101 protein-coding genes and 3 tRNA genes (1 of these 104 running past the window's edge) are annotated in these 112,984 nt (G+C 72.8%); 57 read left to right on the top strand and 47 right to left on the bottom strand.

What is annotated here, in order from left to right; all coding sequences use genetic code 11:
* The first annotated feature begins 114 nt into the window (after nt 1-114).
* The 7 genes from ACZ8ZB_RS11385 to ACZ8ZB_RS11355 all read left to right on the top strand — a co-directional run bounded on the left by ACZ8ZB_RS11385 (nt 115) and on the right by ACZ8ZB_RS11355 (nt 8,380).
* A complete protein-coding gene (locus ACZ8ZB_RS11385; protein ID WP_470737598.1) occupies nt 115-1,188 on the top strand; it encodes a nitronate monooxygenase in 1,074 nt (357 codons plus the stop codon).
* Entirely contained in the window at nt 1,185-1,925 is a 741-nt protein-coding gene (locus ACZ8ZB_RS11380; RefSeq protein WP_470737597.1) for a 16S rRNA (uracil(1498)-N(3))-methyltransferase, read from the top strand. The genes ACZ8ZB_RS11385 and ACZ8ZB_RS11380 overlap by 4 nt, the downstream gene beginning before the upstream one ends.
* A gap of 188 nt (nt 1,926-2,113) precedes the next feature.
* Complete coding sequence (locus tag ACZ8ZB_RS11375; RefSeq protein ID WP_470737596.1) at nt 2,114-2,656, top strand: hypothetical protein; 543 nt, start codon at nt 2,114-2,116, stop codon at nt 2,654-2,656.
* Between the two features lie 46 nt (nt 2,657-2,702).
* On the top strand, nt 2,703-5,909 hold the full coding sequence (locus ACZ8ZB_RS11370; protein WP_470737595.1) for a S41 family peptidase: 3,207 nt from the start codon (nt 2,703-2,705) through the stop codon (nt 5,907-5,909).
* Nucleotides 5,910-6,068: 159 nt separating this feature from the next.
* On the top strand, nt 6,069-6,422 hold the full coding sequence (locus ACZ8ZB_RS11365; protein ID WP_470737594.1) for an HIT domain-containing protein: 354 nt from the start codon (nt 6,069-6,071) through the stop codon (nt 6,420-6,422).
* Nucleotides 6,423-6,428: 6 nt separating this feature from the next.
* Nucleotides 6,429-7,334 carry a ribonuclease Z gene (locus tag ACZ8ZB_RS11360; RefSeq protein ID WP_470737593.1) on the top strand — a complete coding sequence of 302 codons (906 nt, stop codon included), beginning with the start codon at nt 6,429-6,431 and terminating at the stop codon, nt 7,332-7,334.
* Nucleotides 7,335-7,354: 20 nt separating this feature from the next.
* Nucleotides 7,355-8,380, top strand: a complete 1,026-nt coding sequence (locus ACZ8ZB_RS11355; RefSeq protein ID WP_470737592.1) for an adenosine deaminase — start codon at nt 7,355-7,357, stop codon at nt 8,378-8,380.
* Nucleotides 8,381-8,547: 167 nt separating this feature from the next.
* Here ACZ8ZB_RS11355 and ACZ8ZB_RS11350 read toward each other — a convergent pair whose 3' ends face one another.
* Nucleotides 8,548-9,876 (bottom strand): MFS transporter, encoded by a 1,329-nt coding sequence (locus ACZ8ZB_RS11350; protein ID WP_470737591.1) that lies wholly within the window; start codon nt 9,874-9,876, stop codon nt 8,548-8,550.
* A gap of 186 nt (nt 9,877-10,062) precedes the next feature.
* Nucleotides 10,063-10,845: an IclR family transcriptional regulator gene (locus ACZ8ZB_RS11345; protein WP_470737590.1), complete on the bottom strand. Its 783-nt coding sequence runs from the start codon at nt 10,843-10,845 to the stop codon at nt 10,063-10,065.
* A 172-nt stretch (nt 10,846-11,017) separates the two neighbouring features.
* Here ACZ8ZB_RS11345 and ACZ8ZB_RS11340 point away from each other — a divergent pair, with 172 nt between their 5' ends.
* The 8 genes from ACZ8ZB_RS11340 (at nt 11,018) to era (ending at nt 18,520) form a co-directional block, all read left to right on the top strand.
* Nucleotides 11,018-12,376, top strand: a complete 1,359-nt coding sequence (locus ACZ8ZB_RS11340; RefSeq protein ID WP_470737589.1) for a glucarate dehydratase family protein — start codon at nt 11,018-11,020, stop codon at nt 12,374-12,376.
* A gap of 93 nt (nt 12,377-12,469) precedes the next feature.
* Nucleotides 12,470-13,594: a carbohydrate kinase family protein gene (locus tag ACZ8ZB_RS11335; RefSeq protein WP_470737588.1), complete on the top strand. Its 1,125-nt coding sequence runs from the start codon at nt 12,470-12,472 to the stop codon at nt 13,592-13,594.
* Nucleotides 13,595-13,738: 144 nt separating this feature from the next.
* On the top strand, nt 13,739-14,809 hold the full coding sequence (locus ACZ8ZB_RS11330; protein ID WP_470737587.1) for a PhoH family protein: 1,071 nt from the start codon (nt 13,739-13,741) through the stop codon (nt 14,807-14,809).
* A 12-nt stretch (nt 14,810-14,821) separates the two neighbouring features.
* Nucleotides 14,822-15,319 carry an rRNA maturation RNase YbeY gene (ybeY, locus tag ACZ8ZB_RS11325; protein WP_470737586.1) on the top strand — a complete coding sequence of 166 codons (498 nt, stop codon included), beginning with the start codon at nt 14,822-14,824 and terminating at the stop codon, nt 15,317-15,319.
* A complete protein-coding gene (locus ACZ8ZB_RS11320) occupies nt 15,316-16,626 on the top strand; it encodes a hemolysin family protein (RefSeq protein WP_470737585.1) in 1,311 nt (436 codons plus the stop codon). The genes ybeY and ACZ8ZB_RS11320 overlap by 4 nt, the downstream gene beginning before the upstream one ends.
* Complete coding sequence (locus tag ACZ8ZB_RS11315; protein WP_470737584.1) at nt 16,623-16,982, top strand: MmcQ/YjbR family DNA-binding protein; 360 nt, start codon at nt 16,623-16,625, stop codon at nt 16,980-16,982. The genes ACZ8ZB_RS11320 and ACZ8ZB_RS11315 overlap by 4 nt, the downstream gene beginning before the upstream one ends.
* 31 nt (nt 16,983-17,013) lie before the next feature.
* Nucleotides 17,014-17,367 (top strand): cytidine deaminase, encoded by a 354-nt coding sequence (locus ACZ8ZB_RS11310; protein ID WP_470737583.1) that lies wholly within the window; start codon nt 17,014-17,016, stop codon nt 17,365-17,367.
* Between the two features lie 199 nt (nt 17,368-17,566).
* Nucleotides 17,567-18,520: a GTPase Era gene (gene era, locus ACZ8ZB_RS11305; RefSeq protein WP_470737582.1), complete on the top strand. Its 954-nt coding sequence runs from the start codon at nt 17,567-17,569 to the stop codon at nt 18,518-18,520.
* A gap of 162 nt (nt 18,521-18,682) precedes the next feature.
* Here era and ACZ8ZB_RS11300 read toward each other — a convergent pair whose 3' ends face one another.
* From ACZ8ZB_RS11300 to ACZ8ZB_RS11290, 3 genes are read right to left on the bottom strand one after another with little or no spacing between them, the layout of a single operon-like run.
* Nucleotides 18,683-19,996, bottom strand: coding sequence for a GH1 family beta-glucosidase (locus tag ACZ8ZB_RS11300; RefSeq protein WP_470737581.1), 1,314 nt, complete (start codon nt 19,994-19,996; stop codon nt 18,683-18,685).
* A gap of 58 nt (nt 19,997-20,054) precedes the next feature.
* Entirely contained in the window at nt 20,055-20,321 is a 267-nt protein-coding gene (locus tag ACZ8ZB_RS11295; RefSeq protein ID WP_351997547.1) for a protealysin inhibitor emfourin, read from the bottom strand.
* Nucleotides 20,322-20,342: 21 nt separating this feature from the next.
* Nucleotides 20,343-21,413 carry a M4 family metallopeptidase gene (locus ACZ8ZB_RS11290; protein ID WP_470737580.1) on the bottom strand — a complete coding sequence of 357 codons (1,071 nt, stop codon included), beginning with the start codon at nt 21,411-21,413 and terminating at the stop codon, nt 20,343-20,345.
* A gap of 347 nt (nt 21,414-21,760) precedes the next feature.
* On the opposite strand from ACZ8ZB_RS11290, the gene leuA reads away from it, so the two are divergent.
* Nucleotides 21,761-23,482: a 2-isopropylmalate synthase gene (leuA, locus tag ACZ8ZB_RS11285; protein WP_470737579.1), complete on the top strand. Its 1,722-nt coding sequence runs from the start codon at nt 21,761-21,763 to the stop codon at nt 23,480-23,482.
* Nucleotides 23,483-23,668: 186 nt separating this feature from the next.
* Nucleotides 23,669-24,370 (top strand): TerB family tellurite resistance protein, encoded by a 702-nt coding sequence (locus ACZ8ZB_RS11280; protein WP_470737578.1) that lies wholly within the window; start codon nt 23,669-23,671, stop codon nt 24,368-24,370.
* Between the two features lie 41 nt (nt 24,371-24,411).
* Here ACZ8ZB_RS11280 and ACZ8ZB_RS11275 read toward each other — a convergent pair whose 3' ends face one another.
* Nucleotides 24,412-24,957, bottom strand: coding sequence for a GNAT family N-acetyltransferase (locus ACZ8ZB_RS11275; RefSeq protein WP_470737577.1), 546 nt, complete (start codon nt 24,955-24,957; stop codon nt 24,412-24,414).
* A 342-nt stretch (nt 24,958-25,299) separates the two neighbouring features.
* On the opposite strand from ACZ8ZB_RS11275, the gene ACZ8ZB_RS11270 reads away from it, so the two are divergent.
* The 6 genes from ACZ8ZB_RS11270 (at nt 25,300) to ACZ8ZB_RS11245 (ending at nt 32,142) form a co-directional block, all read left to right on the top strand.
* Nucleotides 25,300-26,052, top strand: a complete 753-nt coding sequence (locus tag ACZ8ZB_RS11270) for an SCO2525 family SAM-dependent methyltransferase (RefSeq protein ID WP_470741461.1) — start codon at nt 25,300-25,302, stop codon at nt 26,050-26,052.
* Nucleotides 26,053-26,107: 55 nt separating this feature from the next.
* Nucleotides 26,108-27,949: an SCO2524 family protein gene (locus ACZ8ZB_RS11265; protein WP_470737576.1), complete on the top strand. Its 1,842-nt coding sequence runs from the start codon at nt 26,108-26,110 to the stop codon at nt 27,947-27,949.
* A gap of 3 nt (nt 27,950-27,952) precedes the next feature.
* On the top strand, nt 27,953-28,870 hold the full coding sequence (locus ACZ8ZB_RS11260; RefSeq protein ID WP_470737575.1) for an SCO2523 family variant P-loop protein: 918 nt from the start codon (nt 27,953-27,955) through the stop codon (nt 28,868-28,870).
* Nucleotides 28,867-29,832, top strand: coding sequence for an SCO2522 family protein (locus tag ACZ8ZB_RS11255; protein ID WP_470737574.1), 966 nt, complete (start codon nt 28,867-28,869; stop codon nt 29,830-29,832). The genes ACZ8ZB_RS11260 and ACZ8ZB_RS11255 overlap by 4 nt, the downstream gene beginning before the upstream one ends.
* A 1-nt stretch (nt 29,833) precedes the next feature.
* Nucleotides 29,834-30,841 (top strand): SCO2521 family protein, encoded by a 1,008-nt coding sequence (locus ACZ8ZB_RS11250; RefSeq protein ID WP_470737573.1) that lies wholly within the window; start codon nt 29,834-29,836, stop codon nt 30,839-30,841.
* Between the two features lie 80 nt (nt 30,842-30,921).
* On the top strand, nt 30,922-32,142 hold the full coding sequence (locus tag ACZ8ZB_RS11245; protein ID WP_470737572.1) for a hypothetical protein: 1,221 nt from the start codon (nt 30,922-30,924) through the stop codon (nt 32,140-32,142).
* Nucleotides 32,143-32,309: 167 nt separating this feature from the next.
* Here ACZ8ZB_RS11245 and ACZ8ZB_RS11240 read toward each other — a convergent pair whose 3' ends face one another.
* From ACZ8ZB_RS11240 to ACZ8ZB_RS11215, 6 genes are all read right to left on the bottom strand, one after another.
* On the bottom strand, nt 32,310-32,630 hold the full coding sequence (locus tag ACZ8ZB_RS11240) for a hypothetical protein (protein WP_470737571.1): 321 nt from the start codon (nt 32,628-32,630) through the stop codon (nt 32,310-32,312).
* A gap of 184 nt (nt 32,631-32,814) precedes the next feature.
* On the bottom strand, nt 32,815-33,618 hold the full coding sequence (locus ACZ8ZB_RS11235; RefSeq protein ID WP_470737570.1) for a MerR family transcriptional regulator: 804 nt from the start codon (nt 33,616-33,618) through the stop codon (nt 32,815-32,817).
* On the bottom strand, nt 33,611-34,147 hold the full coding sequence (locus ACZ8ZB_RS11230; RefSeq protein ID WP_470737569.1) for a VOC family protein: 537 nt from the start codon (nt 34,145-34,147) through the stop codon (nt 33,611-33,613). Before ACZ8ZB_RS11230 ends, ACZ8ZB_RS11235 begins: the two co-directional genes overlap by 8 nt.
* 34 nt (nt 34,148-34,181) lie before the next feature.
* Nucleotides 34,182-35,708 (bottom strand): alpha/beta hydrolase, encoded by a 1,527-nt coding sequence (locus ACZ8ZB_RS11225; RefSeq protein WP_470737568.1) that lies wholly within the window; start codon nt 35,706-35,708, stop codon nt 34,182-34,184.
* Between the two features lie 66 nt (nt 35,709-35,774).
* A complete protein-coding gene (locus ACZ8ZB_RS11220) occupies nt 35,775-36,071 on the bottom strand; it encodes a DUF397 domain-containing protein (RefSeq protein WP_470737567.1) in 297 nt (98 codons plus the stop codon).
* Nucleotides 36,053-36,886: a helix-turn-helix domain-containing protein gene (locus ACZ8ZB_RS11215; RefSeq protein WP_470737566.1), complete on the bottom strand. Its 834-nt coding sequence runs from the start codon at nt 36,884-36,886 to the stop codon at nt 36,053-36,055. The genes ACZ8ZB_RS11220 and ACZ8ZB_RS11215 overlap by 19 nt, the downstream gene beginning before the upstream one ends.
* A 115-nt stretch (nt 36,887-37,001) precedes the next feature.
* On the opposite strand from ACZ8ZB_RS11215, the gene ACZ8ZB_RS11210 reads away from it, so the two are divergent.
* From ACZ8ZB_RS11210 to ACZ8ZB_RS11185, 6 genes are all read left to right on the top strand, one after another.
* Complete coding sequence (locus ACZ8ZB_RS11210; RefSeq protein WP_470737565.1) at nt 37,002-37,211, top strand: hypothetical protein; 210 nt, start codon at nt 37,002-37,004, stop codon at nt 37,209-37,211.
* A complete protein-coding gene (locus ACZ8ZB_RS11205) occupies nt 37,208-37,423 on the top strand; it encodes a hypothetical protein (protein ID WP_470737564.1) in 216 nt (71 codons plus the stop codon). The genes ACZ8ZB_RS11210 and ACZ8ZB_RS11205 overlap by 4 nt, the downstream gene beginning before the upstream one ends.
* Before the next feature lie 6 nt (nt 37,424-37,429).
* Complete coding sequence (locus ACZ8ZB_RS11200) at nt 37,430-37,735, top strand: SDR family NAD(P)-dependent oxidoreductase (RefSeq protein ID WP_470737563.1); 306 nt, start codon at nt 37,430-37,432, stop codon at nt 37,733-37,735.
* Between the two features lie 54 nt (nt 37,736-37,789).
* Nucleotides 37,790-38,536, top strand: a complete 747-nt coding sequence (recO, locus tag ACZ8ZB_RS11195) for a DNA repair protein RecO (protein WP_470737562.1) — start codon at nt 37,790-37,792, stop codon at nt 38,534-38,536.
* Between the two features lie 21 nt (nt 38,537-38,557).
* Complete coding sequence (locus ACZ8ZB_RS11190) at nt 38,558-39,409, top strand: isoprenyl transferase (RefSeq protein WP_470737561.1); 852 nt, start codon at nt 38,558-38,560, stop codon at nt 39,407-39,409.
* A 486-nt stretch (nt 39,410-39,895) separates the two neighbouring features.
* Nucleotides 39,896-40,285, top strand: coding sequence for a hypothetical protein (locus ACZ8ZB_RS11185; RefSeq protein ID WP_470737560.1), 390 nt, complete (start codon nt 39,896-39,898; stop codon nt 40,283-40,285).
* A gap of 164 nt (nt 40,286-40,449) precedes the next feature.
* Here ACZ8ZB_RS11185 and ACZ8ZB_RS11180 read toward each other — a convergent pair whose 3' ends face one another.
* The 4 genes from ACZ8ZB_RS11180 to ACZ8ZB_RS11165 all read right to left on the bottom strand — a co-directional run bounded on the left by ACZ8ZB_RS11180 (nt 40,450) and on the right by ACZ8ZB_RS11165 (nt 43,644).
* Complete coding sequence (locus ACZ8ZB_RS11180; RefSeq protein ID WP_470737559.1) at nt 40,450-40,869, bottom strand: Fur family transcriptional regulator; 420 nt, start codon at nt 40,867-40,869, stop codon at nt 40,450-40,452.
* Nucleotides 40,870-40,931: 62 nt separating this feature from the next.
* Nucleotides 40,932-41,834, bottom strand: coding sequence for a metal ABC transporter permease (locus ACZ8ZB_RS11175; RefSeq protein ID WP_470737558.1), 903 nt, complete (start codon nt 41,832-41,834; stop codon nt 40,932-40,934).
* Nucleotides 41,834-42,601 carry a metal ABC transporter ATP-binding protein gene (locus ACZ8ZB_RS11170; RefSeq protein WP_470737557.1) on the bottom strand — a complete coding sequence of 256 codons (768 nt, stop codon included), beginning with the start codon at nt 42,599-42,601 and terminating at the stop codon, nt 41,834-41,836. Before ACZ8ZB_RS11170 ends, ACZ8ZB_RS11175 begins: the two co-directional genes overlap by 1 nt.
* Nucleotides 42,602-42,624: 23 nt before the next feature.
* Nucleotides 42,625-43,644: a metal ABC transporter substrate-binding protein gene (locus ACZ8ZB_RS11165; RefSeq protein ID WP_470737556.1), complete on the bottom strand. Its 1,020-nt coding sequence runs from the start codon at nt 43,642-43,644 to the stop codon at nt 42,625-42,627.
* 161 nt (nt 43,645-43,805) lie between these two features.
* On the opposite strand from ACZ8ZB_RS11165, the gene ACZ8ZB_RS11160 reads away from it, so the two are divergent.
* Nucleotides 43,806-45,188, top strand: coding sequence for a glycine--tRNA ligase (locus ACZ8ZB_RS11160; protein WP_470737555.1), 1,383 nt, complete (start codon nt 43,806-43,808; stop codon nt 45,186-45,188).
* Between the two features lie 41 nt (nt 45,189-45,229).
* On the opposite strand, the gene ACZ8ZB_RS11155 is transcribed toward ACZ8ZB_RS11160, so the two are convergent.
* Nucleotides 45,230-45,472: a hypothetical protein gene (locus ACZ8ZB_RS11155; RefSeq protein WP_470737554.1), complete on the bottom strand. Its 243-nt coding sequence runs from the start codon at nt 45,470-45,472 to the stop codon at nt 45,230-45,232.
* A 98-nt stretch (nt 45,473-45,570) separates the two neighbouring features.
* Nucleotides 45,571-47,016, bottom strand: a complete 1,446-nt coding sequence (locus tag ACZ8ZB_RS11150) for an MFS transporter (RefSeq protein ID WP_470737553.1) — start codon at nt 47,014-47,016, stop codon at nt 45,571-45,573.
* 89 nt (nt 47,017-47,105) lie between these two features.
* On the opposite strand from ACZ8ZB_RS11150, the gene dusB reads away from it, so the two are divergent.
* Nucleotides 47,106-48,290, top strand: a complete 1,185-nt coding sequence (dusB, locus tag ACZ8ZB_RS11145; protein WP_470737552.1) for a tRNA dihydrouridine synthase DusB — start codon at nt 47,106-47,108, stop codon at nt 48,288-48,290.
* On the opposite strand, the gene ACZ8ZB_RS11140 is transcribed toward dusB, so the two are convergent.
* Nucleotides 48,291-49,967 carry an alkaline phosphatase family protein gene (locus tag ACZ8ZB_RS11140; RefSeq protein WP_470737551.1) on the bottom strand — a complete coding sequence of 559 codons (1,677 nt, stop codon included), beginning with the start codon at nt 49,965-49,967 and terminating at the stop codon, nt 48,291-48,293.
* A 484-nt stretch (nt 49,968-50,451) separates the two neighbouring features.
* On the opposite strand from ACZ8ZB_RS11140, the gene ppdK reads away from it, so the two are divergent.
* Nucleotides 50,452-53,187: a pyruvate, phosphate dikinase gene (gene ppdK / locus ACZ8ZB_RS11135; RefSeq protein ID WP_470737550.1), complete on the top strand. Its 2,736-nt coding sequence runs from the start codon at nt 50,452-50,454 to the stop codon at nt 53,185-53,187.
* 227 nt (nt 53,188-53,414) lie between these two features.
* On the top strand, nt 53,415-54,038 hold the full coding sequence (locus ACZ8ZB_RS11130) for a hypothetical protein (RefSeq protein ID WP_470737549.1): 624 nt from the start codon (nt 53,415-53,417) through the stop codon (nt 54,036-54,038).
* Nucleotides 54,039-54,117: 79 nt separating this feature from the next.
* Here ACZ8ZB_RS11130 and nirD read toward each other — a convergent pair whose 3' ends face one another.
* From nirD to ACZ8ZB_RS11115, 3 genes are read right to left on the bottom strand one after another with little or no spacing between them, the layout of a single operon-like run.
* Nucleotides 54,118-54,468, bottom strand: coding sequence for a nitrite reductase small subunit NirD (gene nirD / locus ACZ8ZB_RS11125; protein WP_470737548.1), 351 nt, complete (start codon nt 54,466-54,468; stop codon nt 54,118-54,120).
* Complete coding sequence (nirB, locus tag ACZ8ZB_RS11120; protein WP_470737547.1) at nt 54,465-57,071, bottom strand: nitrite reductase large subunit NirB; 2,607 nt, start codon at nt 57,069-57,071, stop codon at nt 54,465-54,467. Before nirB ends, nirD begins: the two co-directional genes overlap by 4 nt.
* The gene (locus ACZ8ZB_RS11115) at nt 57,071-58,288 is read right to left on the bottom strand and encodes an NAD(P)/FAD-dependent oxidoreductase (RefSeq protein WP_470737546.1); all 1,218 of its coding nucleotides are present in this window, start codon (nt 58,286-58,288) and stop codon (nt 57,071-57,073) included. Before ACZ8ZB_RS11115 ends, nirB begins: the two co-directional genes overlap by 1 nt.
* A 215-nt stretch (nt 58,289-58,503) precedes the next feature.
* Between ACZ8ZB_RS11115 and ACZ8ZB_RS11110 the strand changes: the two genes are divergently transcribed.
* Entirely contained in the window at nt 58,504-59,286 is a 783-nt protein-coding gene (locus ACZ8ZB_RS11110; RefSeq protein WP_470737545.1) for a sulfite exporter TauE/SafE family protein, read from the top strand.
* Nucleotides 59,287-59,384: 98 nt separating this feature from the next.
* On the opposite strand, the gene ACZ8ZB_RS11105 is transcribed toward ACZ8ZB_RS11110, so the two are convergent.
* The 4 genes from ACZ8ZB_RS11105 to ACZ8ZB_RS11090 all read right to left on the bottom strand — a co-directional run bounded on the left by ACZ8ZB_RS11105 (nt 59,385) and on the right by ACZ8ZB_RS11090 (nt 63,998).
* A complete protein-coding gene (locus tag ACZ8ZB_RS11105; RefSeq protein ID WP_470737544.1) occupies nt 59,385-60,035 on the bottom strand; it encodes a class F sortase in 651 nt (216 codons plus the stop codon).
* Nucleotides 60,036-60,150: 115 nt separating this feature from the next.
* Nucleotides 60,151-60,696, bottom strand: a complete 546-nt coding sequence (locus tag ACZ8ZB_RS11100; RefSeq protein WP_470737543.1) for a hypothetical protein — start codon at nt 60,694-60,696, stop codon at nt 60,151-60,153.
* Between the two features lie 361 nt (nt 60,697-61,057).
* Complete coding sequence (locus tag ACZ8ZB_RS11095; protein ID WP_470737542.1) at nt 61,058-63,199, bottom strand: molybdopterin oxidoreductase family protein; 2,142 nt, start codon at nt 63,197-63,199, stop codon at nt 61,058-61,060.
* Between the two features lie 97 nt (nt 63,200-63,296).
* Nucleotides 63,297-63,998 (bottom strand): SanA/YdcF family protein, encoded by a 702-nt coding sequence (locus tag ACZ8ZB_RS11090; protein WP_470737541.1) that lies wholly within the window; start codon nt 63,996-63,998, stop codon nt 63,297-63,299.
* A gap of 212 nt (nt 63,999-64,210) precedes the next feature.
* Here ACZ8ZB_RS11090 and ACZ8ZB_RS11085 point away from each other — a divergent pair, with 212 nt between their 5' ends.
* The 6 genes from ACZ8ZB_RS11085 (at nt 64,211) to ACZ8ZB_RS11060 (ending at nt 72,022) form a co-directional block, all read left to right on the top strand.
* A complete protein-coding gene (locus ACZ8ZB_RS11085; RefSeq protein WP_470737540.1) occupies nt 64,211-64,990 on the top strand; it encodes a sirohydrochlorin chelatase in 780 nt (259 codons plus the stop codon).
* 133 nt (nt 64,991-65,123) lie between these two features.
* The gene (locus ACZ8ZB_RS11080) at nt 65,124-66,410 is read left to right on the top strand and encodes a deoxyguanosinetriphosphate triphosphohydrolase (protein ID WP_470737539.1); all 1,287 of its coding nucleotides are present in this window, start codon (nt 65,124-65,126) and stop codon (nt 66,408-66,410) included.
* Nucleotides 66,411-66,503: 93 nt separating this feature from the next.
* Nucleotides 66,504-67,769 (top strand): NAD(P)/FAD-dependent oxidoreductase, encoded by a 1,266-nt coding sequence (locus tag ACZ8ZB_RS11075; protein WP_470737538.1) that lies wholly within the window; start codon nt 66,504-66,506, stop codon nt 67,767-67,769.
* 90 nt (nt 67,770-67,859) lie between these two features.
* Nucleotides 67,860-69,788, top strand: coding sequence for a DNA primase (dnaG, locus tag ACZ8ZB_RS11070; RefSeq protein ID WP_470737537.1), 1,929 nt, complete (start codon nt 67,860-67,862; stop codon nt 69,786-69,788).
* A gap of 106 nt (nt 69,789-69,894) precedes the next feature.
* On the top strand, nt 69,895-71,112 hold the full coding sequence (locus ACZ8ZB_RS11065) for an RNA polymerase sigma factor (protein WP_470737536.1): 1,218 nt from the start codon (nt 69,895-69,897) through the stop codon (nt 71,110-71,112).
* A 172-nt stretch (nt 71,113-71,284) separates the two neighbouring features.
* On the top strand, nt 71,285-72,022 hold the full coding sequence (locus tag ACZ8ZB_RS11060; RefSeq protein ID WP_470737535.1) for a hypothetical protein: 738 nt from the start codon (nt 71,285-71,287) through the stop codon (nt 72,020-72,022).
* A 16-nt stretch (nt 72,023-72,038) separates the two neighbouring features.
* Here ACZ8ZB_RS11060 and ACZ8ZB_RS11055 read toward each other — a convergent pair whose 3' ends face one another.
* The 4 genes from ACZ8ZB_RS11055 to ACZ8ZB_RS11040 form a co-directional block, all read right to left on the bottom strand.
* On the bottom strand, nt 72,039-73,967 hold the full coding sequence (locus ACZ8ZB_RS11055; RefSeq protein WP_470737534.1) for an ABC transporter ATP-binding protein: 1,929 nt from the start codon (nt 73,965-73,967) through the stop codon (nt 72,039-72,041).
* Nucleotides 73,967-75,700 (bottom strand): ABC transporter ATP-binding protein, encoded by a 1,734-nt coding sequence (locus ACZ8ZB_RS11050; RefSeq protein ID WP_470737533.1) that lies wholly within the window; start codon nt 75,698-75,700, stop codon nt 73,967-73,969. Before ACZ8ZB_RS11050 ends, ACZ8ZB_RS11055 begins: the two co-directional genes overlap by 1 nt.
* A 116-nt stretch (nt 75,701-75,816) precedes the next feature.
* Nucleotides 75,817-77,268 carry an FGGY family carbohydrate kinase gene (locus tag ACZ8ZB_RS11045; RefSeq protein WP_470737532.1) on the bottom strand — a complete coding sequence of 484 codons (1,452 nt, stop codon included), beginning with the start codon at nt 77,266-77,268 and terminating at the stop codon, nt 75,817-75,819.
* A 61-nt stretch (nt 77,269-77,329) separates the two neighbouring features.
* On the bottom strand, nt 77,330-77,635 hold the full coding sequence (locus tag ACZ8ZB_RS11040) for a YtxH domain-containing protein (protein WP_371238373.1): 306 nt from the start codon (nt 77,633-77,635) through the stop codon (nt 77,330-77,332).
* A gap of 169 nt (nt 77,636-77,804) precedes the next feature.
* On the opposite strand from ACZ8ZB_RS11040, the gene ACZ8ZB_RS11035 reads away from it, so the two are divergent.
* From ACZ8ZB_RS11035 to ACZ8ZB_RS11025, 3 genes are all read left to right on the top strand, one after another.
* Nucleotides 77,805-77,877: transfer RNA gene (locus ACZ8ZB_RS11035), tRNA-Asn, on the top strand.
* Nucleotides 77,878-77,882: 5 nt separating this feature from the next.
* Nucleotides 77,883-77,955: transfer RNA gene (locus ACZ8ZB_RS11030), tRNA-Asn, on the top strand.
* Between the two features lie 177 nt (nt 77,956-78,132).
* Nucleotides 78,133-78,209 (top strand) — tRNA-Ile (locus tag ACZ8ZB_RS11025).
* Between the two features lie 199 nt (nt 78,210-78,408).
* On the opposite strand, the gene ACZ8ZB_RS11020 is transcribed toward ACZ8ZB_RS11025, so the two are convergent.
* Together ACZ8ZB_RS11020 and ACZ8ZB_RS11015 are read right to left on the bottom strand one after the other, a co-directional pair.
* Entirely contained in the window at nt 78,409-78,561 is a 153-nt protein-coding gene (locus ACZ8ZB_RS11020; protein WP_470737531.1) for a hypothetical protein, read from the bottom strand.
* 64 nt (nt 78,562-78,625) lie between these two features.
* Entirely contained in the window at nt 78,626-79,306 is a 681-nt protein-coding gene (locus ACZ8ZB_RS11015) for an ANTAR domain-containing response regulator (protein ID WP_470737530.1), read from the bottom strand.
* Nucleotides 79,307-79,533: 227 nt separating this feature from the next.
* Between ACZ8ZB_RS11015 and ACZ8ZB_RS11010 the strand changes: the two genes are divergently transcribed.
* Together ACZ8ZB_RS11010 and ACZ8ZB_RS11005 are read left to right on the top strand one after the other, a co-directional pair.
* Nucleotides 79,534-79,860, top strand: a complete 327-nt coding sequence (locus ACZ8ZB_RS11010; protein WP_470737529.1) for an STAS domain-containing protein — start codon at nt 79,534-79,536, stop codon at nt 79,858-79,860.
* Nucleotides 79,857-80,810, top strand: coding sequence for an anti-sigma factor RsbA family regulatory protein (locus ACZ8ZB_RS11005; protein WP_470737528.1), 954 nt, complete (start codon nt 79,857-79,859; stop codon nt 80,808-80,810). Before ACZ8ZB_RS11010 ends, ACZ8ZB_RS11005 begins: the two co-directional genes overlap by 4 nt.
* Before the next feature lie 12 nt (nt 80,811-80,822).
* Here ACZ8ZB_RS11005 and ACZ8ZB_RS11000 read toward each other — a convergent pair whose 3' ends face one another.
* The 4 genes from ACZ8ZB_RS11000 to ACZ8ZB_RS10985 all read right to left on the bottom strand — a co-directional run bounded on the left by ACZ8ZB_RS11000 (nt 80,823) and on the right by ACZ8ZB_RS10985 (nt 85,599).
* Nucleotides 80,823-81,860: a rod shape-determining protein gene (locus ACZ8ZB_RS11000; protein WP_470737527.1), complete on the bottom strand. Its 1,038-nt coding sequence runs from the start codon at nt 81,858-81,860 to the stop codon at nt 80,823-80,825.
* 476 nt (nt 81,861-82,336) lie between these two features.
* Entirely contained in the window at nt 82,337-82,690 is a 354-nt protein-coding gene (locus ACZ8ZB_RS10995) for a CU044_2847 family protein (protein ID WP_470737526.1), read from the bottom strand.
* Between the two features lie 73 nt (nt 82,691-82,763).
* The gene (locus ACZ8ZB_RS10990) at nt 82,764-84,125 is read right to left on the bottom strand and encodes a carboxyl transferase domain-containing protein (RefSeq protein WP_470737525.1); all 1,362 of its coding nucleotides are present in this window, start codon (nt 84,123-84,125) and stop codon (nt 82,764-82,766) included.
* Nucleotides 84,118-85,599 carry an acyl-CoA synthetase gene (locus tag ACZ8ZB_RS10985; protein ID WP_470737524.1) on the bottom strand — a complete coding sequence of 494 codons (1,482 nt, stop codon included), beginning with the start codon at nt 85,597-85,599 and terminating at the stop codon, nt 84,118-84,120. The genes ACZ8ZB_RS10990 and ACZ8ZB_RS10985 overlap by 8 nt, the downstream gene beginning before the upstream one ends.
* A 405-nt stretch (nt 85,600-86,004) precedes the next feature.
* Between ACZ8ZB_RS10985 and ACZ8ZB_RS10980 the strand changes: the two genes are divergently transcribed.
* A complete protein-coding gene (locus ACZ8ZB_RS10980) occupies nt 86,005-86,877 on the top strand; it encodes an ATP-grasp domain-containing protein (protein ID WP_470737523.1) in 873 nt (290 codons plus the stop codon).
* On the opposite strand, the gene ACZ8ZB_RS10975 is transcribed toward ACZ8ZB_RS10980, so the two are convergent.
* On the bottom strand, nt 86,858-87,466 hold the full coding sequence (locus tag ACZ8ZB_RS10975; protein WP_470737522.1) for a hypothetical protein: 609 nt from the start codon (nt 87,464-87,466) through the stop codon (nt 86,858-86,860). The genes ACZ8ZB_RS10980 and ACZ8ZB_RS10975 overlap by 20 nt on opposite strands.
* A 165-nt stretch (nt 87,467-87,631) precedes the next feature.
* Here ACZ8ZB_RS10975 and ACZ8ZB_RS10970 point away from each other — a divergent pair, with 165 nt between their 5' ends.
* A complete protein-coding gene (locus ACZ8ZB_RS10970; RefSeq protein ID WP_470737521.1) occupies nt 87,632-88,405 on the top strand; it encodes an IclR family transcriptional regulator in 774 nt (257 codons plus the stop codon).
* Nucleotides 88,402-89,256: an SMP-30/gluconolactonase/LRE family protein gene (locus ACZ8ZB_RS10965; RefSeq protein WP_470737520.1), complete on the top strand. Its 855-nt coding sequence runs from the start codon at nt 88,402-88,404 to the stop codon at nt 89,254-89,256. Before ACZ8ZB_RS10970 ends, ACZ8ZB_RS10965 begins: the two co-directional genes overlap by 4 nt.
* 193 nt (nt 89,257-89,449) lie before the next feature.
* On the opposite strand, the gene ACZ8ZB_RS10960 is transcribed toward ACZ8ZB_RS10965, so the two are convergent.
* The 5 genes from ACZ8ZB_RS10960 to ACZ8ZB_RS10940 form a co-directional block, all read right to left on the bottom strand.
* Nucleotides 89,450-90,853 (bottom strand): FAD-dependent monooxygenase, encoded by a 1,404-nt coding sequence (locus ACZ8ZB_RS10960; protein ID WP_470737519.1) that lies wholly within the window; start codon nt 90,851-90,853, stop codon nt 89,450-89,452.
* Nucleotides 90,843-92,048 (bottom strand): MAB_1171c family putative transporter, encoded by a 1,206-nt coding sequence (locus ACZ8ZB_RS10955; protein ID WP_470737518.1) that lies wholly within the window; start codon nt 92,046-92,048, stop codon nt 90,843-90,845. Before ACZ8ZB_RS10955 ends, ACZ8ZB_RS10960 begins: the two co-directional genes overlap by 11 nt.
* Nucleotides 92,049-92,079: 31 nt before the next feature.
* Entirely contained in the window at nt 92,080-93,261 is a 1,182-nt protein-coding gene (locus tag ACZ8ZB_RS10950) for an MAB_1171c family putative transporter (protein WP_470737517.1), read from the bottom strand.
* Complete coding sequence (locus ACZ8ZB_RS10945; RefSeq protein WP_470737516.1) at nt 93,258-93,755, bottom strand: toxin; 498 nt, start codon at nt 93,753-93,755, stop codon at nt 93,258-93,260. Before ACZ8ZB_RS10945 ends, ACZ8ZB_RS10950 begins: the two co-directional genes overlap by 4 nt.
* Before the next feature lie 109 nt (nt 93,756-93,864).
* A complete protein-coding gene (locus tag ACZ8ZB_RS10940; RefSeq protein ID WP_470737515.1) occupies nt 93,865-95,091 on the bottom strand; it encodes a DUF6545 domain-containing protein in 1,227 nt (408 codons plus the stop codon).
* A 211-nt stretch (nt 95,092-95,302) separates the two neighbouring features.
* On the opposite strand from ACZ8ZB_RS10940, the gene ACZ8ZB_RS10935 reads away from it, so the two are divergent.
* The 4 genes from ACZ8ZB_RS10935 to arfA all read left to right on the top strand — a co-directional run bounded on the left by ACZ8ZB_RS10935 (nt 95,303) and on the right by arfA (nt 100,141).
* A complete protein-coding gene (locus ACZ8ZB_RS10935) occupies nt 95,303-96,661 on the top strand; it encodes an extracellular solute-binding protein (RefSeq protein WP_470737514.1) in 1,359 nt (452 codons plus the stop codon).
* Nucleotides 96,658-97,599, top strand: coding sequence for a carbohydrate ABC transporter permease (locus ACZ8ZB_RS10930; RefSeq protein ID WP_470737513.1), 942 nt, complete (start codon nt 96,658-96,660; stop codon nt 97,597-97,599). Before ACZ8ZB_RS10935 ends, ACZ8ZB_RS10930 begins: the two co-directional genes overlap by 4 nt.
* Complete coding sequence (locus tag ACZ8ZB_RS10925; protein ID WP_470737512.1) at nt 97,596-98,459, top strand: carbohydrate ABC transporter permease; 864 nt, start codon at nt 97,596-97,598, stop codon at nt 98,457-98,459. The genes ACZ8ZB_RS10930 and ACZ8ZB_RS10925 overlap by 4 nt, the downstream gene beginning before the upstream one ends.
* 176 nt (nt 98,460-98,635) lie before the next feature.
* Nucleotides 98,636-100,141 carry an arabinosylfuranosidase ArfA gene (gene arfA / locus ACZ8ZB_RS10920; RefSeq protein WP_470737511.1) on the top strand — a complete coding sequence of 502 codons (1,506 nt, stop codon included), beginning with the start codon at nt 98,636-98,638 and terminating at the stop codon, nt 100,139-100,141.
* Nucleotides 100,142-100,159: 18 nt separating this feature from the next.
* Here arfA and ACZ8ZB_RS10915 read toward each other — a convergent pair whose 3' ends face one another.
* The 5 genes from ACZ8ZB_RS10915 to ACZ8ZB_RS10895 form a co-directional block, all read right to left on the bottom strand.
* The gene (locus ACZ8ZB_RS10915) at nt 100,160-103,000 is read right to left on the bottom strand and encodes a glycoside hydrolase family 35 protein (protein WP_470737510.1); all 2,841 of its coding nucleotides are present in this window, start codon (nt 102,998-103,000) and stop codon (nt 100,160-100,162) included.
* Between the two features lie 212 nt (nt 103,001-103,212).
* On the bottom strand, nt 103,213-104,424 hold the full coding sequence (locus tag ACZ8ZB_RS10910) for a PucR-like N-terminal domain-containing protein (RefSeq protein WP_470737509.1): 1,212 nt from the start codon (nt 104,422-104,424) through the stop codon (nt 103,213-103,215).
* A gap of 220 nt (nt 104,425-104,644) precedes the next feature.
* Nucleotides 104,645-105,586 (bottom strand): hypothetical protein, encoded by a 942-nt coding sequence (locus ACZ8ZB_RS10905; protein ID WP_470737508.1) that lies wholly within the window; start codon nt 105,584-105,586, stop codon nt 104,645-104,647.
* 49 nt (nt 105,587-105,635) lie between these two features.
* Nucleotides 105,636-107,228, bottom strand: coding sequence for a DUF6801 domain-containing protein (locus ACZ8ZB_RS10900; RefSeq protein ID WP_470737507.1), 1,593 nt, complete (start codon nt 107,226-107,228; stop codon nt 105,636-105,638).
* A 248-nt stretch (nt 107,229-107,476) separates the two neighbouring features.
* A complete protein-coding gene (locus ACZ8ZB_RS10895) occupies nt 107,477-108,103 on the bottom strand; it encodes a hypothetical protein (RefSeq protein ID WP_470737506.1) in 627 nt (208 codons plus the stop codon).
* Nucleotides 108,104-108,822: 719 nt separating this feature from the next.
* Between ACZ8ZB_RS10895 and ACZ8ZB_RS10890 the strand changes: the two genes are divergently transcribed.
* The 5 genes in view from ACZ8ZB_RS10890 to ACZ8ZB_RS10870 are tightly spaced (at most 6 nt apart) and all read left to right on the top strand, a layout consistent with a single transcriptional unit that may run on beyond the window.
* Nucleotides 108,823-109,833, top strand: coding sequence for an ABC transporter ATP-binding protein (locus ACZ8ZB_RS10890; RefSeq protein ID WP_470737505.1), 1,011 nt, complete (start codon nt 108,823-108,825; stop codon nt 109,831-109,833).
* The gene (locus ACZ8ZB_RS10885; RefSeq protein WP_470737504.1) at nt 109,830-110,594 is read left to right on the top strand and encodes an MlaE family ABC transporter permease; all 765 of its coding nucleotides are present in this window, start codon (nt 109,830-109,832) and stop codon (nt 110,592-110,594) included. Before ACZ8ZB_RS10890 ends, ACZ8ZB_RS10885 begins: the two co-directional genes overlap by 4 nt.
* Nucleotides 110,595-110,600: 6 nt before the next feature.
* Nucleotides 110,601-111,407, top strand: a complete 807-nt coding sequence (locus tag ACZ8ZB_RS10880; protein ID WP_398364874.1) for an MlaE family ABC transporter permease — start codon at nt 110,601-110,603, stop codon at nt 111,405-111,407.
* Nucleotide 111,408: 1 nt separating this feature from the next.
* Nucleotides 111,409-112,662: an MCE family protein gene (locus ACZ8ZB_RS10875; protein ID WP_470737503.1), complete on the top strand. Its 1,254-nt coding sequence runs from the start codon at nt 111,409-111,411 to the stop codon at nt 112,660-112,662.
* Nucleotides 112,659-112,984 carry the start of an MCE family protein gene (locus tag ACZ8ZB_RS10870; RefSeq protein WP_470737502.1) on the top strand. The gene runs 733 nt beyond the window's last position, so the window shows 326 of its 1,059 coding nt (coding positions 1-326); its start codon is at nt 112,659-112,661; its stop codon lies off the right edge, out of view. The genes ACZ8ZB_RS10875 and ACZ8ZB_RS10870 overlap by 4 nt, the downstream gene beginning before the upstream one ends.

The raw sequence follows: 112,984 nt of genomic DNA, 5'->3' as shown, positions 1-112,984 counted from the left end.
TGAAGGACGCGTTCGACGGGCGTTGACCGGTCGGCGCCGCCCTGTCGAAAAGCGGCTTATGCCAAGAGGAAGGGTGGATTCGGAGTTGGTCGGAGGACGTGACAACATGCCGTCATGCCCTCCGTGCTGACCGATATCTGCCCGCACCCGATCGTGCAGGCGCCGATGGCGGGCGGTGTCGCCGTGCCGCAGCTCGCCGCCGCAGTGTCCGAGGCGGGCGGACTCGGTTTCCTGGCCGCCGGGTACAAGACCGCGGACGGGATGTACCAGGAGATCAAGCAGGTGCGGGGGCTGACCTCCCGCCCCTTCGGCGTCAACCTCTTCCTGCCGCAGCCGGAGACGGCCGACCCCGCCGCCGTCGACGTCTACGCCCACCAACTGGCCGGTGAGGCCTCCTGGTACGAGACCGCGCTCGGCGACCCCGACAGCGGCCGCGACGACGGCTACGACGCCAAACTCGCCGTGCTGCTGGACAACCCGGTGCCGGTGGTGTCGTTCCACTTCGGCGTGCCGGCCCGCGAGGTCCTGGAGTCGCTGCGCCGCGCCGGCACGTTCACGCTGGTCACCGCCACGACCGCGGAGGAGGCCCGGGCCGTGGAGCGGGCCGGCGCGGACGCGGTGATCGCGCAGGGCGTGGAGGCCGGCGGCCACCAGGGCGCCCACCGCGACGACCCGGAGGCGGACGGCTCGGGCGTCGGACTGCTCTCCCTCGTCGCCCAGGTCCGGGAGTCGGTCGGCATCCCGGTGGTCGCCGCCGGCGGCATCATGCGCGGCGGCCAGATCGCCGCCGTCCTCGCGGCCGGCGCCGCCGCGGCCCAGCTCGGCACGGCCTTCGTCGCCGCCCACGAGTCCGGCGCGCACGCCCTGCACAAACAGGCCCTCACCGACCCCCTGTACGTCCGCACCGAGCTGACCCGCGCCTTCTCGGGCCGGCCGGCCCGCGCCCTGGTCAACCGCTTCCTGCGCGAGCACGGCCCGTACGCGCCCGCCGCCTACCCGGACGTCCACCACCTCACCGCGCCCCTGCGCAAGGCCGCCGCCAGGGCCGGCGACGCGCAGGGCCTGGCGCTGTGGGCGGGCCAGGGCCACCGGATGGCCCGCGAGCTGCCCGCCGGGCAGCTGGTGGAGGTGCTGGCCGCCGAACTGGCCGCCGCCCGGACGGCGCTGTCGACGGGAGGCGCCCGATGACCGCGCCGGTGTTCGTCGTCGACCACCTCGACACGGGCGGCGGGGGCCGTTACGTGCTCGACGGTCCCGAGGGGCGGCACGCCGTCTCCGTGAAGCGGCTGCGGGCGGGTGAGGACGTCGTCCTCACCGACGGCGCGGGCCGCTGGGCGGACTGCGTGGTGCTCGGCACCGAGGGCAAGGACCGCCTGATCGTCCGCATGGACGCGGTGGCCGAGGAGCCCCCGGAGGAACCCCGGCTCACCGTCGTCCAGGCCCTGCCCAAGGGCGACCGGGGCGAGGTGGCCGTGGAGACGATGACCGAGGTCGGCGTCGACACGGTCGTGCCGTGGGCGGCGGCGCGCTGCATCACCCAGTGGAAGGGCGAGCGGGGGGCGAAGTCCCTCGCCAAGTGGCGGGCGACGGCCCGGGAGGCCGGCAAGCAGTCGCGCCGGGTGCGCTTCCCGCGGGTCGCGGACGCGGCGACGAGCAGGCAGGTTGCGTCACTTCTCGCCGAAGCGGAGTTCGCCGCCGTGCTCCACGAGAGCGGCACGGAACCCCTGGCGAGTGCCGAACTCCCCGCCTCCGGTGACATCGTGCTGGTCGTCGGGCCCGAAGGCGGTGTCGCTCCGGAGGAGTTGGCGCTCTTCGAGGAGGCCGGTGCGCGGGCCTACCGGCTGGGGCGCAGTGTGCTGCGTACCTCCACCGCCGGTACGGCCGCGGCGGCGCTGCTGCTCGGACGCACGGGGCGTTGGTCCTGACCTGAGGGTTTTCGCCCCGCCGCCCTCGCCCTTCCCGTCCCAGGGGCGCTGACCCCGGAGCCTGTTCCTCGAACGCCGGGGGTGCTGAATCGGCCCGTCCGGGGGGCGCGCAGCCCTCGGGGGCGGGAAGGAGCAAGTGGCCGTATGCGCCCTACCGCCCCGCCTGTGACGGTGGCAGTCTGCCGTGCATGGGGGCGTTGAACAGGATTCCGCGCGCGTTGCGCGCAGGGCGGCGGCAGGCGCTCGCCGTCGGCTTCGCCGTGGCCGCCGTCGCCGGGGCCACCGCCTGCGAGGGCGGCGGACTCAGCTCCGCGGCCGTCGCGTTCACGACCGACGAGGCCGTCACCGAGGAGCTCAACCGGCAGAAGGCCGACGTGCGCTGGCTCAGCTGCACCGGGTCCTTCGGGGACGAGGGGGACCGGGGCGAGGAGAGCCGCAGCGCCGTCGCCTCCGTCGACTGCCAGGGCGAGACCCGGGACGGCAAGGAGATCACCGTCACCGGGGAGATCACCCACGCCGTCAACGGCGCCTGCGTGCGCGGGAACATCACCGCGAAGGTCGGCGGGAAGCAGGTGCTCCGGGTCGACGGCCTGGGCGACTGCGACTCCACCAGCCCGCCGCGCGTGGGCGAACCCACGCGACGGGGCCCGGATTCCACCGTCACCGTGACCGTCACGACGACCGTGTGGTGCGAGCAGTACCCGTCGTGTCGTCCCGTGGAGGGCAAGTGACCGCAACCCCTGTCCGGGACCGCCCGTGCCTGCGTAGGGTGATCGGGTGACACAGCCCGCATCGGTCGCATCCGCCGCTTACCTCCGGTTCCCGCATCCGCACGGCGAGCTGGTCGCCTTCACCGCCGAGGACGACGTGTGGCTCGCCCCGTCCGACGGCGGCCGGGCCTGGCGGGTCAGTGCCGACAACGTGCCCGTGACCCGGCCCCGCATCTCGCCCGACGGCGCCACCGTCGCCTGGACCTCCACCCGCGACGGCGCCCCCGAGGTGCACGTCGCGCCCGTCGACGGCGGCCCCGCCAGACGCCTCACCCACTGGGGCAGCACCACCACCCGGACACGGGGCTGGACGGCGGACGGACGGGTCCTGGTCACCAGCTCCCAGGGCCAGGCCAGTTTCCGCCGCACCTGGGCCCGCGCCGTCCCCCTGGACGGCGGCCCCGCCGCCACCCTGCCGTACGGCCCCGTCGGCGACGTCGCCCAGGGGCCGCACACCGTGCTGCTGTCCGCGCCGATGAGCCGTGAGGCCGCCTGGTGGAAGCGGTACCGGGGCGGTACGGCGGGCAGGCTGTGGATCGACCGCGAGGGCGACGGCGAGTTCGTCCGGCTGCACGAGGACCTCGACGGGAACATCGAGGATCCCCTGTGGGTGGGGGAGAGGATTGCGTTCCTCTCCGACCACGAGGGCACCGGAGCCCTGTACTCCTCCCTCGCCGACGGCTCCGACCTGCGCCGGCACACCCCGCTCGAAGGCTTCTACGCCCGGCACGCCGCCACGGACGGCAGCCGGGTCGTCTACTCCAGCGCCGGTGAACTGTGGCTGCTGGACGACCTCGACGGGGACGGGCCGCGCCGGCTCGACGTCCGGCTCGGCGGGCAGCGCGTCGACCTCCAGCCGTTCCCGGTGAACGCCGCCCGCTGGTTCGGCTCCGCCTCCCCCGACCACACCGCCCGCGGCAGCGCCGTCTGCGTGCGCGGCGCCGTCCACTGGGTCACCCACCGGGCCGGCCCCGCCCGCGCGCTCGCCGCGACCCCGGGCGTACGGGCCCGGCGGCCCCGCGCCTTCCGCGTGGACGGCGAGGAGTGGGTGGTGTGGGTGACCGACGCCGAGGGCGACGACGCCCTGGAGTTCGCCCCCGCCACCGGGCTCGCCCCGGGCGCCACCCCGCGCCGGATCGCCGCCGGGCGGCTGGGCCGCGTCGTGGAACTCGCCATGGCCCCCGACGGCAGCCGCGCCGCGGTCGCCTCCCACGACGGCCGGGTCCTGCTCGTCGAGCGGGAGACCGGCGAGGTCCGCGAGGTCGACCGCAGCGAGGACGGCGACGTCTCCGGGCTGGCCTTCTCGCCCGACTCCTCCTGGCTCGCCTGGTCCCACCCCGGCCCGCGCCCGCTCAGCCAGCTCAAGCTCGCCCACACCACCGACCTGTCGGTCACCGAGGCGACCCCGCTGCGGTTCCAGGACTACGCGCCCGCCTTCACCCTCGACGGCAAGCACCTCGCGTTCCTGTCGACCCGCTCCTTCGACCCGGTCTACGACGAGCACGTCTTCGACCTGGCCTTCGTCGAGGGCGTACGCCCGTACCTGATCACCCTCGCGGCGACCACCCCGTCGCCGTTCGGCCCGCAGCGGCACGGCCGGCCCTTCGAGACACCGGACCGGGACGAGACCCCCGACAGCGAGGGCACCCCCACCACCCGCATCGACCTCGACGGCCTCGCCGACCGCATCGTGCCGTTCCCGGTGGAGGCCGCCCGCTACACCAACCTGCGCGCCGCCAAGGACGGCGTGCTGTGGCTGCGGCACCCGGTGCGGGGCGTGCTCGGCGCGTCCAGGGCCACCCCGGACGACCCCGGCCCCAAGACCGACCTGGAGCGCTACGACCTCGACCGGCAGCGCGTCGAGCACCTGGCCGTGGACGCCGACCACTTCGAGGTCAGCGGCGACGGCAAGCGGGTGCTGCTGTGGACCGACGGACGGCTGAAGGTCGTGCCCAGCGACCGGCGCGCCTCCGGCGACGACGACAGCGACACCAACATCACCGTCGACCTGGGCCGGGTCCGGCAGTTCGTCGACCCGGCCGCCGAGTGGCGGCAGATGTTCGACGAGAACGGCCGCATCATGCGGGACAACTTCTGGCGTCCCGACATGAGCGGCGTGGACTGGGACGGGGTCCTGGACCGGTACCGGCCCGTGCTCGACCGGCTCGCCACCCACGACGACCTGGTGGACCTGCTGTGGGAGGTGCACGGCGAGCTCGGCACCTCGCACGCCTACGTCATCCCGCGCGGCGGCTACGGCGACGGTGCGCGGCAGGGGCTGCTCGGCGCGGACGTCTCCCGCCACGAGGACGGCAGTTGGCGGGTCGACCGCATCCTGCCCGCGGAGACGTCCGACCCGGACGCCCGCTCGCCGCTCGCCGCGCCGGGGGTCGCCGTCCGGCCCGGTGACGCGATCGTCGCCGTCGCCGGGCAGCCGGTCGACCCGGTGACCGGGCCCGCGCCGCTGCTGGTGGGGACGGCGGGGAAGCCGGTGGAGCTGACGGTGTCCCCGGCGGGGGGCGGTGAGCCGCGGCACGCGGTGGTGGTGCCGCTCGCCGACGAGGAGCCGCTGCGGTACCACGCGTGGGTCGCGGACCGGCGGGCGTACGTGCTGGAGAGGTCCGGCGGACGGCTGGGGTACGTCCACGTTCCCGACATGCAGGCGCCCGGATGGGCGCAGATCCATCGCGACCTGCGGGTGGAGGTGCTGCGGGAGGGGCTGGTCGTGGACGTGCGGGAGAACCGGGGCGGGCACACCTCGCAGCTCGTGGTGGAGAAGCTGGCCCGGCGGATCGTGGGGTGGGACCTGCCCCGGGGGATGCGGGCGGAGAGCTATCCGCGGGACGCGCCCCGGGGGCCCGTCGTCGCCGTCGCCAACGAGTTCTCCGGGTCCGACGGGGACATCGTGAACGCGGCGATCCGGACGCTGGGGATCGGGCCGGTGGTCGGCACCCGGACGTGGGGAGGCGTGATCGGGATCGACAGCCGGTACCGCCTGGTCGACGGGACGCTGGTGACCCAGCCCAAGTACGCGTTCTGGCTCGAGGGGTACGGGTGGGACGTGGAGAACCACGGGGTCGACCCCGACGTGGAGGTCGTGCAGCGGCCGCAGGATCACGCGGCGGGGCGGGACGTGCAGCTGGACGCGGCGGTGCGGCTGGCGCTGGAGGCGCTCGAGTCGACGCCGGCGAAGGTGCCGCCGGCGTTGTCCTGAGCGGAGGTGTCACGCGGTCCGGCGCTCGCGGCGCGCCCTCGCGCCCGCCCTCCCCGCTCCCGGCTTCGCCCGGGCGGGAGGGGGTCCCCGTCGCCCCCGCGGCACCACTGCCCGCGGGTACGATGATCCGTACGTGATCGGCCGGCTCGAGGAGGGTTCATGGCTGGGGAGCCTCAGGACGACTGTCTGTTCTGCAAGATCGTCGACGGGAGCGTCCCGGCGACGATCGTGCGGCAGACCGAGACCACCATCGCGTTCCGTGACATAAACCCCCAGGCGCCCACCCATGTGCTGGTGATCCCGAAGGCGCACCACCGGGACGCCGCCGCCCTCGCCGCCGCCGCGCCCGGGATCGCCGCCGACGTGCTGCGGGAGACGCAGGCCGTCGCCGACGAGGAAAAGCTGGAGAGCTACCGGATCGTCTTCAACACCGGCAGCGGCGCCGGCCAGACCGTCTGGCACGCGCACGCCCACGTCCTGGGCGGCCGCGGTCTCCAGTGGCCCCCCGGATAGGCAGCCTTGTCCGTACGCGAACTGGTGGTCCTCGGCACCGCCAGCCAGGTCCCCACCCGGCACCGCAACCACAACGGCTACCTGCTGCGCTGGGACGGCGAGGGCATCCTGTTCGACCCCGGCGAGGGCACCCAACGCCAGATGCTGCGCGCCGGGGTGGCCGCCCACGACCTGAACCGGATCTGCGTCACCCACTTCCACGGCGACCACTCCCTCGGTCTCGCCGGGGTGATCCAGCGCGTCAACCTCGACAAGGTGCCGCACGAGATCACCGCCCACTACCCGCGTTCCGGGCAGCGCTTCTTCGACCGCCTGCGCTACGCCACCGCCTACCGTGAGACCGTCGCCCTCACCGAGGCCCCGGCCGACACGGACGGCCCCCTCGCCCGTACCCCCGGCTACACGCTGGAGGCGCGGAAGCTGTCCCATCCCGTCGAGGCGTACGGCTACCGGCTGGTCGAACCCGACGGCCGGCGCATGCTGCCCGACCGGCTGGCCGCGCACGGCATCGAGGGCCCGGACGTCGGCCGCATCCAGCGCGAGGGCACGCTCGGCGGGGTGTCGCTGGAGGAGGTCAGCGAGGTGCGGCGCGGGCAGCGGTTCGCGTTCGTCATGGACACCCGGCTGTGCGACGGGGTGTACGCGCTCGCCGAGGGCTGCGACATGCTGGTCATCGAGTCCACGTTCCTCGACGAGGACGAGGAGCTCGCCGTCGACTTCGGCCATCTGACCGCCGGGCAGGCGGCCCGGGTGGCGCGCGAGGCGGGCGTACGCCACCTCGTCCTCACCCACTTCAGCCAGCGCTACACCGATCCGGAGGAGTTCGAGCGGCAGGCGCGGGCGGCCGGGTACAAGGGCGAGCTGACCGTGGCGCGTGATCTGCAACGGGTAGCGCTTCCGAAGCGTCGGTGAAACGGCCGTACGATGGCCTGATGCCCGTACCAAAAGCCGAACTGCACCTTCATATCGAAGGCACCCTGGAGCCCGAGCTGGCCTTCGCCCTCGCCGAGCGCAACGGGGTCGAGCTGCCCTACGCCGACACCGACGCGCTCCGTGAGGCGTACCGCTTCGAGGACCTGCAGTCCTTCCTGGACCTGTACTACGAGCTCATGGCCGTGCTGCGCACCGAGCGGGACTTCGAGGACCTGGCCGACGCCTACCTCGCCCGCGCCGCCGCGCAGGGCGTGCGGCACGCGGAGATCTTCTTCGATCCACAGGCGCACATGGCGCGCGGCGTCGGCATGGGCACCGTCGTCGAGGGGCTGTGGCGGGCGCTGAGCCGATGGGCCCCCCGCTCGAGCGAAGCCGGGAGTGGGGGAGAGGAGAGGCACGGTGTCTCCACCCGGCTGATCCTGTGCTTCCTGCGGGACGAGTCCGCCGAGTCGGCCCTGGCCACCCTGGACGCCGCGAAGCCCTATCTGGACCGGATCACCGGCGTCGGGCTCGACTCGGCGGAGGTCGGGCACCCGCCGGCGAAGTTCCGCGAGGTGTACGAGGCCGCCGCCGCGCTGGGGCTGCGGCGAGTGGCGCACGCCGGCGAGGAGGGGCCGCCGGAGTACGTCACCGAGGCGCTGGACGTCCTCGGCGTGGAACGGGTCGACCACGGGCTGCGCTGCGTGGAGGATCCGGCGCTGGTGGAGCGGCTGGTGCGGGAACGCGTGCCGCTGACGCTGTGCCCGCTGTCCAACGTGCGGCTGCGGACGGTCGACACCCTCGCCGACCATCCGCTGCCGGCGATGCTCGACGCGGGGCTGATGTGCACGGTCAACTCCGACGACCCGGCGTACTTCGGCGGTTACGCCGGGGACAACTTCGACGCGGTGAGGGGGACGCTGGGCCTCGGCCCGGAGCGTCTGCGCGAGCTGGCGCGGAACTCCTTCCTCGCCTCGTTCCTGGACGACGACGAGGCGCTGCGGGCGCGGTACCTCGCCGAGGTGGAGGCGTACGACTTCGGCTGACCGGTGCGGGCGACGCCGCCGGGGTCCGGCCGGGCGGGGCGGGTCCGGCTCGCCGGCGCTCGCCGGGCGCCGGCGCGCCCGCCCTCCCCGCTCCCGGCTCCGCTCGAGCGGGGGACCCCCGTCGCCCCTGCGGCACGACTGCCCGCGGGAGCGGGGGCCGGGGCGGCTCAGTGGGCGCCCGGCGCCCGGGTCGCCGCCGCCGTGTCGTAGGCGCGCCGGGCCGGGGCGGGGGTGCCGTCGAGGGAGATCTCGACCACCGGCTGTTCCGGGGCGCCGACCTCGGGGACCGGGCCCGTCGGGGTGCCCGTGGCCGCGGCGAGCACGGCCGCCGGGTGGCCGCCGCGGCGGCGGACCGCGCCCGGCAGCAGCGGGCGTCCGCCGGTGTGCAGGGCGACCGCGGTCATCGGCAGCGCGACCAGCAGCAGACCGGTGCCGAGGACCGCGCCCATCACCGGGAACCCGGCCTGCGCGGACAGCACGCTGCCGGTCAGCGGTCCCGCGGCGGTCCCCAGGGACGACGCCGAGCCGACCAGCACGGCCCAGCGCCCCCGCGGGTCCAGCGAGGCCGCCAGTCCGATCAGGTAGGACAGGACGACCGGGTAGATCGTGTTCCAGGCGATCTCACCGGCGGCGAAGCTGCCGAGCCCGGTCGCGGAGGCGCTGAGCGCGATGCAGCCGGCGATGAGGACCGTGCCGCCGCCGATGGGCAGCGCCCGCCCCAGCCGCGACCCCAGCGCGCCCGCGCCCAGGACACCCAGCAGTCCGGCGCCCAGCGCCACCGCGAAGACGACGCCCACGGTCGGCTCGGACAGGTGCGCCTGGCTGACCCCGATGCGTCCGCTCACGCCCCACAGCGCGTTCTGGGCGAGCGACCACAGCAGCATCGTGCCGGCGAGGACCGCGCCCGAACGCCGGTGCGGCAGACGGGCGGTGTCCTCCGGCCCGGTGCGGCGCGGACCGGGCGTGCCGGCCGGCAGCCGGGAGGTCAGCGGCCACACGGCCAGCGCGGTGAGGGCGATGGCGGCCAGGGTGAGCCCGTGCCCCGGCAGGTGCGGCACCGTCAGGTACACCACCCCGGCGAGCGCGGACACGCTGAGCAGTCCGAGGGCGGACGCCCGGTGCGGGTCCTGTTGCGCGGCGATCCGGGTGGCGGCGACCGTCGTGGCCGTACCCGAGCCGAACCCGCCGATCACCGCGCCGGCGACGACGGCCGGTACGGCGGTGGTGAGGGCGGCCCCGCCGTAGCCGACGGCGGCCAGCAGCAGGCCCAGCCGGGCCAGGGGCCGCGCCCCGACCCGCTCCACGCGCGACGCCAGCAGGAACCCGGCGGTCGCGGAACTCAGCAGCAGCGCGCTGCCGACGGCCCCCGCCTGGGTGGCGGAGAGCCCGAGGCCGCGTTCCAGCCGGCCGACGGTGGTCGGCAGCAGGTACGGGGCGAGGTACCCGGCCGTGAAAAGGGCGACGAGGGGCCAGGGGGCGGTGCGAGGGGCGAACACGGGCGTTCCCGGGGCGTGCGGAAGGGACGGTGCGAAGACCGTGGGGAAGGGAGGGGCGACGACCGTCGACGGACAGGAGCGCGCGGCCAATTTGTATCAAGCGGGGGCAGGGCGGCGGGAGCGCGCAAGGAGTGATCTGGGTCACACTCGCGTTTGAGGTTCCGGAAGGGTGGGCACAAGCGTCCGCTAACGCCAGTGAACAGCCCCGCCACCTGCGGGAATCGCCGTCTCCGCCTTGGTCCGGATCTCCCGCATCACGGCGACGATCCGCTCCTCCCGCTCGGGTGTCAGCCGGGCCGCCGGCACCGAGCAGCTGATGGCGTCCTGTGCGGGGGAGGCGTACCGCAGGGCGAACCCGAAGCCGACGATCCCGGGCACGCCCTCCTCGCGGTCCACGGAGTAGCCGCGCTCCCGCACCCCGGCCAGATCGGCGGCCAGCGACTCCCGCGAGGTGTGCGTGTTCGGCGTGGCCGCCTCGTACGGCCCCTCGGGCAGCTCCTCGTCCGGCCGCTCCGCCAGCAGCGCCTTGCCGAGCGCGCCCATGTGCGCCGGCAGCCGCCGCCCCACCCTGCTGATCGTCCTCAGGTACTCGTGCGACTCGCGGGTCGCCAGGTACGCCACGTCACGGCCGTCCAGCCGCCCCAGGTGGATCGTCTCGCCCAGCGCGTCGGACGCCTCGTCCAGGTACGGGCGCACGGCCCGCACGCGCGGGTCCGAGTCGAGGTAGCCGGTGCCGGTGAGCAGGGCGCGGATGCCGATGCCGTACAGCGAGCCGGTGACGTCGGTGCGGACCCAGCCGCGCGCGATCAGGGTCTGCAGCAGCGCGTACATCGAGCTGCGCGGCACCCTCAGCGCGTCCGCCAGCTCCTGGAGGCGCGCCGGGCGGTCGCCGCGCGCGGCGAGCAGTTCCAGTACCTCCAGCGTGCGCGCGGCGGACTTCACCTCGCGCACGCCCCCTGTCTCCGGCATGCGCCGATCGTAGTCCCGCGGAAGGAGGCCCGGCCGGACCGTTGACGGCTCCCGTTCGCCTCCTTAGCCTTCATCTTCATACGTGGATGACGTCTACATCGGGAGACGACGAAGGGTGAGTCCCGATGCAAACCCCGCCCGCCGCCGGACCCGACCCCGTAGGAGCCGACCTGTGACCACGCCGACCTCCCGCGATCTGACCGTCACCGAGGTCCGGCTGACGCCGGTCCTCGTCGCCGACCCGCCCCTGCTCAACACCCAGGGCGTCCACCAGCCGTACACCCCCCGCCTGATCGTCGAGGTGGTCACCGCCGGCGGCGCCACCGGCCTCGGCGAGACCTACGGCGACACCAAGTACCTGGACCTGGCGCGGCCCCTCGCGGACCGGCTCGTCGGCCGCCGGGCCGACGACCTGAACCGGCTGTTCGCCGAGGCCGACGAGGTGGCCGTCGACGCCTCCCAGGTCTCCGGCAAGGTCGACGTCGGCGGACTGCGCGGCGTGCAGACCGCCGACAAGCTGCGCCTGTCCGTGCTCTCCGCCTTCGAGGTGGCCTGCCTCGACGCCCTCGGCAGGAGCCTCGGCCTGCCCGTGCACGCGCTGCTCGGCGGCAAGGTGCGCGACGCCGTCGAGTACAGCGCGTACCTCTTCTACAAGTGGGCGGACCACCCCGAGGGCGTCACCGCCGAGAAGGACGACTGGGGCGCCGCCCTCGACCCGGCCGGCGTCGTCGCACAGGCCCGCAGGTTCACGGAGCGGTACGGGTTCACCTCCTTCAAGCTCAAGGGCGGCGTCTTCCCGCCCGACGAGGAGATCGCGGCGGTACGCGCCCTCGCCGCCGCGTTCCCCGGACACCCCCTGCGGCTCGACCCCAACGGCGCCTGGTCCGTGGAGACCTCGCTGGAAGTGGCCCGGGAACTCGGGGACGTCCTCGAGTACCTGGAGGACCCCGCCCTCGGCATCCCCGCCATGGCCGAGGTCGCCGCCCGTATGAAGGGGGCGGCGCGGAGCGCCTCGGACAAGGGCGGCGGCGGGCGACGGGCGGGCGTGCCGCTGGCCACCAACATGTGCGTGACGACGTTCGCCGAGATCAAGGAGGCCTTCACCCGGAACGCCGTCCAGGTCGTCCTCTCCGACCACCACTACTGGGGCGGACTGCGCAACACCCAGCGGCTCGCCGCGGTCTGCCGAGCCTTCGGCGTCGACGTCTCCATGCACTCCAACACCCACCTGGGCATCAGCCTCGCCGCGATGACCCACGTGGCGGCCACCGTGCCCCATCTGCACCACGCCTGCGACTCCCACTACCCGTGGCAGTCGGAGGACGTCCTCACCGAACGCCTCGCCTTCGAGAACGGCGCCGTGCGGGTCTCCGACGCACCCGGCCTCGGCGTCGAACTCGACCGCGACCGGCTGGCGGCCCTCCACCGGAGGTGGCTCGACGACGACGGCGCCCTGCGGGACCGCGACGACGCGGCCGCCATGCGGGCCGTCGACCCGGACTGGACCGCACCGGCGATGCCGCGCTGGTGACCCCCCCGGGGGGGGCGACACGGACGGACGGCGGTCGCGTCGTCGGCGGGGTGGTGCACACTGGCTGAAACCGCACCACGTCAGGGAGCCACCGTGAAGGCGTCCACCGGGAAGGCACGCATCGAGGGACCGCACCGCTCGCCCCGGGCCGATCCCCTCGCCGCCCTGCGCACACCGGACGACCCGCCCTGGGACGTCTACCTCACCGGCACGGTCTTCCTCGACATCGTCTTCACCGGACTCGACTCCGCCCCGGTGCGCGGGACCGAGTCCTGGGCACGCGGGATGGGGTCGAGCCCCGGCGGCGTCGCCAACATGGCCACCGCCCTGGCCCGCCTCGGCCTGCGCACCTCCCTCGCGGCGGCCTTCGGGGACGACCACTACGGCGAGTACTGCTGGGACGCGCTGGAGCAGGGCGAGGGCATCGACCTCTCCCCGTCGCGCACCGTGCCCGGCTGGCACTCGCCGGTCACGGTCTCCATGGCCTACGACGGCGAGCGCACGATGGTCTCCCACGGTCACGAACCGCCCCCCGAGGAACCGGCCCCCGACTGCCCGCCCCGCGCGCGGGCCGCCGTCGCCTCCCTCACGCCCGGTCGCGGCGCGCCCTGGATCGCGCAGGCCGCGCGCAAGGGCGCCCGCGTCTTCGGCGACGTCGGCTGGGACGACACCGGGGCGTGGGACCTGGCCGCGCTGCCCGACCTGCGGCACTGCGAGGCGTTCCTGCCGAACGCGGAGGAGGCCATGCGGTACACCCGCACCGACTGCCCCCGCGCGGCGGCGCACGCCCTCACCGAACACGTGCCCGTCGCCGTGGTCACCCTCGGGGCGGAGGGCGCGTACGCGGTGGACCGGCGCACGGGGGAGACCGCCTCGGTGCCGGCGATCGACGTCGAGGCGCTCGATCCGACCGGGGCGGGGGACGTGTTCGTCGCCGGGTTCGTCACGGGGACGCTGGCGGGATGGCCGCTGGCCGACCGGCTCGCCTTCGCGGGGCTCACGGCGGCGCTGTCCGTCCAGGAGTTCGGCGGGTCGCTGTCGGCGCCGGGGTGGACGGAGATCGGGGCGTGGTGGCGGAAGGTGCGGTCGGTCGAGGGGCAGGACCCCTCGGCGCTGCGACGGTACGAGTTCCTGGCGGGGCTGGTCCCCGGGGAAGTGGCACGGCCGTGGCCGCTGCGGCGGGCGGTGCCGACGATCGGCTTCCGCCGGTCCGCCTGACACGAGGGCTCCGCCCCCGCCCCGGCGCGGTCCGTTAAAAGCCCTACGGGCTTGTCACTCCTCCGTCGTACCCTGGGAATCGCGAGGCCGCCCTCCGGTGCGCGGCCGTGACGAGGAGGATCCGCAGGCCTTCAGAGCCGGCCCATGACTCAGACACCCACAGCTCACACCCCCGCGCAGGGGCAGGCGAGAGTGCAGTTCACCGTCCCCGCCCAGCACCCCATGGTGACCGTGCTGGGTTCCGGTGACTCCCTCCTGCGCGTGATCGAGAAGGCCTTCCCGGGGGCCGACATCCACGTCCGGGGCAATGAGATCAGCGCGGTCGGCGACACGGACGAGGTCGCCCTCATTTCGCGCGTGTTCGACGAGATGATGCTGGTGCTCCGCACCGGGCAGCCGATGACGGAGGACGCAGTGGAACGCTCGATCGCCATGCTCAAGGCGAGCGAAAGCGGGGAGAGCGACGGCCAGGAGACCCCGGCCCAGGTGCTCACGCAGAACATCCTGTCCTCGCGCGGCCGCACGATCCGCCCCAAGACGCTCAACCAGAAGCGCTACGTGGACGCGATCGACAAGCACACCATCGTCTTCGGCATCGGCCCGGCGGGCACCGGCAAGACGTACCTGGCCATGGCCAAGGCGGTGCAGGCCCTGCAGTCCAAGCAGGTCAACCGCATCATCCTGACCCGCCCCGCGGTCGAGGCCGGAGAGCGGCTCGGATTCCTCCCGGGCACGCTCTACGAGAAGATCGACCCGTATCTGCGCCCCCTCTACGACGCGCTGCACGACATGCTCGACCCCGACTCGATCCCCCGGCTGATGGCGGCGGGGACCATCGAGGTCGCGCCGCTGGCGTACATGCGCGGTCGTACGCTCAACGACGCCTTCATCATTCTCGACGAGGCCCAGAACACCAGCCCCGAGCAGATGAAGATGTTCCTCACCCGTCTCGGCTTCGACTCGAAGATAGTGATCACGGGTGACGTCACGCAGGTCGACCTGCCCGACGGCACCAAGTCCGGACTGCGGCAGGTGCAGGACATCCTGGAAGGCCTGGACGACGTCCACTTCTCCCGGCTGTCGTCCCACGACGTCGTCCGGCACAAGCTGGTGGGCCGTATCGTCGACGCGTACGAGCAGTACGACAGCCAGCACGGCACCCAGAACGGCACCCACAAGGGCGGCCGGGGCAAGTCCGGGCACAAGGGGAAGTAGACCGAGCACCAGATGTCGATCGACGTCAACAACGAGTCCGGAACCGAGGTCGACGAGCAGGCGATCCTCGACATCGCCCGCTACGCGCTCGCGCGGATGCGCATCCACCCGCTCTCCGAACTCTCGGTGATCGTCGTGGACGCCGAAGCCATGGAGCAGCTGCACATCCAGTGGATGGACCTGCCCGGGCCGACGGACGTCATGTCGTTCCCGATGGACGAGCTGCGGCCCCCGTCCAAGGACGACGACGAGCCCCCGCAGGGACTGCTCGGCGACATCGTGCTCTGCCCCGAGGTCGCCGCCAAGCAGGGCGAGGAAGCGCCGACGCGGCACACCATGGACGAGGAGCTCCAGCTGCTCACCGTCCACGGTGTGCTGCACCTGCTGGGCTACGACCACGAGGAACCGGACGAGAAGGCCGAGATGTTCGGCCTGCAGGCCGCCATCGTGGACGGCTGGCGCGCGGAGAAGGGCCTCACCGGCCCCTCCCCGGCCCCGACCGTCTCATGAGTCCGACCCTCGTGCTCGGCGCGATCGCCCTGGTCGTCGTCGCCTGGCTGGCCGCCTGCGCGGAGGCCGGCATAGCGCGCGTCTCCAGCTTCCGCGCCGAGGAGGCCGTGCGCTCCGGCCGCCGGGGCAGCGCCAGGCTCGCGCAGATCGCCGGCGATCCCACCCGCTACCTCAACGTGGCGCTGCTGGTGCGCGTCGCCTGCGAGATGGCCGCCGCCTCCCTGATCACCTACGGCTGTCTGCGCGAGTTCGACGAGACGGCCGAGTCGCTGCTGATCGCCATCGCGATCATGGTCCTGGTGTCGTACGTCGCCGTCGGGGTCTCCCCGCGCACCATCGGCCGCCAGCACCCGCTGAACACCGCCACGGCCGCCGCGTACGTCCTGGTGCCGCTCGCACGGGTCATGGGACCGGTCCCGTCGCTCCTCATCCTCATCGGCAACGCGCTCACCCCCGGCAAGGGCTTCCGGCGCGGACCCTTCGCCTCCGAGGCGGAGCTGCGCGCGATGGTCGACCTCGCGGAGAAGGAGTCGCTGATCGAGGACGAGGAGCGCCGCATGCTGCACTCGGTCTTCGAGCTCGGCGACACCCTCGTGCGCGAGGTCATGGTGCCGCGCACCGACCTGGTGGTGATCGAGCGGTACAAGACCATCCGCCAGGCCCTCACCCTCGCCCTGCGCTCCGGGTTCTCCCGCATTCCGGTGACCGGCGAGAGCGAGGACGACATCGTCGGGATCGTCTACCTCAAGGACCTGGCCCGCAAGACGCACATCAGCCGGGACGCCGAGAGCGAACTGGTGGCCACGGCGATGCGCCCGGCGTTCTTCGTGCCGGACACCAAGAACGCGGGCGACCTGCTGCGCGAGATGCAGAAGCAGCGCAACCACGTCGCCGTCGCCGTCGACGAGTACGGCGGCACCGCGGGCATCGTCACCATCGAGGACATCCTCGAGGAGATCGTCGGCGAGATCACCGACGAGTACGACCGCGAACTGCCGCCGGTGGAGGAGCTGGGCGAGGACCGCTACCGGGTCACCGCCCGCCTCGACATCGGCGACCTGGGCGAGCTGTACGGCCTGGAGGAGTTCGACGACGAGGACGTGGAGACCGTCGGCGGGCTGCTCGCCAAGCACCTCGGCCGGGTGCCGATCGCGGGCGCCTCGTCCGTGGTCGCGCTCCCCGACGCCCGCGAGCTGCGGCTCACGGCCGAGGCGGCGGCCGGACGCCGGAACAAGATCGTGACGGTGCTGGTGGAGCCGGCGGCCCCGGCCGGCCCGCCCGCCGACGAGGAGGAGAAGCCGGAGTGACCCCGCAGGAGCTGCGCGCCCTGTGCCTGTCCTTCAACGCGGCGGTGGAGGAGTTCCCCTTCAACCCGGAGACCTCGGTCTTCAAGGTCCGGGGCAAGCTCTTCGCCCTGACGGACCTGGACGCGCGGCCCCTCAAGGTCAACCTCAAGTGCGACCCGGAGGAGGCGGTCCGGCTCCGCGCCGAACACCCGGACCTGATCGCCCCCGGCTGGCACATGAACAAGCGCCACTGGAACACGGTGACGGCGGACGGCGCCCTCCCGGACCACTTGGTCCGGGAGCTGGTGGAGGACTCGTACGACCTGGTCGTGGCCGGTCTGCCGCGAGCGGACCGCCTCCGCCTCGACCGCCCCTGAGACCGGGGGAACGGCCCCTTATGCTCGGATCATGACCGACACCACCGCCCTCGACCCCGAGGACCGCAAGATCGTCACCCTGGCCCGCTCCGTCCGGGCCCGCAACGGTGTGTCCGAGGGGGCCGCCGTACGCGACGAGACCGGGCGGACGTACGCCGCCGGGACCGTGGCCCTGGACTCCCTGAAGCTCAGCGCCCTGCAGACGGCGGTGGCGATGGCCGTGGCGTCCGGCGCGACGTCGCTGGAGGCGGCGGCCGTGGTGACCGAGGCGGAGTCGGCCTCGGCGTCGGACCTCGCGGCGGTACGGGACCTCGGCGGGGCCGGAACCCCGGTGCTGGTGGCCGCCGCGGACGGGACGCTGCGGCAGACGCTCGCGGCGGGCTGACCCACTAGCGTGGACCGGAACACGGTCAAGGCCTTGGGCTGAGGCCGGCACGACGACGCTCCCACCGGGTCCCGGCCGCCCCGTCACGGGGCGGCCGGGACCCGGTGGCACGCGACGGCGTCCGGCCCGGGCGCGCACCGTGCGGGCCCGGGGCCACCGCTGGTGCGACGGGGGTCGCGAATCAGGGAGAATGAGCGTCATGAGTGTTCGTACCCAGTCATCCGAACAGCCGGCCGACGTCGTCCACCGGGCCGGCTTCGCCTGCTTCGTGGGCCGTCCCAACGCGGGCAAGTCCACCCTCACGAACGCTCTGGTCGGGCAGAAGGTGGCGATCACCTCGAACCGGCCGCAGACCACCCGGCACACCGTGCGCGGGATCGTGCACCGCGAGGACGCGCAGCTGATCCTCGTGGACACCCCCGGACTGCACAAGCCGCGCACCCTGCTCGGCGAGCGGCTGAACGACGTGGTCCGCACCACCTGGGCCGAGGTCGACGCGATCGGCTTCTGCATCCCCGCCGACCAGAAGATCGGCCCCGGCGACCGCTTCATCGCCAAGGAACTGGCCGGGATCAAGAAGACCCCGAAGATCGCGATCGTCACCAAGACCGACCTGGTGGACGGCAAGGCGCTGGCCGAGCAGCTGATCGCCGTCGACCAGCTCGGCCGGGAGCTGGGCATCACCTGGGCCGAGATCATCCCGGTCTCGGCGACCGCGAACAAGCAGGTCGACCTGTTGGCCGACCTGCTGATCCCGCTGATGCCGGAGGGACCCGCCCTCTACCCCGAGGGCGACCTCACCGACGAACCCGAGCAGGTCATGGTCGCGGAACTGATCCGCGAGGCCGCCCTGGAGGGCGTCCGCGACGAGCTCCCGCACTCCATCGCCGTGGTCGTCGAGGAGATGCTCCCGCGCGAGGACCGTCCCGCCGACAAGCCCCTCCTCGACATCCACGCCAACCTCTTCATCGAGCGCCCCAGCCAGAAGGGCATCGTCATCGGTCCCAAGGGCAAGCGCCTGAAGGACGTCGGCATCAAGTCCCGCAAGCAGATCGAGGCGCTGCTCGGCACACCCGTGTTCCTGGACCTGCATGTGAAGGTCGCCAAGGACTGGCAGCGGGATCCGAAGCAGTTGCGGCGCCTGGGCTTCTGACGGGGGCGGGCACCGGCGTCAGGTCCCGTGAGCGGATCGAGGCGCCGTTCGGAACGCCCGCCGCGCGGCGGCAGCCGCATGTCGGTGCGGTCTGGACCTGCATGTGAAGGTCGCCAAGGACTGGCAGCGGGATCCGAAGCAGTTGCGGCGCCTGGGCTTCTGTCACGAGGAGTGCTGCTCGCGCAGCAGCTCCCTGAACCAGCCGTACGACGCCTTCGGGGTCCGTTCCAGCGTCTCGAAGTCGACGTGGACCAGCCCGAAGCGGCGGGCGTAGCCCTCCGCCCACTCGAAGTTGTCCATCAGCGACCACACGAAGTAGCCGCGCACGTCCACGCCCGCCTCCACCGCCCGGTGCAGCGCGCGGACGTGGCCGTCGAGGTAGGCGATGCGGTCCCGGTCGTCCAGCCCTTCGTACGCGCAGCCGTTCTCGGTGACGACCACCGGCGGGAGGCGGTCGCCGTACCGGGCGCGGAAGGCGGTGAGGACCTCCGTCAGGGCCTCCGGGACCACCGGCCAGCCGAAGTCCGTCACCGGACGGCCCTCGATCTCCCGCACCGAGAAGGGGAGGTCGGCCGGCATCCGGACACCGCCGAAGTCGATCTCCGTGCCCTGCGGCGCGCCCACGCTCGTCGGCGCGTAGTAGTTGATCCCGTACCAGTCCAGCGGCTCCGCGATGACCTTCAGGTCCGCCTCGACGTCGCCCGGCATCAGCTCGCCGATGCCGTCCGGGTAGCGGCCGAGCAGCAGCGGGTCGGCGAACATCCCGTTCAGCAGGGCGTCGTGGAAGCCGGCCGCCGCCACGTCCGCCTCGTCCTCGGAGGCCGGCCAGGTGGGCGCGTGCGAGTTCGCGATGCCGATGTCGTCCGCCCCCGCCGCCCGCAGCGCCCGCAGCGCGAGCCCGTGCGCGAGCAGTTGGTGATGGGCCACCGGGAGCGCGTCGAACAACAGCTTCAGGCCGGGAGCGTGCACGCCCAGCGCGTGCCCCAGCAGGGTGTGCTCGGCGGGCTCGTTGAGGGTGATCCACTTCGTCACCCGGTCGCCGAGCCGCCCGGCGACCTCCGACACGTACTCCGCGAACCGCTGCGCCGTGTCCCGCTCCAGCCAGTCGAGATCCGCCGGCAGGTCCCAGTGGAACAGCGTCGGCACCGGTCGTACGCCCGCCGCGCACAGCTCGTCGACCAGCCGGTCGTAGAAGTCCAGTCCGCCCCGCGACCGCACCCTCGGCCAGGAGACCGAGAAGCGGTACGCGTCCACGCCCAGGCCGGCCAGCAGCGCCACGTCCTCGCGGTGGCGGTGGACGTGGTCGCAGGCCACCGCCGCCGTCGAGCCGTCCCGCACCCGCCCCGGTTCGTCCGTGAACACGTCCCACACGGACGGCTCGCGCGCGTCCGCCGCCCCCTCGATCTGGTGCGCCGAGGTCGACACGCCCCACAGGAAACCGGCCGGGAAACGGGGGATCGGGTTCGTCGTCGCCATGGCCCGGATCATCCGCACCGCCTGCGGGCGAAGTCAACGCCCTTGCGGGGCAAGCCGGTTACGCACCCTCCTTCAACACCCTCCTGATCAGCTCCCGCTGTTCCTCCGTCAGCCGGGGGTCTGCGCAGTACACCGACCTGCCGTCCACCGTGATCCGGTAGCCGAAGCCGTCCGGCACCCCGGCCGGCGGTGTGCCCCGGCCGGCGGCCAGCACCCGCTCGGCCAGGGCGTGCCACTCGTGGGCGTCGGCACGGCCCGAGGTGTCCACCTCGGCCTGCCGCTCGATTCCCGCGAACCCGCCCGTGCGCCGCACCTGAATACGCATGGGTCCCTGTCTAGTACGGAACTACGGAGTCCGCACTCCCACCCGCTCCCAGGCCTTCGACACCGCCCGCAGCTCCTCGCCCTCCCCGTACCGGGCGCGCGCCGCCTTCACCGTCAGCGTCGCGAAGTCCCTGAACCGCGCGTCCTGCTCCAGCTCCCCGCCGGTCAGCACGTCGTACCAGACCTGCCCCGCCCGCTCCCAGGCGTGCCCGCCGAGGGCGGTGGCCGCGAGGTAGAAGGCGTGGTTCGGGATGCCCGAGTTGATGTGCACGCCGCCGTTGTCGCGGCCGGTATGGACGTAGTCGTCCATCGTCGCGGGCTGCGGGTCCTTGCCGAGGACGTCGTCGTCGTACGCCGTGCCCGGCTCCTTCATGGAGCGCAGCGCCTTGCCCGTGACGCGCGGGGCGAGCAGCCCGGCCCCGATCAGCCAGTCGGCCTCCTCGGCGGTCTGGCCGAGCGTGTACTGCTTGATGAGCGCGCCGAAGACGTCCGACACCGACTCGTTGAGCGCGCCGGACTGGCCGAAGTAGTCCAGGTTCGCGGTGTACTGCGTGACGCCGTGGGCGAGTTCGTGGCCGATGACGTCGATGGGGATGGTGAAGTCGAGGAAGATCTCCCCGTCCCCGTCGCCGAAGACCATCTGCTCGCCGTTCCAGAAGGCGTTGTTGTAGTCCTCGTCGTAGTGCACGGTCGCGTCCATCGGCAGCCCGTGGCCGTCGATCGAGTCGCGGGAGTACGCCTTCAGGAACAGCTCGAACGTGGCGCCGAGACCGGCGTAGGCGCGGTTGACGGTGGCGTCCTGGCCGGGCGCGTCGCCCTCGCCGCGCACCTTCGTCCCCGGCAGGTCGGTGCGGTGCCGGGCGTCGTACACGGTGCGCCGCGGCTTGCCGGGCTCGGCCTCGGCGGGCGTGGCGACGGCCGGCGCGCCGACGACCGTGGTCAGGCGGCGCTGGGTGCGCTCGTAGGCGTCGCGCCGGAGGGTCCGGCGGGCGGGGCCGTGGAGCACGGGGTCCTCGGCCTGCGCGAGCCGGTCGAGGACGTGCGGCGGGACGATGGTGCAGAAGACGGGCTCGAAGCCCCCGTTCTCGGTCATGTCCGGCACGATCGCACCGCGTTGCCGCGTTGTCACCAGGAGCGACATTGATTGGATGAAATGTCGGTAATCTGCCGCCGTGGAGGTGGCTGTGTGTTATCGGCTCAGGCGGTTTGTGACTCATTGCGCAGTTCCCCGTGCCCCTTTCGAATGCCGCGGTCCCGCATACTGATACATGCGGCCCGCGTCCGGGAGAGCTCGGCTAGCATGCTCCGCATCATGCGTTTCGGGCTGCTTCTCCTTAGCTGCCGCGGTGAGGGTCCGCAGTAGAGGCCGACCCCCTCCCCGCGGAGTTCGGCGCTGCGCCGTCGGCCGTCCATCAGGACACACCGAGGAGCCCCCGCATCATGGCGAACCGCCAGCAGCCCAGCACCATGCCGATCCACAAGTACGGCCGCTACGAGCAGGTCGACATCCCCGACCGCACCTGGCCGGACAAGCGGATCACCACCGCCCCCCGGTGGCTCTCCACCGACCTGCGCGACGGCAACCAGGCCCTGATCGACCCCATGTCGCCCGCCCGCAAGCGCGCCATGTTCGACCTGCTGGTCACGATGGGCTACAAGGAGATCGAGGTCGGCTTCCCGGCCTCCGGCCAGACCGACTTCGACTTCGTCCGCTCGATCATCGAGGACCCGGACGCCATCCCGGACGACGTCACCATCTCCGTACTGACCCAGGCCCGCGAGGACCTGATCGAGCGGACCGTGGAGTCCCTGAAGGGCGCCAGGCGCGCCACCGTCCACCTGTACAACGCCACCGCTCCCGTCTTCCGCCGCGTGGTCTTCCGCGGCTCCAGGGACGACATCAAGCAGATCGCCGTCGACGGCACCCGGCTGGTCATGGAGTACGCCGAGAAGCTGCTGGGCGACGCGACCGACTTCGGCTACCAGTACAGCCCCGAGATCTTCACCGACACGGAGCTGGACTTCGCGCTGGAGGTCTGCGAGGCGGTGATGGACACCTACCAGCCCGGTCCGGGCCGCGAGATCATCCTCAACCTGCCCGCCACCGTCGAGCGCTCCACGCCCTCCACGCACGCCGACCGCTTCGAGTGGATGCACCGCAACCTGTCCCGCCGCGAGTACGTCTGCCTGTCGGTCCACCCGCACAACGACCGCGGTACGGCGGTGGCGGCGGCCGAGCTGGCGCTGATGGCCGGCGCCGACCGCGTCGAGGGCTGCCTGTTCGGGCAGGGCGAGCGCACCGGCAACGTCGACCTGGTCACCCTGGGCATGAACCTGTTCTCCCAGGGCGTCGACCCGCAGATCGACTTCTCCGACATCGACGAGATCCGTCGCACGTGGGAGTACTGCAACCAGATGGAGGTCCACCCGCGCCACCCGTACGTGGGCGACCTGGTCTACACGTCCTTCTCCGGCTCCCACCAGGACGCCATCAAGAAGGGCTTCGACGCCATGGAGGCCGACGCGAAGACCAGGGGCGTCACCGTCGACGACATCGAGTGGGCGGTTCCGTACCTGCCCATCGACCCCAAGGACGTCGGCCGCTCCTACGAGGCCGTCATCCGCGTCAACTCGCAGTCCGGCAAGGGCGGCATCGCGTACGTCCTGAAGAACGACCACAAGCTGGACCTGCCGCGCCGGATGCAGATCGAGTTCTCGAAGATCATCCAGGCGAAGACGGACGCCGAGGGCGGCGAGATCACGCCGACCGCGATCTGGGACGTCTTCCAGGACGAGTACCTGCCCAACCCGGAGAACCCCTGGGGCCGCATCCAGGTCGCCAATGGCCAGACCACCACCGACCGCGACGGCGTGGACACCCTCACCGTCGAGGCCACGGTCGACGGCGAGCGCACCACCCTGACCGGCTCCGGCAACGGCCCGATCTCGGCGTTCTTCGACGCGCTGGGCGCCGTGGGCGTCGACGTGCGGCTGCTGGACTACCAGGAGCACACGATGAGCGAGGGCGCCTCCGCGCAGGCCGCCTCCTACATCGAGTGCGCGATCGGCGACAAGGTGCTGTGGGGCATCGGAATCGACGCGAACACCACGCGGGCCTCGCTGAAGGCGGTCGTCTCGGCCGTCAACCGCGCAACGCGCTGACCAGCCGAATCGGCGGTTCGGGGCCCCGCTCGCCGGAGAACGGCGGGCGGGGCCCCGTCACATACCGGCCATCTTCATGTGCGGGTCACGGAAAGGTCTCGTCCCGGGTACTGACTCCGCCTCATGGATGTGGCTAACATCACGCAAGCGGCGGCGATGATGCCGTGGCGTTGATGGAGGTGCGACGTGCTGCCAGGACGGGGACCCAACGGCCGTTCCGCTGCCGCCAGGCTGTCGCGCCTGCTGGGCACCCGCACCGCGTGGACGGCCGTCGGCGACGGGGAGTTCTTCTGCCCCGGCTGCGGCGGCGACCGCAACTACCAGCGGCTGACCGGACACCGTCGCTTCGCCCTGCTCGGCGTGCCCGTGCTGCCGCGCGGCGGGACCGGGCCGGTCGTCGAGTGCGCGGCCTGCCGCCGCCACTTCGGCACCGACGTCCTGGACCACCCCACCACCACCCGCTTCTCCGCGATGCTCCGCGACGCCGTCCACACCGTCGCCCTCGCCGTGCTGGCCGCCGGCGGCACCTGCTCCCGCGCCTCCCTGGAGACGGCCGCGGCCGGGGTGCGCGCCGCAGGCTTCGACGACTGCACCCAGGAGCAGCTGGCCGCGCTCGTCGAGGCGCTGGAGGCGGACACCGGCCGCTTCACCGGCGAGCCCTGCACGGCGGGCCTGGCGATCGAGCTGCACGAGGCGCTGGACCCGCTGGCCCCGCACCTCGCCGCGCAGGGCCGTGAGTCGATCCTCCTGCAGGGCGCGCGCATCGCCCTCGCCGACGGCCCCTACACCCCCGCCGAGCGCGACGCCCTGGCCACCGTGGGCGCGGCCCTCACCATCTGCTCGGACGACGTGACCCGCCTGCTGGCGGCGGCACGCACGCCGTCCTGATGCGGCGGCGTCCCGGCCGCTCCGGGACCGCCCGGGGCGCGTCACAGCACGAGGCACATCACCTCGCGGTCCTCACCCGGGCCGAAGTAGTCCCGGCGCAGTCCCCCGTCGGGCGGCTCGGGGCGGAAACCCAGGGAACGGTAGAGCAGGATCGCGGCGTCGTTGGCGGGTTCCACGGTCAGCCGGACCCGCTCGGTCCCACAGCGGCGCAGGCGCGCCAGGACCTCCGCCATCAGCTCCCGGCCCAGCCCGTGCCGGCGCCGGTCCTCGGCCACGCACAGACCGAGGATCCAGCTGTCCCGGCTGATCGCCGTGGTGGCCGCCAGCACGTAGCCGCGCAGCCTCCCGTCGCCGTCGTCGAGGACGAGCAGATGCCCGGCGTGACCGGCGTACAGGTCGTAGAGCTGGCGCAGCAGGAACGCCGGGTAGGCGACCTCCTGGAAGACCTCCTCGTCGAGCCGCTGCAGTTCGGGCAGGTCGGACTCCTGTGCCGTCCGCAGCAGCGGGGGCCGTGATTCCGGCAGAGGTGTCGGCCGGGTGAGGCGCTCCTCGTGGTCCAGGGCGCGCTCAAGCGGTTCGGCGGTCATGCCACCCCCAGTCGGGACGTGAGACGTCAACACGGCAGCCGTGGCCGCCGTTCACCCGAAGGGGGGAATGTGGACCCCGGTGGCGGCCGGTGGCTGCCTCTGGCCAGAGTGAGCGCCCAACTCGCCCTGCACAAGGGCGATTTGAGGTGTGACAGGACTGTGCTGGCGTGCGCCTGACGTGCGCCCGGTCGCGGAGGACTGGCGTGTTCCTGGCTGTCTCGGCGTGCCGACCGGGCTTACCGTGCGAACACCGGAGCCGCTTCTTCGTCCGTCGACGTCCACGGGGGACTCGTGCGCCGGGCCCACGGTCTCGTCCGACACCGAATGGAACTTGGCAGGGTGATGATGGATCGCAACGCCGACGCGCCATGGTCGCAGTTCGATCCGGAGGTGTACGTCGACCTCAATTACCGCACCCCGCTCGAGGTCGACCTGCTGATCGTGCGACTCATGCGCGACTATTTCAGCCGCTGCTACGAACGGGGTGTTCCGTCCTCGGTCCGCGGGGTGGACGTCGGCGCCGGCGCGAATCTCTATCCGGCCCTGTCCATGCTGCCCTGGTGCGAAAAGATCCTCCTTCTGGAATACGCGACTCCGAATGTCGGATATCTGGAGAAACAGGTGTCCGGCGGGGGATACGACACCGCGTGGGACGCCTTCTGGGACGTACTGAGCGAGGCCCCCACCTACCGGGACGTCGAGCCGCGGAGCCGGTTCGGCGAGATCGTCCGGGTGGAACGCGCCAACCTGCTGGACCTCGACGGGCAGCGGCGCTGGGACATCGGCACGATGTTCTTCGTCGCCGACTCGATGTCCGAGTGCCCCGACGAGTTCCGGCGGGGAGTGGAATGCTTCATGGACGCGCTGAACGAGGGCGCGCCCTTCGCCGCCGCGTTCATGAAGGAATCGCTCGGATACCAGGTCGGCGCGCACAGGTACCCCGCCTGCCGGGTCAACGCGGACCGGATCCGGGAGAGCCTGGAACCCTTCACCGCCGAGCTGGAAATCCATGACATGGACCACATGGTGAGGCCGGGTCACGAGGGGATGATTCTCGCCCTGGGGCGGCGGAATTCGGCGATTGCCGTCCCGTAGGAACGGGGACCATGTCTGAACACAGGGCAACGAGATCTGTGCGAGGGGTGCGGGGATGCAGATCAAGCCGCGGCAGCACATGCTGGACATCTGGCGGGCCATGGCCCGCCATTCGTTCGACGACGGAAAGCTCGTCCGGGAGGACACCGACGGGCTGAGCAGCGTCGCCGACGCCGAGCGGCTGCTCTGCCTGCTCTACCCCGCCACCGAGGTCCCCGCGTTCCGTCTCGACCAGCCGGACACCACCGAACGGGACGTGCTGCGCGCGCTGGAGGGGGTCGGCAGCCGGCTGGAGATCCCGCCCAACCTGATCGCCGCGCTCTCCCAGTTCATGCGCAGCCACACCGGGCCCGACGACAGCCCCACCTTCTCCGGCGGCCACTACTTCAGGCCGGCCGAACCCCAGCAGAAACTCACCCACGAGCAGTACCAGCTGGGCGTGGTCGACTCCTACTCCATGTCCGTCACGCTCTGCCTCGCCACGCTCGGATTCCTCAAGGTCTACGAGCCCAGCACCACCCGCCCCGAGGTGCGCAAGGCCATCGGCGAGCTGAGGGAGGCCACGAACACCCGGCTGACCGCCGCGATGATCAGCCTCCTGCGCTCCTTCACCGTCAACGTCTTCGACGCCGAGTCCGAACAGGGCAAGCGGCTCATCCAGGTCATCGGCCAGGACAGACAGTCCGACCGGGCCGTCCTCCAGCAGTTCTCCCGCCGGTTCCGCCCGCTGCGCGCCACGATCATCGAGAGCCTCAGCCGCGGCATCCAGGTCGACGAGAGCATCCGCGACGAGAGCCAGCTCTTCGAGTGCGGCTGGGCCTGGGGCGTGGTCAAGGACGCGCCGACCATCACCGACCTGGACGTTCAGGTCCCCGGCCAGCCCGACGGCATCGCCGACCGGCTGCCCTACGTGTACTTCACCGTCATCGCCCTGGACGGCATCCAGGACCTGTTCTCCGACCGCACCCTCACCCTGGGACTGCTCGACGCCGACCAGCAGAAACTCGCCGAGGCGTTACGCCTGCGCTGGGAGCTCAGCCAGCAGTACTGGTCGGCCATCGCCCGGTTCGGCAGCGAGCGCTGGCCCCTGGAGGACCTGCCCTGGCAGACCACCGGACTGCGGCTGGAGTCGGAGTACTTCTCCCTGACCGTCGCGGCCATCCTCGTCCACGACCTGGTCCGCCGGAAGGCCACCGACGACGACCTCACCCGCACCGTCGCCATCATGGAGCGCCTGGCCGACCGCGGTCGCGTCACCAGCCGCATGACCAGGAACGACCCCGCCATCGAGCTGCACAACCCGGGCGTCACCATGCCGCTCGCCGGCTCCGAGCGGTCCGGCTCCCCGCTGCAGTGGCGGATGACCGACTTCTCGGCCCAGCTGCTCAAGCGGATCATCCAGCTCGCGGAACTCTCCCGGAACATCAACGCCCAGGACCGGCTGCTCCGCCTGGGCGAGCAGGCGTTCGAGCACCTGTGGAGCCGGCGCATCGAGGACGGCGAGGGAGCCGGCCTCTGGGACCACGCCCGCGCCGTCTACCCCGAGGCGCGCGTCAGCCGGCGCCTCTCCTGGAGCATCACCGAACGCGTCACCGAGTGCCTGGTCGCCGCCCGCAACCTCTACGAACAACAGCCCATCCGCAGCCCCGAACTGGCCGAGCTGGCCCGGGACCTGCTCAGCGAGGCCACCCACCTCTTCGGCAGGGAGCAGCTGGAGGCCTCCACCAGCGCCGACGGAAGCCGGGGCCGGGCCATGCGGAGCATAGAAAGCCGCCTGGACCACGCCCGCAGCCTGGTCGACGACCGGCCCGCGACCGCGTTCGCCCTGGCCCTGCCCGTGCTCCGGGAACTGGACACCCTGGCCCAGGCCCGGGGCGCCGCCGCGCAGGAGGTGTGAGCCGTGCTCGTCTTCGCCGCCTCCGACAAGGGGGGCACCGGCCGCTCGGTGACCAGCGCCAACCTGGCCTACCAGCGCGCCCTCACCGGCGACCACGTGGCCTACGTCGACTTCGACTTCGGCTCGCCCACCGCCGCCGCCGTCTTCGACGTGCCCGGCGCGATGCGCGGCACCGAGGAACGCGGCCTGCACTCCTACCTGGAGGGCGCCGTCACCGAACCGGCCAGGATCGACGTCTGGCGGCAGACCGAGCACCCCCAGCTGCGCGCCAGGCCCAACCAGGCGGGCCGCCTGGTGCTGCTCCCCGGCGACGCCGGCGGCGGCGAGTTCGCCACCGGCGAGGACGCCCTGGAACGCTGCGTCGACCTCCTGCTGCGGCTGCACGGCGAGTTCGACCTGATCGTCGTCGACCTCAGCGCCGGCCGCAGCTACGCCGTCGACATGGTCCTCGCCGCGACCGCCCACCCCCGGATGCGCTACGTCCCCTTCCGCTGGCTGGTCTTCCACCGCTGGACCCGGCAGCACGTGATCGCCGCCGCCGGACTCGTCCACAAGGACCACGGCATCATCAGGGGCGGCGTCGAACGCGGCCACGACGAGGAGGCGCTGCGGGGCGCCGTCCGCTTCGTCCGGGCCGCCGTGCCCGATCCGGACTCCCCGCTGTGGTCCCAGGGCACGCCCGCCCAGGCCGCCTGGATGCAGTCCTGCGACGAGGCGCTGCGCCGGCTCGCCGCGGAACACCGCATCGGCGACAGCGTGGTGCTCGGCGTCGTCCCCCTGGAACCCATCCTGCAGTGGCGCGAACAGCTCATCACCGAAGAGGACGTCCTCTCCACGCAGATCGCCAACAAGGAGACGCTGGAGGCGCTGGAGGAGATCGCGCGACGTCTCACCGACGACGACTGCTGGGGGCGGCCATGACGGAAGCGGTGTTCCGCGAGACGGCCGCCGAACCACGCACCCAGGCGGTGCCCTTCTCCCATCTCTCCCTGGAGCTCGGCCACCTCTACATGGAGGACTTCGAGGCCGGCCCCGCACACCTGAGGCGGCACTTCGAGCGGGTGCGCCCCTGGGCGGAGGCGGCCCGCGCCACCGCCGCCGCCACGACCGGCGGCAAGCGTCCTCGGATCAGCACCTGCTTCCTGATCGACGACTACTTCACCCGCTTCTCCGCCCCGGCCGACGTCGTCCCCATGCTGCTGGAGGAGGCCGACCGGGCCGGGCTGGTCGTCGACTACCTGGCCCGCGAGTCCGGCTGCGCCGTCGCCGGCAAGGTGCCGGTCGCCGAGGCCGTGGCCGGACGCATCGTCGAGGAGCCACCGCCCGGCAGCTACGGGCTGCGCCCGCCGGCCGCGCAGACCGGCTGGCTGGCCAACGGCGAGCGCAGCCCCGTCGCGCGCGCCCCGCAGGCCATGAAACCGGCCACCGCCTGGCAGCCGCCGAAGGAGACCGCCGCCCGCCGCCACTCCGTCTTCCTCGACGTCGAACTCTGGGACGACGGCCCCGACGGACACCGCACCTGGTCCTGTCCCTTCCTCGCCGCGGTGTGGCAGCTCGCCCGCCTCGGACTGCTGCGCAACGAGGGCGAGGCCGTCCTCGTACCCCAGCCGCACACCGGGACCGCCTTCCCCGACGACTGGGACGAACTGCCCCCGCTGCTCCGGCTCAACCCCCGGGCGGACCCGTTCGCCGCCTACCGGACCTGCTCGGTGATCCCCAGCCGGTTCTTGCCCGTCGAACACGCCGTCCGCGTGATCCTCGACCAGATCGAGGTCGACCCCGGAGCACTGGCCCAGGCCGCCGAGCGCTCCGCCCGCGAGCACGCGGCCGTCCCCGACTCGGTGACCGACCGCGTCTCCTACGTCTTCTACGCGGGGCAGTGACATGGCGCCGGAGGGGACGCCGCCACCCGTCGTGCTCGCCTGCGGCGAGGTCCGCACCTGCCTGCTGCCCGCCCTGCAGGCCCTCGACAGCCGCTCCGCCGCCCAGCTCCTCGGACTGCGCGCCGACGAACGCGTCCTGCTCTCCGAACGCCCCAACGTCTACGGCCGCTCCCCGGACACCCTCACCGGCGTCGACTGCCCCCTGCCCAGCGCCGACGGCGCCAGGATCCGCGCCGTCGGCACCGTCGCCGCCCGGGCCTCGCTCACCGAGGGGCGCGTCCTGCAGAGCTCCGCCCACTTCCGCGTCCCCGCCGCCGGCCCCGACCACCGACGCCCCTGGGGCCACTACCTCGTCCGGCCCGGCACGGTCGAGCCGTTCGGGAAGCTGCCCCACGAGGCGGTCGCCCAGGGCCTGCTGAACGGCGGGCGGCACGGCGAACTCGACGTCGGACTGATCGCCGACGGACTCCTCACCCGCCTGCTGCGCCACCCCCTGCTCGACCAGCGCCCGCCCCTGAAGTCCCGCCCCACCCGGCTGCGCTGGGTGGCCCTGCCCGCCGAACGCGACGAAGGGCCGTCGATCGAGCGGTTCACCCTCGCCGAGGACGAACTGCGCACCGTGCGGCTCCGCGTCCCCCCGGGCACGGCCAGCGGCGAGATCGCCGGGCTCTGCGACGACCTCGCCCTGCACGACTGGCTGCTCACCACCGTCGTCCGCATCCTGGACGGCATCCGGCTGGGCGCCGCGGAACCGCCCGCCCGGCTGCGCCCCCGGTCCGGCGAGGACCGCCCCGCCGTCGTCACGGCACTGCGGCCCGCCGTCGACCACCTGCTGCACCTGTGGATGCCACGGGCCCGCGTCGCGCACGGACTCGCCCCCCTCTGGGAGGCGCTGGAGGACCGCCCCGGCTTCACCCGGCAGTGGCGGACCCTGGTGCAGCGCATCCGGGACCAGCTCGCCCTGCACGCGATCCCTCCGCCCCACCGGGAGGCCGAAGTGACCCCCTGACCGCGGGCCCGGCCCGCACCACTCCGACGCACATCCCCGCACCCCGATCCGACGCGCATCCCAACGGGGGGAGAAGCGAGATGAGCACGGCACAGTCACCCCAGCCCGAGGAGACGTCGCCCCCGCCCGGCGCGGGGGGCGCGCCCGGAGGCGAGGGCGCCCCGGCGATCCCCGGCCCGACCCGGCCGTCCGGCGCCCCGGACGTCCCGCCCGCACGCCTTTGGACGCGGTCGCCCGGCCGGGCCGAGTGGACGCGCGGACTCCTGACCGGCCTCACCGTCGGCCTCGTCGTCTGGGGCGTCGCCGCCCTGCTGAGCCCGGAGACCGGGGCGCTCCGGCAGCTCGCCGCCGCCGCGCTCTGCGCCGCCGCCACGGTGGCCGTCCCCCTCCTCCTCGCCCGGGGCCGGGAACCCGACGAACAGGCCCTGCGGACCCGCAGCGTCCTCGCCGAGACCGCCGCCACCGTACGGGACGGGCTGGAGCGGCACGACGACGACCTGCGGGCCGCCCTGGAACGGCACGACGACCACCTGCGGACCGGCCTGGCCCGGCACACCGAGGACCTCCGGCAACTCGTCGAGAACCGCCTCGCCCAGCAGGCCCCGTCCCCCGAGTCCTACCCGCCGCTGGACCGCGTCCGCACCGAAGGCGTACCGGAACTGGCCAAGCGGTTCGCCGAGGCCCTCTCGCCCGGACCGTCCATCCTCTACACGTTCGTCCGCCTGGAGATGCAGCGGGTGCTCGGGCACATGGCGGCGCTGACCAGCATGAGCGTGGAGTGCCACGGCGAGAACCACGACTGGATGCTCACCCTCACCCACGCCGCCGAGCGCTCCGTCGACGCCATCAGCACCTCCGTCGACCGCGAGTTCTGGAACAGCGAACCCGCCAGCCGCTACCTCGACGCCCAGCGGGAGGCGATCGAGGAACACGGGGTGCCGGTACGGCGGCTGTTCCTGCTGGCGAGCGCGCGCGAACTCGACGACCGGCTGCTGCGGCTGTGCGACGAGCAGCAGGCGCTGCACATCGAGGTCCGGGTGGCCGTACTGCCCGAACTGCCGCCGCACCTCCAGCGCGGCACCACCGACGACTTCATCGTCTACGACGAGGAGGTCTCCTTCGAGATCGAACAGGACCTGCGCGACGTCAACGTCAGGACCCGGCTCATCGCGCGCCGGGACCACGTCCAGGACCGGATGAAGCGCTTCCGGGAGCTGTGGGAGGCGGGCATGAGCGTCCGCGAACTGGAGGTGCGGGTCGACGACGAGGAGGACGGCACCTGGATGGTCGACCGGGCGTAGCTCCCGGCGTCACTCCCGGGGGAGTGACGCCGTCCCCGTGCCGCCTCCCCGGAGTACCCCGTAACTCGGTCCCACGTCCGACGATCCGCGCCCCTTCCGCCGGGAGTCCGGGAACCGACCCGCGACGACCGGGGAGGGAACCGAACGACCATCCGCAGCCCGCCGCCTCAGAGGGTGTGGTGCAGCCAGCGCCGGACGGTGCTGTTGATGCTGCCGGACAGGGCGCTCAGGCTCTCGATGGCCTCGCGGTCCTCGGGCCGGGGCGGGATGCCGGCGGCGGTCAGGGCGGCGTGCAGCTCCAGCCGGCGGCGGTCGCGCGGGTCGATGCCGGTGCCGATGCGCTCGGCCGGGTTCGGCGGGGCCAGCAGGTAGTCGCCCTCCGACTGTCCCTCCGCCGGGGGCCACCGGACGGAGCGCCCGCCGTCCTCGACGGCGCGGGGGTCGGCGAAGGCGTGCTTCGGGCCGTGCTCGAAAGCGGTCGCGGTCATGTCGGTCTCCTCACCGAGGGGTGTCGGTTCCGCAGGACAGGAGACCGGACGCGGGAGGAGCGGTTGCGCCCGCGCCGAAACGTCACGCCAACGGCGTCATCGGCAGCTCATCGTCCGGTCGGACGAACGGCTCGTCTCCCGGGGGCGTCGTCGCAGCGCCGCCGCACCCGTCGCCCTCCGCGCCCTACTGCCAGGTCGCGGTGTCGGGGTCGATGCCGTGGGCGCGGGCGCCGGCGTCGACGACGCGGCGGAACCACGCGGCGAGGCCGGGGCGGATTCCGTCGTAGTGGGCGGCGAACCCCGGATCGGCCTCGTACATGCGGCCGAGACAGACCTGCATCTGCCGGGTGAGGGGGAAGTACGAGGCGAAGACCTCGCGGTGCCGCTCGACGAGCCGGTTCGCCTCGGGGCTGCCGGGGGCGACGCCGGCGTCCATCGCCTCCCCGAGGGCGCGGTCGAGGCCGGCCACGGCGTCGGCGACGGCCTGCCACTCCTCGGGACCGCGAGCGGCCGCGCGCTCGGCGTACTGCCGCCACTGCGTCGTGTCCCCGTAGCGCCGACGGGCCTGGGCGGGCCAGTCGGGGTTCCAGCGGGGGCCGAAGATCGCGGCCTGCTGCTCGACGGTCAGCAGCAGGCCGCGCTCGTGGGCGTCGATCATCCGGTCGAGACCGGTGCCGAGCCGCTGGAGGCGGTCGATCCGCTCGGCGACCTGGGCGCGCTGCGCGCGCAACGCGCCGGGCAGGTCCATGGCCGGGTCGTCCAGGACGGCCCGGATCCGGTCCAGGCCGAGGCCGAGCTCCCGGTAGACGACGATGCGGTGCAGGCGTTCCAGATCACCGGCGGTGTAGAGCCGGTATCCGGCAGCCGTGCGCAGCGACGGCCGTGCCAGCCCGATCTCGTCCCAGTGGTGCAGCGCGCGGACGGTCACGTCCAGGCGCGTCGAGACCTGGCCGACGGTCAGGCCGTCGGTGTCCGTGGCGTCAGGCATGCCCCTCATTGTCGCCGCGACCGTCGTCCGGTGGGGTGATGCCGACGGCTGCAAGGTTCCGCGCCTCCTGACTGGCCGGATCGAAGGGCTTCGCCGCGGTGAAGACCACCCGTGCGTTCTCCGGGGTGATCACTTCCACGTCGCGGGTGTTCCAGGGAGTGTCCCGCGGCCCCTCGACCGAGTCCGGGCGCACCGCACGGCAGGCCTCGACGAGGGCATCGACCTGGCTGAGCACGCCCGCGAAGCTGAAGCTCATCGCCGGCGGCCGCTCCGGAACGCTCTCCGCCCGGACGAGGAGCACGTCCTGGAACGCCCACCGGCGCAGGTGCACGAGCCTGCCGGGGATGCCGAACAGTTCGAAGAACCCGAGCCCACGGGTCCAGAAGTCCACCGACGCCGCCAGGTCGCTCGTGGGGATCGTCACGAACGCGGGCATTCCGTAGATGCCGCGGAACGGCTCCGGCGGAACCGCGTCGGGGCCGGGAGCGGGCACGGGACTCATCTCGAACGCGTTGTGGTAGTCGCTCATGAACCCCACCTTCGAGCCTCACGCCGCGTGAGGGTCAAGCCGAGCGGGGGACCCCGTCCCGGTCCTGGCGGCAGTACGCGTCCCGCCGGGGGCGCTCGCCGGTGGTCAGGTAGTGGGAGACCGTGCGGTCGCCGCACTCGTTGCCGTGGGCCAGGTAGGCGTCGTGGCCGGTGGAGTCCACGGTGACCATGACGGCGCGGCGGCCGAACGCCTCGCGGAGCTTCAGGGCGCCGTCGAACGGGGTGGCGACGTCCCGTTCGTTCTGGATCATGAGGACGTTGGACGGCCCCCGGTCGGTGATCCGTACGGGCGCCTCGCGGGGCTCGTACGGCCAGGCGGCGCACGGCATCGCGTTGCGGGGCATGCCGGCGGTGAGCGGGAACTTCGCCCGGCTCTCGGCGACCTCCTTCCGGTACGTGGCGGCCGACCGGGGCCAGGTCACGTCGTTGCAGAGCGTCCCGGCCCCGACGGCGGTGACGTTCTGCAGCACCGGCTCGGGCGGGGCGGCCGGCGCGGGCGGTACGGTGCCCTGCCGGGCGGCCCGCATCAGCTTGGCGAGGGCCGGGTAACGGCTGGGCCGGTAGAGGCTGTCTAGCATGGTCTGGCGCAGGACGTTGCCGTTCAGCTCCTCGGGGTTGGCGCCGGGCCAGGGGATCGGTTCGCGGTCGAGGCGGGCGGCGAGCCGCAGGAACAGCGGACGGACCTCGGCGGCCGTGTCCGCGACCCGGTCCGGGTTGCCGGGCGCCGACGCCCACGCCGCGAAGTGCGGGAACGTGTCCTCGACACCCTGCTCGTGCCCGGCGAGCCAGGCGCGGGCCACGCGGGTGGGGTCGGGGTCGTCGTTGCTGTCCAGCACGATCCGGTCCGTGCGGTGCGGGAACATCTGACTGTAGACGGCTCCGACGTACGTCCCGTAGGAGACACCCCACGCGGAGATCTTCCGTTCGCCGAGCGCGGCCCGGAGGCGGTCGAGGTCGCGGGCGTTGTCGCGCGTGCTGAGGTGGCGGATCAGCTCACCGGCGTTGCGGACGCAGGTGGCCGCGATGCGCTCGGCGGTGGTGATGTTCTCGTCGATCGAGCCGTCGGGGGCGGGCCAGGGGCGCAGCTTGGAGGTGGCGAGGTCGGCACGGTCCAGTCCGCAGTCGACGGAGGTGGAGGGGGAGACGCCGCGGGGTGCGAATCCGATCAGGTCGTACTGGTCGCGGACCTTCTGGGGCAGCTTCTGCCCCTTGCCGGAGGGGTCGCCGAGGCTGGAGCCGCCCGGTCCGCCGGGGATGAGGAAGAGGGCGCCGCGGCGGGAGGCGGGGCTCTCGGCGGGTATGCGGGAGACGGCGAGGGAGATCTGCGGACCGTCCGGGTCGGCGTGGTCCATGGGGACCTGGAGGGTGGCGCACTCCTGACGGGGGTCGGCGCCGGGCGCGCCCGCGCAGGGTCCCCAGGTGAGGGACGGGCGAGGTGCGGGGCCGGGGACGGCGGCGCCGGCGGTCAGGGGCGGGAGCAGGGTGACGAGGAGGGCGGCGGGCACGGCGGTGAGGGCGAGGCTGCGCGTGGTCGGTGACATGCGTACGAGCCTCGTGGCAACTCGCCCCGCCCCCCATCCGGCCAACGGCCGTGTTGCTGCGGGGGTTTACCCCAGGGCGCGCTCGCCGGTGGCCCCGACGGCGCGTATGAAGTCCGTCCAGGCGGCCGACCCGACGACGACCACCGGTCCGTCGGCCAGCTTGCTGTCCCGGACGGGTACGACGCCGGAGAGTCCGTCGGCGACCTCGACGCACTCGCCTCCGTTGCCGTCGCTGTAGGAACTCCTGCGCCAGTGGGCCGCGCCGGGGAAGTAGTGGGCGACCTCGACGCAATCCTCGCCGCCGTCGCCGCCGCTGTACGTGCTCTTGCGCCAGCGGGCGTTGCTCAGGTCGAACTCGCGCATCGTCTGAAGTCCTCCGCTGCCGACTCGATCAGAGGCAGGGACGCCTCCGGCGACAGCGCGGCGGCCCTGATGTGATCGTAGGACGCCCGGACTCGCTTCACCAGCGCCGGTTCGTCCAGCAGGCTTCCCGAAAGCACGCCTTCTGTATAGACGGTCGGCGGTGCGTCCTCGAACTCCATGAGCTTCATCTGCTTGCCCATGGCGGGGTGCGCTCCTGCGGAGAACGGGAGCACTTGGAGCAGCACCTTGCGCTGACGCGCCATGGCCGCGAGGTGGTCCAGTTGGTGCGCCATGATCGTCGGTCCGCCCACGGGGACGCGCAGCACCGTCTCGTGCAGTACCACCCAATACACGGGCCGTGCAGCGTCCTTGAGGACCCGTGTCCGCTCCATGCGCCCCTTGATCAGTTCCTCGATGTACTCGTCGGCGGCGAACGGGTTGCCCGCCAGGAACATCGCCTGCGCGTACTCACGTGTTTGCAGCAGCCCAGGAACCACGGTCGGCGCGTACTCGCAGATTTCCGTCGCCAGTCGCTCCAGTTCGGCGGCGTGTGCAAAGTACTCCGTATAGCTCTGGTCCTTGATGAGCTTGCGCCACAGCCGCTCGAAAATACCGTCGGTTTGCAGCGTGTCGTCGATCCGCTGGGCCACGTCCAATTGCGGCTTGCGAATCGCCTGTTCGAACTGGCCGATGTAGCCGCCGGACACGAACACCCGCGCACCCAGTTCCACCTGCGTGAACCCCGCGTCCTCGCGCCGCCGCTTCAGTTCCGCGCCGAAGAACTCCCACGCCGCCTGACGTGAACCATTGGCCATAACCAATCCCCTTGTGCTGACTCGCACTTGTAGAGCAAGACCCCCTCCCGAGGGTAGGGACGGAAGGTCACCCTCGGGGTACGAAGAGTGAAAGCCGAAAAGGAAGGGGAACAGCGTGAAGGCACAGCACTCGGCGCTCTGCGTCGAAGAAGCGGAGGATGTGGTGAAGGAATTGCGGGCGGCGTTCGAGAAGGCCGGAATTTCCCTGCCGTCACTGGGGCTGGACCCGGTGAGTCTCGCGCGGGAGGCGCCCTGTCCGCTCGTGGAACTGGGGCGGTGTTCCGTGGAGACCGCGCGGCGGATCGCGGCGGCGGTGGTGCGGTGAAGTTGCCCGTCGGCGCGCATGTCGTGGACACCCGGACCGAGCGGGTCGGCGTGGTCATGGGGCATGAGGGGCCCTACGTCCAGCTGAGGCCGTACGGCGGCGGCCGGGAGTGGGACGCCGACCCCGGTGCCGTACGGCGCGCGACCCCGGCCGAGCGCCTGCGCGCGGCGACCGCCTACGTCAATGCGCGCAGCCGGGGGGAACTCCCCTGACGCGGGGTGACGGGACCGGTACGCACCGAGACGCTCCCCGTCTCCCGGACCTGGGCCAACGAGCTCAAGGGGCGGGGCGTCCGGGGCGACGCCATCACGCCCGGCCCGACCGGCACCCCCGGCCTGACGGGGCTCGCCCCCGACGCGGAACAGGCCGAGGGCCTCAAGCGGGACATGGCCGCGAAGGTGCCGCTGGGCCGGCTCGGACGTCCGGAGGAGATCGCCGCCGCCGTGGCCTTCCTCGCCTCCGGGCAGAGCAGCTTCGTGACCGGGTCGAGCCTGTACGTCGACGGCGGCCTGAACCAGATCTGAGACCCCGGGCGGACGGGCGTCGGGGGCGCCGTCCGCGTACGGGAGAATGGATCCATGAGCCTGTTCCGCGACGACGGCATCGTGCTGCGCACCCAGAAGCTGGGTGAGGCGGACCGGATCATCACCCTGCTCACGCGCGGTCACGGGCGGGTACGCGCGGTGGCGAGGGGCGTGCGCCGGACGAAGTCGAAGTTCGGCGCGCGCCTCGAACCGTTCTCGCACGTGGACGTGCAGTTCTTCTCCAGGGGGAGCGAGCTGATCGGCCGCGGTCTGCCCCTGTGCACGCAGAGCGAGACGATAGCGCCGTACGGCGGCGGGATCGTCACGGACTACGCGCGGTACACCGCGGGCACCGCCATGCTGGAGACCGCCGAGCGGTTCACCGACCACGAGGGCGAGCCGGCGGTGCAGCAGTACCTGCTGCTGGTCGGGGCCCTGCGGACACTCGCCCGGGGTGAGCACGCCCCGCACCTCGTCCTCGACGCCTTCCTGCTGCGCTCCCTCGCCGTCAACGGGTACGCGCCCAGCTTCACCGACTGCGCGAAGTGCGGCATGCCCGGGCCGAACCGGTTCTTCTCGGTCGCGTCCGGCGGTTCCGTCTGCGCCGACTGCCGGGTGCCCGGCAGCGTCGTACCCTCACCGCAGGCCCTCGGACTCCTCGGCGCGCTGCTTGCGGGAGACTGGGAGACCGCGGACGCGTGCGAGGCGCGGTACGTCCGGGAGGGGAGCGGGCTGGTGTCCGCCTACCTGCACTGGCACCTGGAGCGCGGACTGCGCTCGCTGAGGTACGTCGAGAAGTAAGCACGAGGAGACGAGAGACACATGGCCGTACGCGGGTTCCTGGGGCGTCAGCGCCGGGAGTACAGGACGCCGGAACCGCACCCGTCCGGCGCGCGGCCTCCGAAGCTTCCCGGGGAACTGATCCCGAAGCACGTGGCGATCGTCATGGACGGCAACGGGCGGTGGGCGAAGGCGCGGGGGCTGCCGCGCACCGAGGGGCACAAGGTCGGCGCCGAGCGGGTGCTGGACGTGCTCCAGGGCGGGATCGAGATGGGGGTCGGCGCGATCTCGCTGTACGCCTTCTCCACCGAGAACTGGAAGCGCTCGCCGGACGAGGTGCGCTTCCTGATGAACTTCAACCGGGACTTCATCCGCAAGTCCCGCGACCAGCTCGACGAGCTGGGGGTCCGGGTGCGGTGGGTCGGGCGGATGCCCAAGCTGTGGAAGTCGGTGGCCAAGGAGCTGCAGGTCGCCCAGGAGCAGACGAAGGACAACGACCGGCTGACGCTGTACTTCTGCATGAACTACGGCGGGCGGGCGGAGATCGCGGACGCGGCGCAGGCGCTGGCGGAGGACGTGCGGGCCGGGCGGCTCGACCCGTCGAAGGTCGACGAGAAGACGCTGCAGCGGTACATGTACTACCCGGACATGCCGGACGTGGACCTCTTCCTGCGGCCCAGCGGTGAGCAGCGCACCTCCAACTACCTCCTCTGGCAGAGCGCCTACGCCGAGATGGTCTTCCAGGACGTGCTCTGGCCCGACTTCGACCGCCGCGACCTGTGGCGGGCCTGCGTCGAGTACGCCTCCCGCGACCGCCGCTTCGGCGGCGCCGTCCCCAACGAGGAACTGGCCGCCATGGAGGCGGCGATGAAGGGCCGCGCGACGGAGTCCTGACGGCCGGCCGGTCCGCCGCCCGCGTCCGCCGGAGCGTTGTTTCGGGCGGGCGTGACGCCCGCTCCCTGCCAATCTCGTCGGCAGGGAGCCCCGGTGGGCTCGGGAGGCGTCAACAGGCTTGCCGGGGAGGGGAGCAGGGGGGCACCCCCGGGGAGGGGCCAGGGCCTCCCGCGACGGCCCCGGCCGCCGGCCCGGTGCGGTCAAATGGACCCGATCACCAGTGGCTTGTGTGCTCCGGCAACCATCCGGCGCCACGCCGGACGAAACCCTCAGGTGCTTGACCGTTCATCGTTCAGCCTGGCCCGGAGCCATCTTTTGCACTCGGGGAAGAGCTGCGCAATGGTGGAAAACGAGGGTCGTCCGAGGCCCGGGGGACGGGACGGCAGGCCGAAGCCGAGTCCTCCCGGTGCGATCCTCGCACCCCTTCGTCATCCACGCTTGGAGGCTGTCATGGCCGTTCGCTTCACGAACGCGAGGAAGAGGAAGATGTCCAAGGGAGCCATGGCGAGCGTGTTCGCGCTGGCACTGGCCTTCCCGGTGGCCGGTGCCACGGCAGCCTCGGCCAACCCGCAGAACCCGACGGTGGTCCTCAGGGGAACCGTCAGCTGCGCCAGCTTCGGCGACCAGTTCGTGCCGACCTCACTGTCGGTCCAGTCGACCCGGGCGTCCAACAGCACGGCGATCAACGCGGCCACGCCCCGGGCCCTCTACTCGCAGCTGTCCCTCAACCCGGTGAGCGCGGGTGCGGGCGACAACGCGACCGCCACGCTCACGTGCACGAGCACCGAGGACGGACTGGAGGAGACCAAGGTGGTGAACTTCCAGCTGACCCGTCCGGCGGGTGCCGGCGTCACCAAGGTCCTGAACGTCCTCTGACCGGAGCGGACCGGACCGACCCGGTTCTCGGACGGCGGTGACCTCGGTGTGACGGGCGTGAGCCGTGACCGCACGGCGCACGCCCCCGCCGACCGTCCGAGGGCCTGTCCGCACGCGACCCGTCGGGCGCTTGACGCTCCCGGAGCCGGAAGGCGGCGAAGGGCTCAGCCCTTCGCCGCCCCCGCGCACTCCGCGCACGTGCCGAAGATTTCCACCGTGTGGGCCACGTTGACGTAGCCGTGTTCCGCCGCGATGGCCTCCGCCCACTTCTCCACCGCCGGGCCCTCCACCTCCACCGCCTTGCCGCAGCTGCGGCAGACCAGGTGGTGGTGGTGGTCGCCGGTGGAACAGCGGCGGTAGACGGACTCGCCGTCGGCGGTGCGCAGGACGTCGACCTCGCCGGCGTCGGCGAGGGACTGGAGCGTGCGGTAGACCGTGGTGAGCCCGACCGAGTCGCCCTTGTGCTTGAGCATGTCGTGGAGTTCCTGCGCGCTGCGGAACTCGTCGACCTCCTGGAGGCAAGCCGCCACCGCGGCGCGCTGCCGGGTGGAGCGGCCCTTCACGGGTGGTCCTGCGGTCGTCACCGGATTGCCTCCTCACATCTGGCCTATGCCCGGGCCATTGTGCCAGTCCGGGCGGAGGGCGGTCAGGCGCCGACCTCGTCGGCGGCCTTGCGGCCGGCCGGAACGGCGCACTCGGCGGGGTCGCCGCCGGGTCGGGCCGCGGCCAGCGCCCGGGCGCGGCGGCGGGCCAGCGGGGCGGCCAGCGCGGTCAGCGCGATGAACGCGGCGATGGTCAGCAGCACGATCGTCGCGCCGGGCGGCACGTCCTGGTAGTACGAGGTGACCGTGCCGCCGATGGTCACGCTCACGCCGATCGCGACGGCGACGGCGAAGGTCGCGGCGAAACTGCGGGTGAGCTGCTGGGCCGCCGCGACGGGCACCACCATGAGCGCGCTCACCAGCAGCAGGCCGACCACGCGCATCGCGACGGAGACCGTGACCGCGGCCGTGACCGCCGTGAGCAGGTTGAGGAACCGCACCGGCAGGCCCGTCACACGGGCGAACTCCTCGTCCTGGCTGACCGCGAACAGCTGCCGGCGCAGACCGACGGTGATCAGGACGACGAACGCGGCCAGCAGGCAGATCGCGGTGACGTCGGACTCGGAGACCGTGGACAGGGAGCCGAAGAGGAACGAGGAGAGGTTGGTGGTGGAGCCGCCGGGGGCGAGGTTGATGAACATGACGCCGCCGGCCATGCCGCCGTAGAAGAGCATCGCGAGGGCGATGTCGCCGCGGGTCCTGGCGTACCAGCGGACCAGTTCCATGAAGACGGCGCCGAGGACGGAGACGAGCGTCGCCATCCAGATCGGGGACCAGCTGAGCAGGAAGCCGAGGCCGACGCCGGTCATGGCCACGTGGCCGATGCCGTCGCCCATGAGGGCCTGGCGGCGCTGGACCAGGTAGATGCCGACGGCGGGGGCGGTGATGCCGACCAGGACGGCGGCGAGCAGGGCCCGCTGCATGAAGGCGTAGTCGAGGATCTCCATCAGCTCAGCAGTCCCGTGCGGATCGGTTCGGCGCCCGCGGGCGCGTGCGGGTGGACGTGGTCGTGGCCGGGCAGCGCGTGCTGGCCGACGGCCTTCGGGGGCGGGCCGTCGTGCAGGACGCAGCCGTCGCGGAGGACGACCGCCCGGTCGATCAGGGGCTCCAGCGGGCCCAGTTCGTGCAGGACGAGGAGGACCGTGGCGCCCCGGGCCACCTGGCCCTTCAGCGTCTCGGCGAGGACCTCCTGGCTGGCCAGGTCGACGCCCGCCATCGGCTCGTCCATGATCAGCAGTTCGGGGGCGGCGGCGAGGGCGCGGGCGATCAGGACCCGCTGGTGCTGGCCGCCGGAGAGGGCGTCGACGGAGTCCTTGGCGCGGTCCGCCATGCCGACGAGGTCCAGGGCGTGGCGCACGGCCTCGTGGTCGGCCCTGCGGAAGAGGCCGAAGCGGGTGCGGGCCAGGCGGCCCGAGGAGACGACCTCGGTGACCGTGGCGGGCACGCCGCCGGCGGCGGTGGTGCGCTGCGGGACGTAGCCCACGCGCGCCCAGTCGCGGAACCGGCGCCGCGGGGTGCCGAACAGCTCGATCTCCCCGGCGCTGACCGGTACCTGGCCGATGACGCTGCGCACGGCCGTCGACTTGCCGGAGCCGTTGGCGCCGAGCAGGGCGACGACCTCGCCGCGGCGCACGGCGAGGTCGATGCCGCGCAGGACGGGGCGCGAGCCCAGCTCGGCGCGGACGCCGTGCAGGGAGATGACGGGCTCGGTCATGCCGTCCTCCGGTGGTTCGTGGGTCACTTGGTTCCCAGGGCCGTCTGCAGGGCCTTGAGGTTGGCTTCCATGACCTGGAAGTAGTCGTCGCCGCGGGAGGCGTCGGTGATGCCCTCGAGCGGGTCGAGGACGTCCGTCCTGAGCCCGGTGTCGCCGGCGAGGGTCTTGGCGGTCTTGTCGCTGACGAGGGTCTCGTAGAAGACGGTGGTGACGCCGTCGGCCTTCGCCGTCTTCTGGAGTTCCTTCACGCGCGCCGCGCTGGGCTCGGACTCGGGGTCCAGGCCGCTGATGGCCTCCTCGGTCAGGCCGTAGCGCTCGGCGAGGTAGCCGAAGGCGGAGTGCGTGGTGATGAAGACGCTGTTCTTCCGGTCCGCGAGGCCGGTCTCGAACTTCTCGTCGAGGTCGTTCAGCTTGCCGACCAGGGCCGCGGTGTTCTTCCGGTAGTCGGCGGCGTGGTCCGGATCGGCCTTCTCGAAGGCCTTGCCGACGCCCTCGGCCACCTCGGCGTACTTGACCGGGTCGAGCCAGACGTGGGGGTCCTTGCCGCCCTCGTGCTCGTGGCCGTGCTCCTCCTCGGCGTGGCCGTGCTCCTCCTCGGCGTGGTCGTGGCCGTGCTCCTCCTCGGCGTGCTCCTCCTCGTGTTCGTGCCCGCCGGCCTCGGCGCCGTGCTCCTCCAGGGTCGTCAGGGTCGCCGCGTCGATCTTCGTGGCGACCGGGGACTGGCCGATGGCCTCGTCGACGGTGGGCTGGAGGCCCTTGAGGTAGAGCGCCGCGTCGGACTCCTCGAGCTGCGCGGTCTGCTTGGCGCTGATCTCCAGGTCGTGCGGCTCCTGGCCGGGCTCGGTGAGACTGGTGACGCTGACGTGCTCGCCGCCGATCTGCTCGGCGAGGAAGGCCATCGGGTAGAACGAGGCGACGACGTCGAACTTGTCGGTGTTGCCCTCGGCGGCGCTGTCGGAGGAGCAGGCGGTCAGGGTGCCGAGACCGAGGGCGGTGGCCGCGGCCAGCGCGGCCGTGGATATGTAGTGTCGTCGTACGTTCATGACTCTCATTTTCAACAAATATGGAAACCGTTGTCAACAAAGCACGTGGGGGCGCTGTAAGGGGCACCGAATTGGTCGCGGGGCAGGCCGCGCCGGTAGCCTGAGGGCTTCGCTGGAAGCAATCTCGCTTCGTCGCCCGTCGTCGTAATGAAGAGAGCACCGTGGCCGCCGACAAGATCGACACCATCGTCAGCCTGAGCAAGCGCCGTGGCTTCGTATTCCCCTGCAGTGAGATCTACGGCGGCCAGCGTGCCGCCTGGGATTATGGACCGCTGGGTGTCGAGCTCAAGGAGAACCTGAAGCGCCAGTGGTGGCGCTACATGGTCACCTCGCGCGAGGACGTGGTCGGCATCGACTCGTCCGTGATCCTGGCCCCGGACGTGTGGGTGGCGTCCGGCCACGTCGCGACCTTCACGGACCCGCTGACCGAGTGCACCTCCTGCCACAAGCGGTTCCGCGCGGACCACCTGGAGGAGGCCTACGAGGAGAAGAAGGGCCGCGCCCCGGAGAACGGCCTCGCCGACCTCAGCTGCCCCAACTGCGGCAACAAGGGCACCTTCACCGAGCCCAAGCAGTTCTCGGGCCTGCTCTCCACCCACCTCGGCCCGACGCAGGACTCCGGCTCCATCGCCTACCTGCGCCCCGAGACCGCCCAGGGCATCTTCACCAACTTCGCCCAGGTGCAGACCGCTTCGCGCAAGAAGCCGCCGTTCGGCATCGCCCAGATGGGCAAGTCCTTCCGCAACGAGATCACGCCCGGCAACTTCATCTTCCGCACCCGCGAGTTCGAGCAGATGGAGATGGAGTTCTTCGTCAAGCCGGGCGAGGACGAGAAGTGGCAGGAGTACTGGATGGAGCAGCGCTGGAACTGGTACACCGGTCTCGGCCTGCGCGAGGAGAACATGCGGTGGTACGAGCACCCGAAGGAGAAGCTCTCCCACTACTCCAAGCGCACCGCTGACATCGAGTACCGCTTCCAGTTCGGCGGCAGCGAGTGGGGCGAGCTGGAGGGCGTCGCCAACCGCACCGACTACGACCTCGGCGCCCACTCCAAGGCCTCCGGCCAGGACCTCGCCTACTACGACCAGGAGGCCGGCGAGCGCTGGACGCCGTACGTCATCGAGCCGGCGGCCGGTGTCGGCCGGGCGATGCTCGCCTTCCTGCTCGACGCCTACGTCGAGGACGAGGCGCCCAACGCCAAGGGCAAGATGGAGAAGCGGACCGTGCTGCGGCTCGACCACCGCCTCGCCCCGGTGAAGGTGGCCGTGCTCCCGCTGTCCCGCAACGCCGAGCTGTCGCCGAAGGCGAAGGGGCTGGCGCAGGCGCTGCGGCAGAACTGGAACATCGAGTTCGACGACGCCGGCGCCATCGGCCGCCGCTACCGCCGCCAGGACGAGATCGGTACGCCGTTCTGCGTCACCGTCGACTTCGACACGCTGGACGACAACGCGGTGACCGTGCGCGAGCGCGACACCATGAAGCAGGAGCGCGTCTCCCTCGACCAGATCGAGGGGTACCTGGCGGCCCGTCTGATCGGCGCCTAGTCGCTTCGCGGGCCCTGCCGAGGCCCCCGGTACCGGACCGTTCAGTGGTCCGGTACCGGGGGCCTCGCGTTCGGCACCCGCCGGTTCGACGGGTCCACCGTCGCCTGGTGCGCCCGTGTCAGGTGCTCCTGTGCCTTGAGCCACGGCAGGAACCGGGCGCCGCTGCGCCAGCCGCAGGTGGCACACCGGATCGTCCGCTGTATGCCGCTGCGTTGGACGTGGACGACGTACTCGCGGCCGTGCAGGTCCCAGCGGCTGACCTTGCTCGTGTCGATCTGCGGCATGGCTCCTCCGGAGGCCGGGGACGGTGGTAGCCGTTCTACTGCCCCGCGTTCGGCGCCGGCAGTCGTGCGGGCGCGCCCGCGGACGGCGGACAGCGGTCTCAGGCGCTCACGCCCGCGTTCCGGCGCATCTCCGTCGACTCCAGGCGTTCTGCCGTGCGTTCGGCGGTCCCGCGGGCCCAGCGGCCCGATGTCAGCGCGCCCACGGCCAGCACCGCGAGGCCGCACCCCGCGAGGATCCACCAGCCCGGCCGCGCCGCCGTCACGAACGTCTGCGCGTACGACGACGAGCCCACCCCCGCCGCCAGCACCGCGCCGATCACCGCCACCCCCAGCGCCTGGCCAAGCTGCCGGCTGGTGGAGGCGACCGCCGAGGCCACCCCCGCCTGGGCGGTCGGCATGCCGGAGACGGCCGTGTTCGTGATCGGGGCGTTGACGAAGCCGAAGCCGACGCCGAACAGGACGTAGCCGAGGAAGAGGGTCGGGTTCGACGTCTCGGCCTCGAAGAGGGCGAAGAGGAGTCCGCTCACCGTCATCGCGGTCCCCGCGATCAGCAGCGGCAGGCGCGGACCCCGGCTGCCGACCAGCCGGCCGGAGAGCGGGGCGCACAGGAAGGTCGGGACGGCCATCGGGAGCATCCACAGCCCCGCGTCCAGGGCGCTCAGGCCCCGTACGTTCTGCAGGTACAGCGTGGACAGGAACAGGAAGCCGCCGAGCGCGGCGAACGCGCTCACGGCTGTCACCGTGGCCCCGCTGAACGGAGCGGAGCGGAAGAAGCGCAGGTCGATGAGGGGATCGCGGCGGCGGGACTCGTAGCGCAGCAGGGCGAGCAGGGCGATCAGCGCGACGGCGGCGAAGGGGGCGGTCACGGAGAGGGATGCGTGCGGGGCCTCGATGATCGCGTACGTCAGGGAGCCGAACAGGACGATCACCAGGAGCTGGCCGACCGGGTCCGGTCGGCGGGCCTTCGGGGCGCGGGACTCCGGGACGAAGCGCCGGGTGAGCAGCAGCGCGGCCAGGCCCACCGGCAGGTTGATCCAGAAGATGGAGCGCCAGCCGACCGACTCCACCAGCAGCCCGCCGACCAGCGGTCCCGCGGCCATCGAGATGCCGACGACCGCGCCCCACGCGCCGATCGCGCGGGCCTGCTCGCGGGGGTCGGTGAAGGTGTTGGTGATGATCGACATGGCGACCGGGTTGAGCATCGAGCCGCCCACCGCCTGCACCGCCCGGAACACGACCAGCCAGGACAGGTCCGGGGCCAGGGAGCACAGCACCGAGCCGAGGGTGAAGACCACCAGGCCCGTCATGAACACCCGTCTGCGGCCGATCCGGTCGGCCGTGGAGCCCGCGAGCATCAGCAGGGAGGCCAGGACGAGCGTGTACGCGTCGATGGTCCACTGCAGACCCGGGGTACTCGCGTGGAAGTCCCTCTGGAGGGCGGGCAGGGCGACGTTGAGGACCGTGTTGTCCAGGCTCACGATCAGCAGACTCATGCAGCAGATCGCGAGCACCAGCACGCGTCGGCCGTGGTTGAGCTCGGGCATGGGCGCCATCGTACGCGCATTTCGATAGTGCGGTTAACTAATGACCGTTACACGTTCTTCGTGCACCGACGTACCGGGTGCCCCTCGGCATGCGGGACAATGGGGGAATGTCCACGCCCACGCCCACCCTGAACGCGGCCCCGAACACGACCCTGCGCATCGGCCCGCACGCGGTCCTGCCGCCCGTCGTGCTCGCTCCCATGGCCGGGATCACCAACGCGCCCTTCCGCACCCTGTGCCGGGAGTTCAGCGGCGGCAAGGGCCTGTTCGTCAGCGAGATGATCACCACCCGGGCGCTGGTCGAACGCAACGACAAGACCATGCAGCTGATCAGGTTCGACGCGAGCGAGAAGCCGCGCTCCATCCAGCTGTACGGCGTCGACCCGGCGACCGTCGGCAAGGCCGTCCGCATGATCGCGGAGGAGGACCTCGCCGACCACATCGACCTCAACTTCGGCTGCCCGGTCCCCAAGGTGACCCGCAAGGGCGGCGGCTCGGCCCTCCCGTACAAGCGGAACCTGCTGCGCGCCATCCTGCGCGAGGCGGTCGGCGGGGCCGGGGACCTGCCGGTGACGATGAAGATGCGCAAGGGCATCGACGACGACCACCTGACCTACCTGGACGCCGGCCGGATCGCGGTGGAGGAGGGCGTGAGGGCCATCGCGCTGCACGGCCGCACCGCCGCCCAGCACTACGGCGGCACCGCCGACTGGGACGCCATCGCCCGGCTGAAGGAGCACGTCCCGGAGATCCCGGTGCTCGGCAACGGCGACATCTGGTCGGCCCGGGACGCGCTGCGGATGGTGCGCGAGACCGGCTGCGACGGGGTGGTCGTGGGCCGGGGCTGTCTGGGCCGGCCGTGGCTGTTCGCGGACCTGGTCGCGGCCTTCGAGGGGCGGACGGACGCCTATGTGCGGCCCACCCTGCGCGAGGTCGCCGACGTCATGGTCCGGCACGCCACCCTGCTGGGGGAGTGGATCGGCGACGAGTCGCGCGGGGTGATCGACTTCCGCAAGCACGTGGCCTGGTACCTGAAGGGCTTCGCGGTCGGCTCCGCGATGCGGGGGCGGCTCGCGATCACCTCCTCGCTTCAGGAGCTGCGGGCCGGGCTCGACGAACTGGACCTCGACCAGCCCTGGCCGGTCGGCGCCGACGGGCCCCGCGGCCGCACGTCCGGCAACAACCGGGTGGTGCTGCCGGACGGCTGGCTGAAGGACCCGTACGACTGCGCGGGCGTCGGCGAGGAGGCGGAACTGGACACCTCCGGCGGCTGATCAGTCCTCGGTGGGGTGCGGGACGGAGCCGTAGGCCGTCAGGAAGCGGTCGCGGAACGCGCTCATCCTCCACACGGGCGCGTCCCGCGCCGGGCGGAGGCCCTCCGTCCAGTTCCAGGCGTCGATCTTCTCCAGCACCTCCGGGTCCTTGGCGACGACCGACACCGGCACGTCCCGGCCCGCGTTCCTGCCGCTGACGCGGCTGATGGGCTGGTGGTCGCCGAGGAAGACGAGGACGGTGTCGTCGGTGCCGTAGCGCTCCAGCCACTGGGTGAGGCTGGTGAGCGAGTACTCGATCGACCTGCCGTACTCCCGCCGGGACGCGGTGGAGTCGGCCATGACGTCGGACGTCTTCCTGCCCGCCTTCTCGATGGCGTCGAAGACCGAGCCGTCGCCGAGCTCGTCCCAGCCGACCAGTTCCGGGATCGGCGCCCAGGGCTGGTGGCTGGAGGTGAGGATGACCTCCGCCATCAACGGCCGGTCGCGCTCGCGGCCGTGCTCCAGCCGCTGGAAGGCCTCCAGGGCGTACTGGTCCGGCATGGTCGACCAGCTGAACTTCGGCCCCTCGTAGCCGAGGTCGAAGGCGTCGTAGACCTTGTCGAGGCCGTGCCACTCCGCCTCCGGCCAGGCCTTCTGCACGCCCGGCATGACCCCGACGGTGTCCCAGGCGCCGGTCTTGCGGAACGCCTTGGTGAGGGTGAGGTGGTCGCCGGAGGTGACGGTGCGGTAGCGCTGCTGGTTGTCGATCCACAGGCCGGACAGGGTGGTGGAGTGGCCGAGCCAGCTGTTGCCGCCGTACGTCGCCGAGGTGAGCCAGCCGCTGCGGGCGTGGTAGCCGGCCTTCGTGAGCGCGGCGGCGCGGGTGTCGAGGGTGTGGACGACGCCGGGGGCGATCAGCGGGTTCTCGAGGGCGGTACGGCCGTAGCTCTCGATGAAGGCGAGGACGACGTCCTTGCCGCGCAGGTCCGGGACGAGCCGGCCGGGGGGAGTGGCGCCGAAGGCGTCCGTCCGCGCCTCCTTCGCGAACGCCGCCTCGTCGCGCAGGGTGTCCACCACGCGCCGCGTCTGCCCCGTCAGGGCGTCCACGGCGGGGCCGGAGGCGACCGGCGCGCCGGAGACCTGGACCCCGAGCGCCGCGCAGGCGACCCACACCGTCCCCGCGATCAGCGCGCCCGGGGTGGCGTGGACGCGGTGCCGGGCCAGCAGGTTGCCGAGCCGGACGGTGGCCAGCGCCATCACGGCCACGAGGAGCAGGACGAGGACGACCGCGCCGACGGCGGCGGCGGTCGCGGTCGCGGAGCCCATCGAGTCCGCGACGTAGCTCTGGGCGTCGTCGAGCAGCCCCCAGTCGAGTACGACGTCGAAGCCGCGGCCCAGGTATTCGGTGAACCCGATGTCCAGCAGGTTCAGCACGGTCAGGACGCCGACGCACGCCCCGTACAGCGCCGCCACGGCGATCCGCGGCCGGCGGGGCAGGGCGAGCAGCAGGACGGCCCCGGCGATCGCCTCCGCCGGTATCCGCGCGAACCGGTCGGGCCGCAGCCCCAGGGCGGTGTTCGGCAGCAGCAGGGCGCCGACCACGAGGGCGGCGGCGAGGACGTGCAGCGTCCGGCGCAGGACGAGGGCGGCGACGGGGTGCGCGTCGCGCGCGTCGCGCAGGTGTGTGAAGACAGGCAACCCGGAGGTCCCTTCGGTACCGAGCCCAGTGGGAGGCGGACCCGGCGTGGGGGTCCGGGTCCGCCGCCGTTCCGTACGAGCGGTGGGGACGGTCCGTTCATCCGGTCCGCATGGTGGAATCCGGCTCACTGTGGCAGCGTGATTCTCGCCACCCTTGATAAGGGTTCCGCTCAGATGAGCGGATCATGGGCGGCTGCACTTCTCAAAGGACGGCACTCAGTGCCATCCCCCGATCGTTCATCGAGCGAAATCAGACGTGGCGATTGTCGCTCACATGAGCGACTGGAGGAGGGGGGAGAAGGGTCGTGCGTTCAAGAGGTGAAAACATTCGGCCACTCCGGCTTGCCGCGCTTTGACTTTCGATCCGCTGGCGGAGGAGTGGTTACAGGCGCATGACGCACAAGTGGACGTACCCAGAAGCCTTTGATCTGGGTACATTCCTCGACGTCAGGGCAGCCACCGCGTCCTCGAGGAGTCGAGACCCGTGTCGGAAAACAAAGATCCCCACGCAGCGAAGTTCGTTTACGACTTCACCGAGGGCAACAAGGACCTGAAGGACCTGCTCGGCGGCAAGGGCGCCAACCTCGCCGAGATGACCAACCTGGGCCTTCCCGTCCCGCCCGGCTTCACCATCACCACCGAGGCCTGCAAGACCTACCTCGACAGCGGCGAGGAGCCGGCGGCACTGCGTGACGAGGTGAGTGCGCACCTCGACGCCCTCGAGGCGACCATGGGCAAGAAGCTCGGCCAGGCCGACGACCCCCTCCTCGTGTCGGTCCGCTCCGGGGCCAAGTTCTCCATGCCGGGCATGATGGACACCGTCCTCAACATCGGTCTCTCCGACAAGTCCGTGCAGGGCCTCGCCCGGCAGGCCGGCGACGAGCGGTTCGCGTGGGACTCCTACCGGCGCCTCATCCAGATGTTCGGCAAGACCGTCCTCGGCGTCGACGGCGAGCTGTTCGAGGACGCGCTGGACGCGGCGAAGGCGGCCAGGAAGGTCACCGTCGACACCGAGCTGGAGGCCGCCGACCTCAAGAAGCTCGTCACCAAGTTCAAGAAGATCGTCAAGGCCGAGACCGGCCGGGACTTCCCGCAGGACCCGCGCGAGCAGATGGACCTCGCCATCAAGGCCGTCTTCGACTCCTGGAACGGCGACCGCGCCAAGCTCTACCGCCGCCAGGAGCGCATCCCGCACGACCTCGGCACCGCCGTCAACGTCTGCTCCATGGTCTTCGGCAACCTCGGCCCCGACTCCGGCACCGGCGTCGCCTTCACCCGCGACCCCGCCTCCGGACACCAGGGCGTCTACGGCGACTACCTGCAGAACGCGCAGGGCGAGGACGTGGTCGCGGGCATCCGCAACACCGTGCCGCTCGCCGAGCTGGAGTCGATCGACAAGAAGTCGTACGACCAGCTCATGCAGATCATGGAGACCCTGGAGAACCACTACAAGGACCTCTGCGACATCGAGTTCACCATCGAGCGCGGCCAGCTCTGGATGCTCCAGACCCGTGTCGGCAAGCGCACCGCGGGCGCCGCCTTCCGCATCGCCACGCAGCTGGTGGACCAGGGCCTGATCGACGAGGCCGAGGCGCTGACCCGCGTCAACGGCGCCCAGCTCGCCCAGCTGATGTTCCCCCGCTTCGACGACGAGTACGCCCGCGGCGGGGAAGGGGTGGAGCAGGTCGGCCGCGGCATCGCCGCCTCTCCGGGCGCGGCGGTCGGCAAGGCGGTCTTCGACTCGTACACCGCCGTGAAGTGGTCCCGCTCCGGCGAGAAGGTCATCCTGATCCGCCGCGAGACCAACCCCGACGACCTGGACGGCATGATCGCCGCCGAGGGCATCCTCACCTCGCGCGGCGGCAAGACCTCCCACGCGGCCGTGGTCGCGCGCGGCATGGGCAAGACCTGTGTCTGCGGCGCGGAGGAGCTGGAGGTCGACACCAAGCGCCGCCGGATGACCGTGCCCGGCGGGCGGGTCGTGGAGGAGGGCGACGTCGTCTCCATCGACGGCTCGTCCGGCAAGGTCTACCTGGGCGAGGTCCCGGTCGTCCCCTCCCCGGTCGTCGAGTACTTCGAGGGTCGGATGCACCCGGGCGCCGACGACGCCGACGAACTGGTCGAGGCCGTGCACCGGATGATGGCCTTCGCCGACCGCAAGCGCCGGCTGCGGGTGCGGGCCAACGCCGACAACGCCGAGGACGCGCTGCGCGCCCGCCGCTTCGGCGCCCAGGGCATCGGCCTGTGCCGCACCGAGCACATGTTCCTCGGCGACCGCCGCGAGCTGGTCGAACGCCTGATCCTGGCCGACACCGAGGCCGAGCGCGAGGAATCCCTCAAGGCCCTGCTCCCGCTCCAGAAGCGGGACTTCGTGGAGCTCTTCGAGGCGATGGACGGCCTCCCGGTCACCATCCGCCTGCTCGACCCGCCGCTGCACGAGTTCCTGCCCGACATCACCGAACTGTCGGTCCGCGTCGCCCTCGCCGAGTCCCGGCAGGAGCCGCACGAGAACGAACTGCGCCTGCTCCAGGCCGTGCACCGGCTGCACGAGCAGAACCCGATGCTGGGCCTGCGCGGCGTCCGTCTCGGCCTCGTCATCCCGGGCCTGTTCACCATGCAGGTGCGGGCCATCGCGGAGGCGGCGGCCGAGCGCCGGGCGGCCAAGTGCGACCCGCGCGCGGAGATCATGATCCCGCTGGTCGGCACGGTCCAGGAGCTGGAGATCGTCCGCGAGGAGGCCGACCAGGTCATCGCCGAGGTCGAGCAGACCACCGGCACCAGGCTGAAGCTCGCCATCGGCACGATGATCGAACTGCCGCGCGCCGCGCTGACCGCCGGCCAGATCGCCGAGGCGGCGGAGTTCTTCTCCTTCGGCACCAACGACCTCACCCAGACGGTGTGGGGCTTCTCCCGCGACGACGTGGAGGCCTCCTTCTTCACGGCCTACCTGGAGAAGGGCATCTTCGGGGTGTCGCCGTTCGAGACGATCGACAAGGACGGCGTGGGCTCGCTGGTCGCCGCCGCCGCGAAGGCCGGCCGCGCCACCCGCCCCGACCTGAAACTCGGCGTCTGCGGCGAGCACGGCGGCGACCCGGAGTCGGTCCACTTCTTCCACGGGGTCGGCCTGGACTACGTCTCCTGCTCCCCGTTCCGCATCCCGGTCGCCCGCCTGGAAGCCGGCCGCGCGGCCGTCACCTCCACGGGCAGCGACCACCGTTAGCCCTCACGGGGCGAGTCGAGCCCCGGAGCCGTCGTCTGTCACCCGACCACCCTCACCGATCGGCGACGGCTCCGGACCACGAAAGAGAGGGCGGCACCCGTGCGGGGGTGCCGCCCTCTCGCGTGTGTAGTGTCCTCCGCCGGGACTTACGGACCGCTACGGCGGGGAACACGGGGGACGCGGTGCCGTTTCGGATACGCAGGAGCGGCATCAGGCCGTCGAGCGCCATGGGCGGACACGCCGTCGACCCCTGGCGGTCGTTCCGGCGCACGGTCGGGGCGGTGCTCTTCGGGTGGGCCGCCGCGGCCGTCACCGCGGGGGCGTCCTACCTGGCGTTGCGGTGGGTGTGGGTGCCCATCGCCGTGGGGGTCCCGCTGTTTCTCGCGTTCGCCCTGTTCCTGATGCTGCTTCATCGCGCGGGGTGGATCGCCCTGCTGTCCTTCGTGCCGGGCCTGTTCATCCTCGTCGGAGCCGTCCAGTACGCGCCCGAGGCGGCGTTGGAGGTGCGCGGGGTGCGGGAGAGCGTGACGATCGTGGTGGACAGCGCGGACGAGACGGGCGGCGACAATCACCGGTTCACGCTGCGCACGGCGGACGGGGAGGAACTGGAGGAGCGGCTCACCCACAACGGTGACGGCTCGGGTCTGGAGGTGGGGGACCGGCTCGACGTCCTCCGCGACCCGGAAGGCGCGGCGCCCATGGAGCAGGCGGACAGGGTGGACGCCGCGGGGCGGCTGAACGGTCTGGTCGGCGGGCTCGTGGCGTGGACGCTGATGGCGGTCCTCGCCGGGCGGCGCGGGCACGTGCGGCGCCGGCGGGGGAGGACCGACTCCCTGCTGCTGTCCCTGTAGGCCGGGGAGCCGGTCTTCGCGCGGTACTGCCTCAGCGGGCGTCGTCGCGGCGCTTGCGGACCCGGCAGGCCGCGGCCGGTTACGCCGCCTTCACCTCGTACGCCGTCACCCGCACCGCCTCGTCGTCCAGGCACCGGCCCGACTCCAGGTCGAAGCGCTGCTTCAGGAGCGGGGAGGCGACGAAGGGGCGGCCCCGGTGGGTGCCGGTCAGGCCGCGGGAGAGGACCGCCGCGCCGGTGAAGGGGTCGCGGTTGTCGATGGCGTAGAGGCGGCCGGTGCGGTCGGCGAAGAGGGCGGCCTGGCGGCCGTCGGGGAGGAGGACGGCCACTCCGCGGCCCGGGAGCAGCGCGCTCAGGTCGCAGGCCGTGAACCAGTCGTCGGCGAGGCGGAGCCGGACCTTCAGATCGGTGGTCTCGAGTGCCAGGGTCATCGCGTGACGCTTCCTTCCAGGATCTCGTCGGCGGGTCGCAGGCCGATGTTCAGCAGCGGCAGGTCGGGCTTCATCTGGTCGCGCTCGGGGACGAAGGCGACCACCGGGTCGGGGGTGTCGGGGGCGTTCACGAAGGACACGAAGCGGGCCAGCTTCTCCGGGTCGTTGATGGTCTCGGCCCACTCGTCGCGGTAGTGCGCGACGTGGGCGGCCATCAGCGCCTCCAGTTCGTCGCAGATGCCGAGCGAGTCGTGGACGACGACGTCCCGTACGTGGTCCAGGCCGCCGGGGATGCGGTCCAGCCACACGCTGGTGCGCTCCAGGCGGTCGGCGGTGCGGATGTAGAACATCAGGAACCGGTCGACCAGGCGGATCAGTTCGGCGTCCGAGAGGTCCTGCGCGAGCAGGTCGGCGTGGCGCGGGGTGGCGCCGCCGTTGCCGCCGACGTAGAGGTTCCAGCCGTTCGCCGTGGCGATGACGCCGAAGTCCTTCGACTGGGCCTCGGCGCACTCGCGCTGGCATCCGGAGACCGCGGACTTGAGCTTGTGGGGGGAGCGCAGGCCCCGGTAGCGCAGCTCCAGGTCGATCGCCATGCGGACGGAGTCCTGGACCCCGTAGCGGCACCAGGTCTGCCCGACGCAGGACTTCACCGTGCGCAGCGACTTGCCGTAGGCGTGGCCGGACTCGAAGCCGGCGTCGACCAGACGGGCCCAGATGACGGGCAGCTGTTCCACCCGCGCGCCGAACATGTCGATGCGCTGGCCGCCGGTGATCTTCGTGTAGAGGCCGAAGTCGCGGGCGATCTCGCCGATCACGATCAGCTTCTCCGGGGCGATCTCACCGCCGGGGATGCGGGGCACGACCGAGTACGAGCCGTTCCTCTGCAGATTGGCCAGGAAGTGGTCGTTGGTGTCCTGCAGCGCCGCCTGCTCGCCGTCCAGGACGTGAGTGCTGGCGCCGATCGTCGGGGCGAGGGAGGCGATGATCGAGCCGACCGCCGGCTTGCAGACCTCGCAGCCGTCACCGCCCCGGGCGCCTTGGCGGCCGTGCCGGTCGAGCAGCTCCCGGTAGGAGGTGACGCGCAGGGTGAGGACGATCTCGTACAGCTCCTCGCGGGTCTGCGAGAAGCAGGCGCACAGGCCCTTGTCGACCTCGACGCCGCTCGCCTCCAGCTCGGCGTTGATCAGCTGGCCGAGGACCTTGACGCAGCTGCCGCACGTCGTGCCGGCCTTGGTGCACTTCTTCACCTCGGGCACGGTGGTGCAGCGGTGCTCGGTGACCGCCTCGCGGATCGTGCCCTTGCGGACGTTGTTGCAGGAGCAGATGATCGCGTCGTCCGGCAGCGCCGACGGGCCGAGCTGGGCGGGCGCCCCGGCGCCGGCCGGCAGCACCAGCGACTCGGGCGGGACCGGCGGGACGGAGCCGGTGAAGGCCTTCAGCGTGCCGTACGCCTCCGCGTCGCCGACCAGGATGCCGCCGAGCAGCGTGCCGTCCCGGCCGACGACCAGCTTCTTGTACAGGCCGGCGCGGGAGTCGGAGTAGACGACGTCCAGGCAGTCGTCGGTGGTGCCGTGCGCGTCGCCGAAGGACGCCACGTCCACACCGAGCAGCTTCAGCTTGGTGGACAGGTCGGCGCCGGTGAACGCGGACTCGTCCTCGGCGATCGTCGCGGCGGCCGTCTCGGCCTGCTCGTAACCGGGCGCGACCAGGCCGTACACCCGGCCGTCGGCGGCCAGCGCGCACTCGCCGATCGCGAACACGCGCGGGTCGGCGACCGTGCGGCACTGCTCGTCGACCACGATGCCGCCGCGCTCGCCGACGGTCAGGCCCGAGGCGCGGGCCAGCTGGTCGCGGGGGCGGACACCGGCCGAGAACACCACCAGGTCGGTGGCGAGTTCGGAACCGTCCGACAGCCTCATCCCGGTGACCGCGCCGTCCTCGCCGACCACGATCTCCTGTGTGCCGACGCCGGTGTGGACGGACAGGCCCATCTCCTCGATGGTGCGCAGCAGCGCCGCGCCGCCGCCCTCGTCGACCTGGACGGGCATCAGCCGGGGCGCGAACTCCACGATGTGGGAGGTGAGTCCGAGACCCTTGAGCGCGCCCGCCGCCTCCAGGCCGAGCAGGCCGCCGCCGACCACGGCGCCGGTCGTCGACTTCTTCGCGTACTCCTCGATCGCGAGCAGGTCCTCGATCGTGCGGTAGACGAAACAGCCCTCGGCGTCCTTGTTCGGCACCGGCGGCACGAACGGGTAGGAGCCGGTGGCCAGGACCAGGACGTCGTAGCCGACGACCAGCCCGGAGCGGGCCGTCACCGTGCGCGCCGCACGGTCGACCGTCTCCGCCGGGTCGCCGACGTGCAGCTCGATGCCGTGCTCCTCGATGAACGCCGCGTCCGTCAGGGACAGGTCCTCGGGCGTCCTCCCCGAGAAGTACGAGGTGAGCTGGACCCGGTCGTACGCCGGGCGCGGCTCCTCGCACAGCACGACCACGCGGTGCGTGGCGGTCAGGCCGCGCCCGGCGAGCGCCTCGAGGAAGCGCTGGCCGACCATGCCGTGGCCGACGAGCACGATCGTGGGGGGTGCCTCCGGGGTGGCGGTCATCAGGAGCCTCCATCGTTGGTGAGCAGGTGGAGCAGGGGCCCGCCGGCGGACGGGAGCGGCTCTGCTCCCTCCCAGGCGCGCGCGAGGGCGCCGACGGTGCCGAGTTCGCCGACGAGGACCCCGCCGACCAGGCGGTCGTCGCGGACGACGACCTTGCGGTAGGTGCCCCGGGTGGCGTCGGCGAGCTGGACGACGTCGTCGCCCGGCAGCGCCTCGGTCTCGCCGAAGGCGGCCAGGTCGAAGGGGTTGTCAGGACCGGTGAGGGTGAGCCGGGTCAGGGAGCGGGTGCCGGTGTAGCGGGCGCCGGTGTCCCCGGCGAGCAGCGCGGCGAGCGCGTCGGCCTGTTCGAGGGCCGGGGCGGCCAGCCCGTACACCGTGCCGGCGTGCTGGACGCAGTCGCCGACGGCGTGGACGTACGGGTCGGAGGTGCGCAGCTCGTCGTCGACGACGACGCCCCTGCGGACCTCGAGACCCGCCGCCTGCGCGAGGCCGGTGCGCGGGCGCACCCCGCAGGCCAGGACCACGAGGTCGGCGTCGAGGGCGTAGCCGTCGGCCATCTCCACCGAGCGGACCGCGCCGCCGACGCAGCGCACGTCCCGCACCCGGCACTCGGTGTGCACCTCCACGCCGAGGCCGGTGAGGTGCCGCTCGACGAGCCGGGAGGCGGCCGGGTCCAGCTGGCGCTCCATGAGCCGCTCGGACTGCTGGGCGAGGACGACCTGTGCGCCGCGCACGGCGAGCGCGCGGGCCGCGGAGACCCCGAGCAGCCCGCCGCCGATCACCACCGTCCGCGCCCCGGGCCGTACCGCCCCGGCCAGGCCCAGGCAGTCGTCCAGGGTGCGGAACGCGTGCACGCCCTCGGGCAGCTCGTGGCCGGCGGTGAACAGGCCGCGCAGCGGCGGGAGCACGGGGTTGGAGCCGGTGGCCAGGACCAGCCTGCCGTATGCGGTCACCGTCCCGTCCGCGCAGGTGACGGTGCGTGCCGCGCGGTCGATGCCGGTGACCCGGGCGCGGGTCAGCTCCGCGGGCGCCGGCAGGGCGATCACCTCGGGGCTGTAGCGTCCGGCCAGCACCTCGGCGAGCAGCACCCTGTTGTACGGGCGGTGCTCCTCCTCGCCGATCAGCGTCACGGGCGTGCCGAGCTCGCCGAGCCGCCGGGCGAGCCGTACGCCCGCGAGGCCGGAGCCGATCACCACCACACGCTCGTTCGAGGTCATGCCCTTGAGCGTGCGGTGCGGGTGTTACCCGGTGGCATCACCCCTGTTTCCCGCGCGGAACGCTGCCCTCAGCGGGAGGCGGGCGGGGATGTGAGGGTTCCGGGCCCCGGACGGGGCGTGTGCGAGGAGGCCGGCTCCGCGCCGCTCCTGCGCCAACCTCAACAAACGCTCATCTTGATGGACGCAGCATCTATCCCGTCCCTAGGCTCACGGCCATGCCCGACATCTCCCTGACCACGGTCGTCCTGCTCTGTCTGGCCGCCCTCGCCGCCGGCTGGATCGACGCCGTGGTCGGCGGCGGCGGGCTGCTGCTGCTGCCCGCCCTGCTGCTCGGCCTGCCCGCCGGCACCCCCGCCGCGCACGCGCTCGGCACCAACAAGGCGGTCGCGATCGTCGGCACCACGGGCGCGGCGGTGACGTACGCCCGCAAGGCGCCGGTCGACGTGAGGACCGCCGTGCGCATCGGCCTGGCGGCCCTCGCCGGATCGTCGGCCGGGGCGTTCTTCGCGGCCGGGATGAGCACCGAGGTCCTCAAGCCGGTGATCATGGTGGTGCTGCTCGCGGTGGCCGCCTTCGTGATCCTGCGCCCCGCCTTCGGCACGGCCCCCGCCACCGGCCCGGCGACCCGCCGCCAGATCCTCGCCGCGATCGGCCTGGCCGGCCTCGGCATCGGCTTCTACGACGGCCTCATCGGCCCCGGCACCGGTACGTTCCTCGTCCTGGCGCTCACCGCCCTGCTCCACCTCGACCTGGTCACCGCCTCCGCCACCGCCAAGATCGTCAACTGCTGCACCAACGCCGGGGCCCTCGCCACCTTCGCCTGGCAGGGCGCGGTGCTGTGGCAGCTGGCGGTGCTGATGGCGGTGTTCAACCTGGCGGGCGGCATGCTCGGCGCGCACACGGCCCTGAGGAAGGGCAGCGGCTTCGTCCGCGTCGTGCTGCTGACGGTGGTCTTCGCGCTGGTGGCGAACCTGGCGTACGAGCAGTGGCTGGCCTGAGCGTCCGAGCGCCGGCCGGCCCGGGCGGGCGACGGCCGGCCGATCGCCGTCGGCGGCCCCCGGCGCTCGCGGTCCGTCCCTGACCGGCGTTCCCCGGTTCAGCGGCTGCCGGTCAGGTGGGCGTACACGACGACGTTCCCCCGGTACCCGGTGGTCCGGGAGTAGCCCCCGCCGCAGGTGATGACCCGCAGCTCGGGGCGGGGCGCCGTGCCGTACACCCTCCCGTCGGGGAAGTCCCGCGCGTCGTACACCTCGACGGCGTCCACCGTGAACACGGCGACGCTGCCGTCGCGGCGGTCCACCTCGATGGCGCTGCCCTTGCGCAGGGCGCCGAGGGAGTAGAAGACGGCGGGGCCGTCGGCGTTGTCGACGTGGCCCGCGACGATCGCGGTGCCCCTCTCGCCGGGGGTGGCGCCGGCCCGGTACCAGCCGGCCAGGTTCTCGCGGTCGGCCGGGGGGACGTCGAGGTTGCCGGTGTTCGTCAGGCCGAGGCCGATCAGGGGAGCGTCCACGTCGATCGCGGGGATGCGGACGCGGTCGGGGGAGGAGGGCGGCAGGGCGGGGGCCGAGCTCCGGCCCGCGCTGCGGTCGTCGTCCTCCGTGTGCGCCTGGGCGGCGGACGGCTGCGGCGGCGCCTGCGTCCCGGTCCCGTCGAGCAGCAGCCACATCCCCGCACACAGCGCGCACACCGTGACGGCGGCTATCACCGTGTTGACCGGACCCCCGGTCCGGCGGAACCTGCGGCGCATCACGGACTGACCTCATCTCGAGTGGGCCCCGTACCCCCTCCGGGCCGCGAGGGGCGTCGGACCCGGAGGGGGAGGGGACGTGCGGTACCGGCGGACGGGCAGCGGAGGGTGCCCGTCAGATCCCGTCGCCTCTCGCCCGGCGATGCAGGAGCCAGGTACCGCCCGCGGCGGCGACGGCGAGAGCCGTCACACCGGCCGCGGTCTGTACGGGGTCGGGGCCCAGAGCGCCCCCGACCCCCGTCTTCACACTTCCTCGGGGAACCATCTGCAGCGCCTCGGGCGTCAGCGTGACCACCAGGTCACCGGCGACCCGCCGGCTGCTCCCGTCACACGTCGCGACGATTTCGTACGTCCCCGGCTGCGCGCTCGGCGGCACCCTGAACTGTCCGATCGCGTCCCGTTCGTGCGCGCTCGGCGCCAGTGTGAACCGGCCGGACCCCACGGCGGTGGCGTCGCCCGCCGCGGTCCCGTCGTCACCGCACGCCGCGGTGTTCACCGTGACGTGCGAACCGGGTGCGACCGAGGACGGGTACACCTCCAGGCTCCCGGCCGGCGGGCCGGCGGGTCCCCCGGCGTACGCGGGCGCGGCGAGCAGCCCCGCGGCGGCCACGGCGAGCGCGGTGCCGGTCAGGCCGGTCAGCGGCCGGGCGGTATGTCGCATCGATGCTCCCTCGGGCGGGCCACGGCCCGCGGCAATCCCGTGTGCCGCCGTCGGACGCGTCCCTGCCCCTTCGAGGTAAGTGCCATCGGGCCGCCGCCGCTCCCCGAGGAAGCGTCGGGAGGCGGGCCGAACGGGTGTCGGACGTACCCGTACGGCCGCCCTCTTCATCGCGTTTCAGCAGGTCACCGGGTTGCACGGATCCGATCGCGGCAAAGCGCCCGAAGGGGGCGGTGCACGGGGGTGATCGGGTGACCGGCGCGTCCGCGAGGATCGTGCGCGGGCCGGACCCGGACTCCTCCGGGACGAGGACCCACGAGGAGCAGCGGGCCTGCCGGCGCGAGGCGGGCGAGGACGTCGTCGTTCACGCGGGGGACACGGCGGGCGGGGCGGCGGCCCGCACGGGGCGCACGGCCTCCACGCGGACCGCGCACACCTTGAACTCCGGCATGCGGGAGGTCGGGTCGAGGGCCGGGTTGGTGAGGGTGTTGGCGCGGCCCTCACCGGCCCAGTGGAACGGCATGAAGACCGTGTCCGGCCGGATCGCGGTCGTGATCCTGGCCGGCGCCACCGCCCGCCCCCGCCGGGACACCACGGCCACCGGGTCGCCCTCGGCCGCGCCGAGCCGCTCCGCGAGCCGGGGGTGCAGCTCCACGAACGGGCCGGGCGCGGCGGCGTTCAGCTCGTCCACGCGCCGGGTCTGGGCGCCGGACTGGTACTGCGCCACGACCCGCCCGGTGGTCAGCAGCACGGGGTACTCGGCGTCGGGCTCCTCGGCGACCGCCCGGTGCGAGACCGGCGCGAACCGCGCCCGCCCGTCCTCGGTGGCGAACCGGTCGAGGAAGAGCCGGGGGGTGCCGGGGTGGGCGCCGCTCGCCGGGTCCTCGGGCGCCGGGCACGGCCAGAACACGCCGTTCTCCTCCGCCAGCCTGCGGTAGGTGATCCCCGAGTAGTCCGCGGGCCCGCCCGCGCTGGCCCGGCGCAGCTCCTCGAAGACCTCCTCGGGATCGGTCGGGAACCTCTTCTCCGGGCTCCCCTCCCCGCCCAGCCGCGCGGCCAGCTCGTGCATGACCTCCAGGTCGCTGCGGACGCCCTCCGGCGGCGTGATCGCGCGCCGCCGCAGCAGCACCCTCCCCTCCAGGTTCGTCGTCGTCCCCGTCTCCTCCGCCCACTGCGTCACCGGCAGGACGACGTCGGCGAGCGCGGCCGTCTCCGACAGCACCACGTCGCACACCGCCAGGAAGTCCAGCGAGCGGATCCGCTCCTCGACGTGCGCGGCGCGCGGCGCCGACACCACCGGGTTGGAGCCCATCAGCAGCAGCGAGCGGATGTCCGTGCCGAGCGCGTCCAGCAGCTCGTACGCGCTGCGCCCCGGCCCCGGCAGCGCGTCGGGGTCCACCCCCCACACCCCGGCGACGTGCGCCCGCGCCGCCGGGTCGGTGAGCTTGCGGTAGCCGGGCAACTGGTCGGCCTTCTGGCCGTGCTCGCGCCCGCCCTGCCCGTTGCCCTGCCCGGTCAGGCACCCGTACCCGGACAGCGGCCGGCCCGCCCGCCCCGTCGCCAGGCACAGGTTGATCCACGCGCCCACCGTGTCCGTGCCCTTGGACTGCTGCTCGGGCCCGCGCGCGGTGAGCACCATCGCGGCCTCCGGCTCGCAGAACAGCCGTACCGCCTCCCGCAGTCGCGGCACGGGCACGCCGGTGATGCGCTCCACGTACTCCGGCCAGTGCGCCATCGCGGCGGCCCGGGTCTCCTCCCAGCCGCTGGTGCGCTCCCGGATGTACGCCTCGTCGGTGCGCCCCTCGGCGACGATCAGGTGCAACAGGCCCAGGGCCAGCGCGAGATCGGTGCCGGGGCGCGGCGCCAGGTGCAGATCGGCCTGCTCGGCGGTCTTCGTGCGGCGCGGGTCGACGACGATCAGCGTGCCGCCGTTCTCCCGCAGCTCGGTGAAGTACCGCAGCGACGGCGGCATGGTCTCCGCCGGGTTCGACCCGACGAGGATCACGCACCCGGTCCGCGGGACGTCCTCCAGCGGGAACGGCAGTCCCCGGTCGAGACCGAACGCCCTGCCCCCCGCCGCCGCGGCCGACGACATGCAGAACCGCCCGTTGTAGTCGATCTGGGAGGTCCCCAGCACCACCCGCGCGAACTTCCCCAGGCTGTACGCCTTCTCGTTGGTCAGCCCGCCCCCGCCGAACACCCCGACCGCGTCCGCCCCGTACTCCGCACGCGTCCGCCCCAGCCCCCCGGCGACCCGCTCCAGCGCCTCCTCCCAGGAGGCCGGCGCCAGCACGCCCTCCTCGGACCGCACCAGCGGCGAGGTCAGCCGCACGCTCGACGACAGCACGGCGGGCGCCGTGCGCCCCTTCCCGCACAGCGCCCCCCGGTTCACCGGGAAGTCCGCGCGCTCACTCACCTCGACGGTCCCGTCGGGGGCCGGCGTCAGATTCATCCCGCACTGCAGGGCGCAGTAGGGGCAGTGCGTGGGCGTCACGGTGTCTCGCATACGACCAGGCTGCGTCCCCGGTGTTACGCACCGCGCCGGCCGCTGTTACACCCCGGGTACGGCGACCTCCCCGCCGGCCGGGGCCCGCGGTGAGGCGTCATCCGGTCCGTCGCGCGGACGCCTCCTCGAGCGCGCGCTCCACCCCCGGCTCCCTCGGGCCGAGGAAGCGCGGGTCCGGGCGGAACGCGGCGTCCAGTGCCGCCTTGCCCGCCGCGAAGATCTCCCTGACGCCCCCGTAGTACCAGGTCACGTCGTGACGGTCGTCCACGCCGACGCCGTACGAGGTGACGCCGGCCGCCTCGCACAGGGCCACCGCGCGGCGGATGTGGAAGCCCTGGCTGATCAGCACCGCGCGGTCCACCCCGAAGATCTTCTTCGCGCGGACGCAGGAGTCCCAGGTGTCGAAGCCCGCGTAGTCGCTGACGATCCGTGCGTCGGGCACGCCGTGCCGCGTCAGGTACGCGCGCATCGCGTCCGGCTCGTCGTACTCCTCGCGGCTGTTGTCGCCGGTGACCAGCACCACCTCGATCCGCCCCGCGCGGTACAGCTCCGCCGCCGCGTCCAGCCGGTGCGCGAGGTACGGCGACGGCTCCCCGTCCCACAGCCCCGCGCCGAAGACCACGGCGACGTCGGTGCGCGGCACGTCGGCGGTGGTGCGCAGCCGGTCGTCCGTGGTCACGCGCAGCCAGGTCGCCGGCAGCAGCGCCAGCACGCACACCGCCACCACCGTCCGCACCAGCCGCCGCCACCCCGTACGGGTGCGCGGCAGACGCGGACGGCGGACTCCGAAACGGCGCATCGGACGGGTCCTTCCCGGTAGGTCCTCGACCGGGGGAGACGCACCGCCGGGCCTTCCGGTTCGCCTCACGCACTGTGACCGGTTTCACGGTTCGAGGTGAAACGCCAGGTCGAACCGCCCCGCACCCACCGCCGTCCACATGGTGAACCGCTGGAAAACGCCCGTCACGCCCGCGCAACGGGAAGGCAACGTGCCGCACCCACGATCAGTGCATGACGGCGTACCCCATGAACGACCGCGACACCCGGCCCGCCCTCGTCGTCGTGGCCCACGGCAGCCGCGACCCGCGCGCACTGAGCACCGTACGGCGGCTCCTGGACCGCGTCCGCGCGCTGCGGCCGGACCTGCCCGTGCACCTGGGCCACATCGAGCTGAACGCGCCCCTGCTCCCCGACACCCTGGCCGGGCTGGACGCGCACGGCACCAGGGCCGCCGTCCTGGTGCCGTTGCTGCTCAGCCGGGGCCACCACGTCAAGCGGGACATCCCCGAGACGGCCGCCGGGGCGCGGCTGCACGCGCGCGTGGCCGCCCCGCTCGGCCCGCATCCCCTCCTCGTGGACGCCCTGCACGCCCGCCTCACCGAGGCCGGCTGGCGCACCCCGGCGGACGCGGCGGCCCGCCGCGCGAGCGGCGTCGTGCTCGCCGCCGCCGGCTCCCGCGACCCCGAGTCGCGGATCGACACCGGCCGTACCGCGCGGCTGCTCGCCGAACGCCTCGGCGTCCCCGTCGTCCCCGCGTACGCCTCCGCCGCCGCCCCCACGGTCCCCGAGGCCGTACGGTCCCTGGCCGCCCAAGGCCGTCATCACGTGGCCGTGGCCTCCTCCTTCACGGCCCCCGGCCGCTTCGCCACCGAGTGCGCGGCGGCCGCGCCGTGGATCGCCTCCGCCCCCCTCGGCACCCACCCGGCGATGGCCCGCCTCCTCCTCCACCGCTACGGCCAGGCCCTGCGGACACCCGCCACCGCGCCCCTGCAGCTGGCGTCGGCTTCCTGAGCGGGCCCGGCGGCGGGCCGGCCCGCGGCTCCGCCGCGTGGGCGCGACCGGGGTCCGGGAAAGGGGAGGGACGGCGAGGAGAACCGGACGCGTAAGGCGCCCCGCTGTCACACCTCCCCCTTAATGTCATGGCATGGAAGGCACCGCTCCCCCCGCCGCACACGCCCCGGCATACGACCCGACGTCAGTCGCCCGCTGGGCCCCCGAACCCGACAAACGCCCCGGCCGCACCGCCTTCCAACGCGACCGTGCCCGCGTCCTGCACTCCGCCGCCCTGCGCCGCCTCGCCGGCAAGACGCAGGTCGTCACCCCGGGGGAGCGCAGCCAGGTCTGGGACGCCAGCCCCCGCACCCGCCTCACCCACTCCCTGGAATGCGCCCAGGTCGGCCGCGAGCTCGGGGCCGCCCTCGGCTGCGACCCCGACCTGGTGGAGGCCGCCTGCCTCTCCCACGACCTCGGCCACCCGCCCTTCGGCCACAACGGCGAACAGGCGCTGAACGAGTTCGCCGAGGACTGCGGCGGCTTCGAGGGCAACGCCCAGTCGCTCCGCCTCCTCACCCGCATCGAACCCAAACGCTTCACCCCCGAAGGCTCCGTCGGCCTCAACCTCACCCGCGCCGCCCTCGACGCCGCCACCAAGTACCCCTGGCCCCGCGGCGCCCACCCCACCGACCCGGCCTCCCCGAAGTTCGGCGTCTACGAGGACGACCGCCCCGTCTTCGACTGGGTCCGCGAGGGCGCCCCCGGCACCCGCACCTGCTTCGAGGCCCAGGTCATGGACTGGGCCGACGACGTGGCCTACTCGGTGCACGACGTGGAGGACGGTCTGCACGCCGGCCACATCGACCCCAACTGCCTGCACGCCGATCCGGAGCGGGAGGCCGTCTTCGCCGTCGCCGTCGGCCGGTACGTCCCCGCCGACACCGACCCCGCCGAACTCGCGGAGGCCCTCGACCGCCTCCTCGACCAGGAGTGGTGGCCGCACGGCTACGACGGCACCGCCTCCGCCCAGGCCCGCCTCAAGGACGCCACCAGCCAGCTCATCGGCCGCTTCTGCCTCGCCGCCGAAGGCGCCACCCGCCGGGCCCACGGCGGCGGGCGCCTCACCCGGTACGGCGCCGAACTGGTCGTACCGCGCGGCATCCGCATGGAGTGCGCGGTCCTCAAGGCGGTCGCCGACCGGTACGTCATGCAGCGCGCCGAGCAGGAGCTGCTCCGCGCCGACCAGCGGATCGTCGTCCTGGAGCTGGCCGAGGCGCTCACCTCCCGCGCCCCCGACGGCCTGGACCCCCAGTTCCGCACCCTGTTCGACCGGGCCCCGGACGACCGCGCCCGCAAGCGCGTGATCGTCGACCAGATCGCGTCGCTCACGGACGCCTCGGCCCGCTCGCTCCACGCCCGGCTCACCGGGCGGGCATGAGCCGTATGGCCTGATCGGGTCACTCCCCCTTCCGGCAACACCCTGCGTGCGGGACGCTCGCAGGTGGCGACACCCCCAAGAGGAGGCATCGACGTGGTCGACGCGGATCAGACATTCGTCATCGTCGGAGGCGGCCTGGCCGGCGCCAAGGCGGCCGAGACGCTGAGAGCGGAGGGCTTCACCGGCCGCGTGATACTGATCTGCGACGAACGCGACCACCCCTACGAGCGTCCGCCCCTCTCCAAGGGCTACCTCCTCGGCAAGGCCGGGCGCGACAGCGTCCTCGTCCACGAGCCGGCCTGGTACGCGCGCCACGACGTCGAGCTGCACCTCGGCCAGACCGTCGACGCCGTCGACCGCGCCGCGAAGACCGTCCGCTTCGGCGAGGACGGCACCGTCGTCCGCTACGACAAGCTGCTGCTCGCCACCGGCGCCGAGCCCCGCCGTCTCGACATCCCGGGCACCGGCCTCGGGGGCGTCCACCACCTGCGCCGCCTCGCCCACGCCGAGCGCCTCAAGGGCGTCCTGGCCTCCCTGGGCCGGGACAACGGCCATCTGGTGATCGCCGGCGCCGGCTGGATCGGCCTGGAGACCGCGGCGGCGGCCCGCGGGTACGGCGCGGAGGTCACCGTCGTCCACCGCGGCCGGACCCCGCTGCACTCGGCCATCGGCCCCGAGCTCGGCCAGCTCTTCGCCGAGCTGCACAGCGACCACGGGGTGCGCTTCCACTTCGGCGCCACGCTCACCGAGATCACCGGCCAGGACGGCATGGTCCTCGCCGCCCGCACCGACGACGGCGAGGAGCACCCCGCGCACGCCGTCCTCGCGGCGATCGGCGCGGCCCCGCGCACCTCGCTCGCGGAGTCGGCGGGGCTGGAGCTCGCCGACCGCGCGGACGGCGGCGGCGTCCTCGTCGACGAACGGCTGCGCACCTCCGACCCGGACATCTACGCGGCCGGCGACGTCGCGTCCTTCCCGCACGCCCTCTTCGGCACGCGGCTGCGGGTGGAGCACTGGGCCAACGCGCTGAACGGCGGGCCGGCGGCCGCCCGCTCCATGCTGGGCCGGGAGGAGATCTACGACCGCGTGCCCTACCTCTTCACCGATCAGTACGACCTGGGGATGGAGTACTCCGGATGGGCGCCGCCGGGCTCCTACGACCAGGTGGTCGTCCGGGGCGACGCGGGGAAGCGCGAGTTCATCGCGTTCTGGGTGAGGGAGGGGCGGGTGCTCGCGGGGATGAACGTGAACGTGTGGGACGTCACGGAGCCGATCCAGGGGCTGATCCGCTCCGGTGCGCAGGTGGACACGGAGGCGCTGGCGGATCCGCACGTGCCGCTGGAGAGTCTTGTCGTCTAGAAGACCGCCGGGTGCGCCGCACCGCGCGTGCGGCGCCGTCGCGGCTGGTCGCGTCCCCGGGGTGCAGGGCCCGCCCCGTAGAATTCACGCGTGGCTGGGCGGATCAACGATGAGGACGTGAAGGCGGTTCGGGACGCGGTCCCGATCGACGCCGTCGTGTCCGAGTACCTCCAGCTGCGGAACGCGGGCGGCGGGAACCTCAAGGGGCTCTGTCCCTTCCACGACGAGAAGTCGCCGTCCTTCCAGGTCAGCCCGAGCAAGGGACTCTTCCACTGCTTCGGCTGCCAGGAGGGCGGCGACACCATCACGTTCGTGATGAAGATCGACCACCTCTCCTTCTCGGAGGCGGTCGAGCGCCTCGCCGGACAGGCCGGCATCACCCTGCGCTACGAGGAGGGCGGGTACAACCCCTCCCACCAGCGCGGCGAGCGCATCCGCCTGGTCGAGGCCCACAAGATCGCCGCCGAGTGGTACGCGGAACAGCTCGCGACCTCCCCCGAGGCCGACACCGGCCGGGCCTTCCTCGCCGACCGCGGCTTCGACCAGGCCGCCGCCGTCCACTTCGGCGTCGGCTACAGCCCGCAGGGCTGGGACCACCTCACCCGTTTCCTGCGCGGCAAGGGCTTCAGCGACAAGGAGCTGATCCTCTCCGGCCTCTCCCAGGAGGGCCGCCGCGGCCCCATCGACCGCTTCCGCGGCCGGCTGATGTGGCCCATCCGCGACATCGGCGGGGAGGTCGTCGGCTTCGGCGCCCGCAAGCTGTACGAGGCGGACACCGGCCCGAAGTACCTCAACACCCCCGAGACCGCGATCTACAAGAAGTCCCAGGTCCTCTACGGCATCGACCTGGCGAAGAAGGACATCGCGAAGTCCTCCCGCGCGGTCGTCGTCGAGGGCTACACCGACGTCATGGCCTGCCACCTGGCCGGGGTGACGACCGCCATCGCCACCTGCGGCACCGCCTTCGGCGGCGACCACATCAAGATCCTGCGCCGGCTGCTCATGGACAACGGCAGCGCGCGCGTGATCTTCACCTTCGACGGCGACGCGGCCGGCCAGAAGGCGGCCCTGCGCGCCTTCGAGGACGACCAGAAGTTCGCCGCCGAGACCTACATCGCCATCGCCCCCGACGGCATGGACCCCTGCGACCTGCGCCTCGCCAAGGGCGACGAGGCCGTCGCCGACCTGGTCGAACCCCGTACCCCGCTCTTCGAGTTCGCCCTCCGCCAGATCGTGGTCCGCTACGACCTGGACACCCCGGCCGGCCGTGCCGCCGCCCTCGACGAGGCCGCCCCGATCGTCGCCCGGATCAAGAACAGCGGCGCCCAGCACGAGGTCGCCGTCCAGCTCGCCGGGATGCTCGGCATCCTCGACACCCAGTTCGTCGTCAAGCGGGTGGCGCAGCTGGCCCGCTGGGCCCGTGAGCGCGGCGGCAAGGGCCCCGCCCCCGACCGGCAGCAGCGCGGCGGCGGCCCCCAGCAGTACGCCTCCGTCCCGGACCGGCCGGCCCCGCGCGGCCCCGCCCTCAACCTCCGCAACCCGGTCTTCGCCACCGAGCGCGAACTGCTCAAGCTCGCCCTCCAGCGCCCGGAGCTGGTCTCCCCGGCTTTCGACGCGTACGGCGTCGACGAGTTCACCGCCCCGCCCTACGCGGCCGTGCGCCAGGCGATCCTGGACGCGGGCGGCGCGGAGTACGGCGCCCAGGACCCGCAGGAGTACCTGATCCGGGTCCGCGAGGCCGCCCCCGACGACACCGTCCGCGCCATGGTCACCGAGCTCGCCGTCGAGGCGATCATGCTGCACCGGGGGGTCAAGGAGGTCGACGAGACCTACGCGGGCGCCCAGCTGGTCACCGTCCGACGCCGCGCGGTCGAGCGCCGCATCCGTGACGTCGCCAGCCGCCTCACCCGCCTCAGCGCCCACGGCGACCCGAGCGAACTGGCCGCCGTGCAGAACGAGTTGTGGGTGCTCCAGCAGTACGACCAGGCCCTGCGGGAGCACGGCGCCGCCGCGCTGTGAGGGCGGCCGGGGACGGACCCGGGTAACCGTCCGGTCACCGGCCGGACGCAAAAAGTCACCGCACGCCCCTCGTGGGGACGATGTGTCGTACGCCACACTGGATTCGGTGCCTGAGTCCTCGGAGCGCGGCCGATCCGTCACCGACGGGTCCCGGACATCCGCGGTTCCGCTCATCGCGTACGGGACGGACAGCGGCGAGGCCGCCGACTCCGTTCCCGAAGTACCGCTGCCCCACCCCCCGGCAGCGATCATCCTGGAGGTCGCACCCGTGCAGACCCGGACCCTCACCCAGCCCGACGCCGACGTCCTCGTCGCCGTGCCCGCGCACAGCCGCGTCGCGCACCCCCTCGAGACACCGTCCGAGCCGGCCGAACCCGTCGAGCCGGTCGCGCCCGTCCGCCCCGAGACCGGCGGCCCCTCCTCGGACCTGTTCCGGCAGTACCTGCGCGAGATCGGGCGCATCCCGTTGCTGACCGCCGCCGAGGAGGTCGAACTCGCCCGCCGTGTCGAGGCGGGGCTGTTCGCCGAGGAGAAACTGCGGCTGGCCCCCGATCTGGACAGCCGGCTCGCCGTCGACCTGGACCGGCTCGTCGTCCTGGGCCGGATGGCCAAACGGCGGCTGATCGAGGCGAACCTCCGGCTCGTCGTGTCCGTCGCCAAGCGGTACGTGGGCCGGGGACTGACCATGCTGGACCTGGTCCAGGAGGGGAACCTGGGACTGATCCGCGCGGTGGAGAAGTTCGACTACGCGCGCGGGTACAAGTTCTCCACGTACGCCACGTGGTGGATCCGGCAGGCCATGTCGCGCGCGCTGGCCGACCAGGCCCGGACCATTCGCGTGCCCGTGCACGTGGTGGAGCTCATCAACCGGGTGGTGCGGGTGCAGCGGCGGATGCTGCAGGAGCGGGGGTACGAGCCGACGCCGGCGGAGGTCGCCGCGCACCTCGGCCTGTCGGCCGAGCGGGTGGGGGAGGTGCTCCGGCTCGCGCAGGAGCCGGTCTCCCTGCACGCCCCGGTGGGCGAGGAGGAGGACGTGGCGCTCGGTGACCTCATCGAGGACGGTGACGCGGCGAGTCCCGTGGAGACGGCGGCGTTCCTGCTGCTGCGGGAGCATCTGGAGGCGGTGCTGTCGACGCTGGGGGAGCGGGAGCGGAAGGTGGTGCAGCTCCGGTACGGCCTGGTCGACGGGCGCCCGCGCACCCTGGAGGAGATAGGCCGCCTCTTCGGAGTGACCCGCGAGCGGATACGGCAGATCGAGTCCAAGACGCTGGGCAAGCTCCGCGACCACGCCTTCGCGGATCAGTTGCGCGGTTATCTGGACTGACCGCACCCCGCACCGCACGACTGCCGCGACGGAACGGCCCCTCCCCTCAACTCGCTCCATGCGTAGAGGTTTTACGTATTTCCGCTGACGCCGCACTCGTTGTTCTCCGTCACCGTCTTCCCCGATGTGACTCGGTGCCGACGCGCCGGGCACAGGTGTCTGAGGAGTGAGCATGCGAATGGACGGACTGCGGCGGGTCCCGGCGGCCGTGGCGATGCTGGGGGCAGCGGCTCTGCTGGCCGGCTGCGGAGGCGGCGACGAGGAGTCCGGGGACGGCGGCGGTGGTGGCGCGGCCGAGAGCTCGCAGAAGGGGACCTCGGCGGGGAAGACGGGCGGCGGTCCGCTGGACGCGGCCGGTCTGGAGAGTGCGGCGGTCGCCGAGGCGGACCTGCCCGACCACACCTTCACCGTCTTCAAGCAGGGCACCGTCCTCGGAAGCAAGGGCGAACCGGCCGCCCCGGCGGTCTGCCAGCCCATCGAGGACATCCGACTGCGCTCACCCGAACCGGCACCGGCCGCGGCGGCGGCCCGCTCCGTCCGCCCGAACACGGACACACAGGAGACCGAGATCGCGCTGTACGCCTACGACAAGGCGGCCGACGCCGAGGAACTCCTCACCCGCGTCCGCGAGGCGGCGAAGAACTGCCCCGCAGGCTACGAGGACGACACCGGTCTGAACCCGACCGTGACCGCCCTCGCCGACCCCGACCCCGGGCCGGGTGACGAGGCGGTCGCCTACCAGCGGGAGCTGTCCGGCACGGCGCACTGGTACCGGGTGGTGCGCAGCGGCCCCCACGTCGCCGTCTTCGGGTGGAAGAGCCCGGTCGCACACAAGAACGCGGGCGAGGCCCCGGACGAGGTGATCACCGCCCAGATGGAGAAGCTGACGAAGACGGCCGGTAAGGGCTGAGCCGGGGACGCGCGCGTCAGTCGACCTCCGCCACCGCCTGTGCGAACTGGGCCCGGTACAGGCGGGCGTACGCCCCGTCCGCCGCCAGCAGCTTCTCGTGCGCGCCCTGTTCGACGATCGCGCCGTTCTCCATCACCAGGATCGTGTCCGCGTCCCGGATCGTCGACAGCCGGTGCGCGATCACGAACGAGGTGCGCCCGTGCGCCAGTTGCGCCATCGCCTTCTGGATCAGCACCTCCGTACGCGTGTCCACGGAGCTCGTCGCCTCGTCCAGCACCAGGATCACCGGGTCCGACAGGAACGCCCGGGCGATCGTGATCAGCTGCTTCTCACCCGCGCTGACCCCCGCCCCCTCGTCGTCGATCACCGTGTCGTACCCGTCGGGCAGCGTCCGGACGAACCGGTCCGCGTGCGCCGCCCGGGCCGCCTCCTCGATCTCCTCCCGGGTGACCTCGCGGGACGCCCCGTACGCGATGTTCTCCGCGATGGTGCCGCCGAACAGCCAGGTGTCCTGCAGCACCATGCCGATGCCGGAGCGCAGTTCGTCCCGGGACATCCTCGCCATGTCCACCCCGTCGAGCGTGATCCGCCCCCCGGACACCTCGTAGAACCGCATCAGCAGGTTCACCAGCGTCGTCTTGCCGGCCCCGGTCGGCCCGACGATCGCCACCGTGTGGCCCGGCTCGACCGTCAGCGACAGGTCCTCGATCAGCGGCTTCCCGGGGTCGTACCGGAACGACACGTGCTCCAGCGCCACCCGCCCGCGCAACCGCTCGGGCCTCTCGGCGGGCGAGGCGTCCGCCCCCTGCTCCTCGGCGTCGAGCAGTTCGAAGACCCGCTCCGCCGAGGCGACACCCGACTGCACCAGGTTCGCCATCGAGGCGACCTGCGTCAGCGGCATCGAGAACTGCCGCGAGTACTGGATGAACGCCTGCACGTCACCGATGGACAGCGTGCCCGATGCGACCCGAAGGCCCCCGACGACCGCCACCAGCACGTAGTTGATGTTCGAGACGAAGAACATCAGCGGCTGCATGACGCCGCTGTTGAACTGCGCCTTGAACCCGGCCTCGTACAGCGCCTCGTTCTCCTCGGCGAACGTGCGCGCCGACTCCTCCTGCCGCCCGAACACCTTCACCAGGGTGTGCCCGGTGTACATCTCCTCGATGTGCGCGTTGAGCGTGCCGGTGCTGCGCCACTGCTGCACGAAGTGCGGTTGCGACCGCTTGCCGACGCGGGTGGCGACGACGAACGACAGCGGCACCGTCACCAGCGCGACCAGTGCGAGGATCCAGGAGACGTAGAACATCATCGCGAGCACGCCGACGATGGTGAGCAGCGAGTTGATCAGCTGGCCCATCGACTGCTGGAGCGTCTGCCCGATGTTGTCGATGTCGTTGGTGGCGCGGCTGAGCACCTCACCGCGCTGCCGCTGGTCGAAGTACGACAGCGGCAGCCGCGACAGCTTCGTCTGCACGTCCTCGCGCATCCGGAACACGGTGTGGTTGACCGCCCGGTTCACCAGCCGGGTCGCCACCGCCATCAGCAGGCCGGCCACGCCGAACACCGCCAGCGCGACCAGCAGGACGTTGCCCACCGCCGTGAAGTCGATGCCCTCGCCGGGGGTGAAGTCGGTGCTGCGGAGCATGTCGGCGACGTCGCCCTCGCCCCGCTCCCGCATCGACTCCAGCACCTGCTCCTTGGTGGCTCCCTCCGGCATCTCCCGTCCGACGATGCCGGAGAAGACCAGGTCGGTCGCCTCGCCGAGGATCTTCGGCCCGATCACGCTGAGCCCCACGCTGAGCACGACACAGGCCAGCAGCCCGTAGATCGTCAGGCGCTCCGGCCGGAACCGGGCGATCAGCCGTCTGCTCGACCCCTTGAAGTCGATCGACCGCTGGTCGGGGCCGCCCCCGGCCATCATCCGTCCTCCGGGCCCCGCCATCAGGCAGCCTCCGCTTCCGTCAGCTGGGAGAGCACGATCTCCCGGTAGGTGTCGTTGTCCGCCATCAGTTCGTGGTGCCGGCCGGTGCCGACGACCCGGCCCTCGTCCAGGACCACGATCCGGTCGGCGTCCCGGATGGTCGCCACCCGCTGGGCGACGATCACCACGGTCGCCCCGGCCGTCTCCCGTGCGAGGGCCGCCCGCAGGGCCGCGTCGGTGGCGTAGTCGAGCGCGGAGAAGGAGTCGTCGAAGAGGTAGATCTCCGGGCGCTGCACCAGCGTCCGGGCGATCGCGAGACGCTGGCGCTGACCGCCGGAGACGTTCGTCCCGCCCTGCGCGACCGGCGCGTCGAGGCCGCCCTCGAGCCGCTCCACGAAGTCCTTGCCCTGCGCCACCTCCAGCGCGTGCCACAGCTCCTCGTCCGTGGCGTCCGGATTGCCGTAGCGCAGGTTCGTCGCCACCGTGCCCGAGAAGAGGTACGGCTTCTGCGGCACGAGTCCGACCGTCCTCGCCAGCAGCGCCGGATCGATGTCCGCCACGGGCACGCCGTCCACCAGCACCTCCCCGTCGGTCGCGTCGAACAGCCGGGGGACGAGACCGAGCAGCGTGGACTTGCCGCTGCCGGTGGAACCGATCACGGCCGTGACCTCGCCGGGCCGCGCCACCAGGTCGACCGACCTCAGCACCGGCTCCTCGGCGCCCGGGTAGCGGAAGCCCGCACCCCGGAGCTCCAGGTGCCCGTGCCGGCGCAGCTCGGTGACGGGCGCGGCGGGCGGCACCACGCTGGAGGAGGTGTCCAGCACCTCGTGGATGCGCTCGGCGCACACCTCGGCGCGCGGCACCATCATGAACATGAAGGTGGCCATCATCACGGACATGACGATCTGCATCAGATAGGCGAGGAACGCGGTCAGGTCGCCGATCTGCATCCCGCCGCTGTCGATGCGGTGCGCGCCGAACCACACCACCGCGATCGACGACAGGTTGACCACCGTCATGACCACCGGGAACATCAGCGCGAGCAGATTGCCCGTGCGCAGCGAGACGTCGGTCAGCTCGGTGTTGGACCTCCCGAACCGCTCCTGCTCGTACGCGTCCCGCACGAAGGCGCGGATCACCCGGTTGCCGGTGATCTGCTCGCGCAGCACCCGGTTCACCGTGTCGAGCCTCTCCTGCATGGTCCGGAACATCGGACGCAGCCGCCGCACGATCAGCGTCACGCAGACGCCCAGCACCGGCACCACCGCGACCAGCACCCCGGACAGCGGGACGTCCAGGCCGAGCGCCATCACGATGCCGCCCACGCACATGATGGGCGCCGACACCATCAGGGTGAACGTCATCAGGACCAGCGTCTGCACCTGCTGGACGTCGTTGGTCGTACGGGTGATCAGCGAGGGCGCGCCGAAGTGGCCCACCTCACGCGCGGAGAACGACTGCACCCGGTCGAACACGGCGGCGCGCACGTCCCGTCCCAGCGCCGACGCGGTCCGGGCGCCGTAGTACACGGCGCCGATGTTGCACACGACCTGGGCCAGCGAGATGCCGAGCATCAGGACGCCGTGGCTCAGGATGTAACCGGTGTCGCCCTCGACGACGCCGCCGTCGATGATGTCCGCGTTGAGCGTGGGCAGGTAGAGCGAGGCGCAGGTCTGCAGGAACTGCAGCAGCACCAGGAGGGCGACGGGTTTCTTGTAGGGCCTCAGATGGGTTCGCAGCAGTCGTATGAGCACGCTGAATCTCTCGGAGTGGTCGGCGGGGGCGTCGGTTGCCCGTGGCCCCTATCGTCGGACACTCCACCCGCGTTACCTCAACCGAATTAACCGGCCCGGTCCCCGGTCCTGCCGCGCTACGGGCGGAACGCCCCCGGATGCGTCTGCTCGCGCACCGACACGTACTGCTGGCGCACCGCCTGCCCCACCGCCAGGTCCTCCCCGGGATCCAGCACCTGCGCCACCGGACCCTGCCAGACCGGCGGGGTGCGCGGATCGAGGGCCCCCTGCGACACGCCGAGCGCCCACGCCCCCTGCCGGGCCGCGCCGATCGCCGCGTAGTCCGCGGGCTGCGGCACCACCACCTGCGCCCCGAACAGCCCGGGCGCCGCCGACTGCACGGCCGGCAGCTCCGCGGCCGGACCCAGCAGGAAGACCCGCCGCACCTCCACGCCCCGGCCGCGCAGCACGTCCAGCGCGTCCCCGAGTCCGCACAGCATCCCCTCGAACGCGGCCCGCGCCAGGTGCTCCGGCTTCATCGACTCCCGCCGCAGCCCGGCCAGCGTGCCGGCGGTGTGCGGCAGGTTCGGGGTGCGCTCGCCCTCCAGGTACGGCAGCAGCACCAGCCCGTGCGCCCCCGGCGTCGACTTCATCGCCAGGTCGGACAGGCTCTCCAGATCGGGCAGCCCGAGCAGCTCGGCGGTCCCGCGCAGGGCGCGCACGGCGTTCAGGGTGGTGACGACGGGCAGGTGCATGCCGGTCGCGTCCGCCAAAGAGGTGATCATCCCGTACTGGTCGACGAGCGCCTCGGGGTGCACGGCCATCACGGACCCGGACGCGCCCAGCGACACCACCGCGTCGCCCAGCCCGATCCCGAGCCCGAACGCCGCCGCCATCGTCTCGCCCGTACCGGCGGAGATCAGCAGTCCCTCCGGCGTCGTGCCGGCCGCGTCCGCCGGGCCGATCACCTCGGGCAGCATCGCCTGGTGGCCGAGCGCCAGTTCCACCAGATCGGGCCGGTAGCCGCCGGTGGCCGCCGCCCAGTACCCGGTGCCGGAAGCCCCGCCCCGGTCGGTGGTGCGCCGCACCGGCCGGCCGAGCAGCTGCCACACCAGCCAGTCGTGCGCCTGCAGCAGCACGGCGGTGCGCGCCGCGTTCTCCGGTTCGCTGCGGGCCAGCCAGCGCAGCTTGGTCACCGGCTGCCCGGCCCCCGGCACACAGCCCACGGCCCGCGCCCACGCCTCGCGCCCGCCGAGGGCGTCGATCAGATCGGCCGCCGCGACCTGGGCCCGCTTGTCGCCGCCGGTCATCGCCGGCCGCACGGTGTTGCCCTGCGCGTCCAGCGGCACCAGCGCGTTCGCCTGCGCGGAGACGCCGATGGCCTGCACGCCCTCCAGCAGGCCGCCGCCCGCCGCCTCGCCGAGGGACAGCAGCCAGGCCTGCGGGTCGACGTCGGAGGGGCGGCTGCCGTCGGCGCCCTGGATCGGATGCTGGGCGTACCCCTGCCTGAGCACGGCTCCGGTGTCCGTGTCACAGACGACGATGCGAGTGGAATCTGGCGCGCTGTCCAGTCCGGCGACTATCCCCATACGGCGAATTTTGCCGCATGGGGAGGGATGGGTGGGGCGTGGGCGGCGTTGCGGGGCGCCCTTACGTGTTGCTGGTGCCCCAGTCGTCCTCCGCCGGGCCGTGGGCCGTGCGTTCGCGGAGGGTGCGGACCCGCTGGGCGACGGAGTCGGGCATGCGGTCGCCGACCTTGTGGCTCACCGCCTGGTAGGCCTTGTCCGCGAACTCGCGGCTCTGCTGTGCCGCGCTCTCCGCGGTGTTGCGCACCGCGGGGTTCCGGGTGAGCTGCTGTGCGGACTTCCGCAGCTGCTCGTATCGCTCCCGGCCGGCTTTCGTGCCCAGGACGTAGCCCAGGGCTGCTCCGGCGACGAACGTGAGCCGGTACTTCATGGCGGCCACCCTTCCGTTGTTCCAGTCTGCGAAGGTCCTGCGGCGCGCTGACAGCGCCGGGGAGCACCGATTGGCGGAGCACCCCCCTGCTTGCGCTAATGTATGTGTCGCAGCGAGCACGCGCCCCCTGGCGAATACCCAGGCGGGTGCGTTCGATGCAGCGAGTCATTCCTCCGTAGCTCAATTGGCAGAGCAGCCGGCTGTTAACCGGCAGGTTACTGGTTCGAGTCCAGTCGGGGGAGCTCGGTCCTCCGTAGCTCAATTGGCAGAGCAGCCGGCTGTTAACCGGCAGGTTACTGGTTCGAGTCCAGTCGGGGGAGCATGTTGAACAAGGACCCCTCAGGGGTCCTTTTTCATGTCCGGGGGAACCGTGCGGGGTCCGGCGAAGTCTCCATGGTCACGAAGACCGCACGCAGCCGACCATCCGAAGCAGGAGATCGTATGAGCGGCTATGCTGCGGCAGACGGCGCGCACACATGTACGCGACACGCCGTTATGGGGCGGTAGCTCAGCCGGTTAGAGCAGCGGACTCATAATCCGTCGGCCGTGGGTTCGAGTCCCACCCGCCCCACCACTGGGCCAGGGGAGCGCGCGTTCCGCCGCCGAAGGGCGAGCGGCACCCTCCCCGGACCCCCTCGGAGCCTCCTTCCCGGGACGGCCTCCGCTCCCCGTCACCGCGCGGGGGCGCCGTGCCGGCACGGCCCCTCCTCGCCCGGGTCAGGGGGAGCGGCCGGCGGTCCCGGAACGCGCCGGCAGCCCGCCCCGTTCCCGGCTCAGCCGTCCTCGGCCGTGGCCGGCGCGTCCGCCGGGTCGCGTTCGCCCTCCGCCTGGGAGGGGGTGGAATGCGGTATCTCGGGGGTGGTCCACTCGTCGTCGTCCCGGTCGCCCTCGGCCTGGGACGGAGTGTGTTCGCTCAGCTCGCTCATGGCGCTGCCTCCCGATCTCGGGGCCGGTGCTCGTCCGTCGCCGGGTACCCCGCGCGGGCCGGTGTCACCGCGACGAGCGGCGGGCCAGGGCCCGGGACAGGGCGGAGCGGACCTCCTCGGGCGGGGGAGCGCCCTTTGCCCCCGTGCCGGCGGTGAGCGCCTCCGCGACCGCGCGGAGCTTGGTGTTGGACAGCTGGGACGCCTCCCGCAGGATGTGCCAGGCCTCGTCCGAGGTGCAGCCGTACGTGGCCATCAGGATGCCGCGGGCCTGGTCGATCACCGGGCGGGAGGCGATCGCCCGCCGCAGCTGCTCGACCTCCTCCTGGAGCACGTGCAGCCGCTCCTCCCGTTCCAGCGCCACCGCCGAGACGGTCCGCGGCGGCGCGTCCTCGGGCGCCGGGGAGCGCAGCGGGTCCGCGGTGTCGAGGCCGGCGATCTCCAGGATGCGGCGCGGCTGGCCGTTCCAGCGGGTGGCCGTGACCGGGACCGACCGCCGGCGGCCGTGGTCCCGCAGCACCTCCAGGAACTCCAGTCCCGCCGTGTCCATGAAGTACACGCCGCTCATGTCCACGTCGACCCGCGCCGTGCCGTCGGGCAGCCGCGCCAGCTTCTCCGCCAGGGCCTGGGCGCACCCGCGGACCAGTTCGCCGCGCGGGGTGAGCAGTGCCCGGTCCGCGTCCGTGCCACCGCCGATGACCAAGGTGGCCGGCCTTCCGGGGAGGGGGAGGGATGCCTCGGAGGTCATGTCACCGCCTTGTCGGTGCTCGTGGGGCCGGGGCGTTCGGTGGGGGTTCGGCCGCCGTCGGTACGGAGCGGTAGGCTGCGCACGGCCCCGGCTGCGCTGGGGGTGCGCCTGCCCGCCCCGCGGCGTACTACACACCGCGTCGGGGAATGGCCGGGAACCGACGGGGTACTCGTGGGCCGGGGAGCGGGGGGAGACGGGTGTTGGGCGATCGCCGGCGGACGTCGTACGTGCCCGGGACTCCGGCGCCCTGTCTGACGGTGCGCCCGCTGGAGGGCGGTCGGGGTGTCCGCGCGGCCGGGGAGATCGGCCTGGCCACGCATACGATCTGGGAGTGCGTGCTGGAGCAGGCGGTGCGCGAGGGTGAGGCCGTGTACCACCTGGAACTGTCCGAGGTGACGTTCGTCGACGTCGCGGGCGCCGGAGCGCTCGCGGCGGCCGCCGGGCGGCTCGGGGACGGCCGCCGGTTCGTGGTGCGCCGGCCGCCGCCCGCCCTGTGCCGGGTGCTGGACGCGTTCTGGCCCGACCTGTCGACGATCGAGGTGTCGATGTCATGAGTGCCGCGGCCGAACCCCTGGAGACCCCCTCCGGTCCCTTCGTCCACCCCGCCCTCTTCTACCGGGACGACCAGGAGTACCTGGAGGGCACCGTCCCCTTCGTGCGCGAGGGACTCGCGACCGGCGAGCCCGTGGCGGTCGCCGTGCCCGGCGACCGGCTGCGGATGGTCCGGGACGCGCTCGGTGACGACGCGGACACCGTCCGCCTCCTCGACATGCGCGAGGCCGGACGCAACCCCGGCCGGATCATCCCCGGAGTGCTGCGCGCCTTCGCCGACGCGCACCCGGCCGGGCAGCGGGTGCGGATCATCGGCGAGCCCGTCTGGGCCGGCCGCTCCGCGACCGAGTACCCGGCCTGCGTCCAGCACGAGGCACTGATCAACGCCGCCTTCCGGGACCGCGCGGTCACGATCCTGTGCCCCTACGACGCCGTACGCCTGCCCGCGCACGTCCTCGCCGACGCCCACGCCACCCACCCCACCGTCATCCCGGCCGGCGCCCGCCCGGCGCGGGACAGCGAGGCGTACGCCCCCGACGCGGTCGTCGCCCGCTGCAACGAGCCGCTGCCGCTGGTGGCGGACGCGATGACCTTCCCGTTCGTCGCCGAGTCGCTGACCTCGGCCCGGCACGCCGCGTCCGACGAGGGGCGGCGGCTCGGCCTGACCGGCGTCACCCTGGAGGACCTGGCGCTCGCCACGGCCGAGCTGACCACGAACAGCGTGGTGCACGGCGGCGGGTCGGGGGTGCTGCGGATCTGGGCCGAGGACGGCCACGTGCTGTGCGAGGTGCGCGACGGGGGCCGGATGACCGACCCCCTCGCGGGGCGCCGCCCCCCGTCCCGCGACCAGCGCGGCGGGCGCGGCCTGCTGATGGTCAACCTGATCGCCGACCTGGTGCGCGTGCACACCGGGGACGGGGGCACGACGATCAGGTGCTGGTTCCCCCGCTGACGCCCGCCCGGCTCAGGCGCGCATCGGGTCCAGCACGATCGGTGCGATCCGGCCCTCCAGCATCTCGCCCAGCCCCTGTACGGCGCAGAGCTCCGGCTGCTCGGCGATGTGCACCGGCATGCCCGTCGCCTGACGCAGCATCTGGTCGAAGCCCGGCAGCAGGGCGCTCCCGCCGACCATCATGATCCCCCGGTCGACCAGGTCGGCGACCAGATCCGGCGGGCACTCCCGCAGCACCCTGCCGATGCCGTCGAGGACGGCGGTGAGCGGCGTCTGGATGGCCCGCCGCACGGCGGCCGTGTCGACCCGCACGGAACGGGCCAGACCGGTGGCCACGTCCCGCCCGTGGATCTCCGTCGACTCCGGGCCCCGCGGGGTGAGCCCGTTGCCGTGCAGGGCGAGCTGCAGGGGCCGTACGGACTGGCTCGGCAGCATCAGCTCGTGCTGGTGGCGCAGATACTGCACGATCGCGTTGTCCACGGCCTCACCGCCGACGGGGACGCGCTCCGCCGTCACGATCGCCCCGAGGGAGAGCACGGCCATCTGGGTGGCCGCCGCACCGCACACCATGATCATGGTGGCCTCGGGCCGCTCCACCGGCAGACCGCAGCCGACGGCGGCGGCGATGAGCGTGTCGACCAGCTCCACCCGGCGGACGCCGAGACCGACCAGGGTCTCGATCGCGGCGCGCTGGGCGAGCGGGTCGGCGTCGTGCGGGACACAGGCCGCGGCCCGCAGCCGGGGCCTGCGGCGCAGCGTGCGGCGCGTCCTGTCGCCGATCAGTTGCCGCAGCATGCGCTGGGCCATCTCGATGTCGACGACCGTGCCGCCGGAGACGGGACGCACGACGCGGATGTAGTCCGGCGTACGGCCCGTCATCTTCTCCGCGAACTCCCCGACCGCCATCAGCGCTCCGGTGCGGGTGTTCACGGCGGCGGTGGACGGCTGGTCGACGACGAGTCCGGCGCCCTTGACGTACACCCGGGTACGGGCCGCCCCCAGGTCGACGGCGAAGTGGCAGCGGCGCAGCTGCTCCAGACTGGCGGTCACGGCAGTTCCTCCCGAGTGCGCGCCCAGCGGCCCGCCGGGCGGCGGACCTCTCAGGCATCGTGCGCGGCGGGCGGGGGCGGGCGCCTTTCCTGGGGGGCCGGGCGGGTGGCCGCCGAACGGGGCGGGGATGTTCCGTCAGGGTCAGGGGGCGCCGCGCGGCGGCAGGGAACGGACCGCTTCGAGCACCGCGCCCAGCCCTTCCACGGTGAGACGTGCCGGGCCGGGACTCCGCAGTGCCGCGTGGGTGCCGGCAGCCGATGAAGGGCACACCGGCCGCTTCCGCGGCGGCGCCCTCGACGGCGGTCGACCCGACCATCACGCAGCGGGCCGGTGCGGCGCCGAGCCGCTGGACGGCGCGGTGCACGACGTCCGGGTGCGGCATCAGCTGGCGAGGCCGGCCGGCCGTGCACCCCGCCCGTCGGGCGGGGGCGACGCCCGCGTACGTCAGGAAGGCCTCGGCCGCGTCGCAGCGCTGCTCATCGGCGGTCGGCGGCCTCGCCGTCCGGCCCGGGCGTCGACTCGGGCGTCCAGCTGAGCTTGACGACCAGATGACCCTCCGCCGAGCCCTTGGCGATGACGGCGCCGGCTTCCGCGGTCAGCTTCACCCCGAACTCCAGCTCCACCGAGTCCGGTTTGAGGGAGCCGTCGCGGAAGACCCGCAGCGCGGACTCGGCCGCCGCCCGTACGCCCTCCAGGGAGCCCTCGAAGGTGCGCGCCGCCTGGGCCGGGCCGTTGCCGCGCGAGACGAGCCGGGCCCCGGACCCGTCCACCGCGCCCTCCACCACGACCGTCGCGCCGCCTTCGGTCGTGAACTGCGTCAACCCGTCCATGGCGCGACGTACCCCCGTGGTGTGCGACTGTGATGAACTCCCATGTTACGCGCGGTGTTTGGCGTGTCACGGGTCAGCCGGCCGGGTGTTCCCCCGTACGGTCCGCCGGTCCCACGACCCCCCGGACCACCCCCAGCTCCACCAGGTCCTGTGGACGGACGCGGAGCCGGTCCGCGGTGTCCTCCACCTCCTGCGGGGGCCGCTTGAGGATGGCCGCCGCGAGTTCCGGGGCGATCACCGAGAAGTAGCTGTCCGGAGTGGCCCAGGTGTTGCCGGGGGCGGCGAGGGCCAGCGCGCCGCCGGAGCCGCCCTCGCCGACGACCAGCGTGGTGATGGGCGTGCGGGCGGCGGCCACGGCGTTGAACAGGCCGGCGATGGCGGCCCCCGCCCCCTGCCGCTCCGCCTCCGCGTCGTTCGCCGCGCCCGGCGTGTCCACCAGCGTCAGTACCGGGATGCCGAGCCGGTCCGCGAGCCGGACCAGCCGGGCGGCGGCGCGGTACCCGGCGGGACGGGTGGCCGTCCCGGTCTGCGCCGCGTAGGCGACCGTACGGCCCTCCTGCTCACCGAAGCCGCACAGCATGCCGTCCGGGTCCGTGCCGCCGCAGCGGTCGCCGCCGATGGCGACGCGGGAGGTGAGGCAGGCGTCCAGGTAGGCGGCGGCGCGCGGGCGTTCGGGGGAGCGGGCGCGGCGGACGGCGTCCCAGCCGGTGGCCGGGAGATCCGCCCTGCCCAGCGGGGGCGGTGGCGGGACCGGCGCGGCGGAGGGCCGGGTCAGCAGCCGCAGCCAGCGGCCCAGCGTCCCCCGCAGTTCCTCCGGCCGTACCAGCGCGTCCGCCGCGCCCGCCGCCACCTGCGCCTCGGCCGTGTACGCAGCCGGGTCCGCGTCCGCGGGCCGCACCCGTGAGCCGGCGAAACCGATCTGCGCGCCGGGCAGGGCGAGGACGACGTCGGCGCCCGCGCCCAGGGTGGCCCAGCCGCCGCCGGTCGTCGGGTCCCGCACCACCGCGATCTGCGGCAGCCCGGCCTCCCGGGTGAGCGCCGACTCGCGGGCCACCCGCTGGAGCTGGGCGAGGGCGAGCATGCCCTCCTGCATCCGGCTGCCCCCGGTGGCGACCAGCGGCACCACCGGCAGCCGGTGCGCGCGGGCGTGGGCGTACGCCGCCACCAGGCGGTCGCCGGTGCGTGAGCCCAGCGAGCCGCCCAGGAAGCCGAACTCGAAGGCGATGAGGACCGCCCGGGCGCCCTCGACGCTCGCGGTGCCGCAGATCACGGACTCCCGCTCGCCGGTGCGTTCGGCGGCGCGGGCGCGGGCGGCGTCGTAACCGGGCCAGCCGAGCGGGCCGTCGGGGGACGACCGCCGCGCCGGGTGGGGCAGTTCGGTGAAGTCGTCGGTGACGAGGGCGAGGACCGCGCGCGCGGACAGACGGTCAGCCACGGGACAGCGCCCGCTTCATGATCTTCCCCATGTCGTTGCGGGGGAGCGCGTCGAGGTGGTGGAGCACGCGCGGGCGCTTGTGCGGGGCGAGGCGCCCGGCGACGTGGCCGGCCAGCTCCTCCAGACCGGGCGGGGACTGCGGATCGGCCGGCACCACCCACGCCACGATCCGCTCGCCCAGATCGGCGTCCGGCTCCCCGGTCACCGCGGCCTCCCGCACCCCCGGATGCTCCAGCAGCGCGTTCTCGATCTCACCCGCGCCGATCTTGTACCCCCCGCTCTTGATCAGGTCGGTGGCCTTGCGGCCGACGATCCGGACGTACCCGTCGGCGTCGCGCACCGCCATGTCCCCGGTGCGGAACCAGCCGTCGGCGGTGAACGCGGCGGCCGTCGCGTCGGGCCGGTTGAGGTACCCGGTGAACAGGTTCGGCCCGCGCACCTGGATCTCGCCGACCGTCTCCCCGTCGTACGACGTCACGGGCGAGCCGTCCTCCTCCACCAGCCGCAGCTCCACGCCGGGCAGCGGCACGCCCACCGTGCCGGGGCGGGCCTCGCCGTCCGCGCGGACGCCGGGCCGGGGGCCTTGGGGCGTCCACCGGGACGAGCACAGCATGAGCGTCTCCGTCATGCCGTACCGCTCGACGACCCGGCGCCCGGTCGCCGCCGCGATCCGCTCGTGGTCGTGCACGGGCAGCGCGGCGGACCCCGACACCAGCAGCCGCGCCCCGGCCAGCGCCTTCACCAGCTCCGGTTCGGCCGGCAGCGCCTCCGCGACGCGGTGGTACATCGTCGGCACCCCGAACAGCATGGTCGCGCCGTCGTTCAGCTCCCGCGCCACGCCCCCGGTGGTGAACCCGCCCAGGTGCCGCAGGGACCCACCGCGCCGCAGCGGGCCGAGGACGCCGAGGACGAGACCGTGCACGTGGAACAGCGGCAGCCCGTGCACCAGCACGTCGTCGCCGGTCCACCGCCAGGCCTCGGCGAGGGCGTCCAGGGTCGTGGCGATCGCGCGGCGGGGGAGGACGGCGCCCTTGGGCGGGCCGGTGGTGCCGGAGGTGTAGACGATCAGGGCGGGGGTCTCCGGATCCCGCGCGCGGTCGTCCGGGAGCGTCCCCGCGGCCGCCGGGTCCACGTCGACGCGGGGCAGCCCGTCCAGTGCGGCGGGGAGCTCCTCGCCGGGCGCGGCGAGCACCAGGTCCGGGGCGCTGTCGGTCAGGATGTGACCGAGTTCCTTCCCGCCCGACCTCGGGTTGAGCGGCACCACGGGCACCCCGGCGAGCAGCGCCGCGGTGACCGCGACCGCGGTCTCCAGGGCCGGCGTGGCCCATACGGCGGCCCGGCGCGCCTCCGTCAGGCCCCCGGCCACCGCTCCGGCCGCCGAGGCGAGTTCCCCGTACGTCAGTGAGCGCCCGCCGAAGCGCAGGGCGGGCCGGCCGGCCGGGCCGTCGGTCAGGGGCGGGAAGAGAGAGGGCACGTGGCGTACTCCTTGACTGGCTGTCGTCCGAGGGCCGCGGGGGTGGGACCCGGGCCGATCGTCGCGCGGACCGGGCCGCTTTTCCACTTCCTCCCCGCTCCGCGTTCCGCCACCGGTGCCGGGGCCTCCCCGGAGGTGAGGGGCGCCCGTGGTGCGGCGGGAGGAGAAGGCGGAACGTGGCGTCCTCGCCCGGGGCCGGACGATCGTGGGGGAGTCCCGGGCCGTCCTGGTCCACCCTGCGGCGCGGACGGCCGATGCGGGAGGAAGCGATGCCGTACGCCCCGGAGAACCGCGGGTGACGGCGGCCCCACCGGTCGGGGAAGCCCGGGGATGCACACAGGACGTTCGGAAAGGGGGCTGTTAGCCTGCCCGTCGACCAGCTGTCCGTACGAGGAGTGAGTCGTCGTGCCCCGTATCGCGCTCGTGACCTGCCGGCCCGGCTCCGAGGTGGCCGAGGACCGGGACCTGCCGGGGCTGGTACGGGCGTTGGAGGAGGCGGGGGCCGAGGCGTCCGCCGTGGTGTGGGACGACGGCGCCGTCGACTGGGCCCGCTTCGACCTCGCCGTGATCCGCTCCACCTGGGACTACAGCTGGCGGGCGGCGGAGTTCACCGCGTGGGCCGAGCGGTGCGGCACGCTCACGCGGCTGGCCAATCCGGCGGACGTGGTGCGCTGGAACACCGACAAGCGGTACCTCGGGGACCTCGCCGCCGCCGGCGTGCCGGTGGTCGACACCCGGTACGTCGCGGCGGGCGATCCGCTCGACCTCCCGGACGACCACGAGTACGTCGTCAAGCCCGCCTCCGGCGCCGGCGCCCGGTTCGCCGCCCGCTACACACCCGACGAGCACGACACGGCCGTACGGCATCTGCGGCGGATGCACGCCGAGGGGCTCACCGCGATGGTGCAGCCCTATGTGCGCGGCATCGACACCGCCGGCGAGCGGGCGCTGCAGTTCTTCGGCGGAAACCTGCTGCACGTGAGCCGCAAGGGGCCCGTCCTCACCCCCGGCACGCCCTACGACCGGCGCAAGGCGGCCCACCCCGGGCTGACCGACTGGACCCCGACCCTCGAGGAGACCGCCGTCGCCAGGAAGGCGATGGCCTCCGTGCCGGGCAGGCCCGAGCTGCTGTACGCGCGGGTCGACCTCGTGGACGGGGAGGACGGCCGGCCCCGTGTGATGGAGCTTGAGCTGGTCGAGCCGAACCTGTTCCTGTGGCTGCACCCGGAGTCGGTGCCGCGCGTGGTGGAGGAGATCCTCAAGGCCGCGACCCGCTGACCGCCGTACGCTGCAGCAGGCCCCAGGTGAACTCCGCGACCACCTCGCGCGGTACGCCGCTCGCGTCCGGGGCCGTGAAGGCGAGACCCCGGCGGGTGGGGGCCGTGCCCTCCAGCGGACGGGCGGGCGGGAAGGCGCGGGCGGCCTCGTCCACCGTGCAGGACCAGGGGGTGAGGTCCTCCAGCGTGCGGAGGGCGGGCGGTTCGGCGTCCGGCGCGCGGACCAGCCACTCGTTCCAGACGGCGCCCCCGTCGGCGACGAGCACCTCGAAGCGCAGGCCGGGCCAGAGGGGGAGCGCCCACCGCCACGCCTCGCAGTCCAGGTCGCCGACCCCGCGCGGGGTCCGGGACTCCGGCTCGCCGAGCACGGACCGGTACCGGGACAGGGCCGGGCGGGGGCGCGGCGCGCGGACCATCGCCTGCCAGCGCCTGTTGGCCTCGCGCAGGTCCGCGGAGGAAGCGCCTAGTGCGTGCCGCGCGTCCTCGACCAGACCGGGGTTGTGGTCGGCCATGCGGCGCAGCAGCACGAGCTGGAAGTCGAGCGGAGTGAACGGGGTGGTGGGGCGTCGTCCGGTGGTCACGGGACCCATCGTCGCGCACCGGGGGCGCCCCGGGACCCCGCGCGCGGTGGTGATCGGGACTGTCCCATTGCCCGGGTGGGACGGTATGACTAGCCTGTGTGTTCGCCATTCCGATCGCCTGTTGAAATCTCGAACGACCGCAGGCGCCTGAGACACATAGGGAGGGGGCCGGTCGTGGGACGCCTCGTACCAGCCGTGACCCGGGCTCTCGACATTCTCGAGCTCTTCCTCGACGGGGACGGGACGCTCTCCGCCCCCGACATCGTGCGCAGGCTGCAACTGCCGCGCACCACCGTGCACGAACTGGTGACCACGCTCGCCGCCCGGAAGTACATCGTCCCGGTGGCGGGGCAGCCCGGACGCTACCGGCTCGGCGTACGTCCGTACCAGCTCGGCGCCCGCTACGCCGAGCACCTCGACCTCGCCGCCGAGGGCCAGCAGGTCGCCCGCTCCGTCGCCGAGACCTGCGACGAGACGGTGCACGTGGCGATCCTGGAGGACACCGACGTCATCTACATCGCCAAGGTGGACTCCACCCACGCGGTGCGGATGGTGTCGGCGGCCGGCCGCCGGCTGCCCGCCCACTGCACCTCCGTCGGCAAGATGCTGCTGGCCTCCCTCCCCGAGCACGAACTCGCCGCGCGCGTCCCCGACGACGCCGAGCTGTCCGCGATGACCCCCAACAGCATCACCGATGTGACGGCCCTGCGCGAGACCCTCGCGGAGATCCGCGCCCGGGGCGTCGCCGTGGAGAGCCGCGAGTCCAACCCGGACGTCTCCTGCGTCGCCGCCCCGGTACGCGATCGCACGGGGCAGGTGGTCGCGGCGCTGTCCATCTCCGTACCGATGATCCGCTGGAGCGACGAACGACTCGGCGAGCTGGAGCAGCTCGCCGTGAAGGGCGCCGCCGAACTGTCCGAACGCCTGGGCCACCGGAGCATGACATGACACACACCTACGACGTCGCCGTCCACGCTCGGGCGGCCCTGGGCGAGGGCCCCACCTGGGACCCGGCCACCGGCCGCCTGCTGTGGATCGACATCCTCGGCTCCCGCGTCCACACCTACGACCCGGCCACCGGCCGGCGCACCCTGCGCCGCACCGAGCAGCACGTGGGCGCCGTCAAGCCCCGCGCGGGCGGCGGACTTGTCCTCAACCTGCGGGACGGCGTCGGCCTGCTCGACCCCGACGACACCTTCCGCTGGCTGCACCGGGAGGTCGTCCCCGGCCGCCGCGGCAACGACGCCGCCGTCGCCCCCGACGGCAGCCTGTGGGCGGGCACCATGCGCTACGACGAGGAGCCCGGCGGCGGCTCGCTCTCCCGCGTCACCGGCGACGGCACGGTCGACGTCCTCCTCGACGACGTGGCGGTGAGCAACGGCACCGGCTGGAGCCCCGACGGCCGGCTGATGTACTACATCGACTCGCCGACCCGTCGTATCGACGTCTTCGACGTCGGCGAGGCGGACGGCAGGATCGCGAACCGCCGCTCCCTGGCCGCGATCGAGGACGGCGCAGGCTTCCCCGACGGCCTGTGCGTCGACGCCGACGGCTGTGTGTGGGTCGCCCTGTGGGACGGCGGCGCGGTACGCCGCTACACCCCCTCCGGCGAACTGGACCGGGTGATCCCGCTCCCCGTCCCCCTCGTCACGGCCTGCGCCTTCGGCGGTCCCGACCTGACCGACCTCTACGTCACCACGGCCCGCGTGGGCCTCACCTCCCCGCACCCCCTGGCGGGCTCCCTGCTGGTGGTGCCGGGCGCGGGCAAGGGGCTTGCGCAACCTCCGTTCGCGGGGTGACCTCTCCTCGCCCCCGCCGCCCCTCCCCGTCCCGGGGGCGTCGCCCCCGGGACCCCACTCCTCGAACGCCGGAGGGGCTGATTTCAGCCCGTCCGGCGTTCGAGGACGAGGCCCGTCCAGGGCCGGAAGGGGGCTCCGGGGGCGCAGCCCCCGGGGATGGGACGGGAAAGGGCGGGGGCGAAACTCCCCCGGCTCACACCTCCGTGCGGTCGAGCCCGCGCAGGACCTCGCGTTCACCCGGGGTCAGCGGGGGCTCGACCGACGGAGGAAGCGGGGACCCGGCCACAGCCGCCAGCACCGCGGAGGGCCGGAACATCCGGCCCGGAGAGGCGCGCAGGCTCGTGACGTCCCACACCGCCGAGGCAGCCGCGTAGGAGCCCGTCGCCGCCCTCGTCATGCGCCGCGTGTACGCCGTCACCATGCGGTCGGCCGCGGTCGGCCGACCGCCCCGCACCCCCGGGTACAGCACGTCCTGTCCGACCGCCATCGACCACGCGGTGTCCGCCGCGCGCGCCGCCCCCCGCACCACCCGCCGGCCCAGGCCGGGCGCGCCGAGCCCTGCGCCCCGCCCCAGTTCCCGGCCGAGGACCCGCGCACCGAACGCGGCCACCGACATCCCGTGCCCGTACGCCGGATTGAACGTGGCCAGCGCGTCCCCGAGCACCACGAACCCCTCCGGCCACCGCGGCATCCGCTCCAGGTACCGCCGCACATTGCTCGTCGACCGGCTCAGGTGCACGTCCGTGAGCGGCTCCGCGCCGGAGATCAGCCGCCCCACGATCGGGTCCGGCAGATCGAGCGCGTAGCGCAGGAACCCCGCCGGATCCGCCGGCGGCGCACCGCCCCGCGAGCCGCCGCAGCTCACCAGCCAGCGGCCCCCCTCGATCGGCATCACCATCGCGCTCCGCGCCGGCCGCCCCACGTACGGGTTGGCCTGCACGATCGTCAGCGGGAACCGCTCCGCGCCCTCCGGCACCCGGTACACGCGCGACGCGTTGACCAGGCCGGAGTCCACCGCCCGTTCCTCCACGCCGGTCAGTCCGAGCCCGCCCAGCCAGCTGACGACCCGCGTGCCGCGTCCGCTCGCGTCGACGACCAGGTCCGCCTCCAGGTCCGTGTCCCCGCCGGGCGCCGCGATCCGCACCCCGCGCACCCGCCCCGCGGAGCCCGTCAGTCCCACCACCGCCGCCCTGCGGACCTCCACCGGCGCCTGTTCCCGTACCGTCGTGCGCACCGCCCAGTCCACCAGCGCCCGGCTGCACGTCACCATCGCCGGGCCCTCGCGCCGCCACCGCCGCAGCCAGCCCTCGGAGGTGAGCGCCAGCATGCCCGAGCTGAGCGGGATCTCGTGCGCCCCGGCGGCGAGCAGCCGCTCGCGCAGCCCCGCGCCCGGCAGCAGCTCCTCCATGGCCTCCATGCCGCCCGCCATCAGCAGATGCGCGTGCCGCCCCTGCGGCAGCCCCTTGCGGTGCTCCGGGCCGTCCGGCAGCGCGTCGCGGTCCAGGACGATCACCTCGTCCGCTCCCGCACGGGACAGCACCGCCGCGGCCAGCATGCCGGCCAGGCCGGCACCGATGACGACAGCTCTACGCGACATGGGGCTCCTCGGGTTCGGTCACGGTTCCGGTCGGGGGAGGCGGCGCCGCGCCCCCGCGCGCGGTGGGAGGACGGTGCAGCGCCTGCGCCAGCTCCACCAGTCCGCCGGTGCCGGAGACCTCGGTGGCGTGCAGCCGGTACGTACCGGTGGTCTCGGGCGGTTCCTCGCGGGCGGCGGCCCGGCGCGCCGCGTCGGTGAGCATGGCCGCCTCCGCCGCCAGCCGCGCCTCGTGGGGGGAGCGGCCCGCGCGCAGGGCGGCGTCCCGGGTCCGCTCGCGGACCCCGTGGTCGAAGTACGGCGCCAGCGCGAGCAGCGCGTCGTGGATCGACACCTCACGCCACTGCAGCCGCGCCTGCGGCAGCTGCCACCAGGCGGCCCGCGGCTTGGGCGCGGTCGGCACCGGCCCCACCAGCGACCACAGCGGGCCCAGCCGCCGGTAGTCGCCGAGCCCCCGCCACTGTGCGCGGACGGACGGCAGCAGCCGCGGCAGCGCGAACCCGGCCGACCACAGCAGCGCGGCCAGCGCGGCCATCGGCGGGGCGACCGTGGTGGACAGGAAGTCCAGGTCGTGCCCCGACCAACGGGCCGCCACCGCCGTGTACTTGGTCAGCTGGAACCCGACCAGGTCCAGCAGCGCCCCCACGAGGATCAGCCGCAGTCCGGTCCGCAGCAGCCCGCCGACCTCGCGCCCCCACTTGACGCAGACGACGCACATGACCAGCATCGCCGCGCTGTGCCCGACCAGGTACAGCAGGATCATCTCCCGCATGAACGGGGTGGTGGCGTAGTACGTGTCGAGGTCCGTCAGCCGCTCGGTGTCCGCCTCGGCCAGCGCGAACAGGACGACGATGGCGGCCACCAGCAGACCGTAGGCGGCCACGCTGCGCAGCACCAGGCGCCGCACCCGTTCCCGCGACCCGCCCCGCCAGTTGATCAGCAGCACCAGCACCGCGCAGCTGTACGCGGAGAGCATCCCGTAGGTCAGCGGGGCCCCGAAGTTGGGGACGCCGGTGAGGGAGTTGACGGCGGCCAGGGTGGCCGGGGCGGCGCACACGAAGACCAGGGCGCCCAGGACGATCGCGGCGCAGGTGGACAGGGTGAGCGGGTTGCGCGGGGCCGCCGTGCGCGGGCGGCGGAACAGCAGCACGGACGTCATCCCGAAGACGAAGGCCGCCAGGTAGACGACGGAACTCATGCCGGCCGGCTCCTCTCGTCCGGGGCCCGGTTCACGCGGTCCCCGCCGTCGTCGCACCGCTCGGCACCGCGTCGGCCGCCGGGACCGGGGCCGGGCCGGCCAGCGCGTCGGCGATCCGGACCAGGACGGCCGGGTCCGGCACCCGGTCCGGGAGCCGGACCCCGTCGCGCGACGGGGCCCGGCGGCCCGGTTCCGCCTCGTCGCGCACCGCCGCGGTGATCACGGCCGCCCACGCGGCGGCCTCCGCGCGCTCCGCCTCCCCCGTCGCCGCCAGCACACCGGCGCGGGTCCGGTCGTACAGCTCCCGGTCGAAGTAGGCGTCCAGGTGGCTCAGCGCGTTGTGGACGCTGGTCTGCCGCCACATCAGCCGTGTCGTGGGGGAGGCGAGCCTGGGCCGGGGCAGCCGCAGCGCCCGGCGGGTGAGGAGGTCGTCCAGGGCCCGCTCCAGCGGTTCCAGCCGGGCGTACGTCCGCCGCGCCCGCCGCCACTCGGCGACCCGGGGCGCCGCCAGCGGCACCAGCACCCCGACGACCGTCAGCAGGGCGCCGAGCCCGGCGGCGGCCGGGGAGACGGCGGTGCCCAGCCGCGACCAGTCCCGCCCGGACCAGCGCGCGACCACCGCGACCAGCTTGGCCACGCTGTACCCGGCCCCGCACAGCGAACCGGTCCCGAGCAGCGTCAGCCCCGCCCGCAGCCCGCCCCGCACCCGGCGTGCCCAGCGCAGCGACGACACGGTGGTGACGGTCACCGCGGTGAGGTGCGCGACCAGGTACAGCACGATCATCTGGGCGATGAACGGCGTCGTCGCGTAGTAGGTGTCCAGGTCGGTACGGCGCTCCACGGGCGCCTCGCCGAGCGTGAACGTCACCGCGATGCCGAGCACGACCACGGCGTAGGCGAGCAGCCAGCGGCGGACGGTGCGGCGCACCCGGGGCCCGCCGCGCCAGTGCACGACGAGGACCTGGGAGGCGGCGCAGTACCCGGTGATCGCCGCGTAGGTGACCGGCGCCGCGAGGTTCGGCACGTCGCCGATCCGGTTGACGGCGCCGACCGTCGGCGGCGCCCCCAGGAAGAAGCACAGCCCCGCGAGGCCCAGCACCGCGCAGATCGACCGCAGGTACGGATCGCGCCGGTGCCGCAGCAGATCGGGGGCCTTCACCAGCAGGCCGAGCCACAGCACCCCGCAGCTGACGTAGTTGAGCAGGCCGTTCACCCCTTCGTCCCGCGGTGGTTGAGCGCGGCCCCGATGCGTCCGGCGAGGTCCCGCGGGTCCCCGGGGCCGCCGCCCTCCGCGGCGTACACCGAGTCGGTGGAGGCCTCCAGCCAGGTGCGCAGCCGGCGGCCCATCAGCATGCCGAAGCGGTCGGCCTCCTGTTCCTCGGCCAGGCTGAAGTCGGTGCGGGCGGCGACCGGACCGGGCCGCCCGCCGGCGTCCGCGGGCCGGCGGTTCATGTGCCACACCTCGTGGCAGAGGATCACGATCTGGTGCCACACGGCGGCCCGCTCGTCGACGACCACGTCGTCGTGGTCCTCGCGCTCCAGCCACAGTCCGCTCGCCGTGTGCGGGGGGAACGCCGCCCGGTGGACGACCACCTCCCGTCCCCGCCACGCGCTGACGGAGGCGACCAGCGCCTCGAACAGGACCTCGGGATCCGCCGGGACCGCCACCCGGATGGGGCCGATGAGGGCGTCAGCGAGACGACGCATCTCCTTCCCTGTACGCACCGCTGTCTCCCTGTTTCCCTGGGTGTCGCCCGGTCACCTGTGCAATATGCCAAGTCGGGTGCCCTCCCGGCCAGTTCCGCGTGCGACGCGGTCACTCGGTGACCGCCGCGGTGACCCCGGGCGCCACGGCGAGCGCGCGGACCTCCCGGATCACGTCGGGGTGGCGCAGGGCGCGCGAGACGGCCCCGATCTCGCGCAGCAGTTCGGTGGTGTCGGGTTCGTGACCGTGGTGCGCACCGGCTCCGGCCTCGACGGCGTCGAGGATCACCACGGCCGCGGCGAGCGCCCGCGCCCGCTCCGGTGGGAGGCCGAGGCCCAGGGCGGCGGCGTACGACCGCTCGCGCAGCCGCTCGTCGGTGCGGGGGGCCAGCGGCAGCAGGACGTCCCGGATGAACGTCTCGCGGCGGGTCAGGCGCAGTCCGGGGCCGGCGTGCAGCACGAACGGCGTGCCGGAACCGTGCACGGACCGCATCAGCACGTACAGGGGCCGCAGCCGGCGGTGGGCCAGGCGCAGCCGCCAGCGCTCGTGCAGGTACTGGCCGGCGTGCGGCAGGATGAAGCCGGCCGCGATCGACACCGCGGACACGCACGCCAGCGCCGGGGCCACGTCCAGACTGAGCCAGTCCAGGTCGTTCCCGGTCCAACGCGCCCCCACGGCCGTGAGCTTGGCGGCGTCGAAGGCCAGGTTCAGCGCGTATCCGACGCCCAGGAACTTCAGTCCCCAGCGCAGCCAGGCGTCGAGTCCGTCGGCGCGGATCCAGTTCCAGATCAGCTTCGAGGTGATGAGCGCGGCGGTGGTGTGCGCGAGGAGGTACAGCAGGATCTCCTCGCGCATGAACGGCGTCGTCGCGTAGTAGGTGTCCAGGTCACGGGTGCGCTCCACGGGCACGTCCGCGAGGACGAAGAGCACCCACAGGGCGACGATCACGCCCCCGTACGCGCGGAGCACCCGGCGGGTGGCGCGGCGGGTGGAGGCGGAGTGCTCGGGCAGGCCGTCGCGCCAGGCGACGATCAGCACCAGGCAGGAGCCGCAGAAGGCGGTCAGCAGCGAGTACACCCAGGGCGCGGAGATGTTCGGCACGCCCGTGACCCGGTTGACCCACGCGATGGTCGACGGGGCGACGAACACGAACACCGCGCAGGCGAGCAGCAGCAGCCCGCCGACCGCGCGCAGCAGCGGATCGTCCCACAGCCGGACGATCGTCGGCAGTTTGATCGCCAGGGCGGCGGCGAGGACGAGGGCCGGGATCCACCAGAAGGACGTGTAGAACGCGCTGAGGAACGAGGCCGGACCCACGGCCGCCTCCGCGAACCCCATCCCGCCCCCCGCTCCCGTCCGCCGCCGAAACCAAGGCCGTCCGAGCCTACGCGGCCGGACGTGTCCGCGTCATGCGAGGGCTCCCGCGGAAAGTCCCGCTGTGAGTTCTTGTCCGATCCATTGACGCGCCGGTCCATCGCCTCTACGGTCCGTTCGAAGTTACGGGCGTCATTCGATATTTCGAACCATCGATGAACGGATGGGGCAGGGCATGGGACGACCTGGCCTGGATCGCAGGCAACTTCTCGCCGGACTGGGCGGGTTGACCGTCGCCGGAAGCTTCGGCTTCGCGGCGCTCGGGACCGGGGCCGACGCGCTCGCCTCCGGGGCGGACACCCGGGTGCGCTACTGGAACCTCTTCAGCGGCGGCGACGGATACAACATGATCGCGATGCTGGATTCCTTCCGCCGGGAGACGCCCGGCATCGAGGTGAAGGACTCCACCCTCCAGTGGGGCAGCCCCTTCTACACCAAGCTCGCCATGGCGGCCGCGGGCAACCGCGCACCCGATCTCGGCGTCATGCACCTGGGCCGCGTCACCGGTTTCTCACCCGGCCGCCTCCTGGACCCCTGGGACGTCGGCCTGCTCGCCGAGTACGGGGTCGAGGAAGCCGACTTCAACCCCGAGCTGTGGAAACGCGCCGTCGTCGACGGCAGGCTCTACGCCCTCCCGCTCGACATCCACGTCCAGCTCTGCTTCTACCGCAAGGACGTGCTGAGGAAGGCGGGCCTGCTCGGCGCCGACGGCAGGATGATCCCGGTGACGTCGACCGACCAGTGGTTCGACGTGCTGAAGGAGGCCAGGAAGGCCACCGGGAAGGGGCTGCAGACCATCGGCCTGTGGCTCAACGACCAGAACTTCCAGTGGTGGTTCTTCGTCGCCTTCTACACCCAGCTCGGCGGCACCTGGTTCGACGACGCCCACACCGAGGTCACCTTCGACACCGACAAGGCCACCCAGGTCCTGGAGTTCCTGCGCCGTCACATCACCGACGGGTACGCCGACCCGAACTTCGGCGGCGGCGCGGGCGCCGAACAGTTCGTCAACGGCTCCCCCTTCGTCTGGGAGGGCAACTGGTCGGTGCCGGTCTTCGACAGCGCGAAGATCGAGTACGGGGCCACCCCCCTGCCCCCCGTCTTCGGCGCACCGGCCACCCACGCCGAGTCGCACGCCTTCGTGCTCCCGCACCAGTCCGGCCGCGGCGGCGCCACCAACGAGGCCGCCCACCGGCTCGCCGCCTACATCGTCCAGCACGCCCGGCAGTGGGCCGCGGGCGGACACATCCCCGCCCACACCCCCACCCTCTCCTCGGACGCGTACCGGAAGCTGGACCCGCAGAGCGAGTACGTCTCCGCGATGGACCACCAGGCCACCGAGCCCAAGGTGTGGTTCGCCGGCTCCACCGGCATCCTCGCCCAGCGCGTCGGCCCCGTCGTCGTCTCCTCCACGACGGGCTCCGCCAGGCCCGGCGCCGCCGCCGACCGCATGAAGAGCACGCTGGCCCGGCTCCTCGCCTCGAAGAACCCCATGGACGGCCGCACCGCCGCGCAGGGAGGTGCCGCCGCATGACGACGACCAGCGCCGGGACCGTCATCCGCCCGGCCCGCGCCGAGGCCGCCGCCGACGCTTCCGCCGTCCGCCGCAAGCAGGGATTCCAGCACGGCGGCTGGTTCATCGCCCCGTTCCTCGTGCTGTTCGCGCTCTTCGTGATCTGGCCGCTGCTGCGCGGCCTCTACCTCAGCTTCACCGACGCCAACATCTCCGGCGACGGCACGAGCTTCGTCGGCCTCGACAACTACCGCGAGGCCCTCGACGACCCGCTGGTGTGGGAATCCCTCGGCCACAGCGCCTGGTTCACGCTGCTCGTCGTCCCCTGCCTCACCGTCCTCGCCTTCCTCCTCGCCATGCTCGCCCACCACATCGAGCGCGGGAAATGGCTGTGGCGGCTCTGCTTCTTCATGCCGTTCCTGCTGCCGTCCACCGTCGCCGCCAACCTCTGGCAGTGGCTGTTCAACCCCGGCACCGGCATGATCAACCACGTCTTCGGCATCGAGACGCCCTGGCTGACCGACAAGTCGTACGCCATGCTCGCCGTCGTCGTCACCACCCTGTGGTGGACCGTCGGCTTCAGCTTCCTGCTCTACCTCGCCGCCCTCCAGGGCATCCCCGCACACCTCTACGAGGCCGCCGAACTCGACGGGGCGAACGCCTGGCACCGCATGGCCCACATCACCCTGCCGATGCTGCGCAACATCACGGGCCTGGTCGTCGCCCTGCAGATCCTCGCCTCGCTCCAGGTCTTCGACCAGGCCGTCGTGATGCAGGACTTCGGCCCGGGGCCGGAGGGATCGACCCGCACCTTCGTGCAGTACACCCTCGAACAGGGCTTCACCAGCTACCGCGTGGGCTACGCCTCCGCCATCTCCATCATCTTCTTCGTGATCATCGCGGCCGTCGCCCTCGCCCGGACGTGGCTGCTGCGCAACCGTGAGGAGGGCGGCCGATGACCACCGCCGCACAGCAGACACGGGCCGAACCCCGCCGGAACCGGTCGGCCGGCCAGATCGTCCTCACCCTCCTCGGCGCCGCCGTCTCCCTCGTCTTCCTCGCCCCGCTCGCCTGGGCCCTGTTCACCTCCTGGAAGTCGGAGACCGAGGCCGTCGAGGTACCGCCGCACTGGCTGCCGAAGGAGTGGACCGGCCAGGCGTGGACGGCCGTCCTCGAGACCGGCAACATCACCAACTGGTTCGTGAACTCCCTGGTGGTGTCCGTGTGCGTGACGGCGATCGTGCTGGTGGTCAGCGCACTCGCCGGGTACGGCTTCGCACGCACCGAGTTCCGCGGCAGACACGTCCTGATGGGCGTGGTCATGGCCGGCCTCATGGTCTCCCCGGCCGTGCTCGGCGTCCCCCTGTTCACCACCGTCCAGCAGATGGGCATGGTCGACACCTACTGGGGCATGATCCTGCCGCAGTGCGCGCCCGCCGCGATGGTCTACATCCTCTACAAGTTCTTCCAGGGCGTCCCGCGCGAACTGGAGGAGGCCGCCTTCATCGACGGCGCCGGCCGCTGGCGCGTCTTCCTCACGATCATCGTGCCGCTGTCCCGCCCCTCCCTCGCGGCGGTCGGCATCTTCACCTTCATCAGCTCGTGGAACAACTTCCTGTGGCCCTACATGGTCACCAACAACCCCGACCTGATGACCATGCCGAACGGCATCGCCACCGTCATGAACTCCTACGGCATCCAGTGGGCCCAGCTCATGGCCGGCGGCCTCATGGCGGGCCTTCCGCTGATCGTCGTCTTCGTCTTCTTCCAGCGCCAGATCGTGGCGGGCGTCGCCCACACCGGTCTGGCGGGTCAGTGATCCCTCCGATGGGAGCCTGATGTGAAGCGCCTGGGACTCGTCACCCTCCCGGCCGCCGCGGCCGTGGCCCTGCTGCCGGCCACCAGGGGCACGGGGCTGTGCCGATGCGCGGCCCCGCCGCGCGGGCGCGACCAGCCACCAGGCACCCGCACCTGAGAACGCACCGGAAGGAACTCATGCGCACCGCTCGTTTCACCCTGGACCCCGCCTTCACCGTAGGCGAAGTGAACCCCCGTCTCTTCGGCTCGTTCGTGGAACACCTCGGCCGCTGCGTGTACACCGGCATCTTCGAACCCGGCCACCCCACCGCGGACGCGGAAGGCCTCCGCCAGGACGTCCTCGACCTCGTCAGGGAACTGGGCGTCACCGCCGTCCGCTACCCCGGCGGCAACTTCGTCTCGGGCTACAAGTGGGAGGACTCCGTGGGCCCCGTCGAGGACCGCCCCCGCCGCCTCGACCTCGCCTGGCGCTCCACCGAGACCAACCGCTTCGGCCTCTCCGAGTACATCGCCTTCCTGAAGAAGATCGGCCCCCGGGCCGAGCCCATGATGGCCCTCAACCTCGGCACCCGGGGCGTCGCCGAGGCCCTGGAGCTCCAGGAGTACGCCAACCACCCCTCCGGCACGGCCCTGTCGGACCTGCGCGTCGAGCACGGCGACAAGGACCCGTTCGGCATCCGCATGTGGTGCCTGGGCAACGAGATGGACGGCCCCTGGCAGACCGGCCACAAGACCGCCCGGGAGTACGGCCGCATCGCCGCCGAGACCGCCCGCGCCATGCGCCAGATCGACCCCGGCGTCGAGCTCGTCGCCTGCGGCTCCTCCGGCCAGTCCATGGAGACCTTCGCCGAGTGGGAGGCGACGGTCCTCGAGGAGACGTACGACCTGGTCGACTACATCTCCCTGCACGCCTACTACGAGCCGCTCGACGGCGACGTCGACTCCTTCCTCGCCTCCGCCGTCGACATGGAGTCCTTCATCGAGAACGTGGTCGCCACCTGCGACCACGTCGGGGCCCGCCTCAAGTCCAAGAAGAAGATCAACCTCTCCTTCGACGAGTGGAACGTCTGGTACCTCTCCCGGACCGAGGCCCAGGTCAGCGCCCTGGACTGGCCCGAGGCCCCGCGGCTGCTCGAGGACAGCTACAGCGTCACCGACGCCGTCGTCTTCGGCTCGCTCCTCATCGCCCTGCTCCGGCACGCGGACCGCGTCACCGTGGCCTGCCTCGCCCAGCTCGTCAACGTGATCGCCCCGATCATGACCGAGCCCGGCGGCCCGGCCTGGCGGCAGACGACGTTCTTCCCGTTCGCCCAGGCCTCGAAGCACGGCCGGGGCGAGGTGCTCGACGTCCGCGTGGACTCGCCTACGTACGAGACGAGGAAGTACGGCGAGGCCGACCTGCTGCACGCCACCGCCGTGCGCGCCGAGGACGGCACGGTCACCGTCTTCGCCGTCAACCGCAGCCGCACCGAGTCCCTGCCGCTGGACGTCGCGCTGGGCGGCCTCGGCCTCACCTCGGTCGTCGAGCACAGCGCCCTCGCGGACGCCGACCCCGACGCCCGCAACACCCTCGCCGAACCCGAGCGGGTCACCCCGCACCCGGTCGACGGCACGACCCTGGACGCCGGCCGGCTCTCCGCCGTACTGGAGCCGCTGTCCTGGAACGTGATCCGGCTGGCGTGAGCCGCCGGGGCGGTGGACTCACCTCCCCGGTGAGTCCACCGCCTCCACCGGGACCCCGCCCAGCGCCGCGCCCAGCAGCGTCAGCCGTACGTCGCGCGGGCCCGAGGGCGTGGTCCCGTCGGACAGCACCGCCAGGGCCAGCGTGTTGGTCCCCCGTGTGCGCAGGATCCCGTTCGGCAGGACGAAGGTGTGCTGCGGGCCCACATCGTTGATGTACTGGCCCATGTTCCAGCCGTTGAGGAAGATCTGGACCCGGTAGGCGCGCTCCGGGTCGTCGTCGAGCGTGAGCCCGATCGAGGCGTCCACGTCCGCGTCGACGGCGAGCCGGAAGCCCGTCCGGTACCAGGTCACCCCCTGCCGCCGCTCCTCCCGGGGGAACTCCACGTCCGGCCACTCCCGGTCGTCGAACCCCGGCAGGTGCCAGCCCTCCCGCTCCCCGTACAGCCCGCCGTTGTTCAGCGGTCCGCGCACCCGGTCCGGCGCCACGGCGCCCCGGATCCGCCACTCCACGTCCCGGGACGCGCCCCCGAACCGGGCCGACACGAGCCCGCGCGCGGCCCTGTGCGTGTCCTGCGCCCGCTCGTCCCCGTCGTGCTGCATCGGCCGGACCAGCACGGACAGCACGTGCGGGCCCCGCGTGCGCCACTTCTTCGGCACGCCGAAGGAGGCCGTCGCCGTCCACGTGCCCCGCCGGGCCGTGTCCTCGTCCGGCACCGGCATGCGGTGCGTGCCCAGCGGGCGGCCGTCCAGCCAGGCCATCAGCAGCCCCTGCGTACCGGTGCTGTAGGACAGCGACACGGACGTGACGCCGCGGGCGTCCTCGAACCGTCCCCGGTACCAGACGTCGCCGTAGTGGAAGCCGTGGTCGTCCGCGAAGAGGACGGGACCGCCCTCGGGCACGGGCGTGGTGCTGTGCGACGAGGCGAGACCGGCGGCCGGCCACGCCGAGTCGTCGAAACCGGCCTCGGACTCCGGGTTCTCCGCCCGCCGGCGCCAGCCCTCCAGCGCGGGCAGCCGCACCTCGGGCGCGCCCGGCATCAGCCCCTCCATCAGCAGGCTCCCGGCCCGGCTGACCTCGGTGCGCACCGGCCGTCCGTTCCAGGTCACGGCGGTGATCCCGCGCGGTGCCCACACCTCCAGGCCGGTCTCGCCGACGAGGTCGCCGACGAGGTGGGCGGTGGAGCCGCGCAGGGTGACCGAGCGCAGCAGCGCCGGGCCGTAGACCAGCATCGAGCCGGACGGGGTCTCGTACGGCCACAGGCGCAGCGCGGTCGCGTCGTCGGCGAACAGCAGCACCATGGGCGTCTCGGAGTCCCCGCCCTTGACCAGCACCCGGCTCAGCCCGCCCACGCCCAGCGGCACCACGACGTTCAGCCTGCCCCGGTCGTAGGACCACCCGGGCTCGTCGTCCAGCCGGTAGGTGAGCGGCTCGGTGTCGCAGTCCAGCGCGACCTGCGCCGTCTCACCCCTGCGGCCCGTGAACAGGGCGATGTCCTGCCGTCCGACGGTCGTGCTCAGCATGGGCTGCGCGGTGGTGTACGCCAGTCTCCGCCGGCCCAGTTCCAGCCCGGTGACGAGCAGCTTGGCGTCCCGCGCTCCGACGGTGACGGGGACGTCGATGCCGGTGCCGGGCAGCATCGAGTCGACCGGCTCCCCGGAGTCGTTGTGCAGGACGTACACCTGGGCGCCGGTGTCCGGATTGGCCAGGTGGCGCACCCTCAGCCGGTCGTCCTCGGCCCGCACCTCCTTCGCCGGGTCCAGCCGGGCGAGGTCGGGCACGGTCCGCAGCAGGTGGCCGAGCTGCTGGAGCGCGGCCAGCTTCGGCGTCGGCCGGCGGCCCTCGTCGACCGCCGCCCCGTGGTCGTACGAGGTGTAGACGCCCGGCGCGGGCAGCCAGCCCCACGAGGTCCCGCCGAACGCCATGCGGACGTTGTGCACCGTGACGCCGTCGGCGAGGTTCGTGAGGAGGTCGCGCCGCTCGCGGGCCGCGTCGTGCGTGCGCCGCACCTGCGCGTACCCCTTGCCGCCGGAGGCGGCCCCGCCCCACGGGTCGGCCGCCCCGCCGGCCGCCCCGGCCAGGACCCCGGGCGTCCGCCGGCCGGTGCCGCGGTCGCCGAAGCGCCCGTCCGCGTGGAACAGCGGTACGTCGATGCGGTCGGCGCGCGCCTTGTCGTACAGGTGGGTCAGGTAGGCCTGCCCGGCCGGATCGTCGGCGAGGACCTCGATCCCGTCCTCGAACTGGTACAGCAGCACGGTGCCGCCGCCCGCGGTGAACAGGTGCCGGACGGCGATGCGGTTGACGGCGCTCAGCCACGCGTCGGCGTGCCGCAGGTACTCCGGGTCGGTGGTGCGGGCGCGGCCCCCGGTGGCCGTCAGCCACCCGGGGAACCCGCCGGCGTCGAGATCGGCGGACCCCAGGTACGGACCGGGACGCAGGATGACGTACAGCCGCTCCTCGGCGGCCATGGTCAGGAAGAGGTCCAGGTCCCGCACCCCGGTGAAGTCGTACCGTCCGGGCGCGGGGGAGTGGTGGTTCCACGGCACGGGGACGCTGACCGCGTTGCACCCGCCCGCGCGCAGCTTCTGCAGCACGTCCCGCCACAGGGACGGGCTGGGCAGCCGGAAGGGGTGCATCTCGCCGGACCACAGCACCAGGCGCCGGCCGTCGACCAGCAGCGAGTACCGGTCGTGGCCGATCCGGTGCCGCTTGCCGTCCGCGCTCGGGGGAGGGGGCGGCGGACCCGTCGGCACGCTGCGCGGCCCGTGCGTGCCGGTCGCCGCCCCGCCGCTGCCGGCCAGCGCGAGACCGAGCGCCGCCGTACCGGCCAGGGCGGTGAAGGTACGCCTGCTGAGCTCCAAGGGAGCGCCTCCTGTAGTGCTGCCACACGGGGTGCCGGTGGGCCATTGTCCACGAACCGGCACTTCCGCGTTCACACGAGGGCCTCGTTACGCCTGGTTCCTCCCGCTTCGGTGGGGTGGAAGCGAAGGGCCGGAGTTCGCCCTGTCCGCCGCCGGCGCGCGGGCGGGCCGGCGCGGATCCGCGGGCCCGCCCGCTGTGCCCGCGGCAGGAGTCACTCCCCGGTGTCGTGGCCGCGCAGGTGGAGCGAGCGCAGGGCCACCTCGAGGGCGAAGCGGTGGTCGGGGTCGGTGAGCCGGTCGCCCAGGTGGGCGTCCAGGTTCCGCAGGCGGTAGCGGACGGTCTGGGCGTGGACGCCCAGCATCTCGCCGACCTGCTCGGCGGGCGCCCGGGTGGAGACGTGGACCCGGAGCGTCTCGACGAGCCGTTGGCGCCGGCTGGCGGGCAGTCCGTCGAGCGGGGCCAGTTCGCGGGCCGCGAGCTGGTCGACGAGGGCGGGGTCGGACAGCAGCCACAGCGTGATCAGGTGGTCCTCGCAGCGGACCAGCGGGGCGTCGGGCACCACACCGTCGTCGACGAACTGGAGCACGCGGCGCGCCCAGCGGACGGAGTCGGCGGCCTGCGCGAGCGGCACGGTCAGGCCCACCGCGGCGCGGGTGCCGGACAGGGCCGTGCCGAGCATCGCGAGGCGTTGCGGGGTGAGGTCCCCGGGGACGAGCAGGTGCGGCTGCGGGATGTCGAGGTCGGCGAGGACGTCGCCGTCGAGAGCCGCCTGGATGTGGTCCGGCGCCGGGGGGCGGAGGGCGACGAGGGTGCACGTCCGGGGGAGCTCCCAGGCGGCGGCCTCGCACAGTTCGGAGACGGTCGTCTGGGGCAGCGGCGACGAGGCCAGGATCAGGTGCAGTAACTGTCTTCGTAACGCGAAGACCTCGGACGCGGCCCGCTCCCGCACCTCCGCGTACCCCTCGCGGGTGACCGCCTCCAGTTCCTCGACGTACGAGAAGAGGGCGTCCGCGAAGGCCAGGATGAGGGAGGGGGAGAGGTTGTGCTGCCTGCCCACCGACCTCGCCCGGCGCAGCGCGATACGGGCGCCGAGCCGGTAGGCGCCCTGCAGGGTCTCCAGGTCGCGGCCCTCGTAGGCCTCCACCCGGCCGAACCTGCGCAGGAGTTCGTCCCGCAGTTCCGAACTCCTGCCGGGGTCGGCCACCCGGTCCACGAAGGCGACCAGGGCCTGTTCCACGCCTTGGCGGACCGCGTCCCCGTTGGGGCCGTTGAGCAGTCGGCCGTACACCGGGTAGGCGCGGGTGACCTCGGCCCGTATCTCGTTCAGCAGCCCGGGGAGTTCCGGCCGTATGAAGGCCGCGAACTTCCTGGGCAGGGGCTCGAGCGGTTCACCGACCTCCGGGGACCGTGTGGTCGAGGGCATCAGCCACCCCTTGCTCTCCGACGTGTCCGGCGGGATGGCCGGGCGGGCGTCGTCCGGCCGGGTGGCGGACGACGCCCGGACCGGTCCACCCGGTCGTGCCGGCCTGAAAAGCTGAAGCTAAATCAACTTCTTTTTGTTGTACACGGGTTGAGCGGAATTGCTCCATCGCGGCAGCGGTTCCCGGCCGTCACGACGGCCGGGAACCGCTGCCGCGTGTCCGTTACCCGACGGCGGAGTGCCAGTTCTCCGCGAGCACCTTGCCGGCGTCGGGCGCGGCGGTGCCGGGTGCGTTGAGGCCGGTGAGGTGGGTCTGCGTGTCGTCGAGGGTGAGGCTGTTGTTCCCGGCGGCGGAGGGCAGCCCGGACTTCGCGTTGACCGCGGCGTTGATCAGGCCGACGTTCAGGCCGCAGCCGGTGGCGGCGGGAACCGCGAAGGTGCTGTCGTTCTGGGTGGCGCCGGTGAGGTTGATCCGGCTCATCTCGCCGGATTCGTCGGGGGTGCCGTCGCCCTGGAAGAAGGTCATCCCGAAGTCCGGGTAGTTGAGGTTCCTCGGGCGCAGCAGGATCGGGTCGGCGGCCGTTCCGATGTAGCACTTGCCGCCCAGGAGCGGGTTCTCCAGGTGGATGCGGACCGGCAGGGCGACGATGGGCATGTCGGTGAGGACGCCCGCGGTCTGGTCGAAGGCGTAGGGCGCGCCGACGGACTCCATGGTGGCGGTGATCTTGTTGAGGGAGGAGTTCTCGAGCGTCTTGCAGAGGGACGTGATCACCGGGATGCTGCTCGGACACATCAGGCCGAGCAGGCCGCCGGGCACGGTGGCGGAGTCGGCGACGAGCGCGCCGGAGGGCGGGGCGACGACGGTGCTGGTGCCGTCCGCGTTCTGGACGACGCCGAGCTGGAGGTTGGTCCTCCCCGTGGTCACGGTGGTCTTGCCCAGCTTGATGGAGCCGCTGGCGGAGGTGGAGACCACGCACTGCGGGGTCCTGTCGAAGCCGTCGGCGGCCAGCATCGCCGGCGCGTCCACGGGGCAGCGGGTGAAGGGGGCCCACTCGCCGTTCAGCGTGGGGTCGGCGGCGGTCGCGGTGCCCAGGGAGGCGAGGGCGCCGAGCGCGGTCAGGGCGGAGACGGTCGCGATCCTGGTGCGGGTGGAGGGCTGGGACATGGTGGTGGCCTTCCGTGGTGGTGGGAGGGGGAACGGGGGAGGGAGCGGCTCAGCGCTCGGCTACGGGGATCACGTGGGGCTGCAGGTCACTGGTGCACTGGGCGGCGGCGTTCTCGTCCCCGAACACGGGGGCGCTCGGCGTGCACGTCTGCCCCTGTGTCTGCTTGATGTAGTTGCCGGGGCCGGAGACGGAGGCGGTGAGGAGGCGGTCGAGGTTCTCGCCGCCGTCGCTGCCGCAGCCGGTGAAGGCGGGGATGGTCGCCTCGCCGGTCAGCGGGCCGCCCGAGAGGAGCATGTAGCCGGTGGCGTCCTCGGCGTACTTCTGCTCGCCCTTCCCGTACATGAGCAGGTGGTCGCCGGGGTGGTTCGCGGGGTCCGGCTCGGCGGAGCGGAGCGGCTTCTCCGTCCGGCAGCCGGAACCGACGTCCAGGGGGGTGCCGTTGACCTCGAGACCGGTCACCCGGAGCCTCAACGGGACCCGGACGAAGGTCTCCGCCTCGATGTCCGCCCCCACATAGACGGTGTCGAAGCGGATGGTCATCGGACCGGTCTGTTCCAGCACCATGGTGGCCGTCGTCGGGACGAACCCGAAGCTGAGGAAGGTGCTCCGGAAGGGGGGCGTCCGCATGCGCCCCTCGTGGTGCAGCTCGCCCTCGGCTTTGATCGTCACGACGAAGTTGCCCTGTTCGTCCGGCTCGGCGAGCATCTCCTTCGTCTCGAGCAGCACGCAGGACACCGGCAGGAGCGAAGCGCCCTTCTGCTTCTTCACGTTGCTGTAGCCGGTGATGTACGCGTTCATCGACAGGGGTTCGAAGGGGTTCTCCTCGTCGTAGGCGCAGCGCGGTGCGTCGCGGCCCGCCGCGGAGCCGGGCGGGCCCTCCGCCACCTCCGGGCTCCGGTCCACCCGTCTGTCCCGCGGTGTCCCGAAGGACGGGTCCGGCGTCCCGAAGGACGGGTCCGGCGGCCCGGAGGAGGCACCGGGCGCGGACGGCGAGCCGCTCGGCTCCGCCGTGCCCGTGACGACCGGCACGGTGGCCAGCACTCCCTCCCCCGGCGCGTTCCCGGAGGGGGAGCACGCGACGGTCAGCGACCCGGGATCGGTGGCGGTCCCGTCCGCCGTGCCGAGCGCCAGGTCGACGGCGAGGTTCCCGGCGGAGAAGCCCAGGTCGCCGTCGCCCCGTCCGGTCACCGTCGGGACGTCGCCCGTCGCGGTCAGCGTCAGCGGTCCGGACCCGGGGAGGGCGGCCGGCTCCGCGGTGCCGTGCCACGTCGCCTCGGCCGTGGCCTCGTCCTGGGTGACGCCGACGGTGAGACGGGTGGCGGCCCGCGCGGTGGCCGCCCCGAGCGCGGTGAGGTCCGCGACCGCCTCGGCCGGGAGCTCCACGGCGGTGGTGACACCGGTGGGTGAGATCGCCTCTCCCCGCTTCGCCCGGTCCGGGAACTCCGCCGAGATCCGCACCGTCGCGGTCCGCTCCCCCGAGGGGAGGCCGCAGACGTAGGGCAGTTCGACGTCGACCTCCTGGGTGCCCGGGGCGGAGGCCGCGGCCGGGACCACGGCGGTCAGTACGACGAACGCGGCGATCGCCGTGCCCCTGGTGCGGACACGGGACGGCCGCGACGCGGCGGTACGGTTGCCTCTCAATGCTGCTCCGCTCGAGTCGTTCGGAACCGGGGACCGCCGGCCGGCGCCGGTGGAGTCCGGCAAGGGCTACGGGTGGGTGCCGACGACCGTCGGGGCGCTGCCGTTCGGCGTCCGGAGGCCGTAGCGGCCCTTCCGGAGGAGCTTGGTGGCGGTGGTGACCGACGAGTCGCAGTCGGCGGGTCCGGCACGGGCGGCCCGCGAACGCCCGGCCGGGTGTGCCGGCCGGGCGTTCGCGGGCGGGTGGCGCCTTACGGGTTGGTGCCGACGATCTTCGGGATGGCGCCGTTCGACGCCTTGATGGCGTAGTTGCCCCTGAAGAGGGGCTTGGTGGCGGTCGTGATGACCGAACCGCAGTTGACCGGGTTGGTGACGGTCAACTCGCCGGTGACGCTGTTGACGGCCAGGATGCCGGTGGAGTTGGTGTAGGTGGCCGAGGCCTTGCCCTTCACCGTGAACTTGCAGACGCCGGCGGTCACGTTGGCCGTGACGTTGCCGACGTAGCCCTTGGTGACGCCGGTCGAGGCGGTGTAGTCCTGCGCGACGACGGTCCAGGGGGTGACCGCCACGGTGGTGACGTTGCCCAGGACGCTGGTGCACGGCGTCGCGGAGGTGCCGAAGTTGATGGCGTTGATGGTGGCGACCTGGGCCGGGTTGCCCGTGGCGCTCGCCATGCCGCCCGAGGCGCCCGAGGTCGTGCACGTCATCGGGATGGTGGCGGTCAGCACGATGTTGCCGCTGTTCGTCGCCGTGTAGCTGCCCGTCGGGGTGACGGTCCACACCGTGGACGGCACCGCCGAGGCGGGGGAGAGGGTGAGGCCGAAGGCGGCCGTGGCCGCACCCGCCACGACAGCGGTCCTTCTGAGGGTTTTCTTCATGGCTCGGGGAGTCTCCTTGTGGATTGACCGGCAGAGATGGGCCGTGGCCGAGGTGGTCGAGGGGCGGCCGTGCGGCCCGCGGCTCGGTGTTCCCTGTCCGCGAGCCATGACGTTACTTGCGGGAAACTTAGCCGAACAATGCCGCCGTTCATGATTCTTTGAAAAGCGAAACCAACTGTTCCCGGGGTGAGCGGTTCGCGGACCGTCTTACTCACCTGTCGTCAATGGCGAGATCTCCGGCCGGCGTCCGGAAGTGTTCCGTGGAACGTCCGGCGTCGAGCCGGTCCGCTCACTCGGTGACAGTTTCGGGAGTGTTTTTTGTTTGCGCCGTGACAGGTTTTCCGTGGCTGGAGTCGGCCCCCCGGAAAACTCGGATTCCACTCTTGCCCGTAGAGGTTACTGGGCCGTAACGTGCCGGTGTGGTGCTCGGTTCCAGGTCGGTGGCCCCCGTCGGCCGGAGCCATGACGGATGCTTTCCGGCCGCGCCCTTCCACTGGGGCCGGACGTCCGTCGGCGGGGTCCCGCGGATCCGAGCCCCCGGAGCCGCGGGGCCCCGCCTGTCTCCCCGGAGACAAGTGCGGGTGCGGCGTGTTGTCTGCGCGGTGACAAAGTCCGGAAAGCCGACGGGCAACCGGCGTCGCACCCGTTGTCAGCGCGTTCCGCGCCGACTTAACGTGCGCCGGCGACGCGCATGAGGACACACGTCCGCTGGAGGTGACATGGGAATCGAAGTCGTGGTCGAGGGACTGACCAAGTCCTTCGGCAAGCAGAGCATCTGGCGGGACGTGACACTCACCCTTCCTGCCGGGGAGGTGAGCGTGATGCTGGGTCCGTCCGGCACCGGGAAGACCGTTTTCCTGAAATCGCTCATAGGGTTGCTCAAACCGGAGAAGGGCCGTGTCCTCATCAACGGGGTGGACATGGTGAACAGTCCCGAAAGGGATATATACGAGACCCGGAAATTGTTCGGGCTCATGTTCCAGGACGGAGCCCTCTTCGGGTCCATGTCCCTCTTCGACAACATCGCCTTCCCGCTGCGCGAGCACACCCGGAAGAAGGAGTCCGAGATCCGCCGCATCGTCATGGAGCGGATCGAGGTCGTCGGGCTGCTGGGCGCGGAGGGCAAGCTCCCGGGGGAGATCAGCGGCGGCATGCGCAAACGGGCCGGCCTGGCCCGCGCGCTCGTGCTGGACCCGCAGATCATCCTCTGCGACGAGCCGGACTCCGGGCTCGACCCGGTCCGCACCGCCTACCTCTCCCAGTTGCTGATCGACCTGAACGCGCAGATCGACGCGACGATGCTGATCGTCACCCACAACCTCGACATCGCCGCCACCGTGCCGGACAACATGGGGATGCTCTTCCGGCGCGAGCTCGTCACCTTCGGCCCGCGCGAGGTGCTGCTCACCAGCGAGGAGCCGGTCGTGGCCCAGTTCCTCGACGGCCGGCGCGAGGGCCCCATCGGGATGTCCGAGGAGAAGGACGCGGCCACCCTCGCCGCCGAGGCGGGCGCCGCCGGCCTCGCCGCGGCCCGGCCCCGCGCCATCGTCCCGCAGCTGGAGCCGTCGCCCGGCCTCCCGCCGCGCCGGGCCGTCGCCCGGCGGCGTGAGCGTGTCATGAGCATGATCGAACAGTTGCCGCCCGCCGCACGGTCCGCCATCCGCCGGACCTACGCGCAGAGCGCCGGGGCGCCCACCCTGCCGATGCCCGCCGCCGGGAGCGGCGCGTGATCACCGGTGCGCTGCGGCAGACCGGCCGGCTGTTCGCACTCGCCGCCGAAGTGAGCCGGGCCGTCTTCCGAAGACCCTTCCAGTTCCGCGAGTTCGTCGAGCAGTTCTGGTTCGTCGCGAGCGTCACCATCCTGCCCGCCGCCCTCGTCTCGATCCCCTTCGGCGCCGTCATCGCACTCCAGGTCGGCTCCCTGACCCAGCAGATGGGAGCCCAGTCGTTCACCGGGGGCGCCAGCGTCCTCGCCGTCGTCCAGCAGGCGAGCCCGCTCATCGTGGCCCTGCTGATCGCCGGCGCCGGCGGCTCCGCCATCTGCGCCGACCTCGGCTCCCGCAAGATCCGCGAGGAGCTCGACGCCATGGAGGTCATGGGCGTCTCGCCCGTGCAGCGCCTCGTCGTGCCCCGGGTCCTGGCCACCATGGGCGTGGCGGTCCTGCTCAACGGCCTGGTCTCCGTCGTCGGCACCCTCGGCGGCTACTTCTTCAACGTGATCATGCAGGACGGCACCCCCGGCGCCTACCTGTCCAGCTTCTCCGCCCTCGCCCAGCTCTCCGACCTGTACATCAGCGAACTCAAGGCGCTGGTCTTCGGATTCATCGCGGGCATCGTCGCCGCCCACCGGGGCCTCAACCCGCGCGGCGGCCCCAAGGGCGTCGGCGACGCCGTCAACCAGTCCGTCGTCATCACCTTCCTCCTGCTCTTCTTCGTGAACATGGTGATGACGGGCATCTACCTCCAGATCGTCCCGCCGAAGGGAGGCTGAGGCCCGATGGCCTCCCCGCTCGCCCTGCTCGACCGCTCCGGCGACCACCTGCTCTTCTACGCCCGCGCGCTGCTGTGGATCCCGCGGACCCTGCACCGCTACCTCAAGGAGGTGCAGCGCCTCCTCGCCGAGGTCGCCTTCGGCTCCGGCGGCCTCGGCGTCATCGGCGGCACCATCGGCGTGATGATCGCGATGACGCTCTTCACCGGAACCGTCGTCGGGCTCCAGGGCTACGCGGCCCTCGACCAGATCGGCACGGCCGCGTTCACCGGATTCGTCTCCGCCTACTTCAACACCCGCGAGATCGCCCCCCTCGTCGCCGGACTCGCCCTCTCGGCGACCGTCGGCGCCGGCTTCACCGCCCAGCTCGGCGCCATGCGCATCAACGAGGAGGTCGACGCCCTCGAGGGCATGGGCATCCGCTCCATGCCCTACCTGGTCACCACGCGCATCATCGCCGGGGTCGTCGCCATCGTCCCGCTCTACGCGATCGGGCTGCTCTCCTCCTACCTGGCGTCCCGCTACGTGACCGTCCTGTTCAACGGCCAGTCCCGGGGCACGTACGACCACTACTTCAACCTGTTCCTCTCCCCGACGGACGTCCTGCTCTCGGTGCTGAAGGTGCTGGTCTTCAGCGTGATGGTGATCCTCGCCCACTGCTACTACGGCTACCGCGCCACGGGCGGCCCCGCCGGCGTCGGCGTCGCCGTCGGCCGGTCCGTGCGCAACGCCATCGTGCTGATCAGCGTCACCGACTTCTTCCTGTCGCTCGCCCTGTGGGGCGCGACCACGACCGTGAAGGTGGCGGGGTGAGATGAGCACAGCGCGAGGCGAGACGCTGCGCCACCGGTCCGCCGGGGTGGTGTTCCTGCTGGTGCCCGCCCTGCTGGTCTGGCTGGCCGTCGCCGTCTACGACAAGAAGTTCACCGACTCCGACCCGGTGGTCGTCGAGACCGACAGCGTCGGCAACGAGATGCACCTGGGCGCCGAGGTCAAACTGCGCGGCGTCGTCGTCGGCGAGGTCCGCGCCATCGACGCCACCGGCGACGGGGCCCGGCTCACCCTCGCCATGAAACCCGGCGCCCTCGACGACGTCCCCTCCGACGTCCGCGCGCAGATGCTGCCGACCACCCTGTTCGGCGAGCGGTTCGTGGCCCTCGTACCGCCCGAGGCCCCCTCGGACCGGCCGCTGGCCGCCGGGGCCGTCATCCCCCAGGACCGCTCCGAGAACGCCGTCGAACTCCAGCAGGTCCTCGACGACGTCCTGCCGATGCTCACCGCGGTCCAGCCGCAGAAGCTGTCCGCGACCCTGTCGGCCGTCTCGAGGGCGCTGGAGGGACGCGGCGACCGGATCGGCGACACGCTCGTACGACTGGACGCGCACCTGAAGGAGTTCAACCCCCACCTGCCCACCCTCAACCGGGACCTCAAGCACCTCGTGAAGGTCAGCCATGTCTACGCGGACGCCGCACCCGACATCATCACGGCGCTCACCGACCTCACCACCACCAGCGGCACCCTCGCCGAGCAGGAGGCCGCGTACGCCGGCACCCTCGGCGCCACCACCCGGACGGCCGAGGACATGACGGCCTTCCTGCGGAAGAACAAGGACAACATCATCCGGCTCAGCGCCACCGGCAGGCCCACCCTGGAACTGCTCGCCGAGTACTCCCCCTCCTTCCCCTGCACCCTGCGGACCCTCGCCGAGTTCGTGCCCGCCATGGACAAGGCGCTCGGCAAGGGCACCGACCGGCCCGGCATCCACGTCGACGTCACCACCGTCCCCTCCCGCGGCGCCTACCTCCCCGGCCGCGACACCCCGGTGTACGACTCCGGCGGCGGCCCCCGCTGCCCCTCCGTGCCCTACCTCGGCACCCTCGCCCGGCCCGCCGCACAGGCGTCCGCGGCGGCCGGCCAGGACCTCGGACCCGCCAACTCCCCGCAGGAGAACGACCTGGTCAACGAATTGCTCGCACCCGCCGCCGGCCGGCCCCCCGGCGATCTGCCCGACTGGAGCAGCCTGCTCGTCGGCCCGGCCTACCGCGGCACGGAGGTGACCCTCGGATGACCGCCCCGGACCACGCGCACACCCGGCGCCGCCCGCTGACCGGTCCGCTGCTCAAGTCCCTGGTCTTCGTGGTGGTCACCGGCATCGCCACGGCCGTGCTCGGCCTCAGCGTCGCCGACACCGGCGTCAGCACCGGCACCACCACCTACCGGGCCCTGTTCACCGACGTCACCGGACTCGTCGACGGCGACAGCGTACGGATCTCCGGGGTGAAGGTCGGCGAGGTGACCGACGTCCGCGTCGTGCGGCGGCGCACCGCACAGGTCACCTTCACCGTCCGCGACGACCGCCGGCTGCCCCGGTCGGCCACCGCCGCCGTGAA

The sequence above is a fragment of the Streptomyces sp. 12E genome, assembly GCF_055633275.1.
This window is presented reverse-complemented; position numbering and strand designations above follow the sequence as displayed.

Excerpts from the sequence above, each read along its gene's own strand:
- ACZ8ZB_RS10940 (WP_470737515.1), bottom strand. The coding sequence starts at position 95,091 with ATGGGGTTCGCGGAGGCGGCCGTGGGTCCGGCCTCGTTCCTCAGCGCG.
- nirD (WP_470737548.1), bottom strand. The coding sequence starts at position 54,468 with ATGACCCTGGCACTCGAGACCACCGATCTGAAGGTCCGGCTCCGCCTC.
- ACZ8ZB_RS10935 (WP_470737514.1), top strand. The coding sequence starts at position 95,303 with ATGGGACGACCTGGCCTGGATCGCAGGCAACTTCTCGCCGGACTGGGC.
- ACZ8ZB_RS11300 (WP_470737581.1), bottom strand. The coding sequence starts at position 19,996 with ATGGCGACGACGAACCCGATCCCCCGTTTCCCGGCCGGTTTCCTGTGG.
- ACZ8ZB_RS11185 (WP_470737560.1), top strand. The coding sequence starts at position 39,896 with ATGTCCAAGGGAGCCATGGCGAGCGTGTTCGCGCTGGCACTGGCCTTC.
- ACZ8ZB_RS11235 (WP_470737570.1), bottom strand. The coding sequence starts at position 33,618 with ATGCCTGACGCCACGGACACCGACGGCCTGACCGTCGGCCAGGTCTCG.
- ACZ8ZB_RS10875 (WP_470737503.1), top strand. The coding sequence starts at position 111,409 with ATGAGCACAGCGCGAGGCGAGACGCTGCGCCACCGGTCCGCCGGGGTG.
- ACZ8ZB_RS11015 (WP_470737530.1), bottom strand. The coding sequence starts at position 79,306 with ATGACCTCCGAGGCATCCCTCCCCCTCCCCGGAAGGCCGGCCACCTTG.
- ACZ8ZB_RS11100 (WP_470737543.1), bottom strand. The coding sequence starts at position 60,696 with ATGCGACATACCGCCCGGCCGCTGACCGGCCTGACCGGCACCGCGCTC.
- dusB (WP_470737552.1), top strand. The coding sequence starts at position 47,106 with ATGCGGGACAATGGGGGAATGTCCACGCCCACGCCCACCCTGAACGCG.
- ACZ8ZB_RS11240 (WP_470737571.1), bottom strand. The coding sequence starts at position 32,630 with ATGACCGCGACCGCTTTCGAGCACGGCCCGAAGCACGCCTTCGCCGAC.
- ACZ8ZB_RS11330 (WP_470737587.1), top strand. The coding sequence starts at position 13,739 with ATGACTCAGACACCCACAGCTCACACCCCCGCGCAGGGGCAGGCGAGA.
- ACZ8ZB_RS10880 (WP_398364874.1), top strand. The coding sequence starts at position 110,601 with ATGGCCTCCCCGCTCGCCCTGCTCGACCGCTCCGGCGACCACCTGCTC.
- ACZ8ZB_RS11095 (WP_470737542.1), bottom strand. The coding sequence starts at position 63,199 with ATGCGAGACACCGTGACGCCCACGCACTGCCCCTACTGCGCCCTGCAG.
- nirB (WP_470737547.1), bottom strand. The coding sequence starts at position 57,071 with ATGACCGCCACCCCGGAGGCACCCCCCACGATCGTGCTCGTCGGCCAC.
- ACZ8ZB_RS11215 (WP_470737566.1), bottom strand. The coding sequence starts at position 36,886 with ATGGCCAATGGTTCACGTCAGGCGGCGTGGGAGTTCTTCGGCGCGGAA.
- ACZ8ZB_RS11320 (WP_470737585.1), top strand. The coding sequence starts at position 15,316 with ATGAGTCCGACCCTCGTGCTCGGCGCGATCGCCCTGGTCGTCGTCGCC.
- ACZ8ZB_RS11310 (WP_470737583.1), top strand. The coding sequence starts at position 17,014 with ATGACCGACACCACCGCCCTCGACCCCGAGGACCGCAAGATCGTCACC.
- ACZ8ZB_RS11245 (WP_470737572.1), top strand. The coding sequence starts at position 30,922 with ATGAGCACGGCACAGTCACCCCAGCCCGAGGAGACGTCGCCCCCGCCC.
- era (WP_470737582.1), top strand. The coding sequence starts at position 17,567 with ATGAGTGTTCGTACCCAGTCATCCGAACAGCCGGCCGACGTCGTCCAC.
- ACZ8ZB_RS11130 (WP_470737549.1), top strand. The coding sequence starts at position 53,415 with ATGGGCGGACACGCCGTCGACCCCTGGCGGTCGTTCCGGCGCACGGTC.
- ACZ8ZB_RS11385 (WP_470737598.1), top strand. The coding sequence starts at position 115 with ATGCCCTCCGTGCTGACCGATATCTGCCCGCACCCGATCGTGCAGGCG.
- ACZ8ZB_RS11005 (WP_470737528.1), top strand. The coding sequence starts at position 79,857 with ATGAGTGCCGCGGCCGAACCCCTGGAGACCCCCTCCGGTCCCTTCGTC.
- ACZ8ZB_RS11190 (WP_470737561.1), top strand. The coding sequence starts at position 38,558 with ATGGCCGTACGCGGGTTCCTGGGGCGTCAGCGCCGGGAGTACAGGACG.
- ACZ8ZB_RS11170 (WP_470737557.1), bottom strand. The coding sequence starts at position 42,601 with ATGACCGAGCCCGTCATCTCCCTGCACGGCGTCCGCGCCGAGCTGGGC.
- ACZ8ZB_RS11090 (WP_470737541.1), bottom strand. The coding sequence starts at position 63,998 with ATGCGCCGTTTCGGAGTCCGCCGTCCGCGTCTGCCGCGCACCCGTACG.
- ACZ8ZB_RS11275 (WP_470737577.1), bottom strand. The coding sequence starts at position 24,957 with ATGACCGCCGAACCGCTTGAGCGCGCCCTGGACCACGAGGAGCGCCTC.
- ACZ8ZB_RS11255 (WP_470737574.1), top strand. The coding sequence starts at position 28,867 with ATGACGGAAGCGGTGTTCCGCGAGACGGCCGCCGAACCACGCACCCAG.
- ACZ8ZB_RS10905 (WP_470737508.1), bottom strand. The coding sequence starts at position 105,586 with ATGTCCCAGCCCTCCACCCGCACCAGGATCGCGACCGTCTCCGCCCTG.
- ACZ8ZB_RS10890 (WP_470737505.1), top strand. The coding sequence starts at position 108,823 with ATGGGAATCGAAGTCGTGGTCGAGGGACTGACCAAGTCCTTCGGCAAG.
- ACZ8ZB_RS11225 (WP_470737568.1), bottom strand. The coding sequence starts at position 35,708 with ATGTCACCGACCACGCGCAGCCTCGCCCTCACCGCCGTGCCCGCCGCC.
- leuA (WP_470737579.1), top strand. The coding sequence starts at position 21,761 with ATGGCGAACCGCCAGCAGCCCAGCACCATGCCGATCCACAAGTACGGC.
- ACZ8ZB_RS11155 (WP_470737554.1), bottom strand. The coding sequence starts at position 45,472 with ATGCCGCAGATCGACACGAGCAAGGTCAGCCGCTGGGACCTGCACGGC.
- ACZ8ZB_RS11365 (WP_470737594.1), top strand. The coding sequence starts at position 6,069 with ATGGCTGGGGAGCCTCAGGACGACTGTCTGTTCTGCAAGATCGTCGAC.
- ACZ8ZB_RS10975 (WP_470737522.1), bottom strand. The coding sequence starts at position 87,466 with ATGGGTCCCGTGACCACCGGACGACGCCCCACCACCCCGTTCACTCCG.
- ACZ8ZB_RS10945 (WP_470737516.1), bottom strand. The coding sequence starts at position 93,755 with ATGCGTCGTCTCGCTGACGCCCTCATCGGCCCCATCCGGGTGGCGGTC.
- ACZ8ZB_RS10965 (WP_470737520.1), top strand. The coding sequence starts at position 88,402 with ATGACACACACCTACGACGTCGCCGTCCACGCTCGGGCGGCCCTGGGC.
- ACZ8ZB_RS11085 (WP_470737540.1), top strand. The coding sequence starts at position 64,211 with ATGACGGCGTACCCCATGAACGACCGCGACACCCGGCCCGCCCTCGTC.
- ybeY (WP_470737586.1), top strand. The coding sequence starts at position 14,822 with ATGTCGATCGACGTCAACAACGAGTCCGGAACCGAGGTCGACGAGCAG.
- ACZ8ZB_RS11020 (WP_470737531.1), bottom strand. The coding sequence starts at position 78,561 with ATGAGCGAGCTGAGCGAACACACTCCGTCCCAGGCCGAGGGCGACCGG.
- ACZ8ZB_RS11150 (WP_470737553.1), bottom strand. The coding sequence starts at position 47,016 with ATGCCCGAGCTCAACCACGGCCGACGCGTGCTGGTGCTCGCGATCTGC.
- ACZ8ZB_RS11175 (WP_470737558.1), bottom strand. The coding sequence starts at position 41,834 with ATGGAGATCCTCGACTACGCCTTCATGCAGCGGGCCCTGCTCGCCGCC.
- ACZ8ZB_RS10995 (WP_470737526.1), bottom strand. The coding sequence starts at position 82,690 with ATGGACGGGTTGACGCAGTTCACGACCGAAGGCGGCGCGACGGTCGTG.
- ACZ8ZB_RS11270 (WP_470741461.1), top strand. The coding sequence starts at position 25,300 with ATGATGGATCGCAACGCCGACGCGCCATGGTCGCAGTTCGATCCGGAG.
- arfA (WP_470737511.1), top strand. The coding sequence starts at position 98,636 with ATGCGCACCGCTCGTTTCACCCTGGACCCCGCCTTCACCGTAGGCGAA.
- ACZ8ZB_RS11265 (WP_470737576.1), top strand. The coding sequence starts at position 26,108 with ATGCAGATCAAGCCGCGGCAGCACATGCTGGACATCTGGCGGGCCATG.
- ACZ8ZB_RS11295 (WP_351997547.1), bottom strand. The coding sequence starts at position 20,321 with ATGCGTATTCAGGTGCGGCGCACGGGCGGGTTCGCGGGAATCGAGCGG.
- ACZ8ZB_RS11040 (WP_371238373.1), bottom strand. The coding sequence starts at position 77,635 with ATGAAGTACCGGCTCACGTTCGTCGCCGGAGCAGCCCTGGGCTACGTC.
- ACZ8ZB_RS10910 (WP_470737509.1), bottom strand. The coding sequence starts at position 104,424 with ATGCCCTCGACCACACGGTCCCCGGAGGTCGGTGAACCGCTCGAGCCC.
- ACZ8ZB_RS10955 (WP_470737518.1), bottom strand. The coding sequence starts at position 92,048 with ATGAGTTCCGTCGTCTACCTGGCGGCCTTCGTCTTCGGGATGACGTCC.
- ACZ8ZB_RS11165 (WP_470737556.1), bottom strand. The coding sequence starts at position 43,644 with ATGAACGTACGACGACACTACATATCCACGGCCGCGCTGGCCGCGGCC.
- ACZ8ZB_RS11110 (WP_470737545.1), top strand. The coding sequence starts at position 58,504 with ATGCCCGACATCTCCCTGACCACGGTCGTCCTGCTCTGTCTGGCCGCC.
- ACZ8ZB_RS10930 (WP_470737513.1), top strand. The coding sequence starts at position 96,658 with ATGACGACGACCAGCGCCGGGACCGTCATCCGCCCGGCCCGCGCCGAG.
- ACZ8ZB_RS11045 (WP_470737532.1), bottom strand. The coding sequence starts at position 77,268 with ATGGGGATAGTCGCCGGACTGGACAGCGCGCCAGATTCCACTCGCATC.
- ACZ8ZB_RS11220 (WP_470737567.1), bottom strand. The coding sequence starts at position 36,071 with ATGCGCGAGTTCGACCTGAGCAACGCCCGCTGGCGCAAGAGCACGTAC.
- ACZ8ZB_RS11290 (WP_470737580.1), bottom strand. The coding sequence starts at position 21,413 with ATGACCGAGAACGGGGGCTTCGAGCCCGTCTTCTGCACCATCGTCCCG.
- ACZ8ZB_RS11355 (WP_470737592.1), top strand. The coding sequence starts at position 7,355 with ATGCCCGTACCAAAAGCCGAACTGCACCTTCATATCGAAGGCACCCTG.
- ACZ8ZB_RS11060 (WP_470737535.1), top strand. The coding sequence starts at position 71,285 with ATGCGAATGGACGGACTGCGGCGGGTCCCGGCGGCCGTGGCGATGCTG.
- ACZ8ZB_RS11230 (WP_470737569.1), bottom strand. The coding sequence starts at position 34,147 with ATGAGCGACTACCACAACGCGTTCGAGATGAGTCCCGTGCCCGCTCCC.
- recO (WP_470737562.1), top strand. The coding sequence starts at position 37,790 with ATGAGCCTGTTCCGCGACGACGGCATCGTGCTGCGCACCCAGAAGCTG.
- ACZ8ZB_RS11380 (WP_470737597.1), top strand. The coding sequence starts at position 1,185 with ATGACCGCGCCGGTGTTCGTCGTCGACCACCTCGACACGGGCGGCGGG.
- ACZ8ZB_RS11080 (WP_470737539.1), top strand. The coding sequence starts at position 65,124 with ATGGAAGGCACCGCTCCCCCCGCCGCACACGCCCCGGCATACGACCCG.
- ACZ8ZB_RS11375 (WP_470737596.1), top strand. The coding sequence starts at position 2,114 with ATGGGGGCGTTGAACAGGATTCCGCGCGCGTTGCGCGCAGGGCGGCGG.
- ACZ8ZB_RS11345 (WP_470737590.1), bottom strand. The coding sequence starts at position 10,845 with ATGCCGGAGACAGGGGGCGTGCGCGAGGTGAAGTCCGCCGCGCGCACG.
- ACZ8ZB_RS11105 (WP_470737544.1), bottom strand. The coding sequence starts at position 60,035 with ATGCGCCGCAGGTTCCGCCGGACCGGGGGTCCGGTCAACACGGTGATA.
- ACZ8ZB_RS11055 (WP_470737534.1), bottom strand. The coding sequence starts at position 73,967 with ATGGCGGGGCCCGGAGGACGGATGATGGCCGGGGGCGGCCCCGACCAG.
- ACZ8ZB_RS11250 (WP_470737573.1), top strand. The coding sequence starts at position 29,834 with ATGGCGCCGGAGGGGACGCCGCCACCCGTCGTGCTCGCCTGCGGCGAG.
- ACZ8ZB_RS10925 (WP_470737512.1), top strand. The coding sequence starts at position 97,596 with ATGACCACCGCCGCACAGCAGACACGGGCCGAACCCCGCCGGAACCGG.
- ACZ8ZB_RS11115 (WP_470737546.1), bottom strand. The coding sequence starts at position 58,288 with ATGACCTCGAACGAGCGTGTGGTGGTGATCGGCTCCGGCCTCGCGGGC.
- ACZ8ZB_RS10960 (WP_470737519.1), bottom strand. The coding sequence starts at position 90,853 with ATGTCGCGTAGAGCTGTCGTCATCGGTGCCGGCCTGGCCGGCATGCTG.
- ACZ8ZB_RS10895 (WP_470737506.1), bottom strand. The coding sequence starts at position 108,103 with ATGAAGAAAACCCTCAGAAGGACCGCTGTCGTGGCGGGTGCGGCCACG.